The organism is Streptomyces sp. RLA131, assembly GCF_056270125.1.
On sequence record NZ_JBWDOQ010000002.1, the window covers coordinates 5,546,385 to 5,661,727 of the forward strand.

Below are 115,343 nucleotides of genomic sequence, written 5' to 3' on the forward strand. Positions count from 1 at the left end.
AGCAGCGGGCGCACCTGGCTCTCCGACACGGCGTTGTCCAGCACCAGCAGGACGCGCCGCCCGGCGAACAGGGCGCGCAGCGCGTCCTGGAGCCGCGCCGGATCGGTGGGTGCGTCACCGGCGGGCGCGGGGTCGCCGCCGGCCCGGCGCAGCAGCCGTTCCATGGCCTCGGCGGCGGTGAGCGGACGGCCCGCCGCCGGGCGCAGGTCGAGGAAGAAGCGGCCGTCGGGGAACGCGTCCGCGCAGCGGTGGGCGGCCTCGACGGCGAGGGCGGTCTTGCCGGTTCCGGGCTTTCCGGTGACCGCCACACAGGTCCCGGCCGGGGCATTGCGCAACAGTGCCTCCATCCGCTCCAGTTCGGAGGTCCGGCCGGTGAACGAACGGTCGGCGGCCGGCAGCGCGTCCGCCGCCGGCGCGGTGCCGGGCGCCGCCGTGACGGCCGCTGCGACCACTGCGGCAGGTGCGGCCGGTGCGCCGACGGTGGCCACGGCGGCCGCTGCGGCGGCCGCGGCCTGGGCGCGCGGCCGCAGCAGCGCCGGGTCACCGTCGAGGATTCGTTTCTGCAGCCGTTGCAGCACCGGTCCGGGCTCGATGCCCAGCTCGTCGATGAGGGTGCGCCTGACCCGTCCGAACGCCCGCAGCGCCTCCGCCTGCCGGCCGGTCCGGTACAGCGCGACCATCAGATGGGCGTGGAACTCCTCGCGCAGCGGCTGCTCGGCGGTCAGCGACCGCAGTTCGGCGATCAGCCCGCGGTGCCGGCCGAGTTGCAGATCCGCCCGGACCCGGTGGTCCAGGGCCGCCGTCCGGGCCTCGGCCAGCCGCACCGAGGCACTGTCCAGCACCGGCCCGTGCGGGGTGTCGGACAGCAGCGGTCCGCGCCACAGTCCCAGCGCCTCCCGCAGCACATCGGCGGCGGTCGCGTGGTCGTCGGCCTCCAGCGCCTTGCGGCCCTGCTCCTGGAGGCGGTCGAAGACGGTGGCGTCGCACTCGTCGGGCGCGACCCGCAGCAGATAGCCGGGGTTACGGGTGAGCAGCGTCTGCCGGCCGAGCCCGGGACCCGCGGAGTCGAGCAGCTTGCGCAGCTGCGACACGTACACCTGGAGTGTGGTCATCGCGGTGCGCGGCGGGCCGTCCTGCCAGAGCTCGTCGATCAGGCTCTCGACCGAGACGACCTCGTTGGCCCGCACCAGCAGGGTGGCGAGCACGACCCGCAGCTTCGCGGCGCTCGGGGTGTACGAGAGCGCCGGATCCGTGCCGGCGCCCGCGTGGAGCTCCATCGGGCCCAGGATCCGGAATCGCATCACGGCCCCCTCAGAAATCCTGGACCACGACGGTCCGGGCCTCGGCCACGGCACGGCGGCGCTGCGTCAGGGACAGCGTCACCGGCACCGCGGGCCGCCCGTCGGTGTCGTGCCCCAGCGGACCCGGCACGGCCACGCAGCGCAGCGGCAGATCCCGCTCGGCGTAGCCGCGGAAGTGCACGTCGAAGGAGGACAGCACGCTGCGGGCGGCCCCCAGCCCGTAGCCGCGGCCCGCCGCGAGCAGCGAGGTCTGGCGCAGCGCCTCCAGCAGATGCAGCCCCGACACCTGCCCGTCCGTGCCCGCGAAGACCGGGCTCACGCCCTGCCCCAGCACCCAGGTACTGAGCCGGTCCGGGGTGCCGGAGGGCTCGCCGACCACCACGTTCCCGGGCGCGGAGCGGCCGACCTCGGCCGGTGACACGGGGCGCGGCGGCGTGTCCGGCGCGTCGTCCATCTCGGGGACGGCGCGCACCGCCTGCCGCAGGTAGGCGACATGCTTGCGGTGCAGCACCGGCATCAGGAACACCAGCCCCGCCGTGCCCCGCCCGCACGGGATGTCGTCGATCCCGACCTCGATGTCGAAGTCCAGTCCCCGGGGCACCCCGTTGATGAGATTGGCCGGGGTGGCCTTGATGTGCGCGGTCATCCGGGACCGCCGGTCCGGGCCGGCACCGGGATCGGGATCGGCGGTACGCCAGGCGCGCAGCTCGGTGAGGTCGAGGGTGAAGCGGTAGAACAGGCCGGGCCGGTCCGCGGGGACACCGAAGTAGCGGTGGCCGACGAACTCGCCGATCTCACGGATCGTCTCGGTGGTGACCTGGAGGTCGTGGAAGTGGGCCGGCCCGTCGTTGAACAGCGGGTGGCGGCGCGGCAGTTCGCCGGTCAGGACGAAGTGCTCGTCACCGATGCTCGGGGCGTCCAGGAGGTAGTGGTCCCACGAGGGCGGGCAGTGGATGAGATGGCGGGTCCCGTCGCCCAGGCCCAGCTCCGGCGGTGCCGCGCCGCTGTCGACTGTCATGGCGTCCGTCATGGGCATCTCCTTTTCCGGTCCCAGGGTGCGGTGCGGGGTGGCGCGCAGCCAGCGAGCACCGGTGGCAGCAAGCTGCACGGCCGCAACTCCCTCCGTGGCCCGGGTAGTTACGCACTCCGGCGGAGGGAACGCCTCCGGCTGCGCCGGCAGGTGGGCGTGGGCGCGCTGAGTGTGCAGGGCGTCGGCGGTGACGACCGTGCCGCGCAGGTCGATGTGCTCCAGCTCTCATCGTGGAGGCCGCAGACAGCCGCCGTGGACTGCGGAGTGTGTCTGACGTGTACCTGTGGCGAATGTTTACGGTACGTGCACACTTGACGACGTTCCGCTACTCGGAGGTCGTCATGCAAGCTGAAGCAAACCACTGGGCACCGGAGGCTGGCATGACACTACGGTTCGTCGGCATCGACCCCGATACAGGCCAGGGGAACTGCCCCACGGTGTGGGTCGATGAGGAGAAGCAAGAAGTAGTGATTCAGGGCTGGAAGGTCGTCGACGAGGTCACGCACGCCGAGTGCCTGGCGACCGGAGCTGTCCCCGATCATGAGACCGTGGTCCGCATCCCGGCGCGTATGGCGTCGATTCTCAGGGAGGCTGCCGATGCCATCGAACGTGCCGAACTTTGACGAGCTGCTGAAGTCGGCCCAGCACTCCGCCGTCCACCTGGAGATGCGCGATGCGTACGGCGTGGCCGACGAGGCGGAAGAGTTCGACCTGTGGAGGCGCACTGGGCGGCGTTGGGAGGGCGAGCAGGCGGAGGCCTACTGGCGGCCGTGGGTGGACCTGATCGCGGAGACCGTGGCTCGCGGTGTGACGGTGAGACGGGCCCGCATCGTGTCGGAGCCTGTCACCGAGTACATCCGCTTCGAGCACGCGGGGACCGAGTGGAACTTGCGGGCCGGCGAGCTGGTCCGATGGCTGCCTCGGCGCCAGGCGTCGGACATCGCCTTGCCGGGCAATGACTTCTGGCTGATTGACGAGCGGGCGGTGCGCTTCAACATCTTCTCTGGAGACGGCGCGGTAGTGGAACCGGACTACTCGGAGGACCCCGCGGTCGCGAAGCTGTGCGCCTCGGCCTTCGAAGCCGTGTGGGAGTGTGCTGTCCTGCACGAGGATTACAAGGTCTGAATCGCCGAGCTACCGGACAGCCGGCCCATGCCCGTCTCCCCTTCCTCCAGCGCTCAGGCTGCACGCCAGGCGCTCGCTACCCGTCTCGGTGAAATCCGCCGCGACGCGGGACTGACGGGACGCGAGTTGGCTGTCCGATGCGGTTGGAGCGAGGCGAAGTCCTCCCGGGTTGAGCACGCCAAGACCCCACCGTCGGACGCTGACATCAAGGCCTGGTGCCGCGCTTGTGGAGTGCCGGATCAGGCTGCCGATCTGGTGGCAGCCAATCGTGCGGCCGACTCGTTGTATGTCCAGTGGCGGCGCATCCACCGCAGCGGCATTCGGCAGAGCCAACGGGCCACGGTCCCGCTCTACGAGCGGACGCGGCTGTTTCGCGTCTACTGCTCCAACGTCATCCTCGGATTGCTGCAGACGGCCGGCTACGCGACGTCTCTCCTGTCGGCCATCACCGAATTCCAGGGCACGCCCAACGACGTCCCCGATGCCGTGGCAGCCCGTATGGCCCGCAACCACGTACTCCGGGAGGGCAATCACCGGTTCGCCTTGCTTGTCGAAGAATCAGTGCTCCGATCCCGAGTCGCTGATGCGTCCGTCATGGCCGGTCAACTCGGCTATCTCCTTGAAGTGATGTCCTTGCCATCGGTGTCGCTGGGAGTCATCCCGTTCACGGCCGACAGGGGCATGTGGACGCTTGAGACCTTCATGGCCTTCGATGAGGAGTCCGTGCAGGTTGAGCTTTTGACGGCATTCGTCAACGTCACCGCACCCGGCGAGATCGCGACGTACATCAAGGCGTTCGCGCAGTTGCAGGTGCTGGCCGTCTACGGCGCTGAAGCCCGGGCCTTGATCACCTCGGCAATCGACACCTTGAGGTAAAGAGCCTGCAAGCTGGTGCAAATTTGTGGAGCCGGCATCAGCCGCTTCTCTACCGTCCTACTCATGGCAGCCACGCAGGCGCCGCACCGGGCGACGCCGGCAGCTGCCAGGGGTACGACGGATGAGCGACGAGAGCGTAGGACCACTCGACCTGTGGGCGCGCTTCGCCTGGGCCCACGGCGCCTGCTTCGCTACGAGACGAGGGGCGTGCCTGTGGTCGGTGCCATTCCGGCTGGAGCAGCTGCATTGGTTCAAGGTCGGACGCAGGCGACTGCGGCGTGACCAGAGTGAGACGCCGCTCCTACGGAACTGCCCCAGGCCGTCAGTACTCGATCCCGCGTCATGCCCCAATGAAGCTCCAACACCAGATTTCCGGCGCTGGTCCGGGCGTCGGACTCATCGACCACGAGGAGAACCATATGAAGACGGTGGACCAGCCCCGACTGGTGCCGTTCGGAGCGTTGGGCGCCCGTATGCCGTGCCTGGTCATCCAGTCGGTGGCGGACGTGACCTTCAACGAAGAGCGGCAGTTCAACGAGATGGGCGACGGTTCGCCCTGGCACGTCACGCCGCAGGCGGCTTCCTGCACCGACACCAACCAGGACGGGCAGGGCGACGACGTGTCCGACCCGTACTACGCCGCCGCTTCGTGATGCCAGCCGCCCGTAGCGGTCCCGTCCTGGTGGTCGCGGAGAATCTTGATGCTTCCGCCGACATGGTGGTCGACCAGCTTCAGCGGCGCGACGTGCCGGTGATGCGATTCGACGCTGCCCGCTTCCCTCAAGCCCTGATGCTCAACGCTGAGCATGGCTCCAGAGAGGCTGGCTGGACGGGGGTAGTGGATGAGGGGTGTCGCTCGGCGCGGCTGGAGGAGGTCCGGGCCGTCTACTACAGGCGGCCCGGGCGTCCGGTCATCGCTGACGGCGTGGAGGAGCCCTACCGCACATGGGCCCGCGACCAGGCCGACGCCGCGCTGCTCAACGTCATGTCGGCCGTGTCCGTCCGTTGGATCAACGACCCGCACCGCGACCGCTTGGCCGCCCACAAGCCGCAACAGCTCACCGCCGCAGTCACTGCTGGCCTCACGGTTCCCCGCACCCTCATCACCAACGACCCTTACGCGGCAAGGTCTTTCGCGAAGGATGTCGCTGCGCCGGTGATCTGCAAGCCGGTGCTCGGCGGACGCCTGGACTTCGGCGAGGGCCAGCGTTTGATGGTGCCCACCCATCGCATCGCCCCGGCCGAGCTGGACGACAGCGTCAGGCTGACAGCGCACCTTTTCCAAGCGGAGGTACCGAAGGCGTACGAGGTTCGGTTGACCGCCGTGGCCGGGAAGCTATTCGCCGCCACTATCCAGGCCGACAGCGAGCAAGCTCGTACCGACTGGCGCACTGACTACGAAGCCCTCACCTACGGCACGACCGATGTCCCCGATCACGTGGCAGTCGGCGTTCAACGGTTCCTCCAGCACTACGGCATCGCTTTTGGGGCCTTCGACTTCGCCGTGACCCCAGCGGGAGACTGGGTGTTCTTCGAGTGCAACCCCGCTGGCACCTGGGCCTGGGTGGAGAACCAGACCGGCCTGCCGATTGCCGCCGCCCACGCCGACTACCTACGAGGAGAGCATCAGCCGTGACCGGCACCGAGCTTGAGGCTCAACGGCTTCGCGACGCGCTCGCCGACCAACTGCGCCAGGACGGTGTGCTTACCGACGATACCTGGGAACGAGCTGCCGGCACTGTCCCGCGCGAGCTGTTCCTCGACGAGGGCTATTTCCGTATCGAGCCCGATTCCCGTCCCACGCTGTACGAGCCCGTCGTGCCGGGCGCGCCGGACTGGTTGGAGGACATCTACCGCGACACCACGCTGGTCACCCAACTCGATGGCTCGTGGCGTGCTGTCCACATCGATGGCCCTGTCGAAGGCGTGCCCACGTCCTCCTCCACGATGCCGTCCCTGGTTCTGCGCATGTGGCACCAGCTCGGTGTCGAGAGTGGCATGAAGACGCTGGAGATCGGCACGGGAACCGGCTACTCGACCGCCCTCGGCTGCCACCGCCTTGGCGAAGCCAACCTCACCAGCATCGAGGTCGATCCCGACAACGCCGCCCGCGCAGCCGCAGCTCTTGAGTCAGCTGGCTACTGGCCTCACCTGGTCGTCGGCGATGGGCTGGACGGACACCAATCAGGAGCGCCGTACGACCGGCTCATCGCTACCTGTGCGGTCCGCCACATCCCGTACCAATGGATCGACCAGGTCCGAGACGGGGGCGTCATTCTCGCAACGGTCGCCGGATGGATGCACGGCTTCGCTCTCGCCCGGCTCACGGTCGGCGGCGACCGCACGGCCAGCGGACGCTTCCTGCCCGGCCGCACCAGCTTCATGATGGCCCGACAGCACGATCACCCACCGCACCCGCGATTGAACCTGTTGCCTGGTGACCAGCGAAACACCGGTCTCGACCCTGCGATTCTCAGTGATCCGACCGGCCGGTGGGTCGCGCAGCTGTCCGCTCCCACGGCTCAGCACTTCGGCCTCGGCGAGCAGCACGTGCTCATGGATGTGGCGACAGGCTCCCAAGCCCGGGTCCGGCCCGATGCCGCGGGCGGGTGGATCGTCATCCAGCGCGGGCCATTGCGGCTGTGGGACCAGGTCGAGGAAGCCCTCCAGGTGTGGCACGGGGCAGGCCGGCCACATCAGAGCGGGTTCGGTATCACCGTCACCCCCGACGGGCAGCGCGTGTGGCTTCACGATGAAGCCGACGGACCCAGCTGGAAGCTGCCCATCTAACGCCAGGGCAGCAGTGTCCTCGATGGCCGGACGGGGTGTGGCGGCGTGCCCGGTTGTCGATCGGGTGCGTGCCTTCGGCCGCGTTCGTCCTTGATCGCCGGACGGGCTTTTCGGGTGTTCTTTAGCCCGGTCCATGGAGGCGTGCGGATGCTGGACGGGCGCGCCCTGCCCTGCGTCTTTTCCCCCGAGCCCGGGGCAGGGCCTGCTCAGTCGAGGAGGCTGCCGCCATGACCAGCGTGACAACCCGGACCCCGTCGGGCGCGGCCCGGAAGCAGCCGCCTGGCGTTCCCGCCCGGCTGCGGCTCGGTTATGCCACCGGGTCGCTGGTCACCGGGACCTTCAACACCCTGCCGGGGCTGCTGCTGCTGCCCTACCTCACCGACACGCTCGGTGTGGGTGCCGCGCTGGCCGGGGCGATCGTGTTCGCCCCCAAGGCCTGGGACGCGGTGCTCAACCCGCTGGCGGGCCGCGCCAGCGACCGCACCCGCACCCGGTGGGGGGCCCGCCGCCCGTACGTCCTGGCCGGGGGCCTGGCCGTGGCGCTGTGCTTCGCCCTGATGTTCGCCGGGCCGGCCGGCGGCACCGCGGGCGCGTGGTTCACCGCCGCGGGGTTCCTGCTCACCGCGACCGCGTTCGCCTTCTTCCAGATCCCCTACGTGGCCATCCCGGCGGAGATCACCGACGGCCCCCGGGACCGGATCCGGCTGGTCGGCGGCCGGGTGGCCGGCATCGGCGTAGCGGCGCTGATCGCCGGCGCGGCCGGCCCCGCCGTCATCGACGCGGGCGGCGGAGGGCTGCCGGGGCACCGCTGGCTGGGCCTGTTCGGCGCGGCGGTGATCGCGGCCGGGGCGGTGGGGGCCTTCCTGGGCACGGCCGGTACCCGTGGCGACCGGGTCGTGGAGAGCGAGCCGAGCCTGCGTCACCAGCTCGCCGTCGCCCGCGGCAACGCGCCCTTCATGGCCCTGCTGCGCTGCGTGGTGGTCCAGACCGTCGCCACCGGGGTGCTGCTCGTCGGCGCCCCCTACTTCGCCTCCCACGCCCTGCACGACTCCGGCGCCACCGGCTCCCTGGTGGCGGCCTTCGTCGCCCCCAACCTCCTCACCATGGGCCTGTGGTCACGGGTCAGCACCCGCCTGGGCAACCGCCGCGGCTATGTCGCCGCCTGCGTCCTCTTCGGCACCGGCTGCCTGCTCTTCCTGGCCGCCCCCGCACTGCCCACGGCCGCCGTCCTGCTCACCATGGTGCTCGCGGGCACCGGCCACGCCGGTCAGCTGCTCTTCCTCTACGCGATGCTCCCCGAGTGCATCGACCACGACACCGCCCGCACGGCGCGCCGCCAGGCCGGGGTGCTGTCGGGCCTGTTCACCACCGGCGAGGGGCTGGGTCTCGCGCTCGGCCCGTTCCTGTACGCGCTGGTGCTCCAGGCCTTCGGCTATGTCTCCTCCGACACCGGCCGCGCCGCCCACCAGAGCGCCGCCGCGGACACCGGGGTGCTGCTGGGCATGGCCGTGCTCCCCGCGCTGGCCACCGCGGCAGCCGTGGTCCTGCTGCGGCGCTACGACACCCTCAGAGACGGGCCGGCAGCTGGTCCGGCGGCGGGGTGAGGGGCCTCGTACCGCCGTCGGCGCCGATCAGCCGTACGGTGCCGGATCGGGAGCCTGACGCCCGCGGCGCCACCTCGCCGACGACGACGGCCTGCCGGCCCTGCGGGTGGGCCCGTAACGCCGTCAGCACCGGATCCACCGCGTCGGGCGCGACGAACAGGCACAGCACCCCCGCGCAGGCCGCGTGCAGCGGATCGACGCCGAGTGCGGCGAGCGCGGCACGGGTCTCGTAACGCACCGGCAGCGCCTGCTCGTCGAGGTGCAGGGTCAGCCCCCGGGCGGCGGCGCAGTCACGCAGGACGCCCGCCAGGCCGCCGGTGGTGACCGGGCGGGCGTGGCGGAGCCGGGGGAGTACCGGCGCGAGCAGCCCGGTGAGCGGGGCGCAGTCGCTGGGGACGAGGTGTTCGTACCCCAGGGAGCCGCGCAGCGACATCAGATGGGCGGCGTGGTCGCCGAGCGGGGCGGTGACCAGGATGCGGTCTCCGGGCCGCAGGCCGGCCGGGCCGGGCGGGCGGCCTCCGGCCGGGCCGGGGCGCCGGCCGATGGCGGTGGCCGCGATGAAGACGCGGTCGGCCTCACCGGCCCGGACCACCCGGGTGTCGACGGCCGCGACGGTGACGCCCGCCTCGGCCGCCGCCGCGCGCAGCGACTTGGTGAGCCGGTGCAGCAGCCGGACCGGCAGCCCGGCCTCCAGGACGATCCCCAGGGCCAGTTGGCGCGGTTCGGCGCCGGTGGCGGCCAGGTCGTTGACGACCGAGCACACCGCGAGCCGGCCGATGTCACCGTCGCCGAAGAACGGCGGATCCACCGCGTACGCCCCGGTGCTCACCGCCGGGGTCCCGTCCGCGGGCCCCTCCGCCGGCCCGGGCGTGCCGTCCGCCCGGACGACCCCCAGGGCCTCGGCGACCAGGTCCCCCAGGTCCTGGCCGAGCGCTATCTGCTGTGTGGACCGGGCATTCGTCTCCATCGGCATGGCAGGCCCCCCTCCCGCGGCCCTGGCGGGCCATGCCCCAGTGTTCTCCCGCCCGCGGTGCGACGGCAGGGGGGCGGAAGGCGAATGAGGGGGGTTTAGGGGGCGGTCAAGGGGGCGTTGTGCGGATTCCGCGTTCCTAGACTCGGAGACAGTGACCGACCCATGTGCCGATTCAGCGCCGGTGCCGGGACGTCGTCCACCACGAGGAGCATCATGACGAATTCGACCACCAGCGCCTGGATACGCCACTATCACGCCGCCGACCCCGACGCTCCGCGCCTGATCTGCTTTCCGCACGCCGGGGGATCGGCCAGTTTCTATTTCCCGCTGTCGCAGGCGCTGGCCCCCGCGATCGACGTCCACGTGATCCAGTACCCGGGCCGTCAGGACCGTAACAGGGAACCGCTCGTCGACAATGTCCCGGAACTCGCCGACCGGGTATTCGAGGATCTGCGGCAATTGGCCGATGAGGGTCGGCCGTTGACGCTCTTCGGTCACAGCATGGGCGCCACCGTCGCCTTCGAGACCGCCCGCCGGCTGACCGCCGCCGGGTATCCCGCGCCCGCCCGCTTCTTCGCCTCGGCCCGCCGCGCGCCCTCGCGCACCCGGCACGAGCAGGTGCACAAGAGGGACGACGACGGCATCGTCGCCCAGCTCCGCCGGCTCAGCGGCACCGACTCCCGGGTGCTGGGGAACGAGGAGATCATGCGGCTGGCCATGCCCGCCATCCGCAACGACTACAAGGCCGTCGAGACCTACCGCGCCGACGCCGGCGTCCGGATCGACTCGCCGGTCACCGTCCTGGTCGGCGACGCCGACCCGACCACCACCCTCGACGAGGCCGAGGCCTGGCGCGATCACACCACCCGTGACGTGGAGATCCAGATCTTCCCCGGCGGCGGTCATTTCTACCTCGCCGACCGGCCCGCCGAAGTACTCGACGCGATAAAGCGCCGTATGGGTGCCGCAGGGGTGGCTAGGGGTGCTGTCAGGGGTTGAGCCGGACAGAACATCAGCTCGATAGTGTCGGGTGAATACACACATCTTCTGTCAATCGCCGTACGTGACTGTGTGGTTCCGCTCTTCATGAGGGGGAAGGCGTTCGCATGACGACGAACGAGGAAAAGCTCCGGGAATATCTCAAGCGGACGACAACCGCACTGCACCAGGCTCAGCGGCGACTTGACGATATCGCGGCCAGGGAACAGGAACCCATTGCCATCGTGTCGATGGCCTGCCGGTATCCCGGTGGTGTGAGTTCCCCGGAGGATCTCTGGCAGCTGGTTTCCGACGGGGTCGACGCCATCGGCGAGTTCCCCGAGGACCGGGGCTGGCCCACCGAGGAACTCTACGACCCGGACCCCTCAGTGACGGGCCGGACCTACTCCACCCTCGGCGGTTTCCTCTACGACGCGCCCGCCTTCGACGCGGCGTTCTTCGGGCTGCCCCCGCGCGAGGCGGTGGCCATCGACCCCCAGCAGCGGCTGCTGCTGGAGACCTCCTGGGAGCTGTTCGAACGCGCCGGGATCGTGCCGGCCGCCCTGGCGGGCAGCCGGACCGGCGTCTTCACCGGTGTCATGTACCAGGACTACGCCTGGCGGTTCCAGCGCACGCCCCGCGAGGTCGAGGGCCTGCTCGGGATCGGCAGCGCCGCCAGCGTGGCATCGGGCCGGCTCTCCTACACGTACGGCCTGGAGGGCCCGGCGGTCACGGTCGACACGGCCTGTTCCTCCTCCCTGGTCACCCTGCACCTGGCCGCCCACTCGCTGCGGCGCGGCGAGTGCCGCATGGCGCTGGCCGGCGGGGCCACGGTGATGGCCACCCCGGGCGTCTTCGTGGAGTTCAGCCGGCAGCGGGGACTGGCCCCCGACGGGCGTTCCAAGGCCTTCGCGGCGGCCGCCGACGGCACCGGCTGGTCCGAGGGCGTCGGACTGGTGCTGCTGGAGCGGCTCTCCGACGCCCGCGCCAACGGCCACCCCGTCCTCGCGGTGATCCGTGGCTCGGCGGTCAACCAGGACGGCGCCAGCAACGGGCTCACCGCCCCCAACGGCCCCTCCCAGCAGCGGGTCATCCGCGAGGCGCTGGCCCAGTCCGGGCTGTCGGTCGCGGACGTGGACGCGGTGGAGGCGCATGGCACGGGTACCGCGCTGGGTGACCCGATCGAGGCGCAGGCGCTGCTGGCGACCTATGGGCAGGAGCGTGAAGAGCCGCTCTGGCTGGGGTCGTTGAAGTCGAACATCGGGCACACCCAGGCGGCTGCCGGGGTGGCCGGGGTGATCAAGATGGTGATGGCGATGCGTCAGGGCGTCCTGCCCGCGACGCTCCACGTCGACCAGCCGTCACCGCACGTCGACTGGTCCTCGGGAGCGGTCGAGCTGCTCACCGAGCAGCGGGAGTGGCCCGTCACCGGCCGCCCGCGCCGCGCGGGTGTGTCGTCCTTCGGGATCAGCGGTACCAACGCCCACGTGATCCTGGAACAGGCCGGGACGGAGGAGGCCGCGCCGGACACGGCGCCGGACACGGAGCCGGACGCCGCGCGGCGGACGGCCGGGCCCGCGTCGGCGGAGTACGACGGTCCGGTGCCGTGGGCGATCTCGGCCCGCAGCGCCCGCGCGCTGGCGAAACAGGCCGAAAGGCTGGCCGGGTTCGTCCGCGAACACCCCGCCCTGGACGCCGCCGAGGTGGCCGGGGCGCTGGCCCGCGCGCGTACCCACTTCGACCACCGCGCGGTGGTGCTGGGCACCGGCCGCGACGAACTGCTGGCCGGCCTCGGCGCACTCGCCGACGGCGCCACCGGCCCCCGGGTGACCCGGGGCCGCGCCGCGTCCGGCGGCGGCCTGGCCGTGCTGTTCACCGGGCAGGGCGCACAGCGCGTGGGCATGGGACGCGGACTGTACGAGCGGTTCCCGGTCTTCGCCGCGGCCTTCGACCAGGCCTGCGCCGAGCTCGACACCCACCTGGAGGTGCCGCTCGCCAAGGCGGTCCTGGAGGGCGAGGGCGGAGCCGGCCTGCTGGACCGTACGCAGTACACACAGGTGGCGCTCTTCGCCCACGAGGTGGCGCTCTACCGCCTGCTGGAGTCCTTCGGCGTCCGCGCCGACCACCTGCTCGGCCACTCCGTCGGTGAGCTGGCCGCCGCCCATGTCGCCGGGGTCTTCTCGCTGGCCGACGCGGCCCGGCTGGTCGCGGCGCGCGGCCGGCTGATGCAGAGCCTGCCCGCGGGCGGCGCCATGCTGGCGGTGCAGGCCACCGAGGCCGAGGTCGTCGAGGCCCTGGAGGGCCGCGGCGAAGACGAACGGATCTCGGTCGCGGCCGTCAACGGCCCGTCCGCCACCGTGGTCTCCGGCGACGAGGACGCGGTCGACGCCTTCGCGCGGACCATGGCGGACCGGGGCCACAAGACCAAGCGGCTGCGCGTCAGCCACGCCTTCCACTCGGCGCACATGACCCCCGTCCTCGCGGAGTTCGCGCAGATCGCCGAGCAGGTGACCTACCACGAGCCCCGTATCCCGGTGATCTCCAACGTCACCGGCGCCCCCGCCGGCGCCGGGGAGCTGACGGACCCCAAGTACTGGGTGCGGCACATACGGGACGCGGTGCGCTTCCGCGACGGCGTCGAGGCGCTGCGCGACCTGGGCGTGACGGCGTACATCGAGGCCGGCCCGGACGGGGTCCTGACGGCGATGGCCCGGGAGACCCTGGGCCTGACGTCCGACGACCTGACCCTGCCGCTGCTGCGCCGGGACCGCCCCGAGGTCACCTCCCTGCTGACCGCCCTGGCCGGGCTGCACGTCAACGGGCACCCGGTGGACTTCGCCCCCGTCCTGCCGCAGGCCCCGGACGGCCGGACCACCGGACCTGCCGGACCGGCCGGGCTGCCGACGTACGCGTTCCAGCGCGAGCGCTACTGGCTGCACGCCGATCCCGGCACCGGCGGCGCCGCCCCCGGATCGCCCGAGGAACGCTTCTGGAACGCCGTGGCGGGCCAGGACACCGAGGCGTTCACCCGGCTGCTGGCGGACGACGAGGCCGGCACCGCACACCACGAGTCCCTGGCCGGGCTGCTGCCGCTGCTGTCGCGGTGGTGGCAGCGCCAGCAGGAGGCACTGCCCGCCGCGGAGGCGGCCGGCGGTGGCGACGACGGGGCGGACGGACCGCCGTCACTGCCCGAACGGCTGCACGGCCTGACCGGGGACGACCGGGTGCTGGTCATCCGCGAGGTGGTCCGCACCGCGTGCGCCGCCGCCCTGGGCCATGCCTCCGGCGACGACATCGATCCGGACGGCGACTTCCTCGACATGGGGTTCACCTCGCTGTCCGCCGTCGACTTCGGCAACGCGCTCCGCGACGCCACCGGCGTCGAGATCCCGCTGAGCTCCGTTTACGACTATTCGACACCAGTGGCGCTGGCGGAGTTCATCTCCGCCGAGCTCCTCTCCACGGTCCCTGAACCGCAGTCCTGAAGTGGATGGGTGTATGTCCAGCAACCGCGCCTCCGACGCCTCTGCCCCTCTCTCCGCTGACCGCGCGACCCCCGCGAGCCCCGCGACTCCCGCGACCCCCGCGTCCCTCGCGAACGAGCCGGTGGCGGTCATCGGACTGTCCTGCCGACTGCCGCAGGCCTCCGATCCGGACGCCTTCTGGCAGCTGCTGAGCGAAGGGCGGGACGCGGTCACCGACGTGCCCGACGGCCGCTGGCCCGACGCCGACCCGGCCTCCCCCGGGGCGGACTTCCGCCGTGGCGGATTCCTGGACTCCGTCGACACCTTCGACGCCGCCTTCTTCGGGATATCACCGCGCGAGGCGGTGGCCATGGACCCGCACCAGCGGCTGATGCTGGAGCTGAGCTGGCAGGCCCTGGAGGACGCAGGACTGCGCCCGGACCACCTCACCGACGGCCGCCCCGGCGTCTTCGCCGGCGTCATCACCGACGACTACGCCACCCTGGCCACCCGGATCGGCGGAGCCGCGGTCACCCCGCACACCATGACGGGCCTGCACCGCAGCATCATCGCCAACCGCGTCAGTTACGTCCTCGGCCTGCGCGGCCCCAGCCTGACCGTCGACACCGGCCAGTCCTCGTCCCTGGTCTCGGTGCACCTGGCCTGCGAGAGCCTGCGCTCCGGGGAGTCCACCGTCGCGCTGGCCGGCGGGGTCAACCTCAACCTCATACCGGAGACCACCGACCGCATCGCCGCCTTCGGCGCCCTGTCCCCGGACGGCCGCTGCTACACCTTCGACGCCCGCGCCAACGGCTACGTACGCGGTGAGGGCGGCGCCGTCGTCGTCCTCAAACTGCTCTCGCGGGCCATCGCCGACGGCGACCCGATCCGCTGTGTGCTGCGCGGCAGCGCCGTCAACAACGACGGCGGCGGCGACACCCTCACCGCGCCCGACCGCAACGGCCAGCAGCGGCTGCTGATCCGCGCCCACCAGCAGTCCGGCACCGACCCCGCCGACGTCCAGTACGTTGAGCTGCACGGCACCGGCACCCCGGTCGGCGACCCCGTCGAGGCGGCCGCGCTCAGCGCCACCATCGGCTCCGTACGGGAACCCGGGCACCCCCTGGTGGTGGGCTCGGTCAAGACCAACGTCGGCCACCTGGAGGGCGCCGCGGGCATCACCGGCCTGGTGAAGGTGATCCTCAGCGTGCAGAACCGCGCGCTGCCCGCCAGCCTCAACTTCGAGACCCCCAACCCCGGCATCCCGCTCGACGAGCTCAACCTGCGCCTCCAGCGCACCACCGGCCCCTGGCCGCACGAGGACCGCCCGCTGGTCGCCGGGGTCTCGGCGTTCGGGATGGGCGGCACCAACTGCCATGTCGTGGTGGCCGAATGGCCCGGCGCGCCCGCCCCTCGGCAGCCTCGCGCGACGGCCACCGGTCCGGCCCTGCTGTCCGCGAGCGCCGGGGCGCCGGTGCCCTGGGCGGTCTCCGGCAGCGGCCGCAACGGGCTGCGCGCCCAGGCCGGCCGGCTCGCCGCGTTCGTGGCGGCCGACCCCGCCCCCGAGGGCGGCCTCGCCGACCTCGGCTGGTCCCTGGCCCGCACCCGCGCCGCCCTGGAGCAGCGCGCCGTGGTGCTCGCCGGTGACCTCGGCGACGCCCTGTCCGGGCTGACCGCCCTGGCCGACGGCGTCCCCGGGGCCAACGTCGTCTCGGGCACCGCCGACGCCCGCGGCAAGGTGGCCTTCGTCTTCCCCGGCCAGGGCGCCCAGTGGCAGGGCATGGCCGCCGGACTCCTCGAAACCTCACCGGTGTTCGCCGAGCGGCTGACCCAGTGCGACACCGCCCTCGCCCCCTACGTGGACTGGTCGGTGCTGGACGTCGTACGCGGCGGTGAGAACGCGGCCCCACTGGACGACGTGGTCGTCGTGCAGTGCGCGCTGTGGGCCGTCATGGTGTCCCTGGCCGCGACCTGGCGGGCGGCCGGTGTCGAACCCGACGCCGTGGTCGGCCACAGCCAGGGCGAGATCGCCGCCGCCACCGTCGCCGGCGCGCTGTCCCTGGAGGACGGGGCGAAGGTCGTGGCGCTGCGCGCCCAGGCCATCGCCGAGGGCCTGTCGGGCCTGGGCGGCATGGTCTCCGTCGGGCTGCCCGCCGAGGAGACGGCCACCCTCCTGGAGCGCTGGGGCGAGCGGATCTCCCTCGCCTCGGTCAACGGCCCCTTCGCCAGCATCGTCTCCGGTGAGAACGACGCCCTGGACGAGCTGCTGGCCGCCTGCGAGACGGACGGGGTACGGGCCCGGCGGATCGCCGTGGACTACGCCTCCCACAGCGCCTACGTGGAGACCATCCGGGAACAGGTGACCGAGGCCCTGGCGGGCGTCGAACCCCGCCCCGCCGACGTGCCGTTCTACTCGTCGGTCACCGGCGCCCGGATCGACACCTCCGGCCTCGACGCCGAGTACTGGTACACCAACCTCCGCCGGACCGTGCGGTTCGCCGACACCATCCGCGCCCTGCTCGCGGACGACTTCGGGTTCTTCGTCGAGTCCAGCGCCCACCCGGTGCTGACCGTCGCCCTCCAGGAGAGCCTGGAGGCCGCCGACCACACCGCGGTCGCCCTGGGCACCCTGCGTCGCGGCGAGGGCGGCCCCGACCGCTTCCTCACCTCCCTGGCCGAGGGCTTCGTAAGGGGCCTGCCGGTCGACTGGGACGCGGTCTTCGACGGCACCGGCGCCCGCGCCGTCCCGCTGCCGACCTACGCCTTCCAGCGCCGCCGCCACTGGCTCGACACCACCGGCCTGCCGGCGGGCACGGCCGGCCCCGTCCGCGCCGCGGCCGCCGTGGAGGGCGACGAGGACGCCGCCGCGTCGGCGCTGCGCCAGGAGCTGGCCCCGCTGGGCGCCGCCGGCCGCGCCGAGGCGCTGCTGCGGCTGGTACGGGCCCACGCGGCCGCCGCGCTCGGCCACCCGTCGCCGGAGGACGTGGCGCCGGACCGGACCTTCAAGGACCTCGGGGTCGACTCGCATCTGTCGGTCCGGATCCGTAACACCCTCACCGCCGAGACCGAGATCCCGCTGACGACCACCGCCCTGTTCAAGCACCCCACCCCGGTGGCGCTGGCCCAGCACCTCGGCGAGGCGCTCTTCGGCGCGGAGGCCGGCACCCCGGCCCCGCTGCCCGTACCGGCCGCCGTACCGGCCGGGGCTGCGGCCGGGGCCGACCCGGTCGTCATCGTGGGCATGGCCTGCCGCCTCCCCGGCGGCGTCTCCTCCCCGGAGGAGCTGTGGCGGCTGGTCGCCGGGGCCGAGGACGCCATCGGCGGCTTCCCCGCCAACCGGGGCTGGGACCTGGACGCCCTCTACCACCCCGACCCCGAGCACTCCGGCACCACGTACAGCAGGGACGGCGGATTCCTCCACGACGCCGACGAGTTCGACGCCGGGTTCTTCGGGATCTCGCCCCGTGAGGCCCTGGCCATCGACCCGCAGCAGCGCCTCCTCCTGGAGACCTCCTGGGAGGCCATGGAGCGCACCGGCATCGACCCGGCGTCGCTGCGCGGCTCCCGCACCGGGGTCTTCACCGGCCTGATGGCCATGGACTACGGGCCCCGGCTGCACGAGGCCCCCGAGACCGCCGAGGGCTACCGCCTCACCGGCAACGCCGCGAGCGTGGCCTCGGGCCGGGTGTCCTACACGTTCGGGTTCGAGGGTCCTGCGGTGACGGTGGACACGGCGTGTTCGTCGTCGTTGGTGGCGTTGCATCTGGCGGGTCAGGCGTTGCGTTCGGGTGAGTGTGATCTGGCGTTGGCCGGTGGTGTGACGGTGATGGCGACGCCGGGGATGTTCCTGGAGTTCAGTCGTCAGCGGGGCCTGGCGCCCGATGGCCGGTGCAAGTCGTTCGCGGCGGGTGCGGACGGTACGTCGTGGGCCGAGGGTGTGGGTGTGCTGGTGCTGGAGCGGCTGTCGCGGGCCCGTGCCAACGGCCACCGCGTCCTGGCCGTCGTACGCGGCTCCGCCGTCAACCAGGACGGCGCCAGCAACGGGCTCACCGCCCCCAACGGCTCGTCCCAGGAACGCGTGATCCGCGAGGCGCTGGCCCAGTCCGGCCTGGCCCCCTCCGACATCGACGCGGTGGAGGCGCATGGCACGGGTACCGCGCTGGGTGACCCGATCGAGGCGCAGGCGCTGCTGGCGACCTATGGGCAGGAGCGTGAAGAGCCGCTCTGGCTGGGGTCGTTGAAGTCGAACATCGGGCACACCCAGGCGGCTGCCGGGGTGGCCGGGGTGATCAAGATGGTGATGGCGATGCGTCAGGGCGTCCTGCCCGCGACGCTCCACGTCGACCAGCCGTCACCGCACGTCGACTGGTCCTCGGGAGCGGTGGAACTGCTCACCGAGGAGCGGGAGTGGCCCGGGGACGACCGTCCGCGTCGGGCGGGTGTGTCGTCCTTCGGGATCAGCGGTACCAACGCCCACGTGATCCTGGAACAGGCCGGGACGGAAGAGACCGCGCCGGAGACCGCGCCGGAGACCGCGCCGGACGCCGCGCCGGAGACGGCGGGGCCCGCGCCGGTGGAGCACGCCGGGCCGGTGCCGTGGGTGATCTCGGCGCGCAGCGCCCGGGCGCTGACCCTGCAGGCGGAGCGGCTGCGGGAGTTCGCCCTGACGCGGCCCGAACTGGGCCCCGCCGAGATCGCCGGGGCCCTGGTGGCCTCCCGTACGCACTTCGACCACCGCGCCGTGGTGCTGGGCTCCGAGCTCGCCGAACTCACCGCCGCACTGGAGGCGTTGGCCTCCGGCGGGACCGCGCCCGGCGTGGTCTCCGGCGGCGCGGCGGCGGTGGCGGCCCCCAGGACCGGGGTGCTGTTCTCCGGCCAGGGCAGCCAGCGGCTGGGCATGGGGCGTGAACTGTACGCGGCCTACCCGGTGTTCGCCGCCGCCTGGGACGAGGTCTGCGCCGAGCTGGACGTCCATCTGGACCGGCCGCTGACCTCGGTGATCGAGGGCGACGACCCCGCTCTGCTGGACGAGACCGGCTGGACCCAGCCGGCGCTGTTCGCCTTCGAGGTGGCGGCCTTCCGGCTGCTGGAGTCCCTCGGTGTGCGCCCGGAGGTGCTGGTCGGGCACTCCATCGGTGAGCTGGCCGCCGCCCATGTCGCCGGGGTGTTCTCGCTCGCGGACGCGGCCCGGCTGGTCACCGCCCGGGGCCGGCTGATGCAGGCACTGCCGGCGGGCGGCGCCATGGTCGCCGTCCAGGCCACCGAGGACGAGATCCTCAAGGCCCTGGACGGACTGGACGGGGTGGCCGCCGTCGCGGCCGTCAACGGACCGGCCTCCGTGGTGGTCTCCGGCGCGCAGGACGCGGTCGAATCCGTCGCGCGGACGATGGCCGGGCGGGGGCGCAAGACCCACCGGCTGCGGGTCTCGCATGCCTTCCACTCGCCGCTGATGGACCCGATGCTGGAGGAGTTCCGGCAGGTCGCGCGCACCGTCTCGTACGCGCCGCCCCGGATCGCCGTGGTGTCCAACCTGACCGGCCATGTGGCCGGCCCCGGGGTCCTGGAGGATCCCGAGTACTGGGTCGGCCACGTACGGGCTGCCGTGCGCTTCGCCGACGGGGTCCAGGCCGCCGTGGCCGCCGGGGCACGGGTGCTGGTAGAGGCCGGCCCCGACGGGGTGCTGACCGCCCTGGCCCAGCAGGTGCTGGGCGACGACGGCCAGGACGTGGTCGCGGTACCGGTGGTCCGCAAGGACCGCCCGGAGCCCCGCACCGTACTGGAGACGCTGGCCCGGCTGCACGTACGCGGTGTGCCGGTGGACTGGCAGGCCCTGCTGGCCGGCCCGGCCGCGGCGCGGCCGGCCCCGGGCAGGCGGCTCGAACTGCCGACGTACGCCTTCGACCGGCAGCGCTACTGGCTGACCGCCGACGCCGCGACCGGTGACGTCACCACCGCCGGTCTGGGCGCGGTGGAGCACCCGCTGCTGGGCGCCCTGACCGAACTGGCCGCCGGGGACCAGCTGGTGCTGAGCGGCCGGATCTCGCTGCCGACCCACCCCTGGCTGGCCGACCACACGGTGCTGGACAGCGTGCTGCTGCCGGGCACCGCCTTCCTGGAGATGGCGCTCCAGGCCGCCGACCGCGCCGACGGCGCCCGGATCGACGAACTGACCCTGGAGGCACCGCTGGTCCTCGCCGGGGACTGCGCCGTACAGCTCCAGGTCGTGGTGGGCGCGGCCCCTGCCCCGGAGACCGCCGCGACCGGCCGCCGCACCCTCGGCGTCTACTCGCGGCCCGAGGGCGCCGCCGGAGCCTGGACCCGGCACGCCGCCGGCTTCCTCACCGTCCGGACCGCCGACGGCGATGCCGATGGCGAAGCCGACGCCGGTAGCTGGCCGCCCCCCGGCGCCGTGCCGGTCGAACTCGGCGACCCCTACCCGGCGCTGCTCGGCCGGGGCTACGCGTACGGTCCCGTCTTCCAGGGGCTGCACGCCGCCTGGCAGTCCGGCGACGACGTGTACGCGGACGTCCGGCTGCCCGCCGACGCACACCGCGCCGCCGAGGCGTTCGCGGTGCACCCGGCGCTGCTGGACGCGGCGCTGCATCCGCTGCTGCTGGTGGTCTTCGCCCAGGCCCTGCGCGAGCAGGAGTCGCAGGTCCTGCTGCCCTTCTCCTGGTCCGGGGTGTCCCTGCACGCGCTGGGCGCCACCGCCCTCCGGGTACGGATCACCCGCACGGGACCGCAGGAGGTCGCACTGCGGATCACCGACCACGGCGGCGCGCCCGTGCTGTCCGTGGAGTCCCTGGCGCTGATGCCGGCCTCCGCCGAGCAGCTGGCGGCGGCACTGGCGGGCGCGTCCGCCGCCGGTTCGCTGCTGGGCCTGGACTGGACCGAGGTGCCACTGCCGGACACGGCACCGGCCGGCCGGACGCGGGCCGTGGCGCTGGGCGCGCACTCCATGGGGTCGTCGGTCGACTCGTACCGTGACCTCGCCGCGCTGCGCACGGCGGTCGCCGCGGGCGCCGCGGTGCCGGAGCTGGTGTTCGCCCATGTCGCCGCGGACAGCGGGGCCGACGTACCCGGCGCCGCGCTGACCGGCACGCACCGGGCGCTCGCGCTGGTCCAGGACTGGCTGCGCGACGAGGACCTGGCCGGCTCCCGGCTCGTCGTCGTCACGCGCGGCGCGGTCGCGGTGGCCGAGGGCGAGGCACCCGACCTCACGTCGGCCCCGGTGTGGGGTCTGCTGCGGTCGGCCCAGACGGAGCACGCCGACCGGTTCGTCCTGCTGGACCTGGACGACGACGAGGAGTCGGTACCGGTCCTGACCGCCGCCTGCGCCACCGGCGAGCCCCAGCTGGCGCTGCGCTGGGGCACGGCCTTCGCACCCCGGCTGGCCCCGCTGCCCGCCGCCGCCGGACGCCCCGGCTGGGCCCCCGGCGGAACGGTCCTGCTCACCGGCGGCACCGGCGGCCTCGGCGCGCTCGCCGCCCGCCACCTGGTGTCCGAGCACGGCGTACGGAATCTGCTGCTGGCCAGCCGCCGGGGCGCCGAAGCGCCCGGCACGGCCGCACTGACAGCCGAACTCGCCGAACTCGGTGCCGAGTTGACGGCGGTGGCCTGCGACGTCTCGGACCGCGCGGCCCTGGCCGGGCTGCTGGCGGCGATCCCCGCCGACCGGCCGCTCACCGGGATCGTGCACCTGGCCGGCGTCCTGGAGGACAGCCCGGTCGTGTCGCTGACCCCGGGGCACGTCGACCGGGTCTTCGCCGCGAAGGCCGGGGCCGCCTGGCACCTGCACGAGCTCACCAAGGACCTGCCGCTGGCGGCGTTCGTGATGTACTCCTCCGTCGCCGGCACGGTCGGCACCGCGGGGCAGGCGAACTATGCCGCGGCCAACGTGTTCCTGGACGCCCTGGCCGCCCACCGCCGGGTGCAGGGGCTGCCCGCGGTCTCCCTGGCCTGGGGCCTGTGGGGGCTCGACTCGGGCATGGGCGGCGCCCTGGGCCAGGCCGACCTGGCGCGGTTCCGGCGCAGCGGCATCGCCCCGATGCCGGCGGCCGAGGGCATGGCCCTGTTCGACGCCGCCCTGGCGCTGGACACCGCCCTGGTGGTGCCCGCCCACCTCGACCTGGCGGCGCTGCGGCAGCGCGAGGACCTGCCGGCGGTCTACCGCGGCATGGTCCGCGGCCGGCTCCGCCGGTCGGCGTCCGACGGTCCCGCCCCCGAGGCGGCGGCGCCCGCGATGTCGGCGCTGGCCAGGAGGCTGAGCACGCTGCCGGCACCGGAACAGGAGCGCGAGCTGCTGGACCTGGTGCGCGACACCATCGCCCTCGTCCTGGACTATCCGTCCGCCGACGACGTGGACACCGACTACACCTTCAAGGAGCTGGGCTTCGACTCCCTCAGCGGGGTCGAGTTCCGCAACCAGCTCAAGGCGGCCACCGGAGTGCAGGTCGCCACCACGGTGGTCTTCGACTATCCGACGCCCGGCGGACTGGCCGGCCATGTGCGGGACCTGCTGTTCCCCGAGGCCGGCCCCGACGAGGAGCCGGAGCAGAGCGACGAGGACATCCGCCGCATCCTGGCCACGGTTCCGATCGGCGGACTGCGGGAGTCCGGGCTGCTGGACAGCCTGCTGCGGCTCGCCGACGACCCGGACGGAGGCACGGACGAGGGCACGGAGAGCACCACCGGGCGCGCCGATCAGGACATCGACAGCATGCAGATCGACGACCTCATCCAACTGGCCCTCGAAAAGGAGTAACCCATGGCAACGGACATCCAGAAGGCCCTCCGCGGATTTGTCGCCCAGGAACTCAAGGGGCAGCACGCCTACCTCGACTCGCTGTCCGAGGCGCCCCTGCCCCTCTACGAGCGGTTCCGCGACACCGGGCTCGCGAACTGGTGGATCCCCAAGGAGCAGGGCGGCCTGGGCCTGACCCTGTCCGACAGCGTCGACATCGTCAACGAGATCGCGTACGGCGACGCCGGGGTGGCCTTCACCCTCTTCATCTCCGTACTGGGCACGAGCATGGTCTCGCTCTACGGCTCCGAGGAGCTCAAGGAGCGCTACGTGGCGCCCATGGCGGCCCGGGGCTCGTACTGCGCCACGCTCGGCAGCGAACGCGAGGCGGGCAGCGAACTCGGCCGGATCGAGACCGTCGTCGCCCGCCAGGGCGGTGAACTCGTCGTCACCGGCGAGAAGTTCTTCTCCACCAACACCGACTTCGCCGACTTCCTCGTCGTCGTGGCCCGGTCCGCCGACGACCCCAGCGAGCACCTGGCGGTCGTCGTGCCCCGGGACACCCCCGGCCTGCGCGTCACCAGGCGCTGGGACGTCATCGGCCTGCGCGCCTCGGGCACGTACGAGGTCAGCCTCGACAACTGCCGGGTCCCGGCCGGCAACCAGTTGGCCGGATCCGGGCTGCGCCTGCTGGAGATCGGCCTCAACGCCAGCCGTATCCTGATCGCCACCACGGCGCTCGGAATAGCCCGGCGGATCCGTGACCACTGCATGGACTACGCGAAGACCAAGCAGATCAAGGGCGCGGCCCTGACCGACAATCCGGTGTTCGCGGGCAAGCTGGGCCAGATGGAAATGCTGATCGACGTCATGAAGAGCCAGTGCCGGGCGGCGGCCCGCGACTACGACGCCATCATGAGCGAGCCGAATCCGGCGGCCGTCTTCGCCAAGCAGGGAACCCTGAAGTCGGCGCTGACCGCGAAGATGTTCTGCGGCCAGGCCGGCTGGGAGGTGGCGAGCGTCGGCTCCGAGATGTTCGGCGGCCTCGGATACACCAACGACCTGCCGATCGGGAAGCTGCTCCGCGACATGCGGTACGTGTCCATCGTCGAGGGCGGCGACGACGTGCTGCGCGAACTCGTCTTCAGCCGCTACGTGATTCCGGTCCCGCGCCGCTCGTAGCTGGTAGCGAACCCCGCACAGGAACGGGCCGGCTGTCCCACGGGACAGCCGGCCCTCACGTTTCCCCCGCCCGGACGCAGCCCCCGGCCGCGCTTGTCCCCCAATCGCCGGACGGGCCGTTTTGAGCGCCCCCGGCTACCGCTGGGAGGTGCCCCCAGTCCGGCGGTTGAGGACAGAACGGCCACCGGACGGACCCGGTGAATCGCGGCCACCGCTCCGGCGGGACCACCCCCGGCGCGGGGCAGCGAGAACAGGGCCGGTCCGGCGGGAATCCGCCGGACCGGCCCTGAGCGAGGTGGTGACAGCTGTCAGCCCGCCGCCCCGGCGGGGCTCTTGGCCGCCGCCCCGGCCTCGGCCTCGGCTCCCTCCGGCTCCGGACGGGGCCGGGGACGCGGCATCGCCAGCATCACCGCGGCCGCGCCCAGCAGCGCGAAGCCGCCCGCCGCGAACGAGGTGACATGCATCGCCGAGATGAAGGAGTCGTGCGCCTTCTCGACCAGGGTCTGCACACCGTCCAGCGCCGACTGCGGGGACTTGCCCGCCTGGACCCGGGCGGCGAGCTTCTCGATCTCGCTGCCGGTGGCCACGATCGACTCGGCCGCGCTGTGCCGCACATCGCGCGGCAGCGTGGCCTGCACCGTCGGGGTGACGTCCTTGCGGTACACCGCCGACAGGATCGAGCCCAGCACCGCGATGCCCAGCGCGCCGGCCATCTGCCGCACGGTGTTGGTCACCGCGGACCCGGCGCCGGCCTTGTTCACCGGCACGGCGGACATCGCCTGAGCCGTGGCGGGCGCGAACACATTGCCCATGCCGAGGCCGAACACGAAGCCGTCGACCAGCAGGATCCACACCGGGGTGCTCTGGTCCACGAACGCCCAGGCCAGCAGGGCGAGTCCGATTCCGCCCAGACCGCTGGAGACCGGGCCCCGGCGGCCGAACCTGGCCACCAGCTGGGCGCTCTTGGCGGCCCCCAGCATCAGCCCGGCGGCGATCGGCAGCGCGACCACACCGGCCTTCAGCGCGTCGTAGCCCCGCGCCGCCTGCCAGTAGTACGCCATGTAGACCAGGCCGCCCATCAGCGCGAACGAGGTCAGGGCGAGTGCGGCGGTGCCGGTGGAGAACAGCCGGTTGCTGAACAGCGTCACATCCAGCGCGGGCGAGGAACTGCGCCGCTGGAGCTGGACGAACAGTGCCAGGACGGCGATGCCGGCCAGCGACGGGGCCAGTACCTGGACCGAACCCCAGTGGTTGGTCTCGCCGCCCTTGATGATGCCGTAGACCAGGCCGACGACACCGGCGGTGGACAGCACCACGCCGTACAGGTCGAGACGGCTGGGCTTGGGGTCCCGGGACTCCGGCACGATGACGAGGGTCAGCACGATTCCGATCAGCACCACGGGGATGTTGACCAGGAACAGCGAGCCCCACCAGTAGTACTTCAGCAGCAGGCCGCCGCTGATCGGGCCGATGGCGATCGCGATACCGGAGAACGAGGACCACAGGCCGATGGCCTTGCCACGCTCCTGCGGCGGGAACACGTTCTGGATGATCGAAAGGGTCTGGGGCTGCACCATCGCCGCGCCCAGACCCATTCCGGCCCGCGCCGCGATCAGTTGCGCCGGCGAGGTGGAATAGGAGGCGGCCACGGAGGCCACGCCGAACACAATCATGCCGGCGACGAGTAAACGCTTGCGCCCGATCCGGTCACCGAGCACACCGAAGGTGAACATCAACCCGGCGAAGATCAGGATGTAGGAGTCGAGGACCCACTCCATCTCGCTCTGCGTCGCGACCAGATCGTGCTGAATGGTCTTGAGGCCGACGTTCAGGATCGTGTTGTCGATCAGGATCATCAGCAGACTGGTGACGAGGACGCCGAGGATCAACCAACGCCGCGGATGACCAGCCTGGGGCTGCACTTGGGGAGAGGAGGTCTGCGTCATGGTCGAGACTGTAGATGATTTCAATACGCAGGAGTCCGCCCCGGACGGAACTTAGGGGTGATTAGGGGTGTGGCCGGATTTCCGCTATCGCTAGTTTGTTTGTAACCGCGCGATCGTGTGTAACTCGCGACATGGTGCTGACATCCGAGGGGAAATCATGAGCGATCAGAAGTCCGGCTGGTCGATACTCGCGCAGGGGGAGTCCGGTGAAATAGTACTCGCCGTCGACTTTCCGGCCACCGGCCGTTTGCAGGCGGATTTCGACGAACTCGCGTCCCGGCTCACGGCGGGGCACGGATTCTGGCGTACCGCCGTGGCGCCGACCGGCCTGCTGACGGGGGTGAGTCCCGAGGAGTACATCCAGCCCTGGCTGGACGAGGTCCGGCGCAACGGGGCGCCGGTGCGCGCGGTGGCGGGATTCTGCGTGGGAAGCGTCTACGCGGCCCTGCTCGCCGAGCGGATAGGGCAGTGGCAGGAACGGACCCCGGACATCATCCTGTTCGACCCCGAGCTGGTCAACGGCGGCACGATCTACTGGCAGTTCGCGATGGTCGTCGAGAGCCTGTCGCAGATGCTGGACCAGGAGGGCGCGGACCAGCTGCGCGAGGCCGGCCGGGTCGCCTACGAGGAGATCGAGGAGCCGGACCGGCTGGCCGCGGCCCTGGTCGGACGGTTCCGTGAGGCCATCGCCGTGGCCTGCGAACGCACCGGTCTCGGCGAGGAGTTCGTCCAGGAGCTCGTCGACATGTTCGGCTCCTTCATGTCCTATCTGTCGATCGCCGACCAGGCCGACGTCCTCCCGCTGTGGAGCACCGCGACGGCCCTGCAGTCCTCCGGCGTCGACAACGGCCTCAACCGGGTGCGCAACTCGATCCTCAAGACCGACGACCGGCTCGTCGCCGAGGAGATCGTGTTCAGCGGGGTCGAGCACGCCGACCTGCTGCGCTCCGACGAGGTCGCCAAGGCCGCGACCGAACTGCTCACCAAGTAGCCGCCGACCAGCAGCCCAGTAGACCGAGAAGATCGGACACACCGAGATGGAACAGGCGCACGGGGAACCCCGCGGCGGTACGCCGGCGACGAGCAAGGAACGATCCCTCTGGCTGCTGGAGGATCTCGTCCCCGGCGCCGGGGTGAACAACCTGACCTTCACCTTCCAGGCCGACGGACCCCTCAACGGCGAGGCGCTGCAACGCGCCCTGTCCTTCCTGGTCCGCCGGCACGAGGTGCTCCGTACGGTCTTCCGCCCCGACGGCACCGCCGCCGACGGCTCGGCCCTGCGCAAGTGGGCGGTGCCGGCCGACGAGGCCCGGGTCACCGTCGGCAGCCACCGGTCCGAGCCCGGCGCCGACGTCCTGGACGGCCTGACCTCCTTCGTCGGCACCCCCTTCCGCGCCGACGGCAGCCTGCTGCTGCGCGCCCGGCACGTGGTGCGCCCCGACGGCGACATCTTCTGCCTGGCGCTCCACCACAGCGTCTACGACGGCATGTCGACCGCCGTCGTCGTCGAGGAGTTCAGCGCACTGTACGACGCCTTCGACGCCGGCGCGGCGACCCCGGAGAGCCTGTTCGGCGAGGTGCCGCGCTGGGAGGAGCCGGCTCCCTCGGACCGCAGCCGGGCCTACTGGGAGCGGCAGGTCGCCGGCCTGGACGTCAGCACCCTGAACCTGTGGTGCGACAAGCCGCTGCCGGCCAGGACCACCCTCGCCGGGGACTGGGTGACCCGCAAGCTGTCGCCGGAGGCCGCGGCCGTCGCCAAGCGGCTCCAGCGGGAACTGCGCGCCCCCGAGGTCGTCATCCTGCTCGCCGCCTACTACGTGCTGCTGGCCGCGCACGGTGCCGGCCCCGACATCACCGTGGGCTCCCCGGTCAGCGTCCGGGGCCGCGAGCAGCAGAAGGCCATCGGCTACCACATCAACGTGCTCACCCTGCGGGAGTCCGTCGCCCCCGAGCGCAGCTTCCGAGAGCTGGTGACCGGGCTGCGCCGGATGTTCCTCGAAGCGGTCGGCCACGCGGACTTCCCCGTGGACGAACTCCTCGAAGTCGTCCCCCGGGTCGACGCCTCCTGGCGCAACTCCATTTTCCGGCACGTCTTCAACTATGTTCCCAACAGTAATCCGGAATTCAAGATAGGCGGCGGGAAAGCCCGGCTGCTCACCGTCGAGAACGGCTTCAGTAAATTCGACCTGGAATTCTTCGTCACCGTTCTCGGTGATTCCCTCCAGATCAGGGCCGCGTTCTACGAGGACGCCTACAGCCGCAGCGACGTGGAGCTCATGATCGAGCGCTACGAGGGCCTGCTGCTGGCGCTGGGCTCCGAGTCCGACACCCCTCTGGGATCGCTGCGGGTGTGGAGCGGGCGCGACCACGAGATCATCGACGGCGCCAACCGCACCGGCCGTCCGCTGCCGTACGGGTCCGTCCTCCAGGCGGTCGCCCGGCAGGTGGCGGAGCGTCCCGGGGCGGTCGCGGTCCAGGAGGGTGACCGCGAGGTCGGTTACGCCGAGCTGTGGCGGTCCGCGCACGGCATCGCCGCGCAGCTGCGGGCGGCGGGGGCGGAGCCCGGCTCCGTCGTCGCGCTGCTGTGCCGGCGCGGCGCCACCCTGGCCTCGGCGGTGCTGGGCGTATGGCTGGCCGGGGGCGTCTATCTGCCCCTGGACCCGGACCACCCCGCCCAGCGCGTGGTGTACCAGCTGGAGGACGCGCGGGCCCGGCTGGTGATCGCCGACCCCGGGGTCGAGGTGCCGCTGGAGGACCGGGTGGTCATCCGCCCGGCCCGCTCCGGGGACGACCCGGCGGCCGGCCCGGCGGCCGGCCCGCAGGCCGCTGCCGACCCCGGCCCGGTGCCGGAGCCCGACCCGGACGGCCGCGCCTACCTGATCTACACCTCCGGCTCCACGGGCCGCCCCAAGGGCACCCTGATCAGTCACCGCAACCTGGCCAACCTGGTCGACCACTTCGCCGACGAGCTGGGCTGCACCCCGGCGACGTCCACCCTGTGGATGACCACCTTCAGCTTCGACATCTCCGCGCTGGAACTCCTCGTCCCGCTGGCCACCGGCGGCCGGGTGGTGGTCGCCCCGGACGGCGCCCGGGTCGACGGCGGACAGCTGCTCGACGTCCTCCAGCAGCACTCCATCGACATCGTCCAGGCCACGCCGACCACCTGGCGGCTGGTCGTCCAGCAGGCGGGCGCCCGCCTGGAGGGACGGCAGGTGCTGTCCGGCGGCGAACCGCTCCCGCCGACGCTGGCCCGGCAACTGCTGGCCACCGGCGCCGGGCTGCGCAACGTCTACGGCCCCACCGAGACCACCATCTGGTCGGCGTCCGGGCTGATCGAGGACCTGGACGAGGGGCGGCTGCACGTGGGCCGGCCCATCGCCAACACCCAGATCTTCGTGGCCGCCCCCGACGGCCGGGAACTGCCCATCGGCGTCAGGGGCGAGCTGTGCATCGCCGGCACCGGCGTGGGCATCGGCTACCACGAGCGCGACGAACTGACCGCCGAGCGCTTCGCGTCGCACCCGTCGTACGGGAAGTACTACCGCACCGGCGACGTCGCCCGCTGGCTGCCCGACGGCACCCTGGAGGTCCTGGGCCGGATGGACCGGCAGGTCAAGCTCCGGGGCAACCGCATCGAGCTCGGCGAGGTGGAGTCGGTACTCCTCGAACACCCCGGTGTCCGGGCCGCGGCGGTGGTCCTGGTCGGCGACCCGACCACCGACGGGGCGCTGGTCGCCTTCGTGGTGACCGGGCCGGAGCACCGCGAGCGCGTCATCGAGGAACTGTGGAGCCACACCCGCACCCTGCTCCAGGGCGCCGCGGTGCCGCAGGAGTTCATCGCGGTCGAGGCCTTCCCGATGACCGGCAACGACAAGGTGGACTACCCCGGGCTGACCCGGACCGCCGAGGCCCGGCGGGCCCGGGGCGCCGACGGGCCGGAGGAGGCCGCCGACACCGGGGACGCCGTGGTGGACGAGCTGACGGCGCTGTGGCGCCAGCTCCTGGGCAACAGCGGCCTGTCCGCGCAGTCCCACTTCTTCACCAGCGGCGGGCACTCGCTCCTCGGCGCCCAGCTCGTCCAGAAGATCGACCAGCGGATCGGGGTCCGGCTGAAGCTGGCCGACCTCTTCGCCAACCCGACCCCGCTCGCTCTGGCGGAGCGGGTGCGGGCGGCGCAGCAGACGTGAAACCCCTGTTCACCGCAGTACGGCACGACGTGAGATGCCTTCCCCGATGACCAGCCCCCCGCGCCTGCCGGGGGCTGGGCATCGGTGCTTCCGGACCGACCGACGACATTCCCGCAACTTTCTCCACTCTCGGTAACGCGAGGAGCGTGAGGCAGCGATGGCCGCCAACGACACCAAACTGATCGACGCGCTGCGTGCCTCCCTGAAGGAGGCGGAGCGGCTGCGTGAGCAGAATCGTTTACTCGCTTCCGCCGCGCGGGAACCGATCGCGATCGTGGGCATGGCCTGCCGCTACCCGGGCGGGGTCGGTTCCCCGGAGGACCTGTGGCGGCTGGTGTCCGGCGGGCAGGACGCCATCGGCCCCTTCCCCTCCGACCGGGGCTGGGACCTCGAAGCCCTCTACCACCCCGACCCCGACCACACCGGGACCAGTTACACCCGCGACGGCGGGTTCCTCTACGACGCCGACCGCTTCGACGCCGGGTTCTTCGGCATACCGCCCCGTGAGGCCCTGGCCATGGACCCCCAGCAGCGGCTGCTGCTCGAAGTCTCCTGGGAGGCGATGGAGCACACCGGCATCGACCCGGCGGCCCTGCGCGGCTCCCGTACCGGGGTCTTCGCCGGTGTCATGCACCACGAGTACGTACCGCCCATGGCCGACGTCCCCGGTGACCTCGAAGGCATGGTGACCACCGGCAAGGCCGCCAGCGTGGTCTCCGGCCGGGTCTCCTACACCTTCGGCTTCGAGGGGCCCGCCGTCACGGTGGACACCGCCTGCTCGTCCTCCCTGGTCGCCCTGCACTTCGCCGGCCAGGCACTGCGCGCCGGCGAGTGCGACCTCGCGCTGGCCGGCGGGGTCACCGTCATGGCCGGCGCCGCGTCCTTCGTGGAGTTCAGCCGGCAGCGCGGCCTGGCCCCGGACGGACGGTGCAAGTCCTTCGCGGCCGGCGCCGACGGCACCGCCTGGTCCGAGGGCGTCGGCGTCCTGGTCCTGGAGCGGCTGTCCCGGGCCCGCGCCAACGGCCACCGCGTCCTGGCCGTCGTGCGCGGCTCCGCCATCAACCAGGACGGCGCCAGCAACGGGCTCACCGCCCCCAACGGCCCCTCCCAGGAACGCGCGATCCGCCAGGCGCTCGCCCAGGCCGGGCTCGCCCCCTCCGAGGTGGACGCCGTCGACGCCCACGGCACCGGCACGGCGCTGGGTGACCCGATCGAGGCCCAGGCCCTGCTGGCCACCTACGGCCAGGACCGCGAACAGCCTCTGTGGCTCGGCTCGTTGAAGTCCAACATCGGGCACACCCAGGCCGCCGCCGGAGTGGCCAGCGTCATCAAGATGGTCATGGGGATGCGGCACGGCGTCCTGCCGAAGACCCTGCACGTGGACGCCCCCTCGCCCTACGTGGACTGGTCCACGGGCGCGGTGGAGCTGCTGACCGAGCAGCGGGAGTGGCCCGGCGGCGACCGTCCGCGCCGGGCGGGGGTCTCCTCGTTCGGGATCAGCGGCACCAACGCCCACGTCATCCTGGAACAGGCCGAGGCAGAGGCGGAGCCCGCCGGACCGGCGACCACCGAGCACGACGGGCCGGTGCCCTGGGTGGTCTCGGCGCGCAGCGCGGAGGCCCTGCGCGGCCAGGCGGAACGGCTGCGGGACTTCGCGCGGACGCGACCGGGGCCGAGCCCGGCGGACACCGCCCTGGCCCTGGTGACCTCACGGACGGCCTTCCCGCACCGCGCGGTGGTGACCGGCTCCGACCTCGGTGAACTGGCGGCGGCACTGGACGCGTTGGCGTCCGGCGGGACCGCCCCGGGCGTGGTGACGGGCACGGCGGGCGGCGGGTCACGGGTGGGCGTGCTGTTCTCCGGTCAGGGCGCGCAGCGGCTCGGTATGGGGCGCGGACTGTACGCGGCCTTCCCGGTGTTCGCCGCGGCGTGGGACGAGGCGTGCGCGGAGCTGGACAAGTATCTGGACCGGCCGCTGACCTCGGTGGTCGAGGGCGACGACGCCGCTCTGCTGGACGAGACCGGGTACACCCAGCCCGCGTTGTTCGCCTTCGAGGTGGCGGCCTTCCGGCTGCTGGAGTCCTTCGGGATCCGGGCCGAGGTCCTGGTCGGGCACTCCATCGGTGAGCTGGCCGCCGCCCATGTCGCCGGGGTCTTCACACTGCCCGACGCGGCCCGGCTGGTGGCGGCCCGGGCCCGGCTGATGCAGGCACTGCCGTCCGGTGGCGCGATGGTCGCGGTGCAGGCCACCGAGGAGGAGGTGCGCGAGGCCCTGGACGGGCACGGCGCGAGGGCGGCGGTCGCCGCTGTCAACGGGCCGTCCTCCGTCGTGGTGTCGGGCGAGGAGAGCGTGGTCGAGGAGATCGCCCGGGTACTGGCCGACGGTGGTCGCAAGACCCACCGGCTGAAGGTGTCGCATGCCTTCCACTCGCCGCTGATGGATCCGATGCTGGAGGAGTTCCGGCAGGTCGCCCGGTCGGTGTCCTACGGGACGCCCAAGGTCGCCGTCGTCTCGAATGTCACCGGCCGGCTCGCCGGGCCCGGTGAGCTGGAGGACCCGGAGTACTGGGTCCGGCATGTGCGCGAGGCCGTACGGTTCGCGGACGGGGTGCGCGCGGCCTGGGGCGCCGGGGCACGGGTGCTGGTGGAGGCCGGTCCGGACGGGGTGCTGACCGCGATGGCCCGCCAGGTGCTGGCCGACGCCGAACCGGAGCCGGTCGCGGTGGCACTGACGCGCAAGGACCGCCCGGAGCGGCAGGCGCTGCTGGAGGCACTGGCCGGCGCCCATGTCCGCGGTGTGCCGGTGGACTGGGCCGCCTGCCTGGAGGCGCTGGGTGCCCCGGGGCGGCGGGTGGAGCTGCCGACGTACGCCTTCGACCGTCAGCGCTACTGGCTGGAGCCGGTGTCCGGCTCCGCCGACGTGGGCGCGGCCGGGCTCGGCGTGGTGGAGCACCCGCTGCTGGGCGCGGTCACCGAACTGGCCGCCGGGGAGCAGCAGATACTGAGCGGCCGCATCTCCCTGGCCACCCACCCCTGGCTGGCCGACCACGCCGTGCTCGGCAGTGTGCTGCTGCCGGGGACGGCACTGGTCGAGATGGTGCTGCGGGCCGCCGACCGCACCGACTGCCACCGGATCGGCGACCTGACCCTGCAGGCCCCCCTGCTGCTGCCGGAGCAGGGCGCGGTGCAGATACAGGTGGTGATCGGCGGCGCCACGAGCCCCGCCGCAGGCGGCACCACAAGCCCCGGGGACCGTCCGGTCGCGGTGTACTCGCGGGTCGAGACCGGCCCGGCGGCCGCCTGGACGCTGCACGCCGAAGGGCTGCTCGTGCCCGCCGGCCCGGTGCCGCCCGCCGAACCGGCCGCCTGGCCGCCGCCCGGGGCCGCCGTCGTGGAGCCGGCCGACCCGTACCCGGCGCTCACCGCACGCGGCTACGGCTACGGACCCGCCTTCCAGGGGCTGAAGGCCCTCTGGCGGGCCGGGGAGGAGGTGTGCGCCGAGGTCCGGCTGCCCGAGGCCGTCCAGGGCGACGCGGCCGCCTTCGGACTGCACCCGGCGCTGCTCGACGCCGCACTGCACCCCCTGCTGCTGGCGGTGTTCGACGACACGTCGCAGGCGCTGCTGCCCTTCGCCTGGTCGGGGGTCCAGCTGCACGCCGAGGGCGCCACCGAACTGCGCGTCCGGATCACCCGCACCGGCCCCCAGGAGGTCTCGCTGCGGATGTCCGACGCGACCGGCGCCCCCGTGCTGGACGTGGAGTCGCTGACCGTCATGCCGGCGTCCGCCGAGCAACTGGCCGCCGCGATGGCGGGCACCTCGGCGCCCTCGGGCTCCCTCCACGGGCTCGACTGGGCCGAGGTGGTGCTGTCCGAGGGGGCGGCCGCGGAGGCGGTCTTCGTCGAGGTTGCTGTGCGGCCGGGTCCTGATGTGCCGGCGGCGGCGCGGGCGGCCGCGCACGAGGTGCTGGGGCTGGTTCAGGGCTGGCTGGCCGAGGAGGCCCGGGCCGACGCGCGGCTGGTGTTCGTGACCCGGGACGCGATGGCGGTGACCGGTGAGGAGGAGGTGGATCCGGCGGCGGCGGTGGTGTGGGGTCTGGTGCGGTCGGCGCAGACCGAGCATCCGGGGCGGTTCGTGCTGCTGGACGTGGACGGTACCGAGGACTCCGTACGGGCGAGGGCCGCGGCGGTGGCCACTGACGAACCGCAGCTGGCGCTGCGCGAGGGCCGGGCCCTGGCGCCCCGCCTGGTGACGCTGCCCGCCGCGGGCACGGACTGCCCGCAGTGGGATCCGCGGGGCACGGTCCTGGTCACCGGTGGCACCGGTGGTCTGGGCGCGCTGGTGGCCCGCCGCCTGGTCGTGGAGCACGGCGTACGCAATCTGCTGCTGCTCAGCCGCCGTGGCCTCGAAGCCCCGGGCGCCGCCGAACTCGTCGCGGAGCTCGGCGGGTTGGGCGCCTATGTGACGGTCGCCGCCTGCGACGTCACGGACCGTACGGCACTGGCCCGGCTCGTCGGCTCGGTCTCCGCCGACCGCCCGCTGACCGGTGTCGTGCACCTGGCCGGGATCCTGGAGGACGCCCCGGTCGACGCACTGACCCCGGAGCGGCTCGACCGGGTCTTCGCGCCCAAGGCCGAGGCGGCCTGGTATCTGCACGAACTCACCCAGGACCTGCCGCTGGCCGGGTTCGCGGTCTTCTCCTCCCTCGCCGGGGTCTGGGGCACCGCCGGGCAGGCCAACTACGCCGCCGCGAACGCCTTCCTGGACGCCCTGGCCGCCCACCGTCACGCCCGGGGGCTGCCCGGGGTGTCGCTGGCCTGGGGGCTGTGGGCCGGGGCGTCGGGCATGTCCGGGGAACTGGGCGAGACCGAACTGCGGCGGCTGGCGGCCGTGGGCATCCTGCCGATGCCGGAGGCCGAGGGCCTCGCCGCCTTCGACGCGGCCCTCGCCGGGGACCGGGCCCTGGTCGTACCGGCCAGGCTCGACCCCAAGGCCTTCGGTGCGGGCGGCGAGCCCGTCAAGCCACTGCTGCTGCGACTGGGCACCCCGGGCGCGGTCCGGCGGCGGGCGGCGGCGGCCGGCGCGGCCAAGGGCGCGGCCGGGCTGAAGGACCGCCTGGCCGGGCTGGACGAGGCCGCGCGGCAGCGGCTGCTGCTGGACCTGGTACGCGGCCAGGTCGCCGCCGTCCTCGGCTTCACCGGCCACGACGCGGTCGGCACCGACCGGCTGTTCCAGGAGCTCGGCTTCGACTCGCTGACCGCCCTGGAGTTCCGTAACCAGCTCAAGGCCGCCACCGGCCTCAAGCTCTCCGCCACCCTCATCTTCGACTACCCCACCCCCGCGGCCCTCGCCGAGTCACTCCTGCGCGAGCTCGCCCCGGAGGAGGCCCGGCACCCGGTGCTGAACGAACTGGACCGCCTGGAGACCCAGCTGGGGACCCTCGGCTCCGACGCGCAGCTGCGGGAGGAAGTCACCGCGCGGCTGCGGGAGTTGCTGCGCGTCGGCGCGGGAGGCGAACCGGCCGCCGCCTCGGATGACGAGCTCCTCGCCGAGCTCGAAAACGAACTCAAGACCTTCTGAGCAAAGGACTGGTCATGCCGAGCAACGAGAGCCAGCTGCGGGAGTACCTGCGTCGGGCGACGGCCGAGCTGCGCGAAGTCAACCGCAAGGTGCGGGAGATGGAGGAACGGCAGCAGGAGCCGATCGCCATCGTCGGGATGGCCTGCCGCTTCCCCGGCGCGGTGGCCTCCCCCGAGGACCTGTGGCGGCTGGTCGCCGAGGGCCGCGACGGCATCTCGGAGTTCCCCCAGGACCGTGGCTGGGACCTCGACGCCCTCATCGACCCCGACCCCGAGCACCCCGGCACCTCGTACGTCCGGCACGCCGGATTCCTGCACGAGGCAGGCGAGTTCGACGCCGGGTTCTTCGGTATCTCACCCCGCGAGGCCCTGGCCATGGACCCGCAGCAGCGGCTGCTGCTGGAGACCTCCTGGGAGGCCGTGGAACGGGCGGGCATCGACCCGCTGGCCCTGCGCGGCTCCCGTACCGGGGTCTTCGCCGGTGTGATGTACCACGACTACCAGCCGCCGCTGGCCGCCGTCCCGGAGGACCTGGAGGGCATGGTCGGCACCGGCAGCGCCGGCAGTGTCGCCTCGGGCCGGGTGTCGTACAGCCTGGGCTTCGAGGGGCCCGCCGTCACGGTGGACACGGCCTGCTCGTCGTCCCTGGTGGCGCTGCATCTGGCCGGCCAGGCGCTGCGGGCCGGCGAGTGCGACCTCGCGCTGGCCGGTGGCGTCACCGTCATGGCGACCCCCAGCTCCTTCGTGGAGTTCAGCCGGCAGCGCGGCCTGGCCCCGGACGGACTGTGCAAGTCCTTCGCGGCCGGCGCCGACGGTACGTCGTGGGCGGAGGGCGTCGGCATGCTGGTCCTGGAGCGGCTGTCGCTGGCCCGGGCCAACGGGCACCGGGTGCTGGCGGTCGTACGCGGCTCGGCGGTCAACCAGGACGGCGCGAGCAACGGACTCACCGCCCCCAACGGCCCTTCGCAGGAGCGGGTCATCCGCCAGGCGCTGGCCACGGCCGGGCTGTCCACGGCGGACGTCGACGCGGTCGAGGCACATGGCACCGGCACCCCCCTCGGGGACCCCATCGAGGCGCAGGCCCTGCTGGCGACCTACGGGCAGGGCCGCCCGCAGGACCGGCCGCTCTGGCTGGGATCGCTGAAGTCCAACATCGGCCACTCGCAGGCGGCGGCGGGGGTGGGCGGTGTCATCAAGATGGTGATGGCGATGCGCCACGGGATCCTGCCCGCGACTCTCAACGTGGACGAGCCCTCCCCGCACGTGGACTGGTCGGCGGGCGCGGTGGAGCTGCTGACCGAGCAGCGGGAGTGGCCGCAGACCGACCGGCCGCGCCGCTCGGCCGTGTCGTCGTTCGGGATCAGCGGCACCAACGCCCACGTCATCCTGGAACAGGCCGAACCCGAGCCCGCCAGGCAGCCGACCGCCGAACGCGACGGACTGGTCCCCTGGGTCCTCTCGGCCCGCGGCGCGCAGGCGCTGCGCGGCCAGGCGGAACGGCTGCGCCCGCTCGCCGCCCCCGCGACCGGGACGGCGGCCGCGGCGGCGGCCCGGCTGGATGTGGCGTTCTCGCTGGCCGGTGAGCGGGCCGCGCTGGAGCACCGCGCGGTCGTGCTCGGCGCCGACCGGGCCGCACTGGCCGCCGGACTCGGCGCGCTGGCGACCGGGGAGGCCACACCGAGCGTGATCACCGGCACCGCCGCCGGCGCTCCCCAGGCCGCCGTGCTCTTCACCGGCCAGGGCGCGCAGCGGCTCGGTATGGGGCGCGGACTGTACGCGGCCTTCCCGGTGTTCGCCGCGGCGTGGGACGAGGCGTGCGCGGAGCTGGACAAGTATCTGGACCGGCCGCTGACCTCGGTGGTCGAGGGCGACGACGCCGCTCTGCTGGACGAGACCGGCTGGACCCAGCCGGCGCTGTTCGCCTTCGAGGTGGCCGCCTTCCGGCTGCTGGAGTCCCTCGGCGTGCGCGCTGACGTGCTGGTCGGGCACTCCATCGGCGAGCTGGCAGCCGCCCATGTCGCCGGGGTGTTCTCGCTCGCGGATGCCGCGCGCCTGGTGGCGGCCCGGGGCCGGCTGATGCAGGCGCTGCCGGCGGGCGGCGCCATGGTCGCGGTGCAGGCCACCGAGGAGGAGGTGCGCGAGGCACTGGACGGGCACGGCGCGAAGGCGGCGGTCGCCGCCGTCAACGGGCCGTCCTCCGTCGTGGTGTCGGGTGAGGAGAGGGCGGTCGAGGAGATCGCCCGGGTCCTCGCCGAGGGCGGTCGCAAGACCCACCGGCTGCGGGTCTCGCACGCCTTCCACTCGCCGCTGATGGACCCGATGCTGGAGGAGTTCCGGCAGGTCGCCCGGTCGGTGTCCTACGGGACGCCCAAGGTCGCCGTCGTCTCGAACGTCACCGGCCGGCTCGCCGGGCCCGGTGAGCTGGAGGACCCGGAGTACTGGGTCCGGCATGTCCGCGAGGCCGTACGGTTCGCGGACGGCATCCGGGCCGCCTGGGACGCCGGGGTGCGGCTGCTGGTGGAGGCCGGTCCGGACGGGGTGCTGACCGCGATGGCCCGCCAGGTGCTGGCCGACGCCGAACCGGAGCCGGTGGCCGTGCCGTTGGCCCGCAAGGACCGCCCGGAGACGCAGGCGGTGCTCGAAGCGCTCGCCGAGGCGTACGTCCGCGGTGTGCCGGTGGACTGGGCCGCCTGCCTGGAGGCGCTGGGTGCCCCGGGGCGGCGGGTGGAGCTGCCGACGTATGCCTTCGACCATCAGCGCTACTGGCTGGAGCCGGTGTCCGGCTCCGCCGATGTCGGGGCGGCCGGGCTCGGCGTGGTGGAGCACCCGCTGCTGGGCGCGGTCACCGAAATGGCCGCCGGTGACCAACTGGTGCTGAGCGGACGGCTGTCGCTCGCCACCCACCCCTGGCTGGCCGACCACGCCGTGCTCGGCAGCGTCCTCCTCCCCGGCACGGCGTTCGTGGAGATGGCACTGCAGGCCGGGGACCGTACCGGCTGCGGCCGGCTCGACGAACTCAACCTGCTGGCACCGCTGGTGCTCGCCGATCACGGTGGCGCGGTACAGATCCAGCTGGTCGTGGGCGCGGCGGCCGAGGCCGGGCGGCATACGGTCTCGGTGTACTCGCGGAGCGAGGAGCCCGGCCGGGCACCGTGGACCCTGCACGCCGAGGGACTGCTGGCCCCGCTTCCCGCCGGGACGGGCGCCGGTACCGCACTCACCCCGTGGCCGCCGCAGGGCGCGGAGCCGGTGGCCCTGGACGGCGTCTACCCGGACCTGGCGGAGCTGGGGCTCCGGTACGGGCCGGTCTTCCAGGGGCTGCGGGCCGCCTGGCGGCGCGGCCGCGAGGTCTTCGCCGAGGTCGCCCTCCCGCAGGAGGCGTACGAGGACGCGGGACGGTTCGGACTGCACCCCGCGCTGCTGGACGCCTCGCTGCACGCCATCAGCCTGGGCGGTTTCCTGGACGGCGGGGAGCCCGGCCGCCCGGCGCTGCCCTTCGCCTGGCAGAACGTCGAACTGCACGCGGCGGGCGCCTCCGGCGTACGCGTCCGGGTCGCGCCGTCCGAGTCCGCGGCCGACGCGGTGCGGCTCACGGTCGCCGACCCGACCGGGGCGCCGGTGCTGTCGGTGGAGTCGCTGGCCCTGCGGCCGGTCTCCCCGGAGCAGCTGGCGGCGGCCGTGGCGGGGTCGGCGTCCTCCGGCACGCTGCTGGGCGTGGACTGGGCCGAGGTGGTGCTGTCCGAGGGGGCGGCCGCGGAGGCGGTCTTCGTCGAGGTTGCTGTGCGGCCGGGTCCTGATGTGCCGGCGGCGGCGCGGGCGGCCGCGCACGAGGTGCTGGGGCTGGTCCAGGGCTGGCTGGCCGAGGAGGCCCGGGCCGACGCGCGGCTGGTGTTCGTGACCCGGGACGCGATGGCGGTGACCGGTGAGGAGGAGGTGGATCCGGCGGCGGCGGCGGTGTGGGGTCTGGTGCGGTCGGCGCAGACCGAGCATCCGGGGCGGTTCGTGCTGCTGGACGTGGACGGTACCGAGGACTCCGTACGGGCGAGGGCCGCGGCGGTGGCCACTGACGAACCGCAGCTGGCGCTGCGCGAGGGCCGGGCCCTGGCGCCCCGCCTGGTGACGCTGCCCGCCGCGAGCCCCGAGCCGGTCCACGGCGACGGGACCGGCACGGTCCTGGTCACCGGTGGCACCGGTGGTCTGGGCGCGCTGGTGGCCCGCCGCCTGGTCGTGGAGCACGGCGTACGGAGCCTGCTGCTGCTCAGCCGCCGTGGCCTCGAAGCCCCGGGTGCGGCTGAACTCGTCGCGGAACTCGCCGAGTTCGGGGCACAGGTGTCGGTCGCCCCCTGCGATGTCACGGACCGGGCGGCGCTGGCCGCGCGGATCGCGGGCATTCCCGCCGACCGCCCGCTGACCGGTGTCGTGCACCTGGCCGGGATCCTGGAGGACGCCCCGGTCGACGCACTGACCCCGGAGCGGCTCGACCGGGTCTTCGCGCCCAAGGCGGACGCGGCCTGGTATCTGCACGAACTCACCCAGGACCTGCCGCTGACCGGGTTTGTGCTCTTCTCCTCGCTCGCCGGGGTCTGGGGCAACGCGGGCCAGGCCAACTACGGCGCGGCCAACGCCTTCCTGGACGCCCTGGCGGAGAACCGCCGGGCGCGCGGCCTGCCGGGGGTCGCCCTGGCCTACGGCCTGTGGGCGGCCGACGCGGGCATGTCCGGGGAACTGGGCGAGGCCGAACTGCGGCGGCTGGCGAGCGCCGGTGTGCTGCCCCTGTCGGAGGCGGAGGGCCTGGCGGCCTTCGACGCGGCCTTCGACCCCGCCTTCGGCGGCGTACGGCCCCGGCTGGTCTCCGCCCGCCTCGACCTGAAGGCGCGGGCCGGTCAGGCGGGGCCGGTCAAGCCCCTGCTGCGGCGGCTGGTCACCGGTCCCGTGCGCCGGACGGCTGCCGGCCCCGGCGGCGCGGCCGGGCAGACGGGCACCGGGCTGAAGGAACGGCTGGCGCCGCTGGACGAGGCCGAGCGGCTGCGGCTGCTGGCGGAGCTGGTACGCGGCCAGGTCGCCGCGGTGCTCGGCTTCGCCGGCGGCGACGCGGTGGGCACCGACCGGCTGTTCCAGGAGCTCGGCTTCGACTCGCTGACCGCCCTGGAGTTCCGTAACCAGCTCAACACCGCGACCGGGCTGAAGCTCCCGGCCACCCTCATCTTCGACTACCCCACCCCCGCCGCCCTCGCCGGCTTCCTGGCCAGGGAACTCCTCGGCGGCGAGGTGGCCCGCGCCACCGCCCAGGGCTCCACGGGTGCCGACGACGACCCGATCGTCATCGTCGGGATGGCCTGCCGTTTCCCGGGTGAGGTGGCCTCCCCCGACGACCTGTGGCGGCTGGTCGCCGAGGGCCGCGACGGCATCTCGGAGTTCCCCCAGGACCGTGGCTGGGACCTCGACGGCCTCTTCGACGCCGACCCCGAGCACCAGGGCACCTCGTACTGCCGTCGGGCCGGATTCCTGCACCACGCGGCCGAGTTCGACGCCGGGTTCTTCGGTATCTCACCCCGCGAGGCCCTGGCGACCGACCCCCAGCAGCGGCTGCTGCTGGAGACCTCCTGGGAGGCCGTCGAGCGCGCCGGAATCGACCCGGCCGCGCTGCGCGGCACCCAGACCGGGGTCTTCGCCGGCCTGATGTACCACGACTACGCGCCCCCGCTGTCCGCCGTCCCCGGCGAACTGGAGGGCATGGTCGGCACCGGCAACGCCGGAAGTGTGGTCTCGGGCCGGATCTCGTACACCTTCGGCTTCGAGGGGCCCGCCGTCACGGTGGACACGGCCTGCTCGTCGTCCCTGGTCGCGATGCACCTGGCCGGTCAGGCGCTGCGGCACGGCGAGTGCGACCTCGCGCTGGCCGGCGGCGTCACGGTGATGGCCACCCCGGCGGCCTTCGTGGAGTTCAGCCGGCAGCGCGGTCTGGCCCCGGACGGACTGTGCAAGTCCTTCGCCGCCGGTGCCGACGGCACCGCGTGGGCCGAGGGCGTCGGCGTCCTGGTCCTGGAGCGGCTGTCCCGGGCCCGCGAGAACGGCCACCGCGTGCTGGCGGTGATCCGTGGCTCGGCGGTCAACCAGGACGGCGCGAGCAACGGGCTCACCGCCCCCAACGGCCCCTCCCAGGAGCGGGTCATCCGCCAGGCCCTCGCCAACGCGGGCCTGTCCACGGCGGACGTCGACGCGGTCGAGGCACACGGCACCGGCACGACGCTCGGCGACCCCATCGAGGCGCGGGCGATCCTGGCCACCTACGGCCAGGAACGCCAACAGCCGCTCTGGCTCGGATCGCTGAAGTCCAACATCGGCCACTCGCAGGCGGCGGCGGGGGTGGGCGGTGTCATCAAGATGGTGATGGCGATGCGCCACGGGATCCTGCCCGCGACTCTCAACGTGGACGAGCCCTCCCCGCACGTGGACTGGTCGGCGGGCGCGGTGGAGCTGCTGACCGAGCAGCGGGAGTGGCCGCAGACCGACCGGCCGCGCCGCTCGGCCGTGTCGTCGTTCGGGATCAGCGGCACCAACGCCCACGTCATCCTGGAACAGGCCGAACCCGAGCCCGCCAGGCAGCCGACCGCCGAACGCGACGGACTGGTCCCCTGGGTCCTCTCGGCCCGCAGCGCCCCGGCCCTGCGAGGCCAGGCCCGGCGGCTCCGCGGCTACGTACAGGAGCGGCCGGAACTGACCGCCACCGACATCGCCGGGGCGCTGCTCGCCGGACGTACGCCCTTCGAGCACCGCGCGGTACTGCTCGGCGACGGGCCCGGAACCTTCGACGCGGCCCTGGCGGCCCTGGCCGACGGCGGACCGGCGGCCGGACTGGTCACCGGCACCGTTCCCGAGACGCCGGGCCGTACGGCGGTGCTCTTCACCGGCCAGGGCGCCCAGCGCCCCGGCATGGGACGGGAGCTGTACGCGGCCTTCCCGGCCTTCGCCAAGGCCTTCGACGAGGCCTGCGCGGCGCTCGACGAGCACCTGGACATCCCGCTGCGGGAACTGGTCCTCGGCGAGGGGGACGACTCCGGCAGGCTGGACCGCACCGAGTTCACCCAGGTCGCCCTGTTCGCCTTCGAGGTGGCCGCCTTCCGGCTGCTGGAGGCGTTCGGGGTGCGCCCCGACCACGTCGTGGGCCACTCCGTCGGCGAACTGGCGGCGGCGCATGTGGCCGGGGTGTTCTCGCTGGCCGACGCGGCCCGGCTGGTCGCGGCCCGGGGACGGCTGATGCAGGCGCTGCCGCCGGGCGGCGCCATGGTCGCCGTCCAGGCCGGTGAGGCCGAGGTCCTGGAGGTGCTCGCGGAACTGGCGGTGGGTGCCGACCGGGCCGGGGTGGCAGCGGTCAACGGGCCCACCTCCACCGTCCTGTCCGGCGACGAGGACGCCGTCGTCAAGGCCGCCGAGATGCTGGCGGGACGGGGCCACAGGACCAAGCGGCTCCGCGTGTCGCACGCCTTCCACTCGGCACGGATGGACCCGATGCTCGCCGGGTTCGAGCAGGTCGCCCGGGAGATCGGCTACGCCGAGCCGCGGATCCCCGTCATGTCGAACGTCACCGGCGAGCCGGCCGGCCCCGGCCTCCTCACCGACCCGGCGTACTGGGTGCGGCACGTCCGCGAGGCCGTGCGCTTCGCCGACGGCGTGGCCGCGCTGCGCGAACTGGGTGTGACCACCTTCGTCGAGGCCGGGCCGGACGGAGTGCTGACCGCCATGGCCCAGGAGACCCTGGCCGTCCGCGAGGACGGTGCCACCGTGACCGCCCTGCCGGTGGTGCGGCGCGACCGGCCCGAGGCGGCCTCACTGCTGTCCGCCGTGGCAGCGCTGTACGCGGCCGGACACCCCGTGGACTGGTCGCCCGTACTCGGCGAACAGGGCGCCGCCACCCGGCTGGAACTGCCCACGTACGCCTTCGACCACCAGCACTACTGGCTGCGCGGCGAGGCCGGCACCGGCAATGTCGCCACGGCGGGGCTGGGCGCCCTGCTCCACCCGCTGCTGGGCGCCGTCACCGAGATGGCCGGCGGCGAGCAGCTCGTCCTCAGCGGACGGCTGTCGCTGGCCACCCACCCCTGGCTGGCCGACCACGCCGTGCACGGCAGGGTCCTGGTGCCCGGCACCGGCCTGGTGGAGCTGGCGATCCGGGCCGGCGACGAGGCCGGTTGCCCCGTCATCGACGAACTGACCCTTCAGGCACCGCTGTTGCTGCCCGAGCGCGGCGGTCTCCAGATCCAGGTCGTGGTCGGTGCCCCCGGCGAGAACGGCGGCCGGTCCGTGGGTGTGTACTCACGGGCCGAGGACGCCGGGCCGGTGCCCTGGACCCGGCACGCCGACGGGCTGCTGGCGCCGCCGGCCGCCGGGGCACCCGCCGACACCGGACTGGGCCAGTGGCCCCCGCAGGGCGCCGAGGCGATCGGTGTCGAGGACGCCTACGACTACCTGGTCGGGCGCGGCTACGGCTACGGGCCGGTCTTCCAGGGCCTGCGGGCCGCCTGGCGGCGCGGCGGCGACATCTTCGCCGAGGTCGCCCTCCCCGAGCAGGCCGAGGCGGACGCCGCCCGGTTCGGGCTGCACCCGGCCCTGTTCGACGCCGGGATGCACATGATGCTGCTGCTCGGCCGCGAGGACGGCACCGAGGAGACGATCCTCCCCTTCTGCTGGTCCGGGGTGTCCCTGCACGCGACGGGCGCCTCGGCCGTACGGGTCCGCATCGCCCGCCTCGACGACCACTCGGTGACCATCACCATGGCCGACCCGGCCGGGGCCCCGGTGCTCTCGGTGGACTCCCTGACCGTGATGCCCGCCTCCGCCGAGCAGTTGGCGGCGGCGGGGCGGGCTTCGTCGGAGGTGCTGTTCGGGGTGGAGTGGTCGGCGCCCGCCGGTGCGGGTGCCGGTGTCGCCGGTGATGTGGTGACGTTCGAGGTCCCCGACGCCGGGGCCGACGACGTACCCGGCGCGGTCCGCACGGCGACGTACGCGGTGCTGGAGCGGGTTCAGTCGTTCCTGTCGGACGAGGGGTCGGTGGACGCGCGTCTGGTGGTGGTGACGCGGGGTGGTGTGGCGGTCGGTCCTGATGAGGATGTGGTGTTGTCGCAGGGTCCGGTGTGGGGTCTGGTGCGGGCGGCGCAGGCGGAGCATCCGGGGCGGTTCGTGCTGGTGGATGTCGATGACGATCCGGCCTCCCGCGAGGCTCTGACGGGCGCGTTGGCCGGTGGTGAACCGGAGTTGGCGGTGCGGGCGGGTCGGGTGCTGGTGCCCCGGCTGCGGCGGGCCTCACTCCCCGGGACGGAGCTGACCCTGGACCCGTCGGGGACGGTGCTGGTGACCGGTGGTACGGGTGGTCTGGGTGCTTTGGTGGCGCGGCATCTGGTCACCGAGCACGGGATACGTCATCTGGTGCTGGCCAGTCGTAGTGGTGAACGTGCGGCCGGGGCGAAGGAGTTGGTCGCTGAGCTGGCCGGGTTGGGTGCCGAGGTGGCGGTGGCGGCGGTGGATGTCGCGGACCGGGCGGCTTTGGCGGCCGTACTGGACGGTGTTCCGGCGGAGCATCCGCTGACCGGGGTGGTGCATGCGGCGGGTGTGGGTGACAACGGTCTGGTGGACGCGTTGTCGCCGGAGCGGGTGGACGCGGTGCTGGGTCCGAAGGCGGATGCGGCCTGGCATCTGCACGAGTTGACGCGTGATCTGCCGTTGTCGGCGTTTGTGATGTTCTCCTCGGCGGGTGGGATGGTGCTGGCGGCCGGTCAGGCCAACTACGCGGCCGCCAACGCCTTCCTGGACACCCTGGCCGCGCATCGCCGCGCCCAGGGCCTGCCCGGCGTCGCCCTCGCCTACGGCCTCTGGGACACCAGTACCGGCCTCAGCAAGGAACTCGCCGACTCCGACCTGGAGCGGATGCGGCGGCAGGGCCTTCCGCCGCTCACCGTCGCCGAGGGGCTCGCGTCGTTCGACGCGGGACTGGGCGCCGCGCAGGGCGTGTTCGTGCCGCTGCGGGTCGACCCGGTGGCGCTGCGCTCGCGCGGTGACGGCGTTCCCGCCCTGCTGCGGGCCCTTCTGCCCGCCCCCGTACGCCGCACCGCACAGGGCGGCACCGAAGCATCCGGCGCCGCCGAACTCGAAAGCCGCCTCGCCGGACTCGCCCCGGCCGAAAGGGAGGCGGCGCTACTGGAGTTCGTACGGGAGAAGGCGGCCTCCGTGCTCGGCCACGCGTCGGCGGACGCGGTGGAGCCGGAGCGGGCGTTCCAGGAGCTGGGCTTCGACTCGCTGACCGCCGTGGAGCTGCGCAACCAGCTCAACGCGGCCACGGGCATCCGGCTGCCGGCCACGCTGATCTTCGACTACCCCAGCCCGGTGGCCCTGTGCGGCTATCTGCTCGGCGAGATCGTCCCGGCCGCACCGGACGCCGGGCGCGGCGTCATCGCCGGGCTCGACAGCGTGGAAGCGGCGCTGGCGTCGGTGTCGCCCACGGACCAGGAGGAGATCACGGCTCGTCTGGAGCTGCTGCTCGCCAACTGGAAGAAGCTCACCCGGCCCGGCGACGCGGATGTGACCGACCGGCTGGAGGCCGCGACGGCGGCCGAGGTTCTCAGTTTCATCGACAACGAGCTCGGGCTCTCCTGAGCGGGTGACAGCGAGGAAGGCATTACGAGATGGCCAGTGAAGAGCAGTTGGTCGACTACCTCAAGCGTGTCACTGCTGAGCTGCACACGACGAGGAAGCGGCTCCAGGACGTTCAGGACAAGGACCGGGAGCCGATCGCGATCGTCGGCATGGCCTGCCGCTACCCGAGCGGGGTGACATCCCCCGAGGATCTGTGGCAGCTGGTCACCGAGGGCCGGGACGCGATCTCCGACGTCCCGCTCGACCGGGGCTGGGACATCGACGGCCTCTTCCACCCGGACCCCGGGCATCAGGGGACCTCGTACTGCCGCAGCGGCGGATTCCTCTACGACGCCGCCGACTTCGATCCGCGCTTCTTCGGCATCGCCCCCCGCGAGGCCACCACGATCGACCCCCAGCAGCGCATCCTCCTGGAGGCCTCCTGGGAGGCGGTGGAGCGGGCCGGCATCGACCCGCTGTCGCTGCGCGGCTCCCGTACCGGGGTCTTCGCGGGCGTGATGTACCACGACTACGGGCTGGGCGAGGTCTACGCCTCGACCAGCGGCGGAAGCCTGATCTCGGGCCGGGTGTCCTACACGTTGGGGTTCGAGGGTCCTGCGGTGACGGTGGACACGGCGTGTTCGTCGTCGTTGGTGGCGTTGCATCTGGCGGGTCAGGCGTTGCGTTCGGGTGAGTGTGATCTGGCGTTGGCCGGTGGTGTGACGGTGATGGCGACGCCGGGGATGTTCCTGGAGTTCAGTCGTCAGCGGGGTCTGGCGCCCGATGGCCGGTGCAAGTCGTTCGCGGCGGGTGCGGACGGTACGTCGTGGGCCGAGGGTGTGGGTGTGCTGGTGCTGGAGCGGCTGTCGAGGGCCCGTGCCAACGGCCACCGCGTCCTGGCCGTCGTCCGGAGCAGCGCGGTCAACCAGGACGGTGCCAGCAACGGGCTCACCGCCCCCAACGGTCCCTCGCAGGAGCGGGTCATCCGCCAGGCGCTGGCCACGGCCGGGCTGTCCACGGCGGACGTCGACACGGTCGAGGCGCACGGCACGGGCACCACGCTGGGCGACCCGATCGAGGCACAGGCCCTGCTGGCCACCTATGGCCAGGGCCGCCCGCAGGACCGGCCGCTGTGGCTCGGGTCCTTCAAATCGAACATCGGGCACGCGCAGGCGGCCGCCGGGGTGGGCGGTGTCATCAAGATGGTGATGGCGATGCGCCACGGCGTCCTGCCCAGGACGCTGCACGTGGACGCGCCTTCCCCGCATGTGGACTGGTCGTCGGGCGCGGTGGAGCTGCTGACCGAGCAGCGGGAGTGGCCGCAGACCGACCGGCCGCGCCGGTCGGCCGTGTCGTCGTTCGGGATCAGCGGCACCAACGCCCACGTCATCCTGGAACAGGCCGAACCCGAGCCCGCCGCCGAGTCCGTGTCGGCGCCCGCCGAACGCGACGGACTGGTCCCGTGGCCGCTCTCGGCACGCGGCGCCGAGGCACTGCGCGGACAGGCGCGACGGCTGCGGGACTTCGCGCTGGCGCGGCCGGAGCTGGGCGCCGCCGAGGTGGCCGTGACACTGACCGCGCGTTCGCAGTTCGACCAGCGGGCGGTGGTCGTCGGCGCGGACCGGGACGAGCTGCTGGCCGGCCTGGAGGCGCTCGCCGCGGGTACCGCCGCGTCCGGTGTGGTGACGGGCGTGGCGGGCGGTGTGCCGAAGGTGGGCGTGCTGTTCACCGGCCAGGGCGCGCAACGGCTGGGTATGGGAGGTGAGTTGTACGCCGCGTTCCCGGTGTTCGCCGCCGCCTGGGACGAGGTCTGCGCCGAGCTGGACAAGCATCTGGACCGGCCCATCGCCTCGGTGATCGAGGGCGGTGACGCGGCGCTCCTGGACGAGACGAGTTCCACCCAGCCGGCGCTGTTCGCCTTCGAGGTGGCCGCCTTCCGGCTGCTGGAGTCCCTCGGTGTGCGCCCGGAGGTGCTGGTCGGGCACTCCATCGGTGAGCTGGCCGCCGCCCATGTCGCCGGGGTGTTCTCGCTCGCGGACGCGGCCCGGCTGGTCACCGCCCGGGGCCGGCTGATGCAGGCGCTGCCGGCGGGCGGCGCCATGGTCGCCGTCCAGGCCGAGGAGGCCGAGGTGGCCGCGCTGCTGGCCGGCCACGAGGACGCGGCCGACATCGCGGCGGTCAACGGCCCCTCGGCGACGGTGATCTCGGGCGCGGAGGAGGCCGTCACGGCGATCGCCGCCACCCTGGCCGGGCGGGGGCGCAAGACCCACCGGCTGCGGGTCTCGCACGCCTTCCACTCGCCGCTGATGGACCCGATGCTGGAGGATTTCCGGCAGATCGCGCGCACCGTCTCGTACGCGCCGCCCCGGATTCCCGTCGTGTCGAACGTCACCGGTCAGGTGGCCGGCCCCGGGCAGCTGGAGGATGCGGAGTACTGGGTCGGCCACGTACGGGGCGCCGTGCGCTTCGCCGACGGGGTGCGGGCCGCCGTGGCCGCCGGGGCACGGGTGCTGGTGGAGGCCGGCCCCGACGGGGTGCTGACCGCCCTGGCCCGCCAGGTGCTCGCCGACGAGCGGCCGGATGTGGTGGTCGTACCGCTCGTACGCAAGGACCGGTCCGAGCCCCGCACGGCGGCCGAGGCACTCGCCGGCCTGCATGTGCACGGGGTGCGGGTCGACTGGCAGGCCCATCCGGCGCTGGCCGGCGCGACGGGCGCGACGGGCGCCGCCGGGTGGCCGGTGGAACTGCCCACGTACGCCTTCGACCGGCAGCGCTACTGGCTGGACGGGTCCGGCGCGGGCACGGCGGTGGACGTCGGGGCGGCCGGGCTGGGCGCGGTGGAACACCCGCTGCTGGGCGCGGTCACCGAACTCGCGGCGGACGGCCCGCTGGTGCTGAGCGGAAGGGTGTCGCGGGCGGCCCAGCCGTGGCTGGCCGACCACGCGGTACTGGGCAGCGTGCTGCTGCCGGGCACCGCGTTCGTGGAGATGGCGCTGCAGGCCGGGGACCGCACGGGCTGCGGACGGCTCGAAGAGCTGACGCTCCAGGCGCCCCTGGTGCTGCCGGAACGCGGCGCGGTCCAGGTGCAGGTGGTCGTGGGCAGCCCGGCGGAGTCCGGCGTCCGGTCCGTGTCGCTGTACTCACGGGCCGAGGACGCGGGACCGGCGGCCCCGTGGACCCTGCATGCCGAGGGGCTGCTCGCCCCCGGCGCCGTCGCGGACCCCGGGGACCTGCGCCAGTGGCCGCCGCGCGACGCCGAGCCGGTGCCGGTGGACGCCATGTACGCCGACCTGGGCGATCTCGGATTGCAGTACGGGCCGGTCTTCCAGGGCCTGCATGCCGCCTGGCGGCGCGGCGACGAGGTGTTCGCCGAGGTGACGCTGCCGGAGGACGCCCGTACGGAGGCGGAAAGGTTCGGGCTGCATCCGGCACTGCTGGACGCCTCGCTGCACGCCATCAGCCTCGGCGAGTTCGTCGAGGGTGTGGAGCCCGGACGCCCCTGCCTGCCCTTCGCGTGGCGTGGCGTGGCACTCCTGGCGGCCGGCGCCTCGACGGTCCGGGTACGGGTGGCGCCCGCGGACGCCGGCTCCGGCTCCGGAGCGGTGCGGCTGACGGTCGCCGACCCGACCGGGGCCCCGGTGCTGTCGGTCGAGGCACTCGCCCTGCGGCCGGTCTCCGCCGAGCAGTTGGCGGCGGCGGGGCGGGCTTCGTCGGAGGTGCTGTTCGGGGTGGAGTGGTCGGCGCCCGCCGGTGCGGGTGCCGGTGTCGCCGGTGATGTGGTGACGTTCGAGGTCCCCGACGCCGGGGCCGACGACGTACCCGGCGCGGTGCGGGCCGCCCTCAACGGCGTGCTGGAGCGGGTTCAGTCGTTCCTGTCGGACGAGGGGTCGGTGGACGCGCGTCTGGTGGTGGTGACGCGGGGTGGTGTGGCGGTCGGTCCTGATGAGGATGTGGTGTTGTCGCAGGGTCCGGTGTGGGGTCTGGTGCGGGCGGCGCAGGCGGAGCATCCGGGGCGGTTCGTGCTGGTGGATGTCGATGACGATCCGGCCTCGCGGGAAGCTCTGACGGGTGCGTTGGCCGGTGGTGAACCGGAGTTGGCGGTGCGGGCGGGTCGGGTGCTGGTGCCCCGGCTGCGGCGGGCCTCACTCCCCGGGACGGAGCTGACCCTGGACCCGTCGGGGACGGTGCTGGTGACCGGTGGTACGGGTGGTCTGGGTGCTTTGGTGGCGCGGCATCTGGTCACCGAGCACGGGATACGTCATCTGGTGCTGGCCAGTCGTAGTGGTGAACGTGCGGCCGGGGCAGCGGAGTTGGTCGCTGAGCTGGCCGGGTTGGGTGCCGAGGTGGCGGTGGCGGCGGTGGATGTCGCGGACCGGGCGGCTTTGGCGGCCGTACTGGACGGTGTTCCGGCGGAGCATCCGCTGATCGGGGTGGTGCATGCGGCGGGTGTGGGTGACAACGGTCTGGTGGACGCGTTGTCGCCGGAGCGGGTGGACGCGGTGCTGGGTCCGAAGGCGGATGCGGCCTGGCATCTGCACGAGTTGACGCGTGATCTGCCGTTGTCGGCGTTTGTGATGTTCTCCTCGGCGGGTGGGATGGTGCTGGCGGCCGGTCAGGCCAACTACGCGGCCGCCAACGCCTTCCTGGACACCCTGGCCGCGCATCGCCGCGCCCAGGGCCTGCCCGGCGTCGCCCTCGCCTACGGCCTCTGGGACACCGACACAGGGCTGAGCCAGTGGCTGGGGGAGTCGGATCTGGAGCGGATGCGGCGGCAGGGCCTTCCGCCGCTCACTGTCGCCGAGGGGCTCGCGTCGTTCGATGCGGGACTGGGCGCCGCGCAGGGTGTGTTCGTGCCGCTGCGGGTCGACCCGGTGGCGCTGCGCTCGGGCGGTGACGGCGTTCCCGCCCTGCTGCGGGCCCTTCTGCCCGCCCCCGTACGCCGCACCGCACAGGGCGGCACCGAAGCATCCGGCGCCGCCGAACTCGAAAGCCGCCTCGCCGGACTCACCTCGGCCGAAAAGCACAGCACCCTGCTGGAGTTGGTACGGACTCAGGTGGCCGCGATCCTGGGATTCGCCGGCGGGGCGGAGATCGAGCCGGGCAAGCCGTTCCAGGAGTTCGGCTTCGACTCGCTCACCGCGCTGGACTTCCGCAACCAGCTCAACGCGGCGACCGGACTGCAGCTTCCGGCCACGCTGATCTTCGACTACCCGACCTCGGCCGACCTGACCGACCACCTGATGGACCGGTTCGAGGGAACGGAGGACGACGAGGCCGGGGTCCTGCGGCTCTTCGCCGAACTGGACCGGATCGAGGACTCGCTGTCCCGGCACACCGTCGAGGGTGTGGTGCGCGGCCGGCTGGCCACCCGGCTCAAGGACATCCTCGCGACCCTGGACGGGAGCGGGGAGCTGGCCGACGAGGGGGTCGCGGACCAGATCGACTCCGCGACCGACGACGAGATGTTCTCCTTCATCGAGAAGGAGCTCGGCGTCTGACCGGTCACCGGGCGCGCGGGTAGGGGGGCAGGGGCCGGGCCCCGCCCCTCTACCTGCTCTTTCCGTAAACGGGTATCGGCTCTCCGTATAGATAGGGGTGCGTGAGGGGGGAATTGACACCAGGTGTACGGCTCGTCCCAGTGCATACTTTGAGCCATCCGGTGCTACGGCACGGTAAGAGGTGGGGATGAAATTGGATGCACTGAATCGCTTCGAAACGAGAAAGACCTTCCTGCTGTCCCGTCTGGAGTGGCTCGTAGGACTCGGCGTCGCCATTGTCCTCGCCATCATCCATTTCGGAAAGATCGAATGGCCGGTGTTCATCGGCCTGTTCGTGGTCATCGACCTGATCGGATACATCCCCGGCGCGATCGCCTTCCGCAGGTCGGCCACCGGGGATATTCCCAAGGGCTTCTACGTGGCGTACAACGTCATGCACAGCCTGGTGACCGGCAGCGTCGTCGCCGGCCTGTGGGCCTGGCTGGTGAAGCCGGAGTGGGCGCTGCTCGCCCTTCCCATCCACCTGCTCGGCGACCGCGGTATCTTCGGCAACTCCCTCAAGCCCTTCGGGGTCCGGTTCGAGCCGGAGAGGCACCGGCTGTTCGCCGCCTTCGAGAGGGAGTACGAGTCGGCCGGCCGGATCTCCCCCGTCACGGTGAGGAGTTCCGCTGATGCTGTCAGCCACTCCCGCGCTTGAGGACATCCACGGAACTCTCGCCCGGCACGCGGACAACTCCAGTGCCTTTCTCGCCCTCAACAAGGGGACCGAGTACTTCCGGACCGACGGAATCGACGGACTGGTCGCCTATCGCACATCGGGCCGCTTTCTCGTCCAGTTCGCGGCGCCGTTCGCCGCGCCGGCCGACCGGGCCGCCCTGCTCGCCGCTTTCCGCGCGCACGCCGCGGGAATACGCAAGCGGATCGTCGCGGTACAGCTCCAGGACGCGGAGGCCGGCCTCTATGCGGAGGGCGGTTTCACGGTCAACCAGATCGGTTCCTCGTATGTGATCCGGCTGGCCGATTTCACCCTGCGCGGTTCGAAGTTCGTACGGCTGCGCAACAAGATCTCCCGCGCCAGGCGCAGCGGGCTGGTCGTCGAGGAGGCCGACCCGGTCGCGGTCGACGCCGAGCTGACCGAGCTGGACCGGGACTGGCTGCGCGGCAAGGGGCGGTTCGCCAAGGAGCTGGCGTTCCTGATCGGGGAGCGTACGGGGGAGGCGGCGTCGCTGCGGCGGCTGTTCGTGGGCCGGATCGACGGGGCGGCGATCGGCTACATCTCGTACTCGCCGGTCCACGGCAGCCGGCCGGGCTGGCTGCACGACCTGACCCGGCGGCGCAGGGAGGCGCCGCCCGGGGTGATGGAGGCGATCAACGCCGCCGCCGTCGGCACCCTGACCGGTGAGGGCGCGCAGTGGCTGCACCTGGGCTTCACCCCGTTCGTGGGGCTGGACCCCGGGCACGAGGTGGCGGGGGCAAGCCCCACGGTCGGCCGGATCGTGCGCTTCCTGGCCGAGCACGGGGAGAAGGTCTACCCGTCGCGGACCCAGCTCGCCTACAAGGAGAAATGGGATCCGCATGTGGTGCTGCCCGAGTACATCGCGTTCGAGGGCAAGCCGAGTCCGGCGGCGATCTGGCGGCTCATGCGCCTGGCGAACGCCATCTGAACATCCTTGAAAGGCAGAGGACATGGGGTTTTTGGGGAGGGAGCGGGCTGCCCTGGAGGCACTCCTGCCGGGACTGGACGCCGAACTGGCGAGCCGTCCGCTCGGCGAGCTGGAGAGCCCGGGGAATCCCGGCATCAAGGCGTTCAAGGAACTGGGGGGCGCCGGGCTGCTGGTGCCCACCGAGCACGGCGGCAAGGGGGCCGACGCGCTGAGCGCCGTACGAGTGCAGCGGGCCATCGGCTCGCGGTCGCCGTCACTGGCGGTGGCCACCACCATGCACCACTTCTCGCTGGCCAGCCTGGTGGTGCTGAGCGAGACCGGTAACGGCTTCGAGTGGATGCTGCTGGCCGGCATCGTGGAGCGCGACCTGCTGCTGGCCTCCGGCTTCGCCGAGGGACAGCCCGGCGGCAGCATCCTGCGGCCGACCATGACCGGCCAGGTCACCGAGGACGGGGTCCGGGTCAGCGGCGCGAAGCGGCCGTGCAGCCTGGCCCGTTCGATGGACCTGCTGACGGCCAGCGTCATGGTGCCCCGCCAGGACGGCACGGGCGAGCAACTGGCCGTGGTGCTCATCCCGGCCGACGGCCCGGGGATCAGCGTGGCCCCGTTCTGGGGCAGCTTCGCGCTGGCCGGCGCGGAGAGCGACCAGGTCACCGTCAAGGACGTCCTGGTGCCGCACGACCTGGTGGTCCGTACCGACGTGCCCGAGGGCGAGGTGCTGGACGCCATCCAGACCACCGGGTTCGTCTGGTTCGAGCTGCTGATGACCGCCAGCTACCTCGGCGCGGCCAGCGCCCTGGTGGAGCGCCTCGTCGCCAGTGAGCGGATACCGGAGATCGAGCGGGTGCGGCTGGTCGGCGAGGTCGAGGCGGCCATGGCGGCGGTGGAGAACGTGGCCAGGCAGACCCGCAACACCCTGTGCGAGCCGGATCTGCTGGTGGACTCGCTGTACGTCCGCTACGCCGCCCAGGACGCCATCGCCCGTGTGGTGCCCCGGGCCGTGGAACTGCTCGGCGGACTGAACTTCATGAGCTCCGACGACATCGGCTACCTCGCGGCCGCCGTGAACGGGCTCGGTCTGCACCCGCCCGGCCGCAGCAAGATGTCCGCCCCGCTGGCCCGTTACATCGCCGGCCAGCCGCTGGAAATAGTTTAGGGAGCACGAGCAATGAGTAAGCCGACGCTGCTGCTCACCGGGGCTACCGGTGTGCTCGGGCGGGCCTTCGTCGAAGAGCTGGCCACCGACTACCACCTGATCGGAATGCGGCACAGGACCGCTGTGGACGACCCCCGGGTGGAGGAGGTCCAGGGCACCCTGGCCGACCCGCGGCTGGGGCTGGGGGACGGGGCCGCCCAGGAGCTGGCCCGCCGGGTGGACGTGGTGCTGCACTCAGCGGCCCGCACCGGCTGGCGCAGCCCCCGCGAGCAGCTGTTCGCCGCCAACGTCACCGGCACCCGGCACATGCTCGGCTTCGCCGAGTCCGCCGGGGCGCCCTTCTACTACGTCAGTACCGCCTTCGTGGCCCGGCCCCAGGACGACGAGAACGCCGACACCGGCCCGGCCGCCTACGTCGACTCCAAGATCGCCGCCGAGCAGGTCGTCCGGGAGAGCGGGCTGCCGGCCGCCATCGTCCGCCCGTCCGTGGTGGGCGGGGACTCCCGTACCGGCCGGATCGCCGCGTTCCAGGGCATGCACAAGGTGCTGGGCGGCATCGTCCAGGGCACCATCCCGGTGGTGCCCGCCGACCCCGGCTCGCCGTTCGACGCCATCCCGCAGGACGTGGTGGCCCGCGGCGTGGGCAAGCTGATCAGGGGCAGTGTCACCAGCGGCGAGTACTGGCTCACCGCGGGGCGCAACTCGCCGACCCTGGGCGAGTACGTCGACCTGATCCTCCGGGTCGCCGCACGCACCGGCCACGCCCCGCAGCACCCGCCGCGGATGATGCCGTCGGAGGCCGTGGACCGGCTGCTGATGCCGCTGATGGAGGACGTCGTCCCGCCGTCGCTGCGACGGCAGTTCCGGGGCTTCATCGAGATGCTGCTGCTGTTCCAGGTCTCGTCCGCGATGGAGTCCTCGTTCGAGGCGCTGGGCATGGCCGACGAGGTCACCCACGCCGCGCTGATGGCCGGCTTCGAGAAGTCCATCGAGTACTGGATCGCCACCAGGATGCCGGCCCGGGAGGCGGTGGCGTGAACAGCGAACTGACCCAAAAAGCAAAGGAGTCACCGAAGGCGCAGGAGTCACCGGAGGCCGAGGGGGCGACCGCCGCGGAGCGGACCGGGCTGCGCTACGAACGGCACTTCGGCCCCGGCAAGGCCTCCCTGGCCCGGATGCTGGGCGCGGTCGTGGAGACCCGTTCCGAGGGCGCCTGGATCACCGCCGCCGACGGCCGGCGCTACCTGGACTTCGGCGGTTACGGCGTCTTCATCCTCGGCCACCGCCACCCCCGGGTGGTGGAGGCCGTCAAACGGCAGATCGACGCACACCCACTGGCGACCCGGGTCTTCCTGGAGCCGGTGAGCGCCGCCGCGGCCGAGGCCCTGGCCTCGGTGACCCCCGGCGACCTGGACTTCGTCCACTTCGTCAACTCGGGGGCCGAGGCGACCGAGGCCGGGCTGAAACTGGCCCGGGCCCACGGCAAGAACGCGCTGATCACCACCGAGCGCGGCTTCCACGGCAAGACACTCGGCGCGCTCAGCGTCACCGCCAACAGCAAGTACCAGGAGCCGTTCCGGCCCCTGCTGCCGGACACCCGGCAGGTCCGCTTCGGCGACCTGATGGCGATGCGCGACGCGCTGGCGGCCAGCGGCGGACGCGGCTGCGTCATCGTCGAACCCGTACAGGGCGAGGGCGGGGTGCGGGTGCCACCGCCCGGCTATCTGCACGGCGTCGCCGAACTGTGCCGGGAGTTCGACGCGTTCCTGATCGTGGACGAGATCCAGAGCGGCCTCGGCCGGCTCGGAGTCTGGTTCGGCTGCGAGAACGAGGCGGTCGTGCCCGATGTGCTGCTCGTCGGCAAGGGCCTGTCCGGGGGAGTGGTGCCGGCGGCGGCGATGGTCGCCCGGCCGGCGGCGTATCTGCCCTTCGGACGGGACCCGATCCTGCACTCCTCCACCTTCGGGGCGTCCCCCATCGCCTGCGCCGCTGCCCGCGCGGCGGTGGAGACCATCCGCGACGAGGGGATCGTGGACCGGGCCGCCGTGCTCGGCACCCGGCTGCTCGCCGGCATCCGGACCGTGGTGGACCGGCGGGCGCCGCACCTGGTGGCCGACATCCGGGGACGCGGCCTGCTGATCGGGATGGAGGCGGCGCACCAGCGGTACGTCGGTGAGCTGCTGCTGGAGTTCATGGAGCGGGGCGTCCTGGTCAACCACTCCCTGAACGCCTCGGAGGTGATCCGTTTCACCCCGCCGGCGACGCTGACCGAGGACGAGGTCCAGCTCTTCCTGCGGGTGCTCGACGAAGCGCTGACCGCGGTCGCGGAACGCGCCTGATGACAAGGAACCCGACATGCCCACCGTAATCATCGACGCACTCGCCCCGGCGGTCGCCCCCGCCGAGGCCTACGACCGGATCAGTGAGTTCGCCCGCTACCCCGAGCTGACCGCGACCGTGGAGAACGTGGTCGTGCACCCGCCGTCGCCGGACGGCTCCGTACTGTCGGAGTGGACGGTCCACTTCCGCAACGGCCTGCTCAAGTGGACCGAGCGCGACACCTTCGCCCCCGAGCAGCTGTCCCTGGGCTTCGAGCAGGTCACCGGGGACTTCGCGACCTTCCGCGGCACCTGGCGCGTCACCGCCGACGGCGGCGGCACCCTGGTGCGTTTCGAGGCCGAGTTCGACCTCGGGATCCCCACCCTGGCGGCGATCCTCGAACCGGTCGCGGAGGCCGCGCTCCGGGACAACATCCTCAAGATCCTCGCCGGTCTGCTCGGCGAGGTGCAGGAGACCGTCACCGAGGACCGGGCCGTCACGGCGGGAGCGGCACAGCCGTGAACCACGCCGGAGCGGTGCTGAGCCGCGCGTACGCGGGCGGGCCGGACCGCTCCCCGGAGAGCTGTCTGGACCTCTACCGCAAGCTCGCCGCCGGCGTGACCGTGGTGACCACCTGCGGCCCCGACGGCGAGCCACTGGGACTCACCGCGTCGGCCGTGACCACCCTGTCCCTGCACCCGCCCATGATGCTGGCCTGCATCAGCAGCGGCTCCGCCACCCTGGCCGCGATCCGCACCCGGCGCGCCTTCGCCATCCACCTGCTGCGGGCCGACCAGTCCGCGCTGGCCTCGGTCTTCGCCGGCAAGGCCGGGCCGGGCAAGTTCGACGGGGTGGAGTTCCAGTGGTCGCTGGGCATCCCGGTGCTCGCCGACTCCCTGGGCTGGGCGTCGTGCGTGCTGGCCGACGAGCGGCGGTATGGCGATCACAGCGTCGTCGTGGGCAGAGTGGCCTCCGTGCGCAGCGGCGGGGGCGAACCCCTGGTCTGGCACGACCAGCGGTTCCGGGGACTCGTCACGGGGGAGCGGCAGGATGCGTACGCGAGTCGCTGAGCCGCCGTGGCGCCGGCCCGACACCCCGCCGGCCCCCCGGGCCGAGGGACGGCTGACCGCCGATGTCGCGATCGTCGGCGCCGGGCTGACCGGGCTGGCCACCGCCTACCACCTGATCCGCCGCGACCCGTCACTCGACGTGCTGCTCGTCGACGCCGGGCAGCCCGGAGCCGGCGCCAGCGGGCGCGGCACCGGACTGCTCGGCCCGCGGATCGGACCGGCGATCGACACGGCACGCCGCCGGTTCGGCGACGCGACCGCCCGCGCCTGCTACGAGGCCAGCGTCACATGGGTGCGGCAGGCCGTCCGGCTCGTCGAGGAACTCGGCGCCGACTGCGGCCTGTCCGTCGACGGCCAGCTGCTGGTCGCCAACTCCCCGCGCGCCGAACGCACTCTGCTCCGCCAGGCACGGTCCTACCACGAACTCGGCCTCGACCCGCTGCTGCTGCCCGACCCCGGACGCTTCCGCGCGGCGCTGCGCTTCCCGGTCGCCGCCGGCCTCGACCCGGCTGCGCTGGTCGCCGCGCTGGCCGCCGAGGTGGCCCGGCTCGGCGTCCGCCGCTACGACCACAGCCCGGTGCTGCGGCTGGGCGGCGGGGAACTGACCCTGCCGCGCGGCACCGTACGGGCCCGGCGCGCCACGGTGGTCGCCGCGGGCGGCTTCGCCGGTCCGCTGCGGCTGCCGGTCGGCACGGTCGCCCCGCTGGAACTGCACGCCCTCGCCACCGCCCCGCTGCCGCCCGCCGCCCGCGAGGAGCTGGGCCGCGAGGCGGTCATCGACGTGACACCGCTGGCCCCGTACTACCGGCTGACCCCGGACGGCCGGCTGGTCATGGGCGGCGGCCCGGTCGGCTGCCCGCCGGACGGCCGGCCGCGGCGGCACGAGGCGGCCTGGGAGTGGCTGGCCGGCCGGCTGCCCGTACCGGCCCGGATCACCCACCGCTGGTCCGGCCGGATCGGCATGACCGGCGACGACCTGCCGGTGGTCGGACAGGCCGCCCCCGGGACCTGGTTCGCCGGCGGTTGCTGCGGGCACGGCCTGGCCCTGTCGGTGGCGACCGGCGCCTACCTGGCCGACGTACTGACCGGCCAGGCCCCGCCGCCGCCCGCCATGCCCTGGCACCGGGCCCGGGCACCGTGGCTGCCGGTCGGCGGCCCGGCCCGCCCGCTGCTGAGGGCGTACCTGGCGCTCCTGGCCCGCCGGGCGGCCGGGGACGCGTAGCAGCACCAGAGCCGTAGCCAGAGTGAGAGGAAGAGAAGATGCGTGTGCGGCACCTCAACTTCGGGACGTACCGGCCGCCTTCGCGCCGGCTGATCAACGGGGACGGGAGCTTCTTCAGAGCCGGGCACATGGTGTGCCACTGCCTGCTGATCGAGACCGACCGCGAACTGGTGCTCGTCGACACCGGCTTCGGCACCCGCGACATCGCCGACCCGGTGGGCCGGCTGGGCCGCTCCTTCCTGCTGCGCTCCCGGCCGGTACTGCGGCCGGAGGAGACCGCGGTGCGCCGGCTGGCCGCGCTGGGCTACGACCCCACGGACGTACGGCACATCGTGCTCACCCACCTCGACCGCGACCACACCGGCGGCCTCGCCGACTTCCCGCACGCCGAGGTGCACGTCTACGAGCCGGAGCACCACGCCGCCATGAACCCGGCGACCAAGCTGGAGCGGGCCCGCTACCGGCCCACCCAGTGGGAGCACGGGCCGAAGTGGGTCACCCACGAACTCGCCGAGGGAGAGCGGTGGTTCGGCTTCGAGGCGGTACGCAAAATCCCCGGGCTGCCGCCGGAGATCCTGCTCGTCCCGCTGCCCGGCCACACCCGCGGTCACATCGCGGTGGCCGTCGACACCGGGGAACGCCGGCTGCTGCACGCCGGCGACGCCTACATGTTCCACGGCGAGGTGGAGACCCCGCCGTACTGCACGCCGGGACTGCGCGCCTTCCAGCGCAAGGTGGAGGTGCTCCCCGAGCGGCTGCCCAATGTGGCGCGGCTGCGCGAACTGCGGGACAGCACCGACGTGGAGGTCTTCAGCGCCCACGACCTGGTCGAGTTCGAGGGGTGGCGCGAGCGCGATGAGTGAGCCCGCCTCCTCGGCGTCGTCCCCTGACCCGGGCACCGGCCCCGGCACCGGCACCGGCCCCGGCACCGGCACCGGCCCCGGCACCGCCTCCGCTGCCGGGAAGGGCGCCGGGCGGGTCAGCCCGCTGCTGCTCGTGGCCCTGTTCAGCGGGCTGTTCCTGGTGTTCCTGGACACCACCGTCGTCAACGTCGCGCTGCCCGACCTCCAGGAGAAGCTGGACGCCGACGTACGCGGCCTGCAGTGGGTCGTCGACTCCTATCTGCTGACCTTCTCCTGCCTGCTGCTCAGCGCCGGCGCCCTCGCCGACCGGATCGGCGCCAAGCGGCTGTTCGTCGGCGCCCTCGTCGGCTTCACGCTCACCTCCGCCTGGTGCGCGCTGTCCGGCTCGGTCGGCATGCTGCTGGCCGCCCGCGCCGCGCAGGGCGTCACCGGCGCCGTCCTGATGCCCGTCTCCATGGTGATCATCACCCAGCTCTACCCCGACGCGAAGGCACGCGGCCGCATGGTCGGCGTCCAGTCCGCGGTGGCCGGCCTGGCCCTGACCGCCGGGCCGCTGATCGGCGGCGTCCTGGTCGAACAGTACGGCTGGCAGAGCGTGTTCTGGGTCAACCTGCCGGTCGGTGTACTCGCCGTCGCCGTACTGACGGTGCTGCTGCCGCACACCCGTCCCGAGCGCCGGACCGGGATGGACCTGGTCGGGCAGGGGCTCTTCGTGGCCGGCGTCGGGCTGCTCACCTACGCCCTGATCGAGGGCAACTCGGCGGGCTGGACCTCGGCCCGCATCCTGGGCTGCTTCGCCGCCTCCGCGCTGTCCCTGGCCGTCTTCCTGTTCTGGGAGGCCCGTCAGGAGCACCCGATGCTGCCGCTGGGCTTCTTCCGGCATCCGCACGTCGGCGCCGGGGCGATCATCAACTTCGCGGTGTTCGGGGCCATGTTCGGCGCCGTGTTCCTGCTGATGCTCACCCTGCAGGAGGTGGACGGCCTCAGCCCGGTGCAGGCCGGCGTCCGTACGGTCGTGATGACCGCGACCGTCACCGTCGCGTCGATCGTGGGAGTGGTGCTGGGCGAGCGGATCGGGGTGCGGCTGACCGCCCTCATCGGCGCGCTGGCCACCGCCGGCAGCCTGCTGGGGCTGCGGCTGCTGCACTACCAGGACGGCTTCGCGAGCTACTGGTGGCAGTTCCTGCTGCTCGGCCTGGGCGCGGGCTTCGCCGGGCCCCCGGTGACGGCGGCGCTGCTGCGGGCCGTCCCCGAGGAACGGGCCGGTACCGGCTCCGGGGTGGGCTACACCTCGCGGCAGGTCGGCTCGGTGTTCGGGGTGGCCGTCTCCGGCGCCCTGGTCACCCACCACCTGGCCACGGCGGCCCCGGCGGCGCTCGCCGGCCTGCCGCTGCCCCGGGCGGCCGTCGACCGGATCGCGTCCGGCGACCTGTCCGGAGCCGCACAACTGCCCGAGCAGATCCGGCCGGTGGTCCTGGCCCGGGTCGGCGAGGCCTTCATGGAGGGCACCCACATGGCCTATCTCGCCGGCGCCGGGGCCTGCCTGGTCGCGGCGGTCGCCGCAGTACTGATGCTGGGCCCGGAACGCAGTCGGGGGCAGGTAGGGGTGGTGCCGCGGCCCGATGGGATGAAGGCTGAAATATGACCATCACCGATGAGACCGCCACCGACACCATCACCGTCACGGCGCCACCCGCCCCGGTGACGGAAGACGCCCCGGCACCCCCGCCGCGCCAGGACCCCAGGGCGCGGGCGGCGCACCTGCGGCGGGTGAAGGAGGCGGCGCGGCAGGGACCCGGCCCGCACGCCTCCGAACAGCAGTGGGCCAAAGGGAAACTGACGGTCCACGAGCGGCTGGACCTGCTCTTCGACGAAGGCACCTTCACCGAGATCGAGCCGCTGCGGCGCCACCGCGCCACCGGCTTCGGCCTGGAGAACCGCCGCCCCTACACCGACGGGGTGGTCACCGGCTGGGGGCTGATCCACGGCCGTACGGTCTTTGTCTACGCCCACGACTTCCGGATCTTCGGAGGCTCGCTCGGCGAGGCCCACGCCACCAAGATCCACAAGATCATGGACATGGCCGAGTCGTCCGGCGCCCCGCTGATCAGCCTCAGCGACGGCGCCGGCGCCCGGATCCAGGAGGGGGTCACCGCCCTCGCCGGCTACGGCGGCATCTTCCGCCGCAACGTCCGCGCCTCCGGGGTGATCCCGCAGATCTCCGTCATGCTCGGCCCCTGCGCGGGCGGCGCCACCTACTCCCCGGCGCTCACCGACTTCGTGTTCATGGTGCGCGGCACCTCGCAGATGTACATCACCGGCCCGGACGTCGTACAGGCCGTCACCGGCGAGAAGATCAGCCACGACGGCCTCGGCGGCGCCCAGGTGCACGGCTCGGTCTCCGGCGCCGCCGGCTTCGTCCACGACGACGAGGCAGGCTGCCTGGAGGAGGTCCGCTACCTGGTCTCCCTGCTCCCCTCCAACAACCGCGAACTCCCGCCCGCCGTCCCCGCCTCCGACCCCGCCGACCGGCGCAACGACTCCCTCCTGGACCTGGTGCCGGCCGACGGCAACCGCTCCTACGACATGCGCAAGGTGATCGAGGAGATCGTCGACGACGGCGACTTCTTCGAGATCCACGAGACCTGGGCCGCCAACATCATCTGCACCCTGGCCCGCCTGGACGGTCACGTCGTCGGCATCGTCGCCAACCAGCCCGCCGCCCTCGCCGGGGTCCTGGACATCAACGCCAGCGAGAAGGCCGCCCGCTTCGTCCAGATGTGCGACGCCTTCAGCATTCCGCTGGTCACCCTGGTCGACGTGCCCGGCTTCCTGCCCGGCCGGGAGCAGGAGCACGGTGGCATCATCCGGCACGGTGCCAAGCTGCTGTACGCGTACTGCAACGCCACCGTCCCCCGGATCTCGCTGATCCTGCGCAAGGCCTACGGAGGTGCCTACATCGTCATGGACAGCCAGTCCATCGGCGCCGACCTCACCTACGCCTGGCCCACCAACGAGATCGCCGTGATGGGTGCCGAGGGCGCCGCCAACGTCGTCTTCCGGCGCGAGATCGCCGCCGCCCCCGACCCGGAGGCGGCCCGCGCCGAACGCATCAAGCAGTACCAGGAAGAGCTGATGCACCCCTACTACGCCGCCGAACGCGGCCTGGTCGACGACGTCATCGACCCCGCCGACACCCGGACCGTACTCATCCGGTCCCTGGCCATGCTGCGCGCCAAACACGCGCAGCTGCCCGCCCGCAAACACGGCAACCCGCCGATGTGACCGGACGGGGAACACAAGCGCGGGGCGGACCGGAAGACCCCGGTCCGCCCCGCGCTGTCGGTGGCCGGCCCTGTCGGTGGCCCACCCTGCCGCGGACCGGCGCCACCGTGGACCGCGGATCAGCCCGGCGGCAGCAGGTGCGCGAGCGACTCGGCCAGCGGCACGACCCGCCGGGCCAGGTCGCCCGCCGGGCTCCCCGCGGTCTCCTGCGCCAGCGCGGCCCGCGCCGCCCGCGCCGTCTCCTCGTCGGTGGTGGACGACACCAGCAGCAGCGCGATGAAGTGGTCGACCAGCCAGCCCCGCAGCTCCGCCGCGGGCGGCTGCTTGCCCTCGTCGATCCAGGTCAGCGACACCGCCTCGACCGAGGCGATCCAGGACCTGACCATCATGGCCAGCCGGGGCCCGGGCTCCGGCCTTCCCAGGTGCCCCAGGATCTCGTCGGCGGCGGCCCGCCGCACCTCGTCCACGATGGCGGTCGTGCGGCGGGTCTCGGCGACACTGCCGCCGCGCAGCAGCGCCGAGTACGCGTCGTCGTGCTCGTCGACGTACGCCAGATAGCGGTCGACGGCGTTGGACAGCCGGAGGGTCATCTCGCCCTCCGGCGGCTCCACGAAGCACCCGCGCAGCACGTCGGCCGAGTTGCGCAGCGCGGCCTCGTACAACTGCTGCTTGCCGCCGGGGAAGTAGCGGTAGACCAGCGGCCGCGAGACCCCGGCGGCCGCCGCGACGTCGTCGATCGAGACGTCGTCGGGGCGGCGGTGCCCGAACAGGTCGATCGCCGCGGCGAGCAGCTGCGTACGGCGTTGTTCGACGCTGAGCCGGGTGTATGCGCGCTTGCTGCTGTCCATGCGGGCAGCGTAACCGGCGGGATCACCGGCGCACCGGTCAGCCGAGCAGACCCGAACGCCGCCACAGTGGCAGCGCCGGACCGCGCAGCATGCCGATCTCCTCCAGGAAGATCATCAGCTTGGCCGCCGACTGCCGCATGATGTCGCGGCGGTGGGCACTGGTACGGGCCACCTCGGCGGCGTGCGCCGGGTCGAGCCCGACGGCGGCGTACACCTCGGGCCGGATCAGCGAGCGGGCGATGACGCGCGCCGCCTCTCCGGAGGCGACCCGGGTGAGGCCGATCTCCCAGCGCGGGGCGGTCGTCATCTGGCGGGCCAGCTCCTCCCGGGCGTAGCGGATGTGCCGGGACTCCTCGACGACATGGATCCGGGTGACCCCGCGGGTCAGGGGCTGGACCCGCTCGTCGGGGAAGGTCAGCCGCTGCATCCAGTCGAGGATCTCCTCGGCGAGCAGCGTGCCGGTGAAGGCGCCCGGGGTGGTGGACACCGTCTTCAGGACCCGGCCCAGAGCATGGTCGCGGCGGGACGGGCGGTAGACCGGCGTGCCCAGCCGGGTCACCAGCCGGGCGAACATCTTGGAGTGCCGGCACTCGTCGGCGATCTCGGTGAGGGCGTACCGCACATGCCCGCTGGTCGGGTCGAGATCGTAGGTGTGCCGCAGCAGCAGCTGCATCAGGATGATCTCGAACCAGATGCCGATCGAGGCCAGCGAGGCCGACTCGTGCCGGCTCAGCTCGATCCGCTGCTCCTCGCCCAGCTGCTTCCACAGCGGCGTGTCGTACAGCGAGCAAAGCTCCGGTGGCCAGAACCACTTCCCCTCCTCGAAGGGGCTGTCCCAGTCCAGTTCGGTGTCGGGGTCGAATGAGTGCTTGGCGGAGGCGTCCAGCAGACGCTCCGCTACCTTTTCGCGCGACGCAGGGGGGCTTACAGCGACCATGCCCTTATGAGACTCTGTGTCAGCAAGCCCGTCAATACCCCGGGGAACACCAGGGGCGGTAAGGGGATGCCAATGTCCGAGAGCATGTGGGAAGTCGAAGCCACCGGAGCCGCCCGCTTCTCCTGGGACTACGACGACGGACGCGACCGCCTCCTCGCCCTCTACCAGAAGGGCAAGGACAAGCAGTGGGACGCCGCGACCCGGATCGACTGGGACATCGAGGTCGACCCCTACGACCCGCTGGGCGTCCCTGACCAGAACCTCACCCTCTACGGCACCCGCCACTGGGACCGGATGTCCGAGGGCGACCGCCGCGAACTGCGCCGCCGCTACGCCTCCTGGCAGTTCAGCCAGTTCCTGCACGGTGAACAGGGCGCCATGATCTGCGCCGCCCGCATCGTGGAGTCCGTCCCCGACCTCGACGCCAAGTTCTACTCCGCCACCCAGACCATGGACGAGGCCCGCCACGCCGAGATCTACGCCCGCTTCCTCAGGGACAAGATCGGCATGACGTACCCCATCAACGACTCCCTGCGGGCGCTGCTCGGCGACACCCTGCGCGACTCCCGCTGGGACATGCCCTACCTCGGCATGCAGGTCCTCGTCGAAGGCCTCGCGCTGGCCGCCTTCGGCATGCTCCGCGACACCACCGACAAGCCCCTCCCCAAGCAGATCCTCACCTACGTCATGCAGGACGAGGCCCGCCATGTCGCCTTCGGGCGAATGGCGTTGCGCGACTACTACAAGCAGCTCACCGACGCCGAACTGCGCGAACGCGAGGAGTTCGTCATCGAGGGCTGCTACCTCATGCGCGACCGGCTGCGCGGCTCCGAGGTCCTGGAGGACTTCGGCATCCCCCGCGCCGAGGCCGACGAACTGAGCGAGCGCTCCGAGTACCTCCACCTCTTCCGGCGGCTGCTCTTCAGCCGCATCGTGCCGTGCGTCAAGGACATCGGCCTGTGGGGCGAGCGCCTCCAGCGGGCCTACGTCGACATGGGCGTCCTGGACATGGGCGACACCAGCCTCGACCTGCTCATGGCGCAGGACGAGGAGATCGCCGAGCGGCTGGACGCCGACCGCTTCGCCGCCGAGGAGGCGGCCCGGGTGGCCGAGGTCACGGACGCCGTCGCGGCGGGCACGGAGTCCGAAGAGTCCGCGCCGGACGGCCGGGGCTGAGCCGCCCCGGCCGCCGCGCCGGGGAGGGTCACGGGCACAGTGTCCCGACGACGACGGTCGCGTACAGCTCGTCGGACGTGGCCGTACGGGCGGTCAGGCCGCAGCCGGCGACGACCTCGACGGCCTGCGGCGCCTGGCGTTCGCTGGTCTCGAAGAGCAGACGCCCGCCGGGAGCGAGCCAGCCCGGAGCCCCGGCGGCGACCCGGCGCAGGATGTCCAGACCGTCGCTGCCGCCGTCGAGGGCGACCCGGGCCTCGTGGACACGGGCCTCCGCCGGCAGCAGCGCGATCTCCCCGGAGGGTACGTAGGGGACGTTGGCCAGCAGGATGTCGACCCGGCCCCGCAGCGACGCCGGCAGCGGGTCGTACAGGTCGCCCTCGTGGACCTGGCCGCCGAACGGGGCGAGGTTGCGGCGGGCGCAGCGGACGGCGGCGGGGTCGATGTCGGCGGCGTGGAGCCCGCCCGGGGCGGAACCGACAGCAGGGCCGGAACCGGGCGTCAGGGCGGCGGCGAGGGCGGCGCCCAGGGCGCCGGAGCCGCAGCACAGGTCGAGGACGACGGCCCCGGGCGGAGCGAGGGCGGCGGCCTGCCGGACCAGGAACTCGGTGCGCCGCCGGGGTACGAAGACGCCGGGGTCGAGGGAGAGCCGCAGACCGCAGAACTCGGCCCAGCCCAGGACGTGTTCGAGGGGGAGGCCGACGGCGCGGCGGTCGGTCATGGCGTCGAGCTCGGCGGAGTCGCGCGCGGTGGAGACGATCAGCCGGGCCTCGTCCTCGGCGAAGACGCAGCCGGCGGCGCGGAGCCTGGTGACGATGTCGGACACGGAAACGGAGGGCACAGGAAATGCCTTTCGGGAAGCCTGGCGGGGCTCCCGGCGGTCCGTACGCCTAGGCGTCGCCGCGGGCGGGGAGCACCCGTACTGCTGGAGCGGTAATGGGGCTCACCTCCTCGGTACCTCGATCCGGTCGGGTCACACTACCGCAGTGCCGTCCGCAGCACGGCCCGCATCACGGCCCGCGCGACGGGCGCCGCGTTGCCGCCGCCGCTGATGTCGGCCCGGTCGGCCGCGGCGTCCTCGACGACGACGGCGACCGCGACCGACGGGCCCGGGGACCGCACGGGATGCGCCCAGGAGATGAACCAGGCCAGCGGGGTGCCGCGGTTGTTCTCGCCGTTCTGGGCGGTGCCGGTCTTGCCGCCGACGACCGCGCCGCGGATGGCGGCGTTGCGGCCGGTGCCGTCGGTGACCGCACCGGTCATCAGCTCCTGCATCCGGGCGGCCACGGCGGGGTTCATGACCTGCCGGTAGACGGAGAAGTCCGAGAAGGGCGAGCCGTAGCCGTGGTCGATGATGTGGGGCTGCATCAGGGTGCCGCCGTTCGCGACGGCGGCGGCGACCATGGCCATCTGCAGGGGCGTGGCGGCGGTGTTGTACTGGCCGATGGAGGACAGGGCGAGCTGGGCACGGTCCACCCGGGTGTCGAAGACGCTGGTGGCGGCGCGGGACGGGATGCGCAGCGAACGGTCGTTGAAGCCGAAGGCCTCGGCGGTGGTGGCCATGGCGCGCAGTCCGGTGTCGACACCGAGCTTGCCGAAGACGGTGTTGCAGGAGATCTCGTAGGCCAGCCGCAGGCTCGCGTCGCGGCAGGCGTCGGAGGACCGCGACTCGTTGGTGAGCCGGACGGTGGAGCCGGGCAGCGGGTAGGGGTCGGGCGAGTCGGTGGGCGCGTCGAGGTCCGTGACGGCCCCGACGGCGAGCGCGGCCACGGCGGTGACCGTCTTGAAGGCGGAGCCCGGGGGATAGGTCTGGCGCAGCGCCCGGTTGAGCATCGGCCGGCCGGGGTCGCCGAGCAGGTCCGCCCAGGCGCCGGTGGTCCGCGTTCCGGCGCCGGCGATGGAACCCGGGTCGTACGAGGGCGTGCTGACCAGGGCCAGGACGCGTCCGGTCGCCGGGTCCAGGGCCGCGACGGCGCCCTTCTTGCGGCCGAGGCCCTCGTAGGCGGCGCGCTGGGCGGCGGGGTCGACGGTGGTGTGCACGTCGTCGCCGGGGGCGAGGATGCCGTCGGCGGCGGCCTCGACGAGCGTGCCGCCGTAGGTCTGCGAGGCGAAGCCGGTGACGGGGGCGTAGAGCGGGCCGTCGGTGTAGGTGCGTACGTATCTGAGCTGGTGGCCGGTGCGGCGGGAGCCGGTCACCGGGCGGCCGCCGACCAGGATGTCGCCGCGCGGATGGTCGTAACGGGCGATCAGCGGGCGGCGGTTGGCGGGATTGCGGTCGTAGGCGGCGGAGTCCACGAGCTGCACCCGGAAGGCGTTCACCAGCAGCGCGGCGAACAGCAGCAGGCAGAAGGCGGCGGCGTGCCGGGCGTGGCGGTTCACGGGGCGGTCCCGTCGTCGGCGGTCCGGCCGGCGGTGTCGCTGAGCAGCATCAGCAGCGCGACGATGACCCAGTTGGTGACGACCGACGAGCCGCCCTGGGCCAGGAAGGGCATCGCCATGCCGGTGAGCGGGATCAGGTCCGTCACACCGCCGGCGATGACGAACACCTGGAGTGCGACGACCGAGGCGAGGCCGATCGCCAGCAGCCGCCCGAAGGGGTCGCGCATCGCGAGTCCGGCGCTGTAGCCGCGGGCGGTCAGCACGGCGTAGAGCAGGAAGATCGCGCTCAGCCCCGCCAGCCCCAGCTCCTCGCCGGCGGTGGCCAGGACGAAGTCGGACTTGACGGCGAAGCCGATGAGCACCGAGTGCCCCTGGCCCAGTCCGGTGCCCAGCGCCCCGCCGGCGGCGAACGCGAAGAGCGACTCGGCGAGTTGGCCCGGCCCCCGGCCCGCGTCGATGCTGGCGAAGGGATGCAGCCAGTCCTGGACCCGGCTGTGGACGTGCGGTTCGAGCCCGCCGACCAGCGCCGCCCCGGCCGCGGACAGGAGCAGTCCGACGGCGATCCAGCCGGTGCGGCCGGTCGCGACGTAGAGCAGGATCACGAACATGCCGAAGAACAGCAGTGAGGTGCCCAGGTCCCGCTCCAGCACCAGGACGCCGACGCTGATCGCCCACACCGCCAGCACCGGCCCCAGCACCCGCCCGGTGGGCAGCTGGACGAACCACAGCCGGCGGCCGGCATGGGCCAGGGCGTGCCGCTTGTCGGCCAGGTAGGCGGCGAAGAACACGGCCAGCAGCACCTTCGCGAACTCGCCGGGCTGGATGGACAGCCCCGCGCACTGGATCCAGATCCTGGAGCCGTTCACCGCCGGGAAGAGGATCGGCACGGTCATCAGGGCGAGGGCGGCGGCCACACAGATGTAGGCGTACCGGGCCGCCGAGCGGTAGTCGCGCAGGAGGAGCACCACGGTGACGAAGAGCGCCACCCCGATGGCCGACCAGACCAGCTGGGTGGGGGCGGAGGCCCGGTGGGTCGCCAGGTCGAGCCGGTGGATCAGGGTCAGGCCCAGTGCGTTGAGCAGGACGGCGATCGGCAGCAGCAGCGGGTCCGCGTACGGGGCCGCCGCCCGCACCGCGCCGTGCGCGACGAGCGCCAGCGCCCCCAGCGCGCACGCGTAGCCGGTGACGTCGCGGGGCAGCCGGCCGGTGGTGGCCAGTCCGACGTCGCAGTAGCCGTAGACGCCGATCCCGACGGCGCAGAGCAGCAGCACGAGTTCGGTGCCGCGCCGGGGGCGCCGGGGCAGCCGGACCGCGGGCAGCGGGCGCGCGTCCAGGATCGTTGCGCTCATGGCAGGCAACGTAGCAAGAGGTGCCCGATAATTCGCTTATGCCCGCCGGGCCGGGCGTTGTCAGTGGCACCCCTTACGGTGGTGATCGTGAACCCACGACCGTCCCGGATCCCGGAAGAGCTCGGCGACCTGCCGTACGCGGACCTGCTCCAGCCCCATGAGGGCGGCGGGCTCGCCGTGGAGGCGCGCTACGACACCGTCCACTTCGACCGCCTGCGCTTCGAGGACGACGAGGCGGCCGGGGCGCACTTCCTTGAGTGCGCGATAACGGACAGTTCCTTCACCGGCGTGAGCCTGCGCCGGGCCCGCCTCAACGACGTCTTTCTGCGTGGCGACCGCTTCGTCGGCACCCGGCTCGCCGAGTCGGACTGGCTGGACACCACGGCCGACGGCTGCGTCCTCGCGGGGGTGGAGGCCTTCGGTTCGGTGCTTCGGCGGGTGGTCTTCCGGCGCTGCAAGTTCGACTCGGTCAATCTGCGCGGCGCCGCGCTGTACGACGTGGTCTTCGAGGACTGCGTGCTGCGGGACGTGGATCTGGGCGGGGCGAAGCTGGACGGGGTGACGTTCCCCGGGTCGGCGCTGGAGCGGATACGGCTGGGCGGGGCGGTCCTCAAACGGACCGACCTGCGCGGCGCGACCCGCCTCGACCTCGCCGACGGATACGAGTCGCTGCGCGGCGCGGTCATCGGCACGGGACAGCTACTGGAGCTGGCGCCGGCCCTCGCCGCGACCGTCGGGATCACCGTCAAGGACGACTGAGGCGACGGCCGGGCCGAGGATCAGCGGCGGCCGGTCGGCGTAGGTCAGACGGGCCACACCGTCGTTGGTGTCCAGGAACTCGCCGTAGTTCCGCAGGCCCAGGCGTTCGGCGACCCGTCGTGAGGCCGCGTTGTGGTCGAGGATCCAGGCGAAGACCGGGGCGTCGGGGTCGACGCTGTGGGCGGCCTTCACGGCGGCCCGGGACATCTCGGTGGCGAAGCCCCGGCCCCAGGAGGAGGGGGCGAAGCGGTAGTAGAGGTTCCAGCCGCCGCTGGCGTGCCGCTGCACCCCGCCGACGCCGATCGTCGAGCCCTCGCCGCGCAGCCGTACGCACCAGTAGCTCAGCCCGTCCGTGCGCCAGCGGGCGGCGGCCCGGTCGATCCACACGCGGGTCTGGTCGGCCGTGGTGTGCCGCTCCTCGGGGGCGTGCCGCCAGGTGTCCGGGTCGGAGTTGATGGCGAAGAGCGGGGCCACATCCGCCATCGAGACGGCGCGCAGTTCGAGGCGCTCGGTCAGCACGCGCTCGAAAGCATTCGGACGATCTTCGTTCATCGGTCAATAATCACACGGATCCGTGCGGGCAGCACTGATAATTCATTGCATGGGAAAGATCTATGAGCGCATCGACGGCCGTCTGCGGTCGTTCATCCTGAAGCAGAAAATCTTCTTCACCGGCACCGCGCCACTGGCCGGCGACGGCCGCGTCAACCTCTCCCCGAAGGGCCTCACCGAGGGTTCCTTCGTGATCATCGACGATCTCACGCTGGCCTACCTCGACCTCGGCGGCAGCGGTGCCGAGACCATCGCCCATCTGCGGGAGAACGGCCGCATCACCCTCATGTGGTGCGCCTTCGACGGCCCGCCCAACATCGTCCGCGTGCACGGCAGGGGCGAGCCGGTCTTCCGCGACGACCCCCGCTGGGACGGTCTGATCGCGCGCTTCGGCGAGGACTGCCGCACCCGGACCGACTGCCGGGCCGTCATCGTCGTCACGGCGGAACGGGTCAGCGACTCCTGCGGGTACGCGGTGCCCTTCATGGACTACGTCGAGGACCGAGACCTGCACACCCGCCGTTTCGGCCGGGAGACCGACGAAAGTTTCAACGACTACTGCGAGAAGAAGCCGTACCTCGCCACCAGCATCGACGGCCTGCCGGGGCTCCCGTTGCCGCTTCCGGCCCGAACTTCCTGAAACGCACAGGGTCTTGTGGCCCGGGGGTCCTTCTGCGCTAATGGCTCGAACGGAACGCAGAGGACGGTCACTCATGCCCGTAATCGGACGCCACCGCCGCCCGGCCCAGCCCGGTCGGCTGAACCGGATCTCCGTCGCCGCCACGGCGGGCGGCGCGGGTATCGCCCTGCCGCTCATCGGTGCCCCCAGCGCGAGCGCGGCAACCGCCACCACCTGGGAGAAGGTCGCCGACTGCGAGAGCAGCGGCAACTGGAGCATCAACACGGGCAACGGGTACTACGGCGGGCTGCAGTTCAAACAGTCCACGTGGAAGGCGTACGGAGGCTCCGCGTACGGGGCCCGCGCCGACCTCGCCACCCAGCAGGAGCAGATAGCCGTGGCCGAGAAGGTCCTGGCGGCCCAGGGCCCGACGGCCTGGCCGGTGTGCTCGGTGAAGGCCGGGCTGACCCGCACCGAGGTGCACAAGTACACGTACACGGAGAAGGCCGCCACCAAGGTCAAGGCCAAGGTCAAGGCCGCGCCCGCCACCAAGGCCGAGGCCGAGCCGAAGAGCAAGGCCGAGGCCGGGACCGGCAGCGGGCCCACGAAGAGCAGGAGCGGCGGCTACGAGGTCGTCAGCGGCGACACGCTGTCCGGAATCGCCGACGAGCACGACGTGAGCGGCGGCTGGCACCGCCTCTACGAGGCCAACCGCGCCACCGTCGGCCAGGACCCGGACCTCATCCTGCCCGGCCAGCGGCTGTCCCTGCCCGGCGGCACGAAGGCCACGGCCTCGGCCGCGACCAAGGCCAAGCCTGCGACGAAGGCGAAACCGGCCGCGAAGACCCCCGCCACGCACACCACGCACACCACCCACCACGCCTCGTACGCGTCGCCCATCAGCGGCAGCTTCCGGCTCGGCACCGCCTGGGGCACCACCGGTTCGCTGTGGTCCAGCGGCCACCACACGGGCCAGGACTTCGTCGTACCGACCGGCACCTCGGTCAAGGCCGTCGCCGCCGGCACCGTGGTCACCGCGGGCTGGGGCGGAGCGTACGGCTACCAGGTGGTGATCCGGCACGCCGACGGGATGTACACGCAGTACGGCCACTTCTCCTCGCTCACCGTCCGCGCCGGGCAGACCGTGAGCGCCGGCCAGCAGATCGGCCGCTCCGGCGCCACCGGCAACACCACGGGCCCGCACCTGCATTTCGAGGTCCGTACCGGCCCGGGCTACGGGTCCGACGTCAGCCCGCTCGCGTACCTGCGCAAGCACGGCGTCAAGGTCTAGGGAAAGCCCGCCCGGCGGGCCGTCAGTTCAGTTCCAGCGCCGCCCACACGGCGTGACCGCCGCTGCCCGTGCGGGCCTCGCCGGAGCCCCAGCGTGCCGCCAGGTGCTCGACGAGCATCAGCCCGCGCCCGCCCTCGTCGTCGGCGGCGGCCACCCGCGGCGTGGGCCGGCTGTCCGCCGGGCCCCGGTCGGTGACCTCCACGTAGAGCAGTGACTCGGCCGTCCACAGGGCCACGTCTATCCGGTCTCCGCCGCTGTGCCGCACGGCGTTGGTGAACAGCTCGCTCACGATGAGCACCAGGTCGTCGCCGATGCCGTCCGCGCCCCAGCCCAGCAGGATCGACCGCACCCTGCGCCGTGCCTCGCCGACCTGTCCGTTCTCGGCAGGGAGCCGGAAGGAGTCATGGCAGGGCAGGCGGGTCAAGCGCACATCGGGAGCCATGGTGTCTGCCTTCCATGTGCCTGTGGGGGGACACGTCACCGGGAGGGCAGGCCGGGGCGGAGCCCAACTCCCGTGCAAGCGCGGCCTCATGGGCTGGATCACTCTGCAACTATCGCTGCCGTCACGGCCAGCTGGCAAGGGGCACTTTGCAGAATGCAGACGTCGGATTGCAGGATGTTCCCCGCACGGGGGCCATGGCACACTTCTGGAACCCAGCGGCACGAGAGGCAGAGGTAGACGGCATGAGTGAACCGCGGTCCGCCCCGACCGTCGGCCAGATCGTCCTCGGCAAGCGGCTGCAGGACCTCCGTGAGAAGGCGGGCCTCTCCCCGGAACAGGCCGCCCGTGCGCTGCGCGTCAACCAGACCACCGTCCGGCGTATGGAGAAGGCCGAGGTCGGCCTCAAACTCCTCTACGTCGAGAAGCTGCTGCAGACCTACGGCGTCGCCCGCGCCGAGATCGACGACTTCCTCTCCCTCGCCGAGGAGGCCAACCGCCCCGGCTGGTGGCACAACTTCCGCGATGTGGTGCCCGACTGGTTCAGCGTCTACGTGTCGCTGGAAGGCGCCGCCAGGATGATCCGGGCCTACGAGCCGCACTACGTGCCCGGACTGCTCCAGACCGAGGACTACGTCCGCACCCTCCTGGGCGTCGGCTTTCCCGACGCGAGCCGCGAGGAACTCGACAAGCGGGTCGCGCTGCGCATGGAACGGCAGTCCCTGCTGACCCGGGCCGAGGACGCGCCCCGTCTGTGGGCCGTCGTGGACGAGACCGTGCTGCGCCGCAACGTCGGAGGGCCCCAGGTGATGCGGGGTCAGATCAACCGGCTGCTGCGGGCGGTCGAACTGAGCAATGTGACGATCCAGGTCGTGCCCTTCTCCACGGGGCCCCATCCCGGCGCCTTCGGGCCGTTCCAGATCTTCCGCTTCGGGATTCCCGAACTGCCCGACATCGTCTACTCGGAGGGGCTGACCAGTGCCTCCTACCGGGACGAGCGCGCCGAAGTCGCCACGTACCTCCAGACCCTGGACCGGATGTGCGAGCAGGCGGCGACCCCGGAAGGCACCGAGGCCTTCCTCCACGCTCTGCTCAAGGAGATCTGAACCATGGATCGCGACCAACACCACATACGTAACGGGATGCCGGCCAGGAACCTCGGCACCGAGGGCTGGCACAAGCCGTGGAGCGGCACCAACGGCGGCTCCTGCGTCGAGGCGAAGAAGCTCAACGACGGCCGGGTGGCCCTCCGGCAGTCCACCGACCCCGACGGGCCGGCACTGATCTGCAGCAACCAGGACATCACCCAGTTCATCCTCGGCGCCAAGTCCGGCGCCGCGGACTTCCTGATGGGAGAACGAGCATGACCCCGGGCCGTATCGACACCACCAAGCCGCACCCGGCCCGGATGTACGACTACTACCTGGGCGGCAAGGACCACTACGAGGTCGACGCGCAGGCCGCCCAGCAGGTCCTGACCATCAACCCCCACGCCGCCCACGGGGCCAGGGCGCTGCGGCTGTTCATGCAGCGCTCCACCCGCTACCTGGCCGCCGAGGCGGGCATCCGGCAGTTCCTCGACATAGGCACCGGCATCCCCACCGAGCCCAACCTCCACCAGGTCGCCCAGAGCGTGCACCCCGACGCCCGGATCGTCTACGCCGACAACGACCCGATCGTCCTCACCCACGCCCGCGCGCTGCTGCGCAGCTCCCCGCAGGGACGGACGGCCTATCTCGACGCCGACGTACGGGAGCCGGGGAAGATCCTCGACGCGCCCGAGCTGCACGACACGATCGACCTGTCGCAGCCGGTCGCGCTGAGCCTTAACGCGCTCCTGCACTTCGTCCCCGACGAGTTCCACGCCTACGACCTCGTGCGGGCCTTCGTGGACGCCCTGGCGCCCGGCAGCTATCTGGTCATCTCGCATGTGACGGGCGACTTCGACCCGGTGACGCTGGGGAAGGTCATCGAGGTCTACCGCGCCGGCGGGATCCCCGCGCAGCTGCGTTCGCAGAGCGAGGTGGCACGTTTCTTCGAGCACCTGGAGCCCGTCGAGCCGGGTGTCGTACCGGTGCACCAGTGGCGGCAGCCGGAGGGCGGCGACCTCAGCTCGGGGTACACGAACGCGCAGGCCGCGAGCTGGGTGGGGGTCGCCCGCAAGAACTGATGCCGGGGCCGGCGGGCCGGTCCCGGGCCCGGCCGGCGGCCCGTCGGCGGGGCGTCCGCGGCCGGCCCGGCGGGTTGCTTGTCGGATTCTCATAAAAGAATTTGAGTCCCTCGGTGAGGGCGTCGCGTATCTAGCGACGAACCTGGCCCAGGGAGGCATCAGTTGAGTCACGCAAGGCAACGCAACGTCCGCAGGATCGGCATCTTCGCCACGGCAGGCGGACTGGTCTGCGCCGGGGCGGTGGTCGCCGGAGCGTTCGCGAGCCAGTCGTCCTCGCCGGCGCCCACGCCCGACGCGGCGACACTCGCCGGAACGCTGGTCAGCCAGCTCGGCGGCGACAGCACGGCAGGCAGCTGGATAGGCGAGGACGGTAAAACCGTCGTCGCCGTCACCACCGACGCCGCGGCCAAGACCGTGGAGGACGCCGGCGCAACCGCGAAGAGGGTGACCCGCAGCTCCGACCAGCTGGCCACCGCCGCGGCGGCGCTCAAGGCCGCCCCCACGGTGACCGGCACCGCCTGGTCGGTGAACCCGCAGACCAACCAGGTCGTGGTGCTCGCCGACAAGACGGTCTCCGCCACCGACTGGACGGCCCTGTCCGCCACCGCGGACGCCCAGAACGGCGCCGTACGGATGGAGCGCACCACCAGCACCTTCAGCACCCGCGCCGCCATCGCCGGTGGTGACGCGATCTTCTCCGACGTCGCCCGCTGTTCGCTGGGCTTCAACGTCACCGACGGCACCAGCAACTTCATTCTCACCGCCGGTCACTGCGGTGCGGTCGGTACGCCCTGGGCCGCCGACCAGAACGCCACCGCGACGCTCGGCGAGACGGTGAAGGACACCTTCCCCGGCGACGGTGACTTCTCGCTGATCTCCACCGACGGCACGGCCGTCGAGCAGCCCAGCGAGGTCGACCTCGGTGACTCCACCCAGGCCATCACCGCCGCCGCCGAGGCCGTGGTCGGTGAGAAGGTCACCCGCAGCGGCAGCACCACCGGTGTGCACGACGGCCAGGTCCAGGCGCTCGATGCCACGGTCAACTACCCCGAGGGCACCGTCACCGGCCTGATCCAGACCGATGTCTGCGCCGAGCCCGGCGACAGCGGCGGCCCGCTCTTCGACGGTGAGTCCGCCGTCGGCCTCACCTCCGGCGGCGACGGCGACTGCACCGTCGGCGGCACCACCTTCTTCCAGCCGGTCACCACCGCCCTCGCCGCGCTCGGCGTGGACATCCCGGCGGCCGACGGCGCCGCGGCGACCGACACCGCGACCGACGCGGCTTCCGACGCGGCCACGGACGAGGCCACCGACACCGCCGACCCGTCGGTGACGGACACCGCCGCCGCGACGGACGAGGCCACCGACACGGCCGCTCCCACGGACGAGGCCACCGCGACGGACGAGGCCACCGCCACCGACGAGGCCACCGACACGGCAGCCCCCACGGACGAGGCCACCGCCACCGAGGAGCCGCCCGCGGACGTCGCCCCCGGCTACATGTACGACACCAGCAACAAGCACCACAAGAAGAAGAAGCACTGACGAGAACGCTCCCCGAACCACCGCGCCCCGCCATGCAGTCGGCGGGGCGCGGCGGTGTGTCAGCCCTGTGCGGTCCGGATGCCCAGCAGCTCCCGTACCCGCTCGTACTTGGCCGTCAGCCGCTCCCGCGTCGCCCGCGGCAGCACCGCCAGGCGGCGCGGGTCGGCGTTGTGCGCCAGATCCGACTCCTTGACCAGCAGGGCCCCCGGCACGGCCAGGATCCGCGCGGTGTAGTCCTCCAGGGCCTCCCCGGGCTGTTTGGTCAGGGCCAGCACCATGTCCTTGACGGCCTGCGGCAGTTCGGCGCCCTCCAGCCACCGCGGGGACAGCACGCCGTCCTCCACGCTGTCGTGCAGCCAGGCCGCCGCGATCTGCTCCGGCGAACCGCCACGCTCGGCGACACCGCCCGCCACGGCCGCCAGATGCTCGGCGTACGGGCGTCCCGCCTTGTCGACCTGCGCGGCGTGCGCGAGACGGGCGAGGGCTTCCACCTGGGACAGATTCACTTCGGACATACCCCGATGCTACGAGCCGGCCGGCCCTACGGCAGCCGGGAGAGGGTCCGTTCGGCCTCCGCCATGACGCGCGCCACGAGCTCCGCGCACGACGGCAGATCGCCGATCAGCCCGGCGACCTGACCGGAGGCCATGATGCCCAGGTCGGGACGGCCGTCGACCATGGCCCGTCTGAGCATCATCGGCGCGGTGGCCGCCAGCAGCACCTGGCTCCAGGTCAGCCGGTGTCCGTGCCGCATCGCGAGCCCGTCCCGCACCATGGCCGGCCAGCTCATCCCGGAGACCCTGCGGAAGGCCGCCGCGTGCCGCACCGCGCGCAGCAGCGCGGCGGCCCGCCCGGCGCGTTCGAGGGCTCCCACCAGGTCCGTACGGAGCATGCGGTGCGGGAGGCCGTCGATCCGGTCGGTGAGGATGACGTCCTGGACGCCGGCCGCCAGATAGCGGGCCTTGACCGCGTCCGGGACCGGGCTGTCCGAGGTCAGCAGGAAGCGGGTGCCCATGGCGATCCCGGCCGCGCCGTAGGCGAGGGCGGCGACCAGCCCGCGGCCGTCGTGGAAGCCGCCGGCCGCGATCACCGGGATGTCCACGGCGTCGACGACCTGCGGCAGCAGCACGGTGGTGGCCACCGCCCCGGTGTGCCCGCCGCCCTCGGAGCCCTGGACCAGGACGGCGTCCGCGCCCCACCCGGCGACCTTCTCGGCGTGCCGGCGGGCACCCACCGAGGGGATGACCACGACGCCGGCGTCCTTGAGGCGGGCGATCAGCTCACGGGAGGGCGCGAGGGCGAAGGAGGCCACCCGTACGCCCTCGTCGATGATGATGCGTACCCGCTCGGCCGCGTCCGCCGCGTCGGCGCGCAGATTGACGCCGAACGGGGCCCGGGTACGGGCCCGCACCTCCCGGACCGCGGCGCGGAGCCGGTCGGGGGACATGGTCGCGGAGGCGAGGATGCCGAGCGCCCCGGCGTTCGCGGTGGCGGACACCAGGCGCGGCCCGGCGACCCACCCCATACCGGTCTGGACAATGGGGTGGTGAACACCGGTCAGTTCGGTGAACGGTGTCTCGATCATGATATTACCTCGCGGTAACGGAGCCCCTCCGGGTCCACCACCTCCCGCAGCAGCCGCAGTTCCGCCGCCGTGGGCTCGCGGGTGTACGGCAGCGGGCCCGGCGGTACGGCCAGGTCGAAGCCGGTGGCCTCCCGTACCTCCTCGGGGCTCACGCCGGGGTGCAGGGACCGGATCCGCATCGTCCGGTCGGGGGTCGCGAAGTCGAAGACGCCCAGGTCGCTCACCACCTGGCGGATGTCGTGGAAGCGGGTCGCGGACGGCCCGGCCGCGGCGGCCCGGGCGGGGCCCACCCCGCACACCATGTCGACCTGCTCGACGAAGACCCGGCGGCTGTGCCTGGGGACCCAGTAACTGGTCGGATTGTTCAGGGTGTTGACCGGCGCCCCGCGTACACCCAGCAGCTGACGGGTGGGCCGCGCCCAGTCGCCGACGCAGGAGATGTTCTGGTTGCCGTGCCGGTCGATCTGGCTGGCGCCCATCATCACGTGCCGCCGCCCGCCGGTGACCAGGGCGAGATGCTGCCGGTAGGGGAGCCAGCCCTCGACGGCGCCCCCGGCGTCCACCAGCAGCGCCTCGCCGTCGGTCAGCAGCAGCTCCGGGGCGAAGGTCAGCCGGGCCAGCCGCGCACCGGCGGAGGGCACCGTGCCCATCGGGCTGGCCAGGATCTCGCCGTCGCCGCGCCACGCCTCGGCGCAGGCGATCACGCAGTAGTCGGCGCGCCTCATCCCCGTGCCTCCTTCACATAGGCCCGCTGGGCTTCCTCGTCCCGTCCGTAGTCCGGCACGCAGGAGGTGAAGCCGGCACCGCCGGGGGCCTCCACCACCCCGGTGACGTACTGCCGCCGCACCAGCAGCGACTGCGGGCCGGCCCCGTCCTTGAGCAGGTCGGCGGTGTCGACGACGCGTTCGCACGACACGTACGCGCTCCCGGCGGCCTGGCAGAACAGGTCGTCGAAGTACGGGTCCGGGCCCAGGTACTGGGCGTTGCCGCGGGCGTCGGCCCGGTTGAGGTGGACCAGCGCGGCGTCCAGCGGCAGGGCGGGCACGGCGACCAGTTCCTCACCGTCCGGGTACGGGGAGGTGACCGTGCGCAGCCCCGGGTTGACCCGCATCACGTCCGAGCCGAGGCCCGCCCGCACCGGCAGGAAGGGCAGCCGGTGCACGGCCGCCGTCAGCCCCCACATCAGCATCGCCTCGTCCAGCTCGACCAGTTCGAGGGCCCCCGCCTGCCGGGCCTTCCCGAAGTGCGGCTCCAGCGGGATCGAGTCGAGGGTGACGAAGGCGGTGACCAGCTTGCGTATCCGGCCCGCCGCCACCAGCATCCCGACGTCGGGGCCGCCGTACGACACGACGGTCAGATCGGTGACCGGGGTCCGTAACAGGGCGTCGACCAGGGCCATCGGCTTACGGCGCGAACCCCAGCCGCCGATGCCCACCGTCATCCCGGAGCGGAGCCGGGCGGCCACCTCGTCCGCGGTCATCAGCTTGCCGGTCATGAGTCCGTCGGTCATGAGTCCGTCGGTCATGCATCCCTCGGTCATGGGTCCCTCAGTCATGCGCCCTCCCTGGCGGCCGGTGCGGCGAACGCGTCGCGGTGCCGGTCCGCGACGCCGGTGAGGTTCGCCTCGAAGGTGAAGCCCTGCTCGAAGCGGTAACTCCGGTGTACGTCCACCGGGTCGATGCCGTTGATCGCGGCCTTGGCCATCCGGACCAGCTCCCCGTCCTTGGCTGCGATCTCACCGGCCAGGGCCAGCGCCGCCTGCCGCAGCCCGGCCGGCGGCACGACCTGCCACACCGAGCCGTGCCGGTGCAGCTCGGCCGCGCCGATGGTGCGCGAGGTGTAGTAGAGGGTCCGCATCAGGTGCTGCGGGACCAGCCGGGCCAGATGGGTCGCCGCGCCCAGCGCGCCCCGGTCCAGCTCGGGCAGCCCGAAGAAGGCACCCTCGGCGGCGACGATCGCGTCGGCGTTGCCCACCAGCCCGACGCCCCCGCCCAGGCAGAAGCCCTGCACGGCGGCGACCACCGGCACCTCGCAGTCGTACACCGCCGCGAAGGCCTCGTAGCAGCCGCGGTTGGCGCCGACGAGCGCGGTGTGGCCCTCGGTGCGCTGCATCTCCTTGATGTCGACGCCCGCGTTGAAGCCCCGCCCCTCGGCCGCCAGGACCACGCAGCGGACGTCCCGGTCCTGCCCCGCGGCGCGCACGGCGGCGGCCAGCTCGTACCAGCCGCGCACCGGGAGGGCGTTGACGGGCGGGTAGTCGACGGCGACGACGGCGATGCCCGGTTCCGGGTTCGAGGTGGAGACACCCATACGAGAATCAGCTACCTTTCCACCAAACGTTTGTTAGGGGATTTTGATATACCGGGAAGGTACTCCGTGTGGCTGTGACTGTCGATCTGTCGGACCGTGTCGTGGTGGTGACCGGCGGCACCCGAGGCGTCGGCGCCGGGATCGCCCGCGCCTTCGTCCAGGCCGGCGCGCGGACCGTGATCTGCGCCCGCCGTCCCCCCGAAGAGCCGTGCGACGAAGCCGAGTTCATCCCCGTCGACCTGCGCGATCCCGAGGCCACCGCCGCCTTCTTCCGGCAGGTGGGCGAGGCGTACGGCAGGCTCGACGTCCTGGTCAACAACGCGGGCGGGACGCCGTACCGGCTGCTGGCCGGCACGGACGCCGTCCGGCACGCCCGCGTCGTCGAGCTCAATCTCCTCGCCCCGCTGCACGCCTCCCTGGCGGCCTACGAACTGATGCGGCATCAGCCCGACGGCGGCTGCGTCGTCATGATCGGCAGCGTCAGCGGCACCCGGCCCTCCCCGGGCTCGGCCGCGTACGGAGCCGCCAAGGCCGGCCTGGAGAACCTGGCCCGCACGATGGCGGTGGAGTGGGCCCCGCTGGTGCGGGTCAACACCGTCGTCCTCGGCATGGTCCGTACGGAACTGTCGGCCCTGCACTACGGCGACGAGGCCGGCCTCACCGCCGTCGGCCGCACCGTACCGCTCGGCCGGCTGGCCGAACCGGCCGAGGCGGGCGACGCCTGCGTCTTCCTCGCCTCCGACCGGGCCCGCTACATCAGCGGCGCCGCCCTGCTCGTCCACGGGGGCGGCGAACGCCCCGCCTTCCTCGACGCCGCGACCACCAACAAGACCACCGACGAGACCACCGACAAGGAGTCATGAGATGACCGGAATCTGCGCGGGCCGGGTCGTCGCGGTCACCGGGGCCGGCCGGGGCCTCGGCCGGGCCCACGCGCTGGCCTTCGCCGCCGAGGGTGCGAGCGTCGTCGTCAACGATCTCGGCGTCGGCCCGGACGGCGCCGGCGGCTCCGCCGGACCGGCGCATGACGTGGCCGGGGAGATCCGCGCCCTGGGCGGCGCCGCCGTTGCCCACGGCGGCGACATCGCCACCCCGGAGGGCGCCGCCTCCCTGGTCGCCGCCGCACTCGACGCCTTCGGCCGCCTGGACACCCTGGTCAACAACGCGGGCTTCCTGCGCGACCGGATGCTTGTCAACCTCGGCGAGGACGACTGGGACGCCGTGATGCGGGTCCACCTCAGGGGCCACTTCCTCCCGCTCAGGCACGCCGCCGCGCACTGGCGCGCCGAGGCCAGGGCCGGCCGCACCCCCGACGCCCGGGTCATCAACACCAGCTCCGGCGCCGGTCTGCTCGGCAGTGTCGGCCAGGCCAACTACAGCGCCGCCAAGGCCGGCGTCCTCGGCCTCACCCTGGTGGCCGCCGCGGAACTCGCCCCGTACGGCGTCCGCGTCAACGCCATCGCCCCGGCCGCCCGCACCCGGATGACCGAGCGCACCTTCGCCGACACCATGGCCGCGCCCTCCGGTGACGCCTTCGACGCGATGGCCCCGGAGAACGTCTCGCCGCTGGTGGTCTGGCTCGGCTCGGCCGCCTCGGCCGCCGTCACCGGCCGGGTCTTCGAGGCCGACGGCGGCCGCATCACCGTCATGCAGGGCTGGCGCCCCGGGCCCACCGCCGACAAGGGGGCCCGCCTCACCCCTGCCGAAGCGGGTGAGGCGGGCCTGAAACTGCTGGCGGACGCCGAGCCGGCGCTGCCGGTGTACGGGGCGCGCTGACCCGCGCCCGGCGGTTCCCTGCGGCGCCCGGCCGGGGCGGCGCCGGCTACCAGATCGCCTCGACCCACTCCGGGTGGTCGATGAACGGGTTCCGGTTGTGCTGGTACGTGTTGTAGATGACGTTGTTGCGGTTCTCCTCGAAGGCGCTCGGCGGGTCCTCGTCGTTCCACTGCTTGAGGACGGACAGCTTGCCGATGTAGGGGTTGCTGCCGTTGTTCACCTTCTCGTTGGGCTCGAGGTCGGCCCAGCCGTCGTCGCCCTCGTAGCGCACGGCCATGTAGAGGATCATGCGGGCCACGTCGCCCTTGTCGGCGTCGCGCGGCTCGAAGGAGTCGGAGTCGACGAGGCTGCCGCCGCCGTTGGTGACCGTACTGCCGCCGTTGTCGAAGTCCAGGTTGCCGCGGGTGCTGTTGACCTGGACGTCCGCGGGGCGCAGGTGGTGCAGGTCCGTGCCGGGGCCGGTCGCCTCGCCGAAGTCGCCGTGCGACTTGGCCCAGGTGTGCTCGCGGTTCCAGTCGCCGACGTCGCCGCCGTTGAGGGACTTGCTGCGCGAGACGCCGCTGTACAGCAGGATCACGTTGCTGCTGTTGTTCGGGTCCTGGTCGGTGACCATGAGCGCGTTCCAGACCGCGGAGTACGAGATCTTCGTCTGGCTGCTGATGATCGTGTGCAGCGAGGACTTCAGGGTCGTACCGGTCTTGCCGACCGCGTTCTTGTAGTACGTGCTGTCGTACGAGGTGTTCGTCGCGTTGGCGGCGGGCGGCATGGTGATGCCGGTCAGCACGGCGACGGTGGCGGCTATCAGGGCCAGCGGTTTCCACCGGCTCATGCGCGGGAGGAGCATGTGGGGGGAGTCCTTTCCCGGAGCACACGCGTGACGCGTCAGCCCTGGCGGCCGGGCGTTCTACGCGGGTTGATAAAATAACCACCGGGAGCGTCGCACGGATCCGCGTGACAGGGGGTGAACGTCATGGGTCGGTTGTGTGACGTTGTCATGAACGTGGCGAGCCCCCGCCCCGGGTGGGGGCGGGGGCGGGGGAGTGCGTACGCCGGGGGCCGGATCCGTTCGACAGGGTCCGGCAGGACCTGTCGCGCTCAGGCGGGCTTTCGACCCGTCAGAGCCGTTCGATGATGGTGACGTTGGCCTGACCGCCGCCCTCGCACATGGTCTGCAGCCCGTAGCGGCCCCCGGTGCGCTCCAGTTCGTGCAGCAGGGTGGTCATGAGCTTGACGCCGGTCGCGCCCAGCGGATGCCCCAGCGCGATGGCCCCGCCGTTGACATTGACCCGCCCGGGGTCGGCGCCGGTGTCCTTGAGCCAGGCCAGCACCACAGGCGCGAAGGCCTCGTTGATCTCGACCAGGTCGATGTCGCCGATCGACATGCCGGACTTCTTCAGGGCGTACGCGGTCGCCGGGATCGGCGCGGACAGCATCCTGATCGGATCCTCGCCCCGCACCGACAGGTGGTGGACGCGGGCGCGCGGTGTCAGCCCGTGCTCACGCACCGCCCGCTCGGAGGCGATGAGCATCGCCGAGGCGCCGTCGGAGACCTGCGAGGACAGCGCGGCGGTCAGCCGGCCGCCCTCCACCAGCGGCTTGAGGCCGGCCATCTTCTCCAGCGAGGTGTCACGGCGCGGCCCTTCGTCCGTGGACACCTCGCCGTACGGGGCCAGTTCGCGGTCGAAGCGGCCCTCGTCGATGGCGCGCAGCGCCCGCTGGTGCGAACGCAGCGCGAAGGCCTCCATGTCCTCCCGGGTGATGCCCCACTTCCCGGCGATGAGTTCGGCACCGTAGAACTGGCTGACCGGACGGTCGCCGTAGCGCGCGGTCCAGCGCTCGGAACCGGCGAAGGGGCCCCGCGTCATCCCCAGCGGCTCGACTGCCTTGTGGTTGGCGTACCCGATGGGGATGGCGGACATGTTCTGCACCCCACCGGCCACCACGAGGTCCTGGGTGCCGGACAGCACGCCCTGGGCGGCGAAGTGCACGGCCTGCTGCGAGGAGCCGCACTGGCGGTCGACGGTGACGCCCGGGACCTCCTCCGGCAGCCCGGCGGCCAGCCACGAGGTGCGGGCGATGTCGCCGGCCTGCGGGCCGACCTGGTCCAGGCAGCCGAAGACGACGTCCTCGACGGCGGCCGGGTCGACGCCGGAACGCTCCATCAGGGCGGTCAGGATGTGCGCGCCGAGGTCGGCGGGGTGCACCTGCGACAGCCCGCCGCCGCGCCGCCCGACAGGCGTACGGACCGCTTCGACGATGTAGGCCTCAGCCATGACGCTCACTCCTTCGTAAGGTACTTAACTAACTAACCCACTTCATTAAGCAACTGACTAACGAAGCCCCCGTCACCGGCTTGCTGACCAACTCCCCGACCGGCTCCCCGCCAACTCACTGACCGGCTGCCTGACCAACGGCGATGCCGTCCAGCACCATGGACAGGTACTGCCGGGCGATCTCCTCGGCACTGTGCTGCCCGCCCGGCCGGTACCAGGACGCGGCGACCCACACCGTGTCGCGTACGAAGCGGTACGCGAGCCGCAGATCCAGGTCGGCCCGGAACGCCCCGGTGGTGGCGCCGCGTTCCAGGGTGCCGAGCCAGGCCCGCTCGAACCGCTTCTGGGAGTCGGTGAGATAGCCGAAGCGCGGCTGCGCGGCCAGGTGTGCGGCCTCCTTCTGGTAGATCGCCACCGCGTCGCGGTGCCGGTCGATCTCCCGGAAGGACTCGGTGACCAGGGCCGCCATGGTCTCCCGGGGGTCGAGGCCGGCGGCGAGCACGGCGTCGTATCCCGCCCACAGTTCGTTGAGGAAGGTGGAGAGGATCTCGTCGACCATCGACTCCTTGGAGTCGAAGTGGTAGTACAGGCTGCCCGCGAGCATCCCCGCCCGGTCCGCGATCTGCCGGACGGTGGTGGCGTTGTAGCCCTGCGCGGCGAACACCCCCGCGGCGGTCGCGAGCAGCTCGGCGCGGCGCTCGGGGGCCGCGGTCGCGTGGGTCGTCTTCTTCGGCACGGGTCCCATTGTCGCCTCCCGTCTCTCGTCCGCGGTCTCCCGCCCGCCGTATCCCGTATCCCGTATCCCGTATCCCGTATCCCGTATCCCGTATCTGGTATCTCGTATCTCGTATCCCGTATACCGTCGCCGCCTCCCGCCCCGCGCCCTACGCGTGCTGGCTGCTGACGGAGACGATCTCCCCGGTCATGTACGAGGAGTAGCCGGAAGCCAGGAAGACGATCACATTGGCCACCTCCCACGGCTGCGCGTACCGCCCGAAGGCCTCACGGGCGGTCAGCTCCGCCAGTAGCTCGGGCGTGGTGACCTTCACCAGGTGCGGATGCATGGCCAGGCTGGGTGCGACCGCGTTGACCCGCACCCCGTACGCGGCCGCCTCGATCGCGGCGCAGCGGGTCAGCGCCATCACGCCGGCCTTGGCGGCGGCGTAGTGCGCCTGCCCGGCCTGGGCCCGCCAGCCCACGACCGAGGCGTTGTTGACGACGACCCCGCCGCCACCCGCGGCCTTCATGCGCCGCAGCGCCGCCCGGGTGCAGCGGAAGGTGCCGTTCAGGGTGACGTCCAGGACCCGGTCCCACTGCTCGTCGCTCATCGCGGTGAGCTCGGCCGTGCCGCCCAGGCCCGCGTTGTTGACCACGATGTCCAGCCCCCCGTGCCGCTGCTCCGCGAGGTCGAACAGAGCCCCGACCTGCTGCTCGTCGGTCACGTCGCAGGGCAGGGCGGCGATCCGGCCGGCGCCGAACTCCCCGGCCAGCTCGGCTTCGTACTCCTTGAGGCGGCGGGCGTGCGCGTCGCCGATGACGACCCGGGCCCCCTCCTCCAGCAGGCGGCGGGCCGTGGCGCCGCCGATACCGGCGCCCGCGGCGGCGGTGACGACGGCCCCGCGGCCGGCGAGCAGGTCGTGACCGGGCTCGTACGAGGGTGGTGGAGTCACGGCTCCGACGTTAATCTACCAAACACTTGTTAGGGAAGCCCGGGAGTGAAGGGCGGAAAGGGGATGGGTGCGGGTGGATCTCGACTTCACCGCCGAGGAGACGGCCTTCCGGCACGAGGCCCGGAACTGGCTCGCCGCCAACGTCCCCGACGGGCCGCTGCCCTCCCTGGAGACCGGCGAGGGCTTCGCCGCCCACCGCGCCTGGGAGGCGAAGCTCGCCGCCGACCGCTGGTCGGTGGTCTCCTGGCCACGGCCCTACGGAGGCCGCGGCGCCTCACTGCTGGAATGGCTGGTCTTCGAGGAGGAGTACTACGCGGCCGGCGCCCCCGGCCGCGTCAGCCAGAACGGCATCAACCTGCTCGCCCCCACCCTCTTCGCCCACGGCACCGACGAGCAGCGCGCCCGCCTCCTGCCGCCGACGGCCCGCGGCGAGGTCGTCTGGGCCCAGGCCTGGTCCGAACCCGAGGCCGGCTCCGACCTCGCCGCGCTGCGCTCCACGGCCGCCCGGGCCGACGGCGGCTGGCTGCTGAACGGCCAGAAGACCTGGTCCTCCCGGGCCGCCTTCGCCGACCGCGCCTTCGGCCTCTTCCGCGCCGACCCCGGCCTGACGTACCTGATGTTCCCCCTCGACGCGCCCGGCGTCACCGTACGGCCCATCGGCCGCCTCGACGGCAAGCCCGCCTTCGCCGAACTGTTCCTGGACGACGTCTTCGTCCCCGACGCCGACGTCATCGGGGCGCCCGGCGACGGCTGGCGGGTCGCCATGCGCACCGCCGCCGACGAACGCGGGCTCACCCTGCGCAGCCCCGGCCGCTTCACGGCCGCCGCGCGGCGGCTGGCGGAGCTGTGGCGCGAGCGCGGCTCCGACCCCGCCATGGCCGCCCGGGTCGCCGACGCCGTGGCCGGAGCGCGGGCCTACCAGCTCCACGCCTACGCCACCGCCACCCGGATCGCCGAGGGCGCCGACCTGGGCGCGGAGTCCAGCCTCAACAAGGTCTTCTGGTCCGAACTCGACATCGCCCTGCACGAGACCGCCCTCGACCTCCTGGGCCCCGAAGGCGAACCCGAGGCGGGGGAGTGGACCCAGGGCTATGTCTTCGCCCTCGCCGGCACCATCTACGCCGGCACCAACGAGATCCAGCGCGACATCATCGCCGAACGGCTGCTCGGACTGCCGAAGGGACGCCGATGAGATTCCTCCCCGACCCCGAGCAGCGGGACTTCGCCCACACCCTCGACCGGATGCTCGCCGCCGCGGACACCCCGGCCGCGGTACGGTCCTGGGCGGCCGGCGACCACACCCCCGGGCGCGCCCTGTGGAGCCGGCTGGCCGAGGCGGGCGTCCCCGCGCTGGCCGTCCCGCAGGCCCACGAGGGCGGCCTCGGCCCGCTGCCCGTGGAACTGGCCCTGGCCTTCGTCGAGTTGGGCCGCCACGTGGTGCCGGGTCCGGTCGTGGAGACGGTCGCCGCGGCCGCCCTGCTGGATGCCCTCCCCGACCCGGGGCCCGCCAAGGACTGGCTGCCCGGCATCGCCGGCGGCACGGCCCTGCTCACCCTCGGAGCCGTCGGCCCGCCGGCCGCCTCGCCCCCGTACGGCCCCCACGGCCCCCACGCCCCCCACGCCCCCCACGCCCCCCAGGCCCCGTACGGCCCGTACGTCCTGGACGCCGACGCCGCCGACGCGGTGCTCCTCCTGGACGGCGACCGCCTGCTGCTCGCCGGCACCCCCGGAACTCCCGCCGCCCCCGGCCCGGTGCGGCCCTCCCTCGACCCCGCCCGGCGGCTGTTCCGGCCCACCGGAGGCGAGCTGCTGGCCGCCGGCCCCGCCGTACGCGCCGCCGCCGACCGCGCCGCCGGCCGAGCCGCCCTCGTCACCGCCGCCCAGGCCCTGGGCGTCGGCCTCGCCCTGCTCGCCCGCACCGTCGAACACGTCAAGCGACGCCGCCAGTTCGGCGCGTCCATCGGCTCGTTCCAGGCCGTCAAACACCGCCTCGCCGACACCCTCGTCGCCCTCGAACTCGCCCGCCCCCTCCTGCACGGCGCCGCCGTCACCGGCGCCCGCCCCGATATCGCCGCCGCCAAGGCCGCCTGCTGCGACGCCGCCCGCACCGCCGCCCGTACGGCCCTCCAGCTCCACGGCGCCATCGGCTACACCGCCGAGTACGACCTCTCCCTCTGGCTCACCAAGGCCCACGCCCTGCGCACCGCCTGGGGCACCCCGGCCCACTGCCGGGCCCAGGTCCTCGCCGGCTGAGCCCCCCGGGGCCGCGCCCGGGGCCGCGCCCGGGCTGCGCCACCACCCCGGACGGATCATGATGGTGCCGTGCTGCCGGGATTCCTCTCCAGGGCGGTCGCCCTGCTGCTCGGCCAGGAAGGCCGCTCGCTGCACGTACGGGCGGCCGGCTGGGCCACGCTCGTCCTCGGCGCGGTGATGCTCGCCGGCTCGTACGCGGTGGTCGCCGCCGAACGCGGTGCCCCCGACGCCAACCTCACCAGTTACCCCAGGGCCCTGTGGTGGTCCGTGGAGACCGCCACCACCGTCGGCTACGGCGACCTGTACCCGGTGACCTTCTGGGGACGCGTGGTCGCCTGCCTGGTCATGTTCACCGGCATCACCACCTACGGAATGGTCACCGCGGCCATCGCCACCTGGTTCGTCGGCCACGACCGCCGCCACCACCGCCACCTCACCGAGGCCCTCCACGACCGCTTCGACCGCCTGGAATCCCTCCTCACCGAACGCACCCCCGGAAAGCCCGAGCACCCGCGGCGCCCCGGGCCTCCCAGGTGACCCGGCCCCTCCAGCACCCCCACGCGCCTTGCTAAATTGGTCTACACCACCAAGCTCTTCATGAGATCGGCAGGCCCCGCGTGGAAGTTGTCATCGTCCCCGACGCCACCACCGCCGGCGAACTCGTCGCCGACACCATCGCCACCCTCCTCACCACCAAACCCGACGCCCTCCTCGGCGTAGCCACCGGGTCAACCCCCCTCCCCGTCTACCAGGCCCTCGCCGCCAAGGTCCGCGCCGCCGCCCTCGACACCTCCCGGGCCCGCGTCTGCCAGCTCGACGAGTACGTGGGCCTGCCGACCGGCCACCCCGAGTCCTACCGCTCCGTCGTCCTGCGCGAGGTCGTCGAACCCCTCGGCCTCACCGAAGCCTCCTTCATCGGCCCCGACGGCTCCGCCCCCGACATCCCCGCCGCCTGCGCCGCCTACGACCGCGCCCTCGCCCAGGCCGGCGGCGTCGACCTCCAACTCCTCGGCATAGGCACCGACGGCCACATCGGCTTCAACGAGCCCTGCTCCTCCCTCTCCTCCCGCACCCGCATCAAGACCCTCACCCCCCGCACCCGCGCCGACAACGCCCGCTTCTTCGACCACCCCGACGACGTCCCCCACCACGTCGTCACCCAGGGCATCGGCACCATCCTCGACGCCCGCCACCTCATCCTTCTGGCCACCGGCGAATCCAAGGCCGAAGCCGCCGCCCTCGCCATCGAAGGCCCCCTCACCGCCCTGGTCCCCGCCTCCGCCCTCCAGCTCCACCCCCACGCCACCGTCGTCCTCGACCCCGCCGCCGCCTCCCGCCTCAAGCTCGCCGACTACTTCCGCGCCACCTATGCCTCCAAGCCCGCCTGGCAGGGCCTATAGGTACACGCCCACCCTCCCCGAGCTGGTAGTGTTTCCCCCGTCGCCGCCACCGCGGCCGACACGCCCCCGTAGCTCAGGGGATAGAGCAACGGCCTCCGGAGCCGTGTGCGCAGGTTCGAATCCTGCCGGGGGCACCCAGAACATGGGAACGCTTTCGCCGGTCACGACTGGTTGAGACGTTCTGGGTGTCACGATCGGGTACCAACACTTCGGTGTGGGTGCCCGATTTTTTCTTGTCCGGCTGAGCTGCGTGGTCGGCGCTAAGTGCCAGCACCGTCTGCCGCAGCTCCTCCAGCATCTCCCCGGTGATGAGGACCCGGAGCGTGAGCTCCTCGCGGTGGCGGTTGTAGCGGACTTCCAGGCCGAATGCCTCGTACAGGCGCCGCTGGGCGGTTTCAGGGAAGAGCTCCAGGTCCAGGGCCAGCTGCGGCAGAGCGTCGAGAAGAGCTGGGTCGCCCGGCCCATCATGCGGAGCGGGCGTGACGAGTGCTGCGAGCTGGGCTTCGAGGGCTTTGCGCTGCTTGCTGAGGATGGCGTGCTCGCCGCGGATGGCGGCGCGGAAGGCTTTCTCCTGCTCGGGGTCGATGTCGTCGTCCGGCTCGTCGCCGCCCGTCCCTTCGGCCAGGCTCCGGATGAGTCGGTTCTGCCGCCGCTCCAGCGTGGCGATGGAGGCTTCGAGGGCTGTGCGCTCTTGGGCCTGTGTCGGCTCGGTTGCCGGCTGCTTCACCAGGGTGAGATCGGCGGCCAGGTGGACACGCCGGTCCGGACCGAAGACGCGGACGGCGAAGAATTCCGCCACCGCGCCCAGGACGATCTCCTCTCTGATCCACAGACCCTTGGGGTGAGTGCGGAACCAGGGAGCGTCCCGGTTGTGGTTGGGGTCCGGCTGGCAGGCGTAGTACGGGATCTGGTGGCGGGTCTTGCCGAACATCCGGTGGTCGCACAGGTCGCAGTACATGTAGGAGCGCAGGATGTACGAGCGGCGGGTCGCCGGGTGGCGGTTCTCGCCCGGGGTGGTCCGCGAGCCCTGGCGTTTCTTGGCCATGGCAGCGACGGTGTCGAACAACTCCCGGGTGACCAGTGGCTCATGCGTGGGCTGCGGGGACCAGACCCAGTCCTTGGGGTCGTTGTTGATCCCGCCCTTCTTGGTGGCACGGCGATTCCATACCTGGTAGCCGGTGTACTTGGGGTTGCGGAGGATCTCGCGGACGGCGGATCCGCTCCAGCGGCCCAGGGCGGCGTGGGCACGGGTCGGCTCCGGGGGCGGGTTGCCGTTCGGGTCGCGGTTGAGGCGCTCGGCGATGCCGTCGTAGCCGAGCTTTTCCAGGCCGCGGAGATGGAAGATCCGGGTGACCGTGGGCGCCCGGAGCGGGTCGGGGATCAGACGGTGCTTGGTGCGGCCTTCGGCGCGGCGGGCGGGGACCGGGTGCGGGACCTTCTCGGCGAGGTACCCGTACGGGGGCTTTCCGGTGTTCCAGCCCTGGCGGGTGTGCTCGCAAAAGCCGTCCCAGGACAGCTCCAACATCTGCAGGACGTACCACTCGGAGACGGCCTGCTTGACGCGCCTCGTGAGGGTGGGCGTGGCCCGTTTTGCTCCGCGGCCGGTGACGATGGGCTCGTCGGCGGCGCACAGGGCGACACCGGCCTCCTCCAGCTCGTACTCGATCTTCGTGCCGAAGTATGTCCGGCGGGCCACGCGCTCGATCGACTCGCAGATGACTGCCGCGAACCGGCGATCCGGACGTTCGGCCTCTTCCAGCAGGTCGGAGATGCTGCCGTCGCGAGGAATCGGGATGTCGAACCGGGTGTGGGCGAGGGAGTGACCGCGGTCGGCGAGTTCCTTACGGCCCGATTCGACATCGTAGAAGTGGGCGACGATCACCCAGCCCGGGGGCAGCGCGGCGCGGGCATTGCGGAGCTGGCGCGGAAGGGACAGCGTCGGGTCCTGCGCGTCCTCGGTCGACGTGCGCCCCAGCCAGGCGACGGGGACGGTCACCGGGGGCATCGCAGCATCCTGCGCTGCGGGGGTGGACCACGGGCGATCCGGGGCGGGCGGAGCCCAGGACCGGCCTGCGGATCGTTCGCTGGGCATCACGTCAGCCCTCTCCGTTAGTGTCGGCGGAGGGACGTTCAGGCCCGTGGCGTGTCCGCACGGCCCCGATGCGCGTGCGCCCACTCCAGCACCTCGCGGATGGCTGCCGCTTGGTGCCGTCGCAGGGCTTCACCGTCCTTGCCGTCGACGACGACATATTCGATGACCACCCGCAACGGCGCCTTCGGACGCGGCGACTCACCGGAATGGACCGCGTCGGACAGCCCGCCGCGGGTGACCGACGACCATGGACGCTCCACCTCGGCGCTGTCGTCAAGGCCATGGTCTTCCGGCGGTCCTTGGGGCCCCAGCAGTGGTCTCACCTCGCCCGACCAGCGGAGTTGATACGCGCCAAGGTGAGGCAGAGGTAGTCCTCGCGGATGTCGCATCCCAGATACTTTCGCCCGAGTCTCCGTGCAGCCTGTCCGGTGGTTCCTGAACCGCTGAACGGATCAAGGACGATGGCTCCGGAGCGGGAGCCTGCCGCGATGCAGCGCAACGGGAGGTCGATGGGGAAGGCAGCGGTGTGGGCGTGGCGGCTGGGGCGGGTGGCGATCGACCAGATCGATCCGGGGTTGCGGCCTCGTTCGTCGGCCGTGTTGTGCTGGCGGCCGGTGGGTTGGGCGTTCCGGCCGAGGACCGCCGAGCCTTGCGTCCGGGGCCAGGCGCCGCGGACGGTGTTCGGTTTGTTGGCGGTGTGGTGGGTGCGGCGGGAGAGTGCGCGGTCCCCGGTGTAGGGCTGGCGGATCGGATCGAGGTCGAAGGCGTACGTCGGCTGCTTGGTCAGGAGGAACAGTTGCTCGTGGCGGCGCGAGAGCCGATCCCGCACTGACTCGGGGATGGCGTTGGGCTTGTGCCAAATGATCTCGTTGCGCAGGATCCAGCCGTCCTTTTGAAGCATGAGAGCGGTGCGCCACGGCAGACCGAGCAGGCTCTTGACCGGGACCGGAGCTTTCCCATGGCTGGGGGTACGCCGGGCCGTGGGACCGGTGGCGTACGTGTCCGCCATGTTGAGCCAGAAGGTGCCGTCAGGACGCAGGACACGGTGGACCTGCTGGAAGACATTGCGCAATGCGTCGACGTACGCGGCCGGGGTGTCCTCTTGACCGAGTTGGCCGGGGCCCCAGTCGCGGGTGGCGTAGTAGGGCGGAGAGGTCACCACGCAGTCAACGCTGGCGGCAGGCAGCTCGGAGAGCACCTCAGTCGCGTTGCCGAGCACCAGCGTGACGTGCTCATCCTGATACCAGGGTTGAAGGTGCGTCACGAGCGTGCCTGCGTCGGGATGGGCGGCTGGCCCATCGGGGCGGGCATCCCCGCGGGGAGCCTTCCACCGGGGCGTTGGAGAACGAGGGTGTCCTCGTGCGCGATGAGGTGGAGGGGCAGGCCGTGGGCTCGGGCGTCGCGGACATTCTTCATTTGGAAGAACGAGGGTCGGGCGATGAGGCGGCCGTCGCGGATGCCTGCGAGGAGGGCGACGCAGCGTTCAGTCGGGATGAGCCCTGCGGCTTCTCCGGCGGCGAGGACGGCGGAGGGGAGGTCGATGAGTTCGCCCCGTTCGCGCCAAGGGCGGGTGGTGATAACGACGGTGCCGCCCGGACGCAGTGCGCGGCGGCACTGGTCGAGGATTTCGGTGAAGGCGGCCAGGAGGCGGTCGGTGCCGACGTGGGCGAGGTTGGCGGGGTCGGTGCCGTAGCGGTGGTCGAACTTCTCGACCTTGGGGCGGCCGGTTTCGCGGGTGGAGCGGACCTGGCCGTGGACGGAGGAGCCGTACGGCGGGGAGGTGACCACCAGCGCGACCTGGCCGCGCTGGTCGTCTGGGAGCACGTGCAGCAGATCGCGGGCGTCGGCGCAGAAGACCTGCCCGGTCCCGGCGGCGCCATGGCGGAGGGCGTGCTGGAGGTTGGCCCGGGCGATGTGGGCCCACTTGGGCTCGTACTCCACGCCGATGGCGATGCGGCCGAGGTGGGCAGCCTCGACGAGGGTGGTGCCGGTGCCGCACATGGGGTCCAGGACGAGGTCGCCGGGGCGGGTGTATTGGGCGATGGCGTGGGCGGCGATGGCCGGGAGCATCTTGGCGGGGTGCGCGGCGGTGGCAGGCAGATAGCGGCCGGTGCGCTGAGCGGGGGCGGAGGTCTGGGCAGTCAGCCATACGGAGTCGGGCATGAATGAACTCCCTTGGGGACGCGGGGCAGGCGGGCCGGATTTGATGGCCGGGGCTACGGGGCGTGGAAGACCAGCAGGTCGGTGTGCAGCAGGCGGTGCACAGCCGGGTGCCCGTCCGCGGCCGGAGCGGGGGCGTCGGGGTCCGGGGTGAGCTGGTCGCCGGTGATGACGGCGTGGACGACGATGACGTGCTGCAGGTAGGTGAAGCCCGCGGTGCGGGCGCACGCGATGAGCGCGCCGCATGGGTCGGCGAGCCGTCCTTCGCCATGGTGCTGGCGGGAGGCGGTGAGCAGTAGGCCGCCGCCGCGCAGGAGGCTGTGGGCGCGGTGGAAGAAGCCGGGCCAGCCCTCGTCCTCGTCGCCGGGATGCGCGTCGTGGAAGGTGCGGGCGGGGGTGAGGAGTTCGGCGAGGAGCACCATGCTGCGGCTCCGGGTGCTCTGTTCCGGCCCGGGTTCGACGGGAAGCGGCATGCAGTGGGCAAGAGCGTCCGCGCCAGGGCCGGTGTCGCCGAGTGCCGTGTGCAGGAGCATCCGGGCGGGAGCATCTGGCCGGTGGCTGGGACGGCAGAATTCGGTGCGGATCCGGTCCAGTGCCCACAGCGGCAGCAGCCCAGAGGGGTTACGGTGGCCGGTCGCGCGGGTCGGCTGGGGATGTTCGGGGAGCCAGAGGCTGGCCGGAATCCGGTGATGACCGTGTGAGGCTCGGCGTTCTGGACGGGGGATGGGCTGGCGGGGAGCGGTCATGGCGTGAGCGCTGCGGCGGCCATCAGTCTTCGTGCTGACACCACGTAAGGAGAATTCGGCCCCGGTTTGTGCCATCAACGGACGGATCTGCGGGTCCGGGCTGCCCGGAGGGGTGAATCCCTGCCGTTGGGCGTGCCGTCGCCGGTCAGCGTCGGGTTGACGGGACGGATCATGACCCCTTCCCGTTGGGCCTGATGGCTCTCTTTTCCCGTACGGCTAGCACGATGGCGCTCGCGGCCGGTGTCCTGCTCGTGTCGGCTGCGCCGGCCGCCGCCGACACGATGCACCGGGGCGTCGATGGCTGTTTCAGCTGGTCATGGAAAGACGGCGGGTTCGCAACCACCACCGTCTACTACACCAACCGCTGCAAGCAGGTTCACAGGATCAGGATCACGTGGGACGACCCGGGTGGCAGCGAGACCCACACGGTCGGCGGCCGCAAGAGTGGCAGCTCCTACACCATGTGGGGCACGAAGGTGGTGTACGTCAGTGACGAGGGGCGAGCCTGAGGCGCGCGGTCGGCGCCGCGTCGCCTCCAAGAGCTTGTCCGTACGCGGGGGCTCTCGTGCGGCAGCGGCTGTTTCCGCTGCACTGTCACTTGTCCTGATGGCCGGTGGGCCCGCGATGTCGGATGCCCGCCGTGAGTGGCCTGGTGCCAAGGTCACGTGGCACCCCCATGGCGAGATCCTCGATGTCCAGGACACGAAGCCGCACAACGGCGAATGGGTCGTGGTGCGCGTCCAGGACCGCACTGCGGGCAAGGACTTGGGCTGGTGCACCAGTCTGTCCAGCCCCGGCCGGGCGCCGGCCGACTACACGGGACGCTGCGACTACGACATCGCAGAGGGGCACCGGGTCACCTTGACCGCGAAGTTGAGGCAGAAGCACGACGTCGTGACGTCGCTGGGTGAGTGGACCACTCGCGCCTGAAATGCGGGGCGGCGGCTCTGCGCCGACGGGGGAGGCGGCGCAGAACCGCTGCGGTGCTCAGCGTACGTGGACGGGCGCCGTTGACGTGACGTTTTGTCCTGTCATCCCTTACTCAAGCGGAGCCATCCGGTGCAGTCAGGGCCTCCCACCTGCGCAATCAAGACGGAGAGCTCTCAATGGCCGAGCAGGACCGGCGGTCGACTCCGGTGCAAGAGATTTGTTCAAGATTTTTTCTGGCGGTTGGGACCACCCTTGCATCGAAGTGTTTACGCAGGTCGGTAGGGGATCTGCCACCGGCGAGCCCTGCGTCACGGTCGCCGGACGGCAGGACGACGGCCTGTGGATGGCAGCTGGAGGGCCGGATGGTGGCAGGGGCGGCTGGCGGGATGGCGGCGTCCAGTTTCGACGCCTACGGCAAGGAGTCGCCATGCGCCGCTACATCCCCACTGCTCGTCCGTCCACTGTCTCTCCGCTGGAGGAGGTGGACGCCGCGTTCCTGGTGCTCGCCGCCGCTCCGTGGCCGCTGCGCCTGCCGATGCATCTGCTCACCGACCGGCCGACGGCGGATGCTCTGCCGGTGGATCAGGTCCGGGCACGACTCGCTCACCCCAGCACTCCGCCGCAGACCCGGGCGCGGGTGTGGGGCGAGGTCGTGCGCCGCGCCCGGAAGGAGGGGGAGCCGTGGAGCACGGTGGCAGTCGGACTGATCGTTCCGGGGCTGCGGCGGGCGCTGGCTCGGCTGCCGCGGCTGCCCGAGGTGGAGTGGGCGGAGTTGGAGCAGGAGGTGCTGGTCGCGGTCGCCTGCGAGCTCGCGGCGGTGGAGGCGGATGACCCGCAGATCGGGCTGCGGTTGGTGCGGGCGGGCGACCGGGCCGCGCACCGGCTTGTGTACGCCGCGCTGCGCGAGAGGCGGACCGGTGGGGTGCCGCTGGACGAGGCCACCGCGCCGTGTCCGCTGCCCGCGACGGGGGTCGTGGAGGTCTACGCCGTGCTGCAGCGGGCGGTGAATGCCGCTGTGCTCGACGAGGCCGAGGCGGATCTGATCGCCCGTACGAGGCTGGACGGCGAGGGCGTGCCGGCGTGCGCGGCCCGGTCGCGGATGAGTGCTCGTCAGCTGTACCGCAAGCGAGCAGCAGCCGAGCAGCGGCTGGTCAACGCGATTCGTTGCCAGGTCCTCTGACGGGTCGGTAGTGCGGGCGATGGCACAAGCCACGCCCGGATTCTCCTTAGAGGGTGAGAGCACCAGCCCCAGCGGCCTCGGTCGTCGGCTGGTGCCTCTCCCGCCGCTGAGGTGTTCCGGGGCTGGGCACGCCGTCTCGTGCTGACACCCGAGCCGTCCTGCGCCACCGTGCGCTCCCCCTTGTGGAGGAGGTGCCGCGCTGCCCAGGCCGCCCGGACCCGGGACACCTCAGCCATCCAGCCCCCTGTCCCGCGCCTGTCCGGCTTCCGGAGGTGTCGTCGTGCCTGCTCGCTCCTGCCCGCCTCATGCGCGGGCCCGCCGCTTTCTGCGTCCTGTGTTGCTCGCGTGCGCGCTGCTCGTACTGGTCCTGGTCACGGCCGGGCCGGCGTGGGCGGTGGCGACGCTGCCGCAGGTCATCACCAACTGCCGTAATTGGATCGTGGGCATCCTGGCCGGGGCCGCCACGCTCTTCCTGACCGCCGGGGGCCTGCGCTACGTGTTGGCCGGGGGCGATCCGGGCGAGGTGGAGAAGGCGAAGACCGCGCTGCGCAATGCCTGCTACGGCTACGGGCTCGCGCTTCTCGCCCCGGTCATCGTCGAAGTTCTCAAGTCGATCGTAGGCGCGTGATGACCGCCCGGTGGGCAGCCGCCGTACTGCTCGGCCTGCTGCTCGCGCCCATCGGGACGGCGGGTACGGCGGCCGCGGTTCCCCCGGCGGTCGCAGCCCCGGCGGACCCCGGACCGCCACAGCCAACTCCCGACCCCGCGCCCGGCGCCACGCCGCAGCCCAGTACGGTCCCGGTGCCGAACCCCAGTCCGGGCACGAGCCCCGACCCGGATCCGAGCCCCAGCCGCCCGGCGGCCAAAGGCCCCGGTCCGCCGATCAGCCAGCAGCCCGGCGGGGGCACGATGCCGCCTGCCGATCAAGACGGAGACGGCTCGTCCTGGGGATGGCTCGGTTACCTCAACATCCCTGGGCTGATCGCCAAGGCGCTGGCCGCGTTCCTCGGTGTACTGATCGAGCAGGCCCAAGGGCCGGTCCTCGAAGCGCTCGGCAGCACGCTGCTGGCGACGCCGAACGTCGCAGCCAATCCGGAGCTGGTCGAGCTGTGGACCGCCTCGCTCGGCACCACCATCGCGGCGTACGTACTGTTCGTGCTCGTCGGCGGGGTGCTGGTGATGGGGCACGAGACCGTCCAGACCCGGCACGCGCTCAAGCAGATCGCCCCGCGGCTGGTGATCGGCATGGTCGCCGCCGTCAGCTCGCTGACGGTGATGAGCCAGACCATCGCACTCGCAAACGCCGGCTCGGTGGCCATCATGGGCAGCGGCGTGAACAGCAAGGGCATCGCGCAGCAGCTCGCCAACGCCGTCATCAGGCGCTTCGCCACGGGCGACACGACGTACCTGCTGGTCCTTGAGCTGCTCCTGCTGGTGTTGATGTTCGGCGTGCTGGTCGGTTACGTGCTGCGGGTCGCACTGATCTACATCCTGGCCGTCAGCGCGCCGGTGGCCCTCGCGTGTCACGGCCTGCCAGTCACCGATGGCGTGGCCCGGCTGTGGTGGCGGGGCTACTTCGGCTGTCTGGCCATGCAACTCGCCCAGTCCACCACCTTCATCGTGGGACTGCGTCTGTTCTTCGCTGAGGACAACACCGTTGCGGGCTTCGGCTTCCCCCGCGCCTCGAATCTCGGAAACCTACTGGCCGGGCTGTGCCTGTTCTGGATCCTGTGGAAGATCCCCAGCTGGACCGCCCGGGTTATCTTCCGCTCCACGCCGGTCAGCCTGCCTGGAACGCCCATGCCGCTGCGGATGCTGCGTTCCCTGGCCATCGCCTACGTGCTCCGCGGAGCGTTCCCAGGGGCACGCACGGGTCGCACCGGCCGCCCGCCCACCGGCGGCGGGCCGAGAGCCCGGACCCGGGCAACGCCTCGGCCACCTTCACCTCCTGGCGGCGGGCCACCGCCGGGCGGCCCGGGCCCGCCGCCTGCGGGCGGGCCGAATCCGGGTGGCGGCGCAGCCCCGACAGCTCCGGCCGGCGGCCCGCATAGCGGCCCCGGCCACCCAGCTCCCGCCCCCGGCGGGCCTGCTCCGGGCGGCCCGAGCCGCGGCTCGTCCGGCGGCCCGTCAGGTTCCGGATCGCGCCCAGGGAGCCCGGGGACGTCCGGCCCGGCGGGCGGCCCCGGCAGGACCGGCGGTCACGCGGGTCCCGGGAACCCGCCCACGCCAGCAAGCCAGTCAGCGCCCCGCCCGCGTCCGCGTTCCCGGCAGACGGCGTTGCCGATCCCGGCACGGCGCGTACCGGCCCGCCCGCCCCGGGCCGTCCAACTGAGGCTTCCCCTGGAACTGCCGCCCGCCCGCAGGAACCGTGAGAGGTGAGCTGTGCCCGATTCCGATGACGATGGCCTGACCCCCGCCCGCATCCCCGCCAACATCGATCAAGAAGACAAGATCATCGGCCCTCTGGGGGCCCGGCAGACAGCGATCCTCGCCGTCACCGGTGTGGTGCTGTGGCTCGGTTACCTGGTCAGCCGCCCGCTGCTGGCTCCCACCGCGTATCTCGCCATGGTCGCCCCGGTCGCGGCCGTGGTCATCGCGATCGCCCTCGGACGACGCGACGGCATCAGCATGGACCGCTTCCTCGTCGCGGCGATCACGTTCTGGCGCACGCCCCGACGTCAGGTCCAAGCCCCCGAAGGCGTCACCGCCCTCCCCGAGGCCGTCCCCGTCGACTGGGCCAACCGGGCCGGCGCTCCGCCCGCAGCACTGAACCTGCCGTGCCAGGAGATCGCCGAGTCCGGCGTGGTGGACCTCGGCGGCGACGGTCACGCGACGCTGGCGATGTGCAGCACAGTCAACTTCGATCTGCGCACCGGCACCGAGCAACAGGCGCTCACCGGCTCCTTCGCGCGGTGGCTGAACTCCCTCACCGGACCGACCCAGATCCTGGTGCGCGCACACCGGCTGGAGGTGAACCCGCTGGTCGAGGAGCTATCTGCCACGGCGCCCTCGCTACCGCACCCGGCCCTGGAACGCGCGGCGCTCGCGCACGCCGACTTCCTGCAGGCCATCGCACACGAGCGTGACCTGCTTACCCGCCAGGTCCTGCTGGTGGCCCGCGAGCCTGCGCCCGCCGGGCCCGGGCGGGCCACAGCAGCCGGGGCGTCCCGGGTGAGACACCGCCTGGCTGAAGCCGCCCGTGCACTGGGGGCTGCGGAGATTGCCGTCACGGCGCTCGACGGGCCCGCAGCAGCGCGGGCTATCACCACCTCGAGCGATCCCGACGCCGCGCCCTGTGCGCCCATTGCTCTTGGAGGCTCGTAATGATTCGCCGCCTGTGGCGCAACCGGACCGCTATCACCGGCCAAGAGAATGTCCCCGCCGCGGAGTTGCTGTCCGGGGTCGGTCCGGAGGCTGTCGAGGTGCACGCCCGGTGCCTGGCCGTGGGCAGCCAGCTGGCCGCCACGCTGATCGTGACCGGCTACCCGGCCGAAGTCGTGCCCGGCTGGCTCGACCCGCTACTCACTTATCCAGGACGCCTGGACGTCGCCCTGCACATCGAACCGGTCCCCAGCCCGGTCGCCGCGGCGTCCCTGCGCAAACAGCGGGCCCGGCTGGAGTCCACTCGCCGGGCCGGATACGACCACGGGAAGTTGGACGATCCGGATACCGAGGCGGCAGCCGCCGATGCCGCTGACCTCGCCTACCGGGTCGCCCGCGGCGAAGGCAAGCTCTTCCGCGTCGGCCTGTACATGACCATCCACGCCGGCAGCGAGCAGCAACTCGCCGACGAGGTAGCCGCGGTACGGGCAGTCGCCGAATCTCTGCTGGTCAGCAGCGTTCCTGCCACCTACCGGGCACTGCCGGGATGGCTGGCGACGCTTCCCCTGGGGATCGACACGCTCAAGGTCCGGCGGACCTTCGACACCGCCGCACTGGCCGCCTGCTTCCCCTTCTCCTCCCCGGACCTGCCCGCAGACCAGGCCGCCGCGCCCGGCGGAGTGCTGTACGGGGTGAACAACACCAGCTCCTCCCTGCTGCTGTGGGACCGGTTCGCGCAGGACAACTACAACTCCATCACCCTGGCCCGCTCCGGCTCCGGCAAGTCCTACCTGACGAAGCTGGAGCTGCTGCGGCAATTGTTCACCGGCACCGAAGCCCTGGTGATCGACCCCGAGGACGAGTACGTACGCCTCGCCGAAGCCGTCGGCGGCACCGTCATCCGCCTCGGCGACCCCGGCGTACGACTGAACCCGTTCGACCTGCCCGAGCATGCCGAGCACACCCCCGACGCCCTCACTCGCCGAGCGTTGTTCCTGCACACCTTCCTCGCCGTGCTGCTCGGCGGCACATTCTCCCCGGCCGAACGCGCAGCACTGGACCGGGCCGTCCTCGCCACCTACCAACGGGCCGGGATCACTTCCGACCCGAGGACCTGGGCCCGCCCCGCGCCGCTGCTCGCCGACCTCGCCACCACGCTGGCCGAGACCGACGACCCAGACGGCCAGCAACTCGCCGCCCGCCTGGATCCATACGTCGCGGGCAGCCACAAGCAGCTCTTCGACGCCCCCACCTCGACCCGCCCGGCCGGGCACCTGGTGGTCTTCTCACTGCGGGAGCTCCCGGAGGAGGTCAAGACAGCGGCGATGCTGCTTGCCCTGGATGCCGTCTGGCGGCGAGTGGCCGAGTCCCCGGTGCAGCGTCGGCGTCTCGTGGTCGTGGATGAGGCGTGGCTGCTGATGCGTGACGGCCATGGGGCGCGCTTTCTGTTCCGGATGGCGAAGGCGGCGCGAAAGCACTGGGCCGGGCTCGCCGTGGTCACCCAGGACGCCGACGACGTGCTCGCCTCCGAGCTCGGCCGGGCGATCGTCGCCAACGCCGCCACCCAGATCCTCATGCGCCAAGCCCCGCAGGCCCTCGATCAGGTGGCCGGCGCCTTCCACCTCTCCCGTGGCGAGAAGCAGTTCCTGCTCACCGCGCCCCGCGGCTGCGCCTTGCTCCTCTCGGGCCGCACCAAGATCGCCTTCACTCCGGTCGCGTCCGCCGAAGAACATGAATTGATCACCACGGACCCTGCCGAACTCGCCGAGCCCGATGAACACGCCGGCGACGAGGGACCGCTGGACCCGTACGGGCTCCCGGACCTGATGGGGTCCGGGCGATGAGCGCCGGTGAGCCGGACGGGATCATCGGACGGTACGTCACCGACCCCACCGCGTTCTTTTCCAGCCTGACCGCCGAGGCCACGGCCTTCCTGTCGCGTACGTGGCCCGTGCTGATTCCGGGTCTGCTCCTGGTCACCGCCGGGAGCATGGCACTGCGCTCCGGTGTGCGGCAGCGCCGCAATCTGGCCTTCGCCGACGGGGCGATGCACGTAACGATCCTGGCCCCACCACACGTGGCCCCAGGCGGCGGCGAGGTGCTGTGGGCCCAGCTCGCCGGACTCATGCGCCCGTGGTGGCACCGGGCCTTCCGCGGCCAGCCGCACCTCGGCTTCGAATACGCCTGGACCTCGGCCGGCATGACGATCCGGCTGTGGCTGCCCGGCAGCATCCCCACCGCCCTCGTGCGCCGCGCGGTGGAGGCCGCCTGGCCCGGCGCCCACACCGCCCTCGCCCCCACCACAGATCCGCTTCCGGCCGCACACCAGTCCACCGGCGGCACCTTGCGCCTGGCCCGGCCCGAAGTCCTGCCGCTGCGCACCGATCACGCCGCTGATCCGCTGCGCGCGCTACTCCAGGCCGCCACCGGCATGGACGAGGCCGAGACAGCGATCGTCCAGATCCTTGCCCGCCCTGCCACCGGCGCCCGGCTCCGCAAAGCCAAGCGCACTGCCCGCCGCCTGAAGGCCGGCCAGGCAGCGAACCGGATGTCCGCACTGCTCGACCTGCTCACCCACCACCCCCAGCGCACCTCGGCCACGACTACCGACCCCGCGTACGGCGCCGAGGTTCGTCAGAGCGTAACCAAGCTCGCAGGACCCCAGTGGGACGTGGCCATCCGCTACGCCGTCGCCATCTCCCCCAAGCTGGAAGGGGCCGAGGCCCGACTGCGCGGCCGGGCCCATGCACTGGCCTCCGCGTTCGCCCTGTACGCCGCCCGGAACTGGTTTGCCCGAGGCCGTTTGCGCCACCCCGAATTGCAGCTGGCCGAGCGTGCCTTCCCCCGTCGCGGCGACCTGCTGTCCGTCCCCGAGCTCGCCGCCCTCGCGCACCTGCCCACCGACCCCGATGCCCCCGGCCTGGCCCGCGCCGGAGCCCGCTCGGTACTGCCCCCGCCCGCCATCCCGCTGCCCGGACCGGGTATCAAGCCGCTCGGCCAGGCCGACACCGGCACTCGCCGCGCAGTCGGCCTCGCCGTCCCCGACGCCCGCCATCACCTGCACCTGATGGGCGCCACCGGCTCCGGCAAGTCCACCCTGATCGGCAACCTCGTCCTGGACGACGTACGCTCGGGGCGCGGTGCCCTGGTCATCGACCCCAAGGGCGACCTGGTCGCCGACCTCCTGCACCGCCTGCCCGCTGGCTGCGCGGACAGGCTCGTAGTCATCGACCCCGATGACCCGCACACGCCGCCGTGCCTGAACGTCCTGGACGGCCAGGACATCGACGTCGTGGTCGACAACATCACCGGCATCTTCCGCCGGATCTTCAGCGCCTTCTGGGGACCACGCACCGACGACGTCATGCGCGCCGCCTGCCTGACCCTGCTCCGCCACGCCGCCCAGACCCACCGCATCGTCACCCTCGCCGACATCCCCCGGCTGCTCGGCGAGCCCGCCTACCGACTGCGAATGATCCCCACCGTCAAGGACCCGGTCCTGCGCGGCTTCTGGCTCTGGTACGAATCCTTGTCCGAGCCCTCCCGCGCGGCCGTCGTCGGCCCGGTCATGAACAAGCTCCGCGCCTTCCTACTGCGCTCCTTCGCCCGCCAGGCCATCGCCTCCGGTGAATCCACCTTCCACCTCGCCGACGTCCTCGACGGCGGCATCCTCCTGGCCCGCTTGCCCAAAGGCGCACTCGGCGAGGAAACCGCCCGGCTGCTGGGGTCGTTCATCGTCGCCAAGACCTGGCAGGCCGCCTCCGCCCGCGCCCGCACCCCCGAACACCAGCGCATCGACGCCTCGCTCTACATCGACGAGGCACACAACTTCCTCACCCTCCCCTACCCCCTGGAGGACATGCTCGCCGAGGCCCGCGGCTACCGACTCTCCCTCAACCTCGCCCACCAGCACCTCGCCCAGCTTCCTCGCGACCTGCGCGAGGGCATCTCCGCGAACGCGCGCAACAAGGTCTTCTTCAACGCCTCGCCCGAAGACGCCCACCTGCTGGAACGCCACACCCTGCCCACTCTGGCGGCCCACGATCTCGCCCACCTCGGCCCCTATCAGGCAGTCGCCCACCTCCTCGTCGATGGTGCCGAGACCTCAGCATTCACTCTCACCACCCGGCCTCTGCCCCCGGCTGTTCCCGGCCGCTCCGCTGAGCTGCGCGCCGCTGCTGCCGCCCGGGTCGGCGGCACCACCTCCCGCTCCGCCTATCTCCCCTTGTGAGGCCCGCGATGCCCGGCGCCAACCGCCCGCACCTGCACTCTGGCTACGTCCCCCGAGCCGCCACACACCGCAGACGCCCGGCCCCGCCAACCCGAGTCCGTACCGACCTCGCTGCCCTGGCCACCCGGCTCACCCCGCGCGACCTGTGGCTGGTGGACATGCTGCACGAGCACAAGGTGCTGACTTCCCACCACATCACCGCTCTCGCCTTCTCCGGCCACCGCACCGCCAACCGCCGCGTGCGCGAGCTCTACTTCCTCGGCGTCCTGGACTCCTTCCGCCCGCTCATGCAGTCCGGCTCCGCCCCCGAGCACTACACCCTCGGCAAAGCCGGCGCCGAACTCCTCGCTGCCACTCGCGGCTGCGACCTCGGCGCCACCGGCTGGCGCAAGGACGCCTGCGCCCGCATTGCCTTCTCCCCGACCCTCGGCCACACGCTCGGCGTCAACACCCTCCTGACCGCGCTGGCCGCCGACGGACGCCAGGCCCTCACTGTCTGGCTCTCCGAACGCTCCGCCACCCGGCTGTGGGGCGACTGGATCCGCCCAGACGCCTACGCCCACTGGCACGAAGCCGGCCAGGACCGAGTGCTGCCGTTCTTCCTCGAGTACGACACCGGCTCGGAGAACCTCACCCGCGTCGAGACCAAACTCCCCGGCTACGCCGCCCTGAGCACCACCACCGGCACCCGCACCCCACTGCTACTCCACACCCACACCGCCCGCCGCGAAGCCGCTCTGCGCCGCCGCCTCGCCGAGACCATCGACCGCCTCGACCTGCCCGCAGCCACCAGCTGCGACGAACTCACCGCCGCCTCGCCTGCCGACGCCGTATGGCTCCCCCTCGGTCCCGCTCCCCACGGCCGCCTCCCGCTGGCCGGCCTCGCCGACCACTGGCCCGCCCTGCTCCCTGCTCTCACCGACGAGACCACGATGCCGCCGCCCGGCCGTGCCGCCACGCTGCCCTGGCGGCCCATCCAGCCCCTGCCCCCGGCACCCCCGCCACGATGAGCCTCGTCAAGACCACCGGGGCCGCACTCCTCGGCCTACTGCTCTTCATCCTCGCCGCGATCGCCGGCCTGGCCGGGCTCCTCGCCAGCCCCGCGCTAACCCTCCCGCCCAGCCCCTACGCGCTCGGCGACATCCCCGCCCGCATGCTCGCCCTCTACCAACGAGCCGCCCCCACCTGCCCCGGCCTGTCCTGGACCGTGCTCGCCGCAATTGGCAAGGTCGAAACCAACCACGCCAGGCACCCGACCATGGTCTCCTCGGCCAAGGCCGTCGGACCCATGCAATTCCTGCCGGCCACCTTCGCTCAGTACGCGTACCCCGTGCCGCCGGGCGGTAAGAAGCCGCCAACTCCGTGGGATCCTGTCGACGCCGTCTACGCCGCTGCCCGCCTGCTGTGCGCGAACGGAGCCCGCAGCAGCAAGGACCTGCGCCAAGCCGTCTTCGCCTACAACCACGACACCGCGTACGTGAACCGGGTCCTACGCATCGCTGCCCAGTACGCCGCCGGCACGACGGCGGCGGGGGCGTACCCCGCCCCGAACCGCACAGCCGCTGCCGCCGTCGCGTACGCCCGCGCACAGATCGGCCAACCGTACGTCTGGGGCGGCGACGGCCCCACCGAGGGCGGCTTCGACTGCTCCGGCCTCACCAAAGCCGCGTACGCCGCAGCGGGCATCCGCCTGCCCCGCGTCGCCCAGGACCAGTACAGCGCCGGCCCCCGCGTACCCGCCGGTGCCCCACTGCTCCCCGGCGACCTCGTCTTCTTCGGCACCAGTTCATGGCACATCACTCACGTCGGTATCTACTCCGGAGGTGGCAACATGATCAACGCGCCCCGCCCTCACACGGTGGTCCGCGAAGAGCGCGCGCCGGTCACCGGCTCCTCGTATCGCGGCGCCACCCGGCCCAGCAGCTCCCGGTGATCACCTCGTACTCCGCCCTCGCAGACGACAAGAGCCGTCACCCCTCGTCAGGCTCGGCCGCCTGCGTCCACGCGTGCGGCACCTCGAACAGCTCGACAGCGGTAGGCACGAGGACCACTTGCTGCCAGGTCCAGCAGTCCCCGAACTCGGTAGCGACCTCCGCCCGGCAGTCGGCGCAAGCGAGATTCGGCCCGTCCATGCTGTCGGGGCCGCAGCAGCCATTGCGCCGCCCCTTGCCATGGATCGGCTGCACGCTCCGGACATCCGCAGGGCACAGCACGATGCTGTTCCTCGGCCCGCCCGGCACCAAGACCGTGCGCCCATCGTCGTCCGAAGACTCCACGTACGGTCGGCCTGCGAGTTCCGGATTCACGGCGAACGTGCCGGGTGCCATGCGAGGTGGGCACTCCTGCCCGTCCTCCATCTCATACCGGGCGCGGCCCTCGTCGGGACCCGAAAGCGGCACCTCACGCACCGGGCGCGTCACCCAGGCCTGGCACCTCACGCAGCGGAAGACCATCACCGACTCATCGTCACCCCGGCCAGCCGCCCGGGCCAACGAATATCCCCACTGCATCCGAGGCCCCCACCGCCGCCCTCCGGCAAGTGGTACGCCATGACCGAGCTGCCCAACGGGCCTGGCAGCGAGGCCGACGCGCTCCTGTTGGCGCTGAAGCGCTGTCTGACCGCCGTCGGTGTGCTGGCGCTCATCTTCACGGCGGTGAACGTCACCCTCTTCGCGACCGCCCATGGCATCCCGTGGCCGATCGCCCTGCTGCTGGATCCGATGGTGGCGCTCGCCCTCGCCACCGTGCTGTATGCCGACGCCCGCCTCGCAGGCTGGGGACAGCAGCCCCCGATCTGGTCGGCGGCGTTGCGCTGGTTCGCGGGGATCGCCGCAACGCTCATGAACACCTGGACATCACTGTGGCCGGACGACCATGTCGGCTGGCCCGCACAGGCGGATCCGGCCGCCGTTCTGTTGCACGCCGTGCCACCGCTACTGCTGATTCTGTTGACCGAGACCGTCGCCGCATACCGCCGCCTCCTGCAGTCCACCCCCGTGCCCCCGGCCGACGGATCCGGAACTGCTCTGCTCATCGAGGGTGGTGACAAGGATCCGGATGGGGTCACCACCCGCTCGCTTCGCCTCGAGCCTGCCCAGGAACAGCCGTACAGCGGCTCGGTCCCGGCCCGACGTGGGCCGCTGTCGGCCGACGACGGCCCGAACAACACCCACACGGGCCCGGTACGCCCACCCGACCCCGCCGGGGGCGCTGACGGCAATGTATTCGCCCAGGCCCTGCGCCTGGATCAGGCCTCCCGCACCCTCACCGGCCGTCCGGTCAGCCAGCGCAGGCTGCGCACCGAGCTCCACCTCGGCCCAGAGCGCGCCCGGGAGATCCACCAGCTCCTCCGAGACCACCACGCCGCGCACCCCACCCCGTAAATGCGGATCCGCCACGGGTGCTCTCACCTCGGGTGATGCCGCGGAATCGGGCGATCCACAACCGTGTTCGGACCGGCTTGACTTGTCGCGCGAGCAGAGCGTCCATGGTGGTCCGCCCGCGGAATCCAGCGCAGCGCACGCGCCACGGGCACCCTGCGACCGCTGTGTCGCACCCCGGCCGGGGACCTCACCCAACCCAACGACCCCTCGGAGGTCCCCCATGTCCGTCAAGCAGCCCCCGACCGCCAGCGCCCCGTCCGCGCTCACCGGCGCACCCGCCGCAATCTGGACCGTCCTGAACGACCAGCCCGGCGAAACCGCCGCCGCCCTCGCTCTTGCCGCCGGAATCGGCCGCTCCACGGCCGGCAAGGCCCTGGCCGCCCTGGAGAACGACGGCCTGGCCCAGCGCGAGACCGGCGAGACCGCCAACGGGCGCCGCGCCGCCGACCGCTGGCACCCGGTCCTGCCGGACCAGACCGCCAATACCGAGGCCCCGCCGCTCGACGACACAGCCGAGGCCGAGGAACTGTCCGACGAGACGGTGCTCGGCGACGAAGTACACCCCGACGGTACCGAGAACAACGAAAGCCCGGAGCCGCAAACCGCACCGGTCGAGGACGTAGTTGCGGACGAAACGGCGCCCCCGCAGGAGTGCCAGCCTGCCGAAGAGCACCGGCACGACATCCACGAGAAGAACGAGCCCGAGGCCAACGCCCCGGCCGACGACTCCGACGGTCAGACCGAGCACGAGTCGGACGGAGAAGTCGAGGCACGGGCCACCGAGCGGCCCACCCTGACGGTCGTCTCCGGCGGCAAGCAGCGCCTCGCCCCCGGCGCCCTGCGCCAGATGGTCATCGATCATCTCCTCGCCCACCCCGACAAGACGTTCACCGCCACCGCCATCAGCCGGGCCATCGGCAAGAGCTCCGGCGCCATCGCCAACGCCCTGGTCACCCTGGCCGAGCACGGCCAGGCCGAGCAGATCACCGAAAAGCCCCGCGCCTACCGGCACCTCCCCGAAGCTCAGGAGTGATCTCACGCCGAATACGGAGCCGGGGTGGTAGGAAGCACCGCTTCCTACCACCCCGGCCCACGTCTGCTTACGGCCCGCCCTGCACACAGCATGGCCCTCGAATGGACGCGCCTCTCGTGCGCGTCAGCCAACAGCCGAGCGGTTGGGGTGGGCGAGGAATTGACTGATCTCGAACGGGGTCTGCTCGGCGAGTGCGAACATGGGATCAAGAAGATCATCGTAGAGCGGGTCCATGTCCCGCGGGCCGACGACGGTCAGCTTGCATGCACCGGCTTTCTCCTCATCCATCGGCACCTGCTCGTCCAGATGCATGACGTTGTAGAAAGCGCTGTCCAATCGGCTCAGCAGCTGTTGCTGCCGCTCTTCCATCATCTCCAGGATAAGAATGTCGTCCCGGGCAACCAGAAGTTGGCTGGGCGGAATCAACAGCGCATCACGCAGCTGCGCGAGCGTGGGTTCCTCAAACAGGCCCTGCACTGTGACAGCAGTCAGCGGCGGCCGGCCCTGAACCAGCCGGTCAAACACTGCGATGCCAAGCACCGCGTAAGCGCTGGCGTAGCGCCAGCTGGCGTTACCCAAGCTGCGTTCGTATTCGTAGCTCGCCGCACCCGTCTCGCGTGTCGCCTCGTAATGGTGGGTGAAGGGAAGATGGGCGGCGTAGTCCTCTATCGCGTCGCGTTGCGCGCCGAGGCGGTCTACCAGGGCGAGCGCCGTCTGCCACTCATACTTCAGGTAGTTGCAGGCGTGGTGCAGCGAACGTAGCGCCTCGGCTTCCAGGGTGGTGAGCGATGCCAGCTCCGTGAGCTGCGGAAATCGCATGATGCCTCTCCCGTGCGCGTCTCGTCGTACGACTGATACGCACGCTACCGGGGACCGCAGACCTCGGGCAGACCATCTGGAAAGTGGGGCCCGGGGCAACCCTGAACCGCAATCCGCTCCGGACGCCACGGCACGTCCACTACATTCCTCCTCGTTGACAACATCATGAGGGGGCAGTCATGGCCGGGATCGAAGGACAGACCGTGGCCGGGGTCGTCTCCGCGGGCGCCGCCGTCGGAGCCTCCGGGTTTGCATGACTGATCTGCCGAGCGCAAAGTCGCAACGAGGCGTTCGGACTGGCTCGGGTCCTACACCTGCACCTGACCAGCGGCGAGGGGGCCATAGCCCAGGATGAACTGGAGACAGGTCCGCCGGCGCCAGCGGTGGCCGAACACAAGGCGCGCGCCGGGGCGGTACTTCCCTCGTATTTCACGCTGCGGTGGTGTTTCGAGCGGGTACTCGCCGGTCGGGAGAGCCTGGTGCGACAGCGGTACTGGTCGGCTACTGCCCCGGCGGTTGCGTACCTGGACAGCATGATCGGCTGGCACCTCCAGCATTGGGAGACTCGTGGTCCGCCAAATTCCGGATCTCGATGACGCTGATACCCGGCAGAGCTTTACCGATCTCGTTGCTTCGGTCCGCCGGGCCACCATGGGGAACTATCCGGCCGCCCGGCAGCGGCCTCGGAATAGACCTCTCCGCGGCCAGTTCCTTGCGTCAGTAGACGCAGACAGGCACGCTTCCGGTGACGTTGACGAGATCGCCGCGAACCCAGCCGGTCACTCCGGTCCGCTTGATTGTGACCTTGTCCCAGCATCCGCTGCCGTTGGACGTCACGTCGATCCACGTGCACCTGTCGCTGCGGTAGGCCGAACTGATTGCCGTCGCAGTCGGCCTGGGCCCAGCGCGGACGGTCACCGCCTCCGCGGTGACCGTGCAGGACGGTGACGGCTTAAAGGTCCGATTCATCCAACCGGGTTTCAGCCCGCCGCCGGTGGCACCGTGGCAATGGCTACCACCGGCCGGCAAAGCGCCTCATGCTCGGGTTCAGCGGCGGCGTCCAGCACACCCGGCGTGCCCGCAACCGCCGCAGAACCCACCCCTGTTGCACTCACACGGGCACGGGCCGACCCTGCGCCGGGCGCCAGACAGCGAGGACGATGGCCCGGCGCTGGTCCCCGCGGCTCGCGGTGGCGACGTGAAGGCCAGCGAGCCGCTCGGCGTGGCGGCGGCCGGGTCGGGCCATGCGGCGCGGTAGGCGGCCAGGACTGCCCCGAGTTGGCGCATTTGCTGTGCGTAGCGGGCGCTGGTTACTTCGACGTTCTGGCCGGAGTGCCCGAGGATGCCGGTGACGTCGGCGGTGTGGTTCTCGTCGAGGTCCTCCAGCGCTGTGTCGAGGTCGCTACGTGCGTGCCTGGCGTGGCGCCGTAGCTCGTCGGCGAGGCGATCGGCCTCGCGGGCGGTGTCGACGAGGAGGCCAGCCACTTCCGCAGCCGGGGTTCCCTCAGAGTGGCGGGTGCGGAGTGCGGAAAGCCGGGTGAGGCCGAGCGCTCCCGTGACGGTGAGACTGCCGGGCCTTGCGGCCGGGGAGGTGGCGGTGCCGCGGACCCTGCTGTTCGGTGTGGTCATCGTGGGTTCACTCCTGACTGCGATGGGCGCTGGTCAATGCGGGTGGCTGTGCTCGATGCGGTCGCTGCGGTTACTGGAGGCGCCGAGGCCAGTGGCGGTACCCGACACGACCGCAACCGCCGCAGCATCCATTTCTCATTGCCCTCGCGTCGACCGCCCTCAGTGGCACGGCGCCGGTCGGGCGACTCAGGCGCTTAACCGCCATAGAGCCAGGCGGGCCTTCCCCGGGGTGCGGGACGCGGGCGGGTGGCGTCGGCCAGTGCGCGGATGAGGGCGGCGAGGAACTCCGCAGGCGTGTCGGCGGAGAACGCCACGCTCCACACGGCGTCCGGGTCACCGTGGTCCCGGTAGGCCCTGACCTGCCAGGCAGTCTGCGGATTGTCGGTCAAGGTGATCACGACGAGGCCGTCGGGCGAGATGTACTCCGTGCTGTCGGCGTGCCCTACGTCGGTCCACTCCGCCGCCAGCAGCGGCTCCAGGGTGGCGAGAGAGGCGCCGGGGCCGACGATGTACAAGGGCAGTTGGCCAGGCGGCGCCGGGCGGTGAGGGGTGTTGGCGGTCGTCACGGTGTGCGGCTCCTTGTCCGTAGGCTGGGTGCGCCGGGGCGGCGGTGGGGTCACGCAGGTTCGCGGAACGGGCACAGGGGCCCGTGTCCGGAGTCGGCGTCGAACTCATCGGGGCAGGCGGCGGGCGGCCGACCGTCCTCGGGCAGCGGCTCGGGATCGCGGGCCAGATGAGTGCCGAGGTCGGCCAGGTCCCGGATGTCCGCACACGGCACCAGGCAGGCACAGGCGGGGCACGGGCCAAGGAGCAGGAAGCTCTCGTCGGCGAACATCGGGTCGCGGTAGCGGAAGACGTACGCGGTGCCGTCCGCAGCCGGGTCCATGACGTGAAGCGTCAGGGCCTGCGGGCCCAGTACCGGGCGCTGCCAGGGCCATTCGGGCCGTACGTGCTCGGGGGCGACGCCGAGGAGGACGGCGAGCCGGACGGTGGTGCGGGCGATGTCAGCTGCGGTGAACGGCGTGGTGGGCAGGCTCTGGGCGGCGTGGTCGACGTAGTTGGCGGCGGCGGTGGCGCGGTCGGCGATGGAGGTCACGGCACATCTCCTCAGGCTGGGTGTGGCTCGGCTGGTCTATGCGGGCGTGGCGGGGTGGGCGAGACCGAGCTGCTCGCGGGCCATGCGGGTGCCGAGGAAAGCCTCGGGCTTGTAGGTGGCTGCCATGGCGGGGTCCTCCGGCGGTGTTCGTGCAGCTGGGCGTTTGGGGACGGTGCCGCCCCGGGACGGTGCCCGGGGCGGCACGGGGTCACGGGCGCGTGGCGGCCAGAGCGGTGGTCGCCGCCTTGGCGATCGCCGTGGCGGCGTGGGCGGGGTCGGCGAGTTCCAGCAGGGTGGTGCCGGGCAGGGGGTGGGGGTCGGGTTTAAAGGCGAGCCACAGCACCGCGCACCCGGCCTTCCTCAGGGCAGTGATGCGCTCGGCGGCGCGAGCAGCCTCGTCTCGGCGGTAGTAGCCGTCGGAGGCGATCACCAGCAGGCGCCCTCGCCCGGGGCGGGTCAACTCCAGTCCGGCGCACAGGGCGTCGATGCCCTCGGCGAGGCTGTGGCCCAGGCCTCGGGCGGCGAACTCGGTGACCCGCGTCGAGGTGCGGCCAGGCGCGGTGATCGCGGTCAGTGACCGGTCGTAGGCGACGGTCGCCGCGTGGGAGTCGGGGTCGGTGAGGACGGTGGCCTTGGCGAGGATCCAGGCGGCCGAGGCGATCGGTGCGGCGGCGGCCTGCATCGACCCGGACACGTCCACGGCGATCCCCACCCGCAGCGGCGGCGTCGGGGTGGGCCGGTACTGGGTGTGGATCCACGGCTGGGCGGTGGGGGTGGCGCCCGCCGCCTTCTGCGCGTCCCGCGCCAGGGCGCCGCGCATGCTCAGGCGGCCGGGTGGGGCGGCGCTGGCCGTGACGGTGGCGGTGCGCTCGCGGTAGGAGGCAGCTCGCAGTGCCCTAGCCAGTTGCCCGGCCGCCGTCTTCTCCGCGCTGGTCGGCGGCCGGGTGCCGGTCACGGGGGACTCTGCGAGCTGGCCTTTGGGCGCTCCGCCTGGGGTGAACGGCCGGGCCCCGGGGGCGAACACCTTCTCGGCCGTCTTCGCGGCCTGCCGGTCATACGCGGCCTGGGCGGTCTTGGCCTGTGCCCGGGCGGTTCGGGTGGCGGCGGCCCGGGCCTGTGCGGCGGTTTGGGCGGCGTCGTTCGCCCGTACCCGGCCGACGACTTTGCCGATCGCCTCGGTCAGATTGCCGGGCCGCCTGCCGCCTGCGGGGTCCGGGGCTGGTTCCGGCCCGGCAGGCTCGGCACCCAGCGCCTGGCACCAGGCGCGGGCGTGCTCCAGCATCGCCTTGCCGTCGTCGTCGCCGGTGGTGTGGGCGGCCGCCCAGATCGAGGCGAGGGTGTCCAGGAGGTCTTTGCCGAGGATGCCGGTGACGGTGGTGTGAAGGGGTTCGGTCTCGTCCGGGTCCAGGATTCCGGCGTCCCGGCGGGCGAGGATCAAGGCGGCTGCCGAGGCGGCCTGCCACCGGTCGCTGGGGGTCTGAGTGGTGAAGTCGGCCAGGACCAGGGTGTGGACGGTGGCCCGCAGGAACCGGCGGTCGGCGGGGCGGCGGGTGAGGTGGGCGCGCTCTGCGCGGGATTCCTCCAGCAGCGCGGCTGCCGTATCCAGGGCCGTTCCGCGTAGTGGGGGCGGGGTGGTCCAGCGGCTGTGGGCGGCATGCGCGGCCTCGTGCACCAGTGCTCCCCAAGCCACCGGATAGCCATCCTCGTCGCCGGGCCGCTTCGGGTTGATGGCGGCCGGTTTCAGCGGGGCGAACAGGGCGGCGTCGATCTCCAGTGCCGCCGTGGTGGGGTAGAAGGCGGCCGGGGCGCCGGAGCGGGTGCCGTGCTCGCAGGTGACGATCACGTCCTCGCGTCCGGCGAGTTCGGGCAGCCGCTCGGTCAGAGCGGCGGAGATCCGCAGCCACTGCCCGGCC

General features: G+C 72.4%; 82 protein-coding genes, 1 tRNA gene and 2 pseudogenes (2 of these 85 cut by a window edge). 54 read left to right on the forward strand and 31 right to left on the reverse strand.

The window, feature by feature from the left end; genetic code table 11:
• Both RWE79_RS26270 and RWE79_RS26275 read right to left on the reverse strand, forming a co-directional pair.
• Nucleotides 1-1,301: the 5' end (the start) of an AfsR/SARP family transcriptional regulator gene (locus RWE79_RS26270; RefSeq protein ID WP_475942527.1), read on the reverse strand. Its footprint begins 1,345 nt before the window's first position; 1,301 of the gene's 2,646 nt are visible here — the first part of the coding sequence; its start codon is at nucleotides 1,299-1,301; the stop codon falls past the left edge of the window.
• A gap of 10 nt (nucleotides 1,302-1,311) precedes the next feature.
• Nucleotides 1,312-2,409, reverse strand: coding sequence for an AfsA-related hotdog domain-containing protein (locus tag RWE79_RS26275; protein WP_475942528.1), 1,098 nt, complete (start codon nucleotides 2,407-2,409; stop codon nucleotides 1,312-1,314).
• Between the two features lie 233 nt (nucleotides 2,410-2,642).
• On the opposite strand from RWE79_RS26275, the gene RWE79_RS26280 reads away from it, so the two are divergent.
• The 7 genes from RWE79_RS26280 (at nucleotide 2,643) to RWE79_RS26310 (ending at nucleotide 8,726) form a co-directional block, all read left to right on the forward strand.
• A complete protein-coding gene (locus RWE79_RS26280; RefSeq protein WP_475942529.1) occupies nucleotides 2,643-2,954 on the forward strand; it encodes a hypothetical protein in 312 nt (103 codons plus the stop codon).
• Nucleotides 2,929-3,456, forward strand: coding sequence for a DUF6879 family protein (locus RWE79_RS26285; RefSeq protein WP_475942530.1), 528 nt, complete (start codon nucleotides 2,929-2,931; stop codon nucleotides 3,454-3,456). The genes RWE79_RS26280 and RWE79_RS26285 overlap by 26 nt, the downstream gene beginning before the upstream one ends.
• A 27-nt stretch (nucleotides 3,457-3,483) precedes the next feature.
• A complete protein-coding gene (locus RWE79_RS26290; RefSeq protein ID WP_475942531.1) occupies nucleotides 3,484-4,332 on the forward strand; it encodes a helix-turn-helix domain-containing protein in 849 nt (282 codons plus the stop codon).
• 419 nt (nucleotides 4,333-4,751) lie between these two features.
• Complete coding sequence (locus RWE79_RS26295; protein ID WP_475942532.1) at nucleotides 4,752-4,985, forward strand: hypothetical protein; 234 nt, start codon at nucleotides 4,752-4,754, stop codon at nucleotides 4,983-4,985.
• 29 nt (nucleotides 4,986-5,014) lie between these two features.
• A complete protein-coding gene (gene tgmB, locus RWE79_RS26300) occupies nucleotides 5,015-5,968 on the forward strand; it encodes an ATP-grasp ribosomal peptide maturase (RefSeq protein WP_475942533.1) in 954 nt (317 codons plus the stop codon).
• On the forward strand, nucleotides 5,965-7,122 hold the full coding sequence (tgmC, locus tag RWE79_RS26305; protein ID WP_475942534.1) for an ATP-grasp peptide maturase system methyltransferase: 1,158 nt from the start codon (nucleotides 5,965-5,967) through the stop codon (nucleotides 7,120-7,122). Before tgmB ends, tgmC begins: the two co-directional genes overlap by 4 nt.
• Nucleotides 7,123-7,349: 227 nt before the next feature.
• Nucleotides 7,350-8,726 carry an MFS transporter gene (locus tag RWE79_RS26310; RefSeq protein ID WP_475942535.1) on the forward strand — a complete coding sequence of 459 codons (1,377 nt, stop codon included), beginning with the start codon at nucleotides 7,350-7,352 and terminating at the stop codon, nucleotides 8,724-8,726.
• Here RWE79_RS26310 and RWE79_RS26315 read toward each other — a convergent pair.
• Nucleotides 8,689-9,699: an AIR synthase-related protein gene (locus RWE79_RS26315; RefSeq protein ID WP_475942536.1), complete on the reverse strand. Its 1,011-nt coding sequence runs from the start codon at nucleotides 9,697-9,699 to the stop codon at nucleotides 8,689-8,691. The two genes, RWE79_RS26310 and RWE79_RS26315, sit on opposite strands and share 38 nt — an antisense overlap.
• Before the next feature lie 213 nt (nucleotides 9,700-9,912).
• Here RWE79_RS26315 and RWE79_RS26320 point away from each other — a divergent pair, with 213 nt between their 5' ends.
• From RWE79_RS26320 to RWE79_RS26335, 4 genes are all read left to right on the forward strand, one after another.
• The gene (locus tag RWE79_RS26320; protein WP_475942537.1) at nucleotides 9,913-10,698 is read left to right on the forward strand and encodes a thioesterase II family protein; all 786 of its coding nucleotides are present in this window, start codon (nucleotides 9,913-9,915) and stop codon (nucleotides 10,696-10,698) included.
• Between the two features lie 107 nt (nucleotides 10,699-10,805).
• On the forward strand, nucleotides 10,806-14,162 hold the full coding sequence (locus RWE79_RS26325) for a type I polyketide synthase (protein WP_475942538.1): 3,357 nt from the start codon (nucleotides 10,806-10,808) through the stop codon (nucleotides 14,160-14,162).
• A 13-nt stretch (nucleotides 14,163-14,175) separates the two neighbouring features.
• Complete coding sequence (locus tag RWE79_RS26330; RefSeq protein WP_475942539.1) at nucleotides 14,176-22,905, forward strand: type I polyketide synthase; 8,730 nt, start codon at nucleotides 14,176-14,178, stop codon at nucleotides 22,903-22,905.
• 3 nt (nucleotides 22,906-22,908) lie between these two features.
• Entirely contained in the window at nucleotides 22,909-24,066 is a 1,158-nt protein-coding gene (locus RWE79_RS26335) for an acyl-CoA dehydrogenase family protein (protein ID WP_475942540.1), read from the forward strand.
• A gap of 308 nt (nucleotides 24,067-24,374) precedes the next feature.
• Here RWE79_RS26335 and RWE79_RS26340 read toward each other — a convergent pair whose 3' ends face one another.
• Entirely contained in the window at nucleotides 24,375-26,012 is a 1,638-nt protein-coding gene (locus tag RWE79_RS26340) for an MFS transporter (protein ID WP_475942541.1), read from the reverse strand.
• Between the two features lie 157 nt (nucleotides 26,013-26,169).
• On the opposite strand from RWE79_RS26340, the gene RWE79_RS26345 reads away from it, so the two are divergent.
• The 16 genes and pseudogenes from RWE79_RS26345 to RWE79_RS26420 all read left to right on the forward strand — a co-directional run bounded on the left by RWE79_RS26345 (nucleotide 26,170) and on the right by RWE79_RS26420 (nucleotide 63,482).
• Nucleotides 26,170-27,003, forward strand: coding sequence for a hypothetical protein (locus RWE79_RS26345; protein WP_475942542.1), 834 nt, complete (start codon nucleotides 26,170-26,172; stop codon nucleotides 27,001-27,003).
• A gap of 46 nt (nucleotides 27,004-27,049) precedes the next feature.
• Nucleotides 27,050-30,202, forward strand: coding sequence for a non-ribosomal peptide synthetase (locus RWE79_RS26350; RefSeq protein ID WP_475942543.1), 3,153 nt, complete (start codon nucleotides 27,050-27,052; stop codon nucleotides 30,200-30,202).
• 190 nt (nucleotides 30,203-30,392) lie between these two features.
• The gene (locus RWE79_RS26355; RefSeq protein ID WP_475946111.1) at nucleotides 30,393-35,780 is read left to right on the forward strand and encodes a type I polyketide synthase; all 5,388 of its coding nucleotides are present in this window, start codon (nucleotides 30,393-30,395) and stop codon (nucleotides 35,778-35,780) included.
• A 14-nt stretch (nucleotides 35,781-35,794) separates the two neighbouring features.
• Nucleotides 35,795-46,426 (forward strand): type I polyketide synthase, encoded by a 10,632-nt coding sequence (locus RWE79_RS26360; RefSeq protein ID WP_475942544.1) that lies wholly within the window; start codon nucleotides 35,795-35,797, stop codon nucleotides 46,424-46,426.
• A gap of 71 nt (nucleotides 46,427-46,497) precedes the next feature.
• Nucleotides 46,498-51,903: pseudogene (locus RWE79_RS26365) on the forward strand (type I polyketide synthase); the annotation flags it as partial.
• Between the two features lie 193 nt (nucleotides 51,904-52,096).
• Nucleotides 52,097-52,600 carry a hypothetical protein gene (locus tag RWE79_RS26370; protein ID WP_475942545.1) on the forward strand — a complete coding sequence of 168 codons (504 nt, stop codon included), beginning with the start codon at nucleotides 52,097-52,099 and terminating at the stop codon, nucleotides 52,598-52,600.
• Nucleotides 52,575-53,567 (forward strand): phosphatidylglycerol lysyltransferase domain-containing protein, encoded by a 993-nt coding sequence (locus RWE79_RS26375; protein ID WP_475942546.1) that lies wholly within the window; start codon nucleotides 52,575-52,577, stop codon nucleotides 53,565-53,567. The genes RWE79_RS26370 and RWE79_RS26375 overlap by 26 nt, the downstream gene beginning before the upstream one ends.
• 22 nt (nucleotides 53,568-53,589) lie before the next feature.
• Nucleotides 53,590-54,723, forward strand: a complete 1,134-nt coding sequence (locus RWE79_RS26380) for an acyl-CoA dehydrogenase family protein (protein ID WP_475942547.1) — start codon at nucleotides 53,590-53,592, stop codon at nucleotides 54,721-54,723.
• A 12-nt stretch (nucleotides 54,724-54,735) separates the two neighbouring features.
• Nucleotides 54,736-55,761 (forward strand): SDR family oxidoreductase, encoded by a 1,026-nt coding sequence (locus RWE79_RS26385; RefSeq protein ID WP_475942548.1) that lies wholly within the window; start codon nucleotides 54,736-54,738, stop codon nucleotides 55,759-55,761.
• Nucleotides 55,758-57,062: an aspartate aminotransferase family protein gene (locus RWE79_RS26390; protein WP_475942549.1), complete on the forward strand. Its 1,305-nt coding sequence runs from the start codon at nucleotides 55,758-55,760 to the stop codon at nucleotides 57,060-57,062. The genes RWE79_RS26385 and RWE79_RS26390 overlap by 4 nt, the downstream gene beginning before the upstream one ends.
• 16 nt (nucleotides 57,063-57,078) lie before the next feature.
• Nucleotides 57,079-57,564 carry an SRPBCC family protein gene (locus RWE79_RS26395; RefSeq protein ID WP_475942550.1) on the forward strand — a complete coding sequence of 162 codons (486 nt, stop codon included), beginning with the start codon at nucleotides 57,079-57,081 and terminating at the stop codon, nucleotides 57,562-57,564.
• A complete protein-coding gene (locus RWE79_RS26400; RefSeq protein WP_475942551.1) occupies nucleotides 57,561-58,112 on the forward strand; it encodes a flavin reductase family protein in 552 nt (183 codons plus the stop codon). Before RWE79_RS26395 ends, RWE79_RS26400 begins: the two co-directional genes overlap by 4 nt.
• Nucleotides 58,093-59,334 (forward strand): NAD(P)/FAD-dependent oxidoreductase, encoded by a 1,242-nt coding sequence (locus tag RWE79_RS26405; protein ID WP_475942552.1) that lies wholly within the window; start codon nucleotides 58,093-58,095, stop codon nucleotides 59,332-59,334. Before RWE79_RS26400 ends, RWE79_RS26405 begins: the two co-directional genes overlap by 20 nt.
• Nucleotides 59,335-59,372: 38 nt before the next feature.
• Nucleotides 59,373-60,197, forward strand: coding sequence for an MBL fold metallo-hydrolase (locus RWE79_RS26410; RefSeq protein ID WP_475942553.1), 825 nt, complete (start codon nucleotides 59,373-59,375; stop codon nucleotides 60,195-60,197).
• Nucleotides 60,190-61,842, forward strand: a complete 1,653-nt coding sequence (locus tag RWE79_RS26415; protein WP_475942554.1) for an MFS transporter — start codon at nucleotides 60,190-60,192, stop codon at nucleotides 61,840-61,842. Before RWE79_RS26410 ends, RWE79_RS26415 begins: the two co-directional genes overlap by 8 nt.
• The gene (locus RWE79_RS26420; protein ID WP_475942555.1) at nucleotides 61,839-63,482 is read left to right on the forward strand and encodes an acyl-CoA carboxylase subunit beta; all 1,644 of its coding nucleotides are present in this window, start codon (nucleotides 61,839-61,841) and stop codon (nucleotides 63,480-63,482) included. Before RWE79_RS26415 ends, RWE79_RS26420 begins: the two co-directional genes overlap by 4 nt.
• A 119-nt stretch (nucleotides 63,483-63,601) precedes the next feature.
• Here the strand turns inward: RWE79_RS26420 and RWE79_RS26425 are convergent, their stop codons facing one another.
• Both RWE79_RS26425 and RWE79_RS26430 read right to left on the reverse strand, forming a co-directional pair.
• A complete protein-coding gene (locus RWE79_RS26425) occupies nucleotides 63,602-64,330 on the reverse strand; it encodes a TetR/AcrR family transcriptional regulator (RefSeq protein WP_475942556.1) in 729 nt (242 codons plus the stop codon).
• A 37-nt stretch (nucleotides 64,331-64,367) separates the two neighbouring features.
• A complete protein-coding gene (locus tag RWE79_RS26430; RefSeq protein WP_475942557.1) occupies nucleotides 64,368-65,267 on the reverse strand; it encodes an AurF N-oxygenase family protein in 900 nt (299 codons plus the stop codon).
• A 66-nt stretch (nucleotides 65,268-65,333) separates the two neighbouring features.
• Between RWE79_RS26430 and RWE79_RS26435 the strand changes: the two genes are divergently transcribed.
• Entirely contained in the window at nucleotides 65,334-66,443 is a 1,110-nt protein-coding gene (locus tag RWE79_RS26435) for a ferritin-like domain-containing protein (protein WP_475942558.1), read from the forward strand.
• A gap of 28 nt (nucleotides 66,444-66,471) precedes the next feature.
• Here the strand turns inward: RWE79_RS26435 and RWE79_RS26440 are convergent, their stop codons facing one another.
• The 3 genes from RWE79_RS26440 to RWE79_RS26450 all read right to left on the reverse strand — a co-directional run bounded on the left by RWE79_RS26440 (nucleotide 66,472) and on the right by RWE79_RS26450 (nucleotide 70,168).
• Nucleotides 66,472-67,266, reverse strand: coding sequence for a putative protein N(5)-glutamine methyltransferase (locus RWE79_RS26440; protein WP_475942559.1), 795 nt, complete (start codon nucleotides 67,264-67,266; stop codon nucleotides 66,472-66,474).
• A 152-nt stretch (nucleotides 67,267-67,418) separates the two neighbouring features.
• Nucleotides 67,419-68,819 (reverse strand): penicillin-binding transpeptidase domain-containing protein, encoded by a 1,401-nt coding sequence (locus RWE79_RS26445; RefSeq protein ID WP_475942560.1) that lies wholly within the window; start codon nucleotides 68,817-68,819, stop codon nucleotides 67,419-67,421.
• Complete coding sequence (locus RWE79_RS26450; RefSeq protein ID WP_475942561.1) at nucleotides 68,816-70,168, reverse strand: FtsW/RodA/SpoVE family cell cycle protein; 1,353 nt, start codon at nucleotides 70,166-70,168, stop codon at nucleotides 68,816-68,818. Before RWE79_RS26450 ends, RWE79_RS26445 begins: the two co-directional genes overlap by 4 nt.
• 87 nt (nucleotides 70,169-70,255) lie before the next feature.
• Here RWE79_RS26450 and RWE79_RS26455 point away from each other — a divergent pair, with 87 nt between their 5' ends.
• Nucleotides 70,256-70,927: a pentapeptide repeat-containing protein gene (locus RWE79_RS26455; protein WP_475942562.1), complete on the forward strand. Its 672-nt coding sequence runs from the start codon at nucleotides 70,256-70,258 to the stop codon at nucleotides 70,925-70,927.
• Here the strand turns inward: RWE79_RS26455 and RWE79_RS26460 are convergent.
• A complete protein-coding gene (locus tag RWE79_RS26460) occupies nucleotides 70,868-71,479 on the reverse strand; it encodes a GNAT family N-acetyltransferase (RefSeq protein ID WP_475942563.1) in 612 nt (203 codons plus the stop codon). The two genes, RWE79_RS26455 and RWE79_RS26460, sit on opposite strands and share 60 nt — an antisense overlap.
• Nucleotides 71,480-71,528: 49 nt before the next feature.
• Between RWE79_RS26460 and RWE79_RS26465 the strand changes: the two genes are divergently transcribed.
• Together RWE79_RS26465 and RWE79_RS26470 are read left to right on the forward strand one after the other, a co-directional pair.
• Nucleotides 71,529-72,119 carry a pyridoxamine 5'-phosphate oxidase family protein gene (locus RWE79_RS26465; protein ID WP_475942564.1) on the forward strand — a complete coding sequence of 197 codons (591 nt, stop codon included), beginning with the start codon at nucleotides 71,529-71,531 and terminating at the stop codon, nucleotides 72,117-72,119.
• Nucleotides 72,120-72,192: 73 nt separating this feature from the next.
• Entirely contained in the window at nucleotides 72,193-73,389 is a 1,197-nt protein-coding gene (locus RWE79_RS26470; RefSeq protein WP_475942565.1) for a transglycosylase family protein, read from the forward strand.
• Between the two features lie 22 nt (nucleotides 73,390-73,411).
• Here the strand turns inward: RWE79_RS26470 and RWE79_RS26475 are convergent, their stop codons facing one another.
• Entirely contained in the window at nucleotides 73,412-73,831 is a 420-nt protein-coding gene (locus RWE79_RS26475; RefSeq protein WP_475942566.1) for an ATP-binding protein, read from the reverse strand.
• Between the two features lie 242 nt (nucleotides 73,832-74,073).
• Here RWE79_RS26475 and RWE79_RS26480 point away from each other — a divergent pair, with 242 nt between their 5' ends.
• From RWE79_RS26480 to RWE79_RS26495, 4 genes are all read left to right on the forward strand, one after another.
• Nucleotides 74,074-74,934 carry a helix-turn-helix domain-containing protein gene (locus RWE79_RS26480; RefSeq protein ID WP_475942567.1) on the forward strand — a complete coding sequence of 287 codons (861 nt, stop codon included), beginning with the start codon at nucleotides 74,074-74,076 and terminating at the stop codon, nucleotides 74,932-74,934.
• A 3-nt stretch (nucleotides 74,935-74,937) separates the two neighbouring features.
• Nucleotides 74,938-75,195: a DUF397 domain-containing protein gene (locus tag RWE79_RS26485; protein WP_475942568.1), complete on the forward strand. Its 258-nt coding sequence runs from the start codon at nucleotides 74,938-74,940 to the stop codon at nucleotides 75,193-75,195.
• On the forward strand, nucleotides 75,192-75,998 hold the full coding sequence (locus RWE79_RS26490) for an SAM-dependent methyltransferase (RefSeq protein ID WP_475942569.1): 807 nt from the start codon (nucleotides 75,192-75,194) through the stop codon (nucleotides 75,996-75,998). Before RWE79_RS26485 ends, RWE79_RS26490 begins: the two co-directional genes overlap by 4 nt.
• Nucleotides 75,999-76,160: 162 nt before the next feature.
• Nucleotides 76,161-77,543: a S1 family peptidase gene (locus tag RWE79_RS26495; protein WP_475942570.1), complete on the forward strand. Its 1,383-nt coding sequence runs from the start codon at nucleotides 76,161-76,163 to the stop codon at nucleotides 77,541-77,543.
• Nucleotides 77,544-77,602: 59 nt separating this feature from the next.
• On the opposite strand, the gene RWE79_RS26500 is transcribed toward RWE79_RS26495, so the two are convergent.
• Genes RWE79_RS26500 through RWE79_RS26520 form a run of 5 tightly spaced genes read right to left on the reverse strand, consistent with a single transcriptional unit; the run spans nucleotide 77,603 to nucleotide 81,438 of the window.
• Complete coding sequence (locus RWE79_RS26500) at nucleotides 77,603-78,058, reverse strand: HD domain-containing protein (RefSeq protein WP_475942571.1); 456 nt, start codon at nucleotides 78,056-78,058, stop codon at nucleotides 77,603-77,605.
• A 26-nt stretch (nucleotides 78,059-78,084) separates the two neighbouring features.
• Entirely contained in the window at nucleotides 78,085-79,125 is a 1,041-nt protein-coding gene (locus RWE79_RS26505) for an NAD(P)H-dependent flavin oxidoreductase (RefSeq protein WP_475946113.1), read from the reverse strand.
• Nucleotides 79,125-79,853, reverse strand: a complete 729-nt coding sequence (locus RWE79_RS26510) for a CoA-transferase subunit beta (protein ID WP_475942572.1) — start codon at nucleotides 79,851-79,853, stop codon at nucleotides 79,125-79,127. Before RWE79_RS26510 ends, RWE79_RS26505 begins: the two co-directional genes overlap by 1 nt.
• Nucleotides 79,850-80,623 carry a CoA transferase subunit A gene (locus RWE79_RS26515; protein WP_475946115.1) on the reverse strand — a complete coding sequence of 258 codons (774 nt, stop codon included), beginning with the start codon at nucleotides 80,621-80,623 and terminating at the stop codon, nucleotides 79,850-79,852. The genes RWE79_RS26510 and RWE79_RS26515 overlap by 4 nt, the downstream gene beginning before the upstream one ends.
• Before the next feature lie 56 nt (nucleotides 80,624-80,679).
• Nucleotides 80,680-81,438: an enoyl-CoA hydratase family protein gene (locus tag RWE79_RS26520; protein ID WP_475942573.1), complete on the reverse strand. Its 759-nt coding sequence runs from the start codon at nucleotides 81,436-81,438 to the stop codon at nucleotides 80,680-80,682.
• Nucleotides 81,439-81,506: 68 nt separating this feature from the next.
• Here RWE79_RS26520 and RWE79_RS26525 point away from each other — a divergent pair, with 68 nt between their 5' ends.
• Both RWE79_RS26525 and RWE79_RS26530 read left to right on the forward strand, forming a co-directional pair.
• Nucleotides 81,507-82,301: an SDR family oxidoreductase gene (locus RWE79_RS26525; RefSeq protein ID WP_475942574.1), complete on the forward strand. Its 795-nt coding sequence runs from the start codon at nucleotides 81,507-81,509 to the stop codon at nucleotides 82,299-82,301.
• 1 nt (nucleotide 82,302) lies between these two features.
• Nucleotides 82,303-83,214, forward strand: a complete 912-nt coding sequence (locus RWE79_RS26530) for an SDR family oxidoreductase (RefSeq protein ID WP_475942575.1) — start codon at nucleotides 82,303-82,305, stop codon at nucleotides 83,212-83,214.
• A gap of 46 nt (nucleotides 83,215-83,260) precedes the next feature.
• Here RWE79_RS26530 and RWE79_RS26535 read toward each other — a convergent pair whose 3' ends face one another.
• The 4 genes from RWE79_RS26535 to RWE79_RS26550 all read right to left on the reverse strand — a co-directional run bounded on the left by RWE79_RS26535 (nucleotide 83,261) and on the right by RWE79_RS26550 (nucleotide 87,157).
• Nucleotides 83,261-84,058 carry an endonuclease I family protein gene (locus RWE79_RS26535; protein ID WP_475942576.1) on the reverse strand — a complete coding sequence of 266 codons (798 nt, stop codon included), beginning with the start codon at nucleotides 84,056-84,058 and terminating at the stop codon, nucleotides 83,261-83,263.
• Between the two features lie 271 nt (nucleotides 84,059-84,329).
• Nucleotides 84,330-85,487 (reverse strand): acetyl-CoA C-acetyltransferase, encoded by a 1,158-nt coding sequence (locus RWE79_RS26540; RefSeq protein ID WP_475942577.1) that lies wholly within the window; start codon nucleotides 85,485-85,487, stop codon nucleotides 84,330-84,332.
• A gap of 115 nt (nucleotides 85,488-85,602) precedes the next feature.
• Nucleotides 85,603-86,232, reverse strand: coding sequence for a TetR/AcrR family transcriptional regulator (locus RWE79_RS26545; RefSeq protein WP_475942578.1), 630 nt, complete (start codon nucleotides 86,230-86,232; stop codon nucleotides 85,603-85,605).
• Nucleotides 86,233-86,371: 139 nt separating this feature from the next.
• Nucleotides 86,372-87,157: an SDR family oxidoreductase gene (locus tag RWE79_RS26550; protein ID WP_475942579.1), complete on the reverse strand. Its 786-nt coding sequence runs from the start codon at nucleotides 87,155-87,157 to the stop codon at nucleotides 86,372-86,374.
• A 73-nt stretch (nucleotides 87,158-87,230) separates the two neighbouring features.
• On the opposite strand from RWE79_RS26550, the gene RWE79_RS26555 reads away from it, so the two are divergent.
• The 5 genes from RWE79_RS26555 to RWE79_RS26575 all read left to right on the forward strand — a co-directional run bounded on the left by RWE79_RS26555 (nucleotide 87,231) and on the right by RWE79_RS26575 (nucleotide 90,944).
• A complete protein-coding gene (locus tag RWE79_RS26555; RefSeq protein WP_475942580.1) occupies nucleotides 87,231-88,349 on the forward strand; it encodes an acyl-CoA dehydrogenase family protein in 1,119 nt (372 codons plus the stop codon).
• Nucleotides 88,346-89,410 carry an acyl-CoA dehydrogenase family protein gene (locus tag RWE79_RS26560; RefSeq protein ID WP_475942581.1) on the forward strand — a complete coding sequence of 355 codons (1,065 nt, stop codon included), beginning with the start codon at nucleotides 88,346-88,348 and terminating at the stop codon, nucleotides 89,408-89,410. Before RWE79_RS26555 ends, RWE79_RS26560 begins: the two co-directional genes overlap by 4 nt.
• Before the next feature lie 69 nt (nucleotides 89,411-89,479).
• Entirely contained in the window at nucleotides 89,480-89,947 is a 468-nt protein-coding gene (locus RWE79_RS26565; RefSeq protein ID WP_475942582.1) for a potassium channel family protein, read from the forward strand.
• 80 nt (nucleotides 89,948-90,027) lie between these two features.
• A complete protein-coding gene (locus RWE79_RS26570) occupies nucleotides 90,028-90,810 on the forward strand; it encodes a glucosamine-6-phosphate deaminase (protein WP_475942583.1) in 783 nt (260 codons plus the stop codon).
• Nucleotides 90,811-90,872: 62 nt separating this feature from the next.
• A tRNA-Arg gene (locus tag RWE79_RS26575) sits at nucleotides 90,873-90,944 on the forward strand.
• A 956-nt stretch (nucleotides 90,945-91,900) separates the two neighbouring features.
• On the opposite strand, the pseudogene RWE79_RS26580 reads toward RWE79_RS26575, so the two are convergent.
• The 5 genes and pseudogenes from RWE79_RS26580 to RWE79_RS26600 form a co-directional block, all read right to left on the reverse strand.
• A pseudogene (locus RWE79_RS26580) lies at nucleotides 91,901-92,902 on the reverse strand (recombinase family protein); the annotation flags it as partial.
• 38 nt (nucleotides 92,903-92,940) lie between these two features.
• A complete protein-coding gene (locus RWE79_RS26585; protein ID WP_475942584.1) occupies nucleotides 92,941-93,225 on the reverse strand; it encodes a hypothetical protein in 285 nt (94 codons plus the stop codon).
• A complete protein-coding gene (locus RWE79_RS26590) occupies nucleotides 93,222-94,064 on the reverse strand; it encodes a DNA-methyltransferase (protein ID WP_475942585.1) in 843 nt (280 codons plus the stop codon). The genes RWE79_RS26585 and RWE79_RS26590 overlap by 4 nt, the downstream gene beginning before the upstream one ends.
• Before the next feature lie 98 nt (nucleotides 94,065-94,162).
• The gene (locus tag RWE79_RS26595) at nucleotides 94,163-95,065 is read right to left on the reverse strand and encodes a TRM11 family SAM-dependent methyltransferase (protein ID WP_475942586.1); all 903 of its coding nucleotides are present in this window, start codon (nucleotides 95,063-95,065) and stop codon (nucleotides 94,163-94,165) included.
• A gap of 53 nt (nucleotides 95,066-95,118) precedes the next feature.
• Entirely contained in the window at nucleotides 95,119-95,484 is a 366-nt protein-coding gene (locus tag RWE79_RS26600; RefSeq protein ID WP_475942587.1) for a hypothetical protein, read from the reverse strand.
• Between the two features lie 548 nt (nucleotides 95,485-96,032).
• Here RWE79_RS26600 and RWE79_RS26605 point away from each other — a divergent pair.
• From RWE79_RS26605 to RWE79_RS26650, 10 genes are all read left to right on the forward strand, one after another.
• A complete protein-coding gene (locus RWE79_RS26605; protein WP_475942588.1) occupies nucleotides 96,033-96,317 on the forward strand; it encodes a hypothetical protein in 285 nt (94 codons plus the stop codon).
• Between the two features lie 115 nt (nucleotides 96,318-96,432).
• Nucleotides 96,433-96,738, forward strand: a complete 306-nt coding sequence (locus RWE79_RS26610) for a hypothetical protein (RefSeq protein WP_475942589.1) — start codon at nucleotides 96,433-96,435, stop codon at nucleotides 96,736-96,738.
• Between the two features lie 427 nt (nucleotides 96,739-97,165).
• Nucleotides 97,166-97,918 carry a hypothetical protein gene (locus RWE79_RS26615; protein ID WP_475942590.1) on the forward strand — a complete coding sequence of 251 codons (753 nt, stop codon included), beginning with the start codon at nucleotides 97,166-97,168 and terminating at the stop codon, nucleotides 97,916-97,918.
• 280 nt (nucleotides 97,919-98,198) lie between these two features.
• Complete coding sequence (locus RWE79_RS26620) at nucleotides 98,199-98,546, forward strand: pilin (RefSeq protein ID WP_475942591.1); 348 nt, start codon at nucleotides 98,199-98,201, stop codon at nucleotides 98,544-98,546.
• Nucleotides 98,546-100,297, forward strand: coding sequence for a TrbL/VirB6 family protein (locus RWE79_RS26625; RefSeq protein ID WP_475946117.1), 1,752 nt, complete (start codon nucleotides 98,546-98,548; stop codon nucleotides 100,295-100,297). The genes RWE79_RS26620 and RWE79_RS26625 overlap by 1 nt, the downstream gene beginning before the upstream one ends.
• A gap of 3 nt (nucleotides 100,298-100,300) precedes the next feature.
• Nucleotides 100,301-101,242 (forward strand): PrgI family protein, encoded by a 942-nt coding sequence (locus tag RWE79_RS26630; protein ID WP_475942592.1) that lies wholly within the window; start codon nucleotides 100,301-100,303, stop codon nucleotides 101,240-101,242.
• Nucleotides 101,242-103,083: a VirB4 family type IV secretion system protein gene (locus tag RWE79_RS26635; protein ID WP_475942593.1), complete on the forward strand. Its 1,842-nt coding sequence runs from the start codon at nucleotides 101,242-101,244 to the stop codon at nucleotides 103,081-103,083. The genes RWE79_RS26630 and RWE79_RS26635 overlap by 1 nt, the downstream gene beginning before the upstream one ends.
• Nucleotides 103,080-105,470, forward strand: a complete 2,391-nt coding sequence (locus RWE79_RS26640) for a DUF8128 domain-containing protein (protein WP_475942594.1) — start codon at nucleotides 103,080-103,082, stop codon at nucleotides 105,468-105,470. Before RWE79_RS26635 ends, RWE79_RS26640 begins: the two co-directional genes overlap by 4 nt.
• Before the next feature lie 8 nt (nucleotides 105,471-105,478).
• Nucleotides 105,479-106,480, forward strand: a complete 1,002-nt coding sequence (locus RWE79_RS26645; RefSeq protein ID WP_475942595.1) for a replication-relaxation family protein — start codon at nucleotides 105,479-105,481, stop codon at nucleotides 106,478-106,480.
• Nucleotides 106,477-107,403: a C40 family peptidase gene (locus RWE79_RS26650; RefSeq protein WP_475942596.1), complete on the forward strand. Its 927-nt coding sequence runs from the start codon at nucleotides 106,477-106,479 to the stop codon at nucleotides 107,401-107,403. Before RWE79_RS26645 ends, RWE79_RS26650 begins: the two co-directional genes overlap by 4 nt.
• Nucleotides 107,404-107,440: 37 nt before the next feature.
• Here the strand turns inward: RWE79_RS26650 and RWE79_RS26655 are convergent, their stop codons facing one another.
• Entirely contained in the window at nucleotides 107,441-107,797 is a 357-nt protein-coding gene (locus RWE79_RS26655) for a hypothetical protein (protein ID WP_475942597.1), read from the reverse strand.
• Nucleotides 107,798-108,019: 222 nt separating this feature from the next.
• On the opposite strand from RWE79_RS26655, the gene RWE79_RS26660 reads away from it, so the two are divergent.
• Together RWE79_RS26660 and RWE79_RS26665 are read left to right on the forward strand one after the other, a co-directional pair.
• Nucleotides 108,020-108,853 carry an extensin gene (locus tag RWE79_RS26660; protein ID WP_475942598.1) on the forward strand — a complete coding sequence of 278 codons (834 nt, stop codon included), beginning with the start codon at nucleotides 108,020-108,022 and terminating at the stop codon, nucleotides 108,851-108,853.
• Nucleotides 108,854-109,073: 220 nt separating this feature from the next.
• Nucleotides 109,074-109,886: a hypothetical protein gene (locus tag RWE79_RS26665; protein WP_475942599.1), complete on the forward strand. Its 813-nt coding sequence runs from the start codon at nucleotides 109,074-109,076 to the stop codon at nucleotides 109,884-109,886.
• A gap of 123 nt (nucleotides 109,887-110,009) precedes the next feature.
• Here the strand turns inward: RWE79_RS26665 and RWE79_RS26670 are convergent, their stop codons facing one another.
• The 5 genes from RWE79_RS26670 to RWE79_RS26690 form a co-directional block, all read right to left on the reverse strand.
• Nucleotides 110,010-110,705 carry a hypothetical protein gene (locus RWE79_RS26670; protein ID WP_475942600.1) on the reverse strand — a complete coding sequence of 232 codons (696 nt, stop codon included), beginning with the start codon at nucleotides 110,703-110,705 and terminating at the stop codon, nucleotides 110,010-110,012.
• Between the two features lie 1,047 nt (nucleotides 110,706-111,752).
• Complete coding sequence (locus RWE79_RS26675) at nucleotides 111,753-112,334, reverse strand: hypothetical protein (protein WP_475942601.1); 582 nt, start codon at nucleotides 112,332-112,334, stop codon at nucleotides 111,753-111,755.
• A 194-nt stretch (nucleotides 112,335-112,528) separates the two neighbouring features.
• The gene (locus RWE79_RS26680) at nucleotides 112,529-112,900 is read right to left on the reverse strand and encodes an SPDY domain-containing protein (RefSeq protein WP_475942602.1); all 372 of its coding nucleotides are present in this window, start codon (nucleotides 112,898-112,900) and stop codon (nucleotides 112,529-112,531) included.
• A 50-nt stretch (nucleotides 112,901-112,950) separates the two neighbouring features.
• Nucleotides 112,951-113,430 (reverse strand): hypothetical protein, encoded by a 480-nt coding sequence (locus RWE79_RS26685; RefSeq protein ID WP_475942603.1) that lies wholly within the window; start codon nucleotides 113,428-113,430, stop codon nucleotides 112,951-112,953.
• 208 nt (nucleotides 113,431-113,638) lie between these two features.
• Nucleotides 113,639-115,343 carry the 3' portion of a VWA domain-containing protein gene (locus RWE79_RS26690; RefSeq protein ID WP_475942604.1) on the reverse strand. The gene runs 116 nt beyond the window's last position, so only the last 1,705 of its 1,821 coding nucleotides appear in the window; its start codon lies beyond the right edge, outside the window; it ends in the stop codon at nucleotides 113,639-113,641.

What these genes read in the sequence shown, in the direction of transcription:
- RWE79_RS26610 (WP_475942589.1), top strand. Translation starts at nt 96,433, where the DNA reads ATGTCGGATGCCCGCCGTGAGTGGCCTGGTGCCAAGGTCACGTGGCAC.
- RWE79_RS26425 (WP_475942556.1), bottom strand. Translation starts at nt 64,330, where the DNA reads ATGGACAGCAGCAAGCGCGCATACACCCGGCTCAGCGTCGAACAACGC.
- RWE79_RS26450 (WP_475942561.1), bottom strand. Translation starts at nt 70,168, where the DNA reads ATGAGCGCAACGATCCTGGACGCGCGCCCGCTGCCCGCGGTCCGGCTG.
- RWE79_RS26415 (WP_475942554.1), top strand. Translation starts at nt 60,190, where the DNA reads ATGAGTGAGCCCGCCTCCTCGGCGTCGTCCCCTGACCCGGGCACCGGC.
- RWE79_RS26470 (WP_475942565.1), top strand. Translation starts at nt 72,193, where the DNA reads ATGCCCGTAATCGGACGCCACCGCCGCCCGGCCCAGCCCGGTCGGCTG.
- RWE79_RS26375 (WP_475942546.1), top strand. Translation starts at nt 52,575, where the DNA reads ATGCTGTCAGCCACTCCCGCGCTTGAGGACATCCACGGAACTCTCGCC.
- RWE79_RS26290 (WP_475942531.1), top strand. Translation starts at nt 3,484, where the DNA reads ATGCCCGTCTCCCCTTCCTCCAGCGCTCAGGCTGCACGCCAGGCGCTC.
- RWE79_RS26670 (WP_475942600.1), bottom strand. Translation starts at nt 110,705, where the DNA reads ATGCGATTTCCGCAGCTCACGGAGCTGGCATCGCTCACCACCCTGGAA.
- RWE79_RS26615 (WP_475942590.1), top strand. Translation starts at nt 97,166, where the DNA reads ATGCGCCGCTACATCCCCACTGCTCGTCCGTCCACTGTCTCTCCGCTG.
- RWE79_RS26435 (WP_475942558.1), top strand. Translation starts at nt 65,334, where the DNA reads ATGCCAATGTCCGAGAGCATGTGGGAAGTCGAAGCCACCGGAGCCGCC.
- RWE79_RS26380 (WP_475942547.1), top strand. Translation starts at nt 53,590, where the DNA reads ATGGGGTTTTTGGGGAGGGAGCGGGCTGCCCTGGAGGCACTCCTGCCG.
- RWE79_RS26315 (WP_475942536.1), bottom strand. Translation starts at nt 9,699, where the DNA reads ATGCCGATGGAGACGAATGCCCGGTCCACACAGCAGATAGCGCTCGGC.
- RWE79_RS26475 (WP_475942566.1), bottom strand. Translation starts at nt 73,831, where the DNA reads ATGGCTCCCGATGTGCGCTTGACCCGCCTGCCCTGCCATGACTCCTTC.
- RWE79_RS26645 (WP_475942595.1), top strand. Translation starts at nt 105,479, where the DNA reads ATGCCCGGCGCCAACCGCCCGCACCTGCACTCTGGCTACGTCCCCCGA.
- RWE79_RS26635 (WP_475942593.1), top strand. Translation starts at nt 101,242, where the DNA reads ATGATTCGCCGCCTGTGGCGCAACCGGACCGCTATCACCGGCCAAGAG.
- RWE79_RS26420 (WP_475942555.1), top strand. Translation starts at nt 61,839, where the DNA reads ATGACCATCACCGATGAGACCGCCACCGACACCATCACCGTCACGGCG.
- RWE79_RS26515 (WP_475946115.1), bottom strand. Translation starts at nt 80,623, where the DNA reads ATGACCGGCAAGCTGATGACCGCGGACGAGGTGGCCGCCCGGCTCCGC.
- RWE79_RS26345 (WP_475942542.1), top strand. Translation starts at nt 26,170, where the DNA reads ATGAGCGATCAGAAGTCCGGCTGGTCGATACTCGCGCAGGGGGAGTCC.
- RWE79_RS26660 (WP_475942598.1), top strand. Translation starts at nt 108,020, where the DNA reads ATGACCGAGCTGCCCAACGGGCCTGGCAGCGAGGCCGACGCGCTCCTG.
- RWE79_RS26340 (WP_475942541.1), bottom strand. Translation starts at nt 26,012, where the DNA reads ATGACGCAGACCTCCTCTCCCCAAGTGCAGCCCCAGGCTGGTCATCCG.
- RWE79_RS26335 (WP_475942540.1), top strand. Translation starts at nt 22,909, where the DNA reads ATGGCAACGGACATCCAGAAGGCCCTCCGCGGATTTGTCGCCCAGGAA.
- RWE79_RS26520 (WP_475942573.1), bottom strand. Translation starts at nt 81,438, where the DNA reads ATGGGTGTCTCCACCTCGAACCCGGAACCGGGCATCGCCGTCGTCGCC.
- RWE79_RS26430 (WP_475942557.1), bottom strand. Translation starts at nt 65,267, where the DNA reads ATGGTCGCTGTAAGCCCCCCTGCGTCGCGCGAAAAGGTAGCGGAGCGT.
- RWE79_RS26325 (WP_475942538.1), top strand. Translation starts at nt 10,806, where the DNA reads ATGACGACGAACGAGGAAAAGCTCCGGGAATATCTCAAGCGGACGACA.
- RWE79_RS26395 (WP_475942550.1), top strand. Translation starts at nt 57,079, where the DNA reads ATGCCCACCGTAATCATCGACGCACTCGCCCCGGCGGTCGCCCCCGCC.
- RWE79_RS26605 (WP_475942588.1), top strand. Translation starts at nt 96,033, where the DNA reads ATGGCGCTCGCGGCCGGTGTCCTGCTCGTGTCGGCTGCGCCGGCCGCC.
- RWE79_RS26405 (WP_475942552.1), top strand. Translation starts at nt 58,093, where the DNA reads ATGCGTACGCGAGTCGCTGAGCCGCCGTGGCGCCGGCCCGACACCCCG.
- RWE79_RS26655 (WP_475942597.1), bottom strand. Translation starts at nt 107,797, where the DNA reads ATGGCACCCGGCACGTTCGCCGTGAATCCGGAACTCGCAGGCCGACCG.
- RWE79_RS26465 (WP_475942564.1), top strand. Translation starts at nt 71,529, where the DNA reads ATGGGAAAGATCTATGAGCGCATCGACGGCCGTCTGCGGTCGTTCATC.
- RWE79_RS26600 (WP_475942587.1), bottom strand. Translation starts at nt 95,484, where the DNA reads ATGGTGCTCCTCGCCGAACTCCTCACCCCCGCCCGCACCTTCCACGAC.
- RWE79_RS26385 (WP_475942548.1), top strand. Translation starts at nt 54,736, where the DNA reads ATGAGTAAGCCGACGCTGCTGCTCACCGGGGCTACCGGTGTGCTCGGG.
- RWE79_RS26665 (WP_475942599.1), top strand. Translation starts at nt 109,074, where the DNA reads ATGTCCGTCAAGCAGCCCCCGACCGCCAGCGCCCCGTCCGCGCTCACC.
- RWE79_RS26320 (WP_475942537.1), top strand. Translation starts at nt 9,913, where the DNA reads ATGACGAATTCGACCACCAGCGCCTGGATACGCCACTATCACGCCGCC.
- RWE79_RS26595 (WP_475942586.1), bottom strand. Translation starts at nt 95,065, where the DNA reads ATGCCCGACTCCGTATGGCTGACTGCCCAGACCTCCGCCCCCGCTCAG.
- RWE79_RS26560 (WP_475942581.1), top strand. Translation starts at nt 88,346, where the DNA reads ATGAGATTCCTCCCCGACCCCGAGCAGCGGGACTTCGCCCACACCCTC.
- RWE79_RS26625 (WP_475946117.1), top strand. Translation starts at nt 98,546, where the DNA reads ATGACCGCCCGGTGGGCAGCCGCCGTACTGCTCGGCCTGCTGCTCGCG.
- RWE79_RS26485 (WP_475942568.1), top strand. Translation starts at nt 74,938, where the DNA reads ATGGATCGCGACCAACACCACATACGTAACGGGATGCCGGCCAGGAAC.
- RWE79_RS26285 (WP_475942530.1), top strand. Translation starts at nt 2,929, where the DNA reads ATGCCATCGAACGTGCCGAACTTTGACGAGCTGCTGAAGTCGGCCCAG.
- RWE79_RS26310 (WP_475942535.1), top strand. Translation starts at nt 7,350, where the DNA reads ATGACCAGCGTGACAACCCGGACCCCGTCGGGCGCGGCCCGGAAGCAG.
- RWE79_RS26540 (WP_475942577.1), bottom strand. Translation starts at nt 85,487, where the DNA reads ATGGCTGAGGCCTACATCGTCGAAGCGGTCCGTACGCCTGTCGGGCGG.
- RWE79_RS26490 (WP_475942569.1), top strand. Translation starts at nt 75,192, where the DNA reads ATGACCCCGGGCCGTATCGACACCACCAAGCCGCACCCGGCCCGGATG.
- RWE79_RS26640 (WP_475942594.1), top strand. Translation starts at nt 103,080, where the DNA reads ATGAGCGCCGGTGAGCCGGACGGGATCATCGGACGGTACGTCACCGAC.
- RWE79_RS26530 (WP_475942575.1), top strand. Translation starts at nt 82,303, where the DNA reads ATGACCGGAATCTGCGCGGGCCGGGTCGTCGCGGTCACCGGGGCCGGC.
- RWE79_RS26330 (WP_475942539.1), top strand. Translation starts at nt 14,176, where the DNA reads ATGTCCAGCAACCGCGCCTCCGACGCCTCTGCCCCTCTCTCCGCTGAC.
- RWE79_RS26535 (WP_475942576.1), bottom strand. Translation starts at nt 84,058, where the DNA reads ATGCTCCTCCCGCGCATGAGCCGGTGGAAACCGCTGGCCCTGATAGCC.
- RWE79_RS26295 (WP_475942532.1), top strand. Translation starts at nt 4,752, where the DNA reads ATGAAGACGGTGGACCAGCCCCGACTGGTGCCGTTCGGAGCGTTGGGC.
- RWE79_RS26675 (WP_475942601.1), bottom strand. Translation starts at nt 112,334, where the DNA reads ATGACCACACCGAACAGCAGGGTCCGCGGCACCGCCACCTCCCCGGCC.
- RWE79_RS26410 (WP_475942553.1), top strand. Translation starts at nt 59,373, where the DNA reads ATGCGTGTGCGGCACCTCAACTTCGGGACGTACCGGCCGCCTTCGCGC.
- RWE79_RS26500 (WP_475942571.1), bottom strand. Translation starts at nt 78,058, where the DNA reads ATGTCCGAAGTGAATCTGTCCCAGGTGGAAGCCCTCGCCCGTCTCGCG.
- RWE79_RS26545 (WP_475942578.1), bottom strand. Translation starts at nt 86,232, where the DNA reads ATGGGACCCGTGCCGAAGAAGACGACCCACGCGACCGCGGCCCCCGAG.
- RWE79_RS26360 (WP_475942544.1), top strand. Translation starts at nt 35,795, where the DNA reads ATGCCGAGCAACGAGAGCCAGCTGCGGGAGTACCTGCGTCGGGCGACG.
- RWE79_RS26480 (WP_475942567.1), top strand. Translation starts at nt 74,074, where the DNA reads ATGAGTGAACCGCGGTCCGCCCCGACCGTCGGCCAGATCGTCCTCGGC.
- RWE79_RS26650 (WP_475942596.1), top strand. Translation starts at nt 106,477, where the DNA reads ATGAGCCTCGTCAAGACCACCGGGGCCGCACTCCTCGGCCTACTGCTC.
- RWE79_RS26460 (WP_475942563.1), bottom strand. Translation starts at nt 71,479, where the DNA reads ATGAACGAAGATCGTCCGAATGCTTTCGAGCGCGTGCTGACCGAGCGC.
- RWE79_RS26510 (WP_475942572.1), bottom strand. Translation starts at nt 79,853, where the DNA reads ATGAGGCGCGCCGACTACTGCGTGATCGCCTGCGCCGAGGCGTGGCGC.
- RWE79_RS26350 (WP_475942543.1), top strand. Translation starts at nt 27,050, where the DNA reads ATGGAACAGGCGCACGGGGAACCCCGCGGCGGTACGCCGGCGACGAGC.